Origin of the sequence: Mesorhizobium sp. M1428 (assembly GCF_040317515.1) — a bacterium.
Taxonomy (GTDB): Bacteria; Pseudomonadota; Alphaproteobacteria; order Rhizobiales; family Rhizobiaceae; genus Mesorhizobium.
Window position 1 is genome coordinate 54,478 of sequence record NZ_JAMYKT010000012.1, and the last position, 112,157, is coordinate 166,634.

Consider the following 112,157-nt stretch of genomic DNA (forward strand, 5'->3'; position numbering starts at 1 on the left):
TCGGCATGGCCATGCAGCGCACGGAAGTGGCCTTGCAAGAAGTTGGCGCGATCACGCCTGCCCAGCGCAAGGGCCGCTTTGTCGCGGTCATCTGCCTGGCCTTTCCCGATGGCCAGGCGGAATATTTTCGCGGTGAGGTCGACGGCACGCTGGTGTGGCCGCCACGCGGCGAGCTCGGCTTCGGCTACGATCCGGTGTTCTTGCCCAACGGGTTCGAAAAGACCTTCGGCGAGATGAGCGCGGAGGAAAAGCATGGCTGGAGGCCCGGCCAGCCAACCGCATTGTCGCACCGTGCCCGCGCCTTCCAGAAATTCGCCCAAGCCCGATTGGCCGCCGCATGACCATGCTGCTCGACCGCAGGCCTGGTTTCGGCGTCTACGTCCACTGGCCGTTCTGCGCGGCCAAATGCCCCTATTGCGACTTCAACAGCCATGTCCGCCACCAGCCGGTCGACCAGGAGCGTTTTGCCCGCGCCTTCGAGACCGAGCTGGCGACGATGCGCGGTCGCACCGGGCCGCGCGAGGTGACCAGCATCTTTCTTGGCGGCGGCACGCCGTCGCTGATGAAGCCGCAGACCGTGGCGGCGGTGCTGGATGCCGTGGCGAAGAACTGGACGGTGCCCGACGGCATCGAGGTGACGCTGGAGGCCAATCCTTCCTCCGTCGAGGCCGAGCGCTTTCGCGGCTATCGCGCGGCCGGCGTCAACCGGGTGTCGCTTGGCGTGCAGGCGCTGAACGACAAGGATCTGCGCTTTCTCGGCCGTTTGCACAATGTCGATGAGGCCCTGCATGCGATCGGCCTGGCGCGCGAGATTTTCCCACGGTTGTCCTTCGACCTGATCTACGCGCGACCCGGCCAGACGCCTGAGGCGTGGCAGACGGAGCTCGAGCAGGCGATCGGCCACGCCGCCGACCATCTGTCCCTGTACCAGCTGACCATCGAGGAAGGCACGCCGTTCCATGCACTGCATGCGGCCAGGAAATTCATCATTCCAGACAATGAGCTTGCCGCCGATCTCTACGCGCTGACGCAGGAGATCACCGCCGCACACGGACTGCCGGCCTACGAGATTTCCAACCACGCCAGGCGCGGCGCCGAAAGCCGGCACAATCTCACCTATTGGCGCTATGGCGAATATGTCGGCGTCGGTCCCGGTGCGCACGGCCGCTTCGTCGAGAGCGGGCGGCGCGTGGTGACGATCGCCGAGAAAATGCCGGAGACCTGGGCCAATCTGGTCGAGGCCAAGGGCCATGGCGTTACCGGCGGCGAGATCCTGACGCGGTCCGAAGAGGCCGACGAGTTCCTGCTGATGGGACTGAGGCTGGCCGAAGGCATCGACCTTTCCCGCTATGAGGCATTTTCAGGGCGCGGCCTGTCGACGGCACGGCTGTCGGTGCTGCAGGACGAAGGCCTGGTGGCGCCAATCGGCAATGCCCGCCTGCGCGCCACGCCGGCCGGCATGATCGTGCTCGATGCGGTCGTGGCGGATCTGGCCAGATAGCACGTTGAAGAACGTTCTCTTCATCTGCAGCCAGAATCGCTTGCGCAGCCCGACGGCGGAGCAGGTGTTTTCCAAGCGGCGGGACATCGAGGTCGCTTCGGCCGGCACCAATCACGATGCCGACACTCCGTTGACGCATGAACTCGTCGCCTGGGCCGACATCATCTTCGTGATGGAAAAAACGCACCGCGCCAAACTGCAGCAGAAATTCAAGACAAGCCTGAAAAAGGCTCGAGTAATCTGCCTCGATATTCCCGACGACTATGCGTTCATGGACCCGGCTCTGGTGGGCCTGCTGGAGGCGCGTGTCTCCAAGTATCTGGGTTGAATGATACGTCGCGGGGCATCGCAACCGCGCTTCGAGAACTGCCTCGACCAATCACTAAGGTTTGCGGGGGTCAAGCCTCGTGCTTGTGGCGGTGTTTGGCGCGATCTTTTTCGCTGGTCTCTCCGGAACGGGCCGGCTTGATCTCGCTTTTGTCACGCGAGGCATGGTGCTGGTCGTCTGTGGGATGTGATGCTGCACCGTCGCGGGCGCTTTTTGTTTCGAGGCGGGTGATGAAAATGTCGAATCGATTGGGCATCGTCCGGTCAGTGCTCCGTCGTGCTGTCGGTTTCGGTTGCGGGCTTGCTCTCTGCCGATCGCTGGCGTGCAAGCGGCTTCTTGGCTCTGCCATCTACGGCTTCGGCAGGCCGGGCCGAAGAGCATGGCGCGGCAAAGCGCTTGCGGCCGGCATAGTAGGGTTCGAAAACGTCCTGTATCGCCAGGCTGTCCATCCTGCTCCTCCCGAGATCAGGGGTAAAATTCGCCGGCAACGGTTTCGTTCCCTACTATGGCGAAGGCATGGCGGCCGGTTCACATCGGCATCCCTTTTAGAACCCGGGCGTTCGCAACCCAGACTTTTGCAACCAAGCGTGAGCCGTGCCAAACAGGGTCGAACGGAGTTGTGCAGGTGACCGGCGAATTGGCCAAACGCAGTTATGTGGTCGGACAGACCGAGATTGCCGCCCGGCCGCTCGAGCCGGCGCTCTATCTGGTGGCGACGCCGATCGGCAATCTTGCCGACATCACGCTTCGCGCGCTGGAAACGCTCGCCGCCGCCGATATCGTCGCCTGCGAGGACACACGTGTCAGCCGCGTGCTGCTCGATCGCTATGGCATCCGCCGCCGCACTACCGCCTACCATGAGCATAATGCCGACGAGGCCGGGCCGAAGCTGATCGCAGCACTCCTGGCCGGGCAGAGCGTGGCGCTGATCTCGGATGCCGGCACGCCGCTCATCTCCGACCCCGGCTACCGGCTGGTCGGCGAGGCGCTGGAACGCGGCATTCGTGTCGTGCCGATCCCCGGCCCATCAGCAGCACTTGCCGCTTTGACGGCATCCGGCCTGCCTTCGGATGCCTTTCTGTTTGCCGGCTTCCTGCCGGTGAAGACCGGGCAGCGGCTGACGCGGCTGGAAGCGTTGAAGGCGGTGCCGGCAACGTTGATCTTCTTCGAATCACCGCGCCGGCTGGCCGAGACGCTCAATGCCATGGTCGAGGCACTGGGCGGTGTCCGCAAGGCGGCGATCGGCCGCGAGCTGACCAAGACTTTCGAGGAGATGCGGACCGGCACCCTGCAGTCGCTTGCCAGCCACTACGCCGCCGCAGACACGCCGAAAGGCGAAATCGTTATTTGCGTCGGCCCGGCCGATGCGGTCGCTGATGAGCCTGAAGACATCGACCGGCTTCTGCTTTCGCTGGCCGCCGAGATGCCGGCCTCCAAGGCAGCGGCGGAAGCCGCCAAGATGACGGGTGGCCAGAAGCAGGCGCTCTACCGGCGGCTGCTCGACCTCAAGAATGCCGGAAGAGATGGAGCCGGCGGAGACGGCGATGGCTGAACGGCCGAGCGCCAGCCGGCAAAAGGCCTACCGGCGCGGCCATCACGGTGAATGGCTGGCGGCAGCGGCGCTGATGCTGAAGGGCTATCGGATTTTGGCCCGCCGCCACCGCACTAGGTTCGGCGAGATCGACCTGATCGCGCGGCGCGGCGATCTGGTACTGATCGTCGAGGTCAAGGCGCGCCGCACGCTGATGGAGGCAATGGAAGCAGTCGGCCGCGAATCGGAGCGCCGCATCGAGGGTGCCGCCGATTTCTGGCTGTCGCGCCAATCCGACTACGGAAAATTATCGGTGCGCTTCGACATGGTGGCGGTGCTGCCGTGGCGCTGGCCGGTGCATGTCGAGAACGTTTTCTACGGGCGGAGCTAGGCTATTCCCGAAGTGGGGCCGGTTTTGCTGCGATCTCCGGTTCAGATCATGTTGCCTGTCGTCTCGTCGATGGGAACAAGGAAGTCGTGCCGTTTGCTGACCTTCGATGCGCCGCGCAAAGCGGACGTCCGGCAGGAGGCGTTCGGGGTTTTTCGTCGGCAGCCCTCGATCATGTGCCGGCGCTCACCTGCGTTCGCTCAATTGTTCAGTTTGTCTACCTGACTGGAATAAAAGCGTTCCGGCGTTGTTCTCCAATCGTCCTGATGTTCGACGGGCTGGTTCAAATGCCGGCCAGGGCAGTCCTCGTGGCAGCTATGCGAGGACAAGGGATGGCGAGGCAAATGGATCCTGACGATCTCAACCCGGAACGGATCGTCACCGTGTTCGGCGGAACCGGCTTTCTCGGGCGAAGGATCGTGAAGCGGCTCCTGGAAAGGGGTTTCACGGTCCGTGCCGTATCTCGCCATCCGGCTCGCGTGGCACTGGTCTTTTCCCCGATTACAAGGATGCCCGAAGCAGTCGAGGCGGATATATTGGATACGTCCTCGATCGGGTCGGCCATTACCGGATCACAGGTGATCGTGAATGCCGTCAGTCTTTACGTCGAGCAGGGCGTCCAGACCTTTGAACGCGTCCATGTGAAAGCCGCGGCCGATCTCGCTGCCGCGTCGCGCAACGGCGAGGTCGACCAGTTCGTCCAGATTTCAGGGATCGGCTCCGATCCTCAATCGGATTCGAATTACATAAGGGCACGTGGGCGCGGAGAAGTTGCCGTGGAAAGCGCCTTTCCCGGCGCTTTCATTGTGCGTCCCGCCGTCATGACAGGACCTGACGACGCTTTCCTCACGACCATTGTGAGGATGATACGCCTCCTGCCGGTCTATCCGCTGTTCGGCGATGGTGGCACACGGCTTCAGCCGGTCTATGTGGCAGACGTCGCAGAAGCAGTGAGCCGGCTGATCGACGGGCGAACCCACAAGGGTTCATCCATATTCGAATTCGGTGGCCCGCGTATCTATACCTATAAGGAACTGCTTCGGGAGATCGCCCGACAGCTCGATACGCACGTCAAGCTGATGCCGGTGCCGTTTGCGGTATGGAACGCCTTGGCTGGCGTCGCGGAACTCCTCCCGGCCGCCCCCATAACGCGCAGCCAGATCGATCTTATGCGTCAGGATAATGTGGCAGCAATTGACGCGCCGGGCCTGAAGGAACTCGACGTCGAGCCGCGGGACATCGACGAGGTGATCCGCGCGATCGAACAGCGCCGTGGCGCAGGCTCGCACTCGTCTCCATAGGACGGCCCCCTGATCCTGGCGGGAACCTATCGCCGCGCGACAGGTTGGTCGAGCTTGAAGCCAATGAAAGAAGGAAAAGAACTATGGCCAGATGCGATCAATGCGGGAATGACTACGATAAGGCTTTCAAAGTGACGATGGCCGAGGAGACCTACACATTCGACAGCTTCGAATGCGCGGTCCAGAAACTTGCTCCGATATGTCCGCACTGCGCATGCCGGATCATCGGACATGGCGTCGAACAGGATGACATCATCTACTGCTGCGCACATTGCGCCGCGGAGGAAGGTGCGAACGCGCTAACCGATCGCGCGCCTTGACGCACCTCCTTTGGCGTCTCCAGGGCGAGCATTCCGAATGACTGCGCCGGTTCACCCCATACGGCCGGTGCTGCCAGCCCAACGACGACCAGCCGAGGTCAAGGCCGCCGCAGGCTGATGGAGGCAATGGATGCAGTCGGCTGCGAATCGAAGCGCCGTATCGAAGGTGCCGGCGATTTCTGGCTGTCGCACCAATCGGACTACAGAAAATTGTCGGTGCGTTTCGACAAAAGGCAGCGTGCGTCGTCTTGATCGCACCAGAGCTGTCATGTTCTTGCACGTTCAACAACCCGCGTTCGACGGCTCGGTTAGACGCCGTTCCGTGGCAAGTCGGCTCCCGCCTGGACAAGCCGCTCCACGACGGCGGCCACCTCCTCTGGAATGGCCGGTATGGTGCCCGACTTCCGCGTCGATCCGAAATCGAGGCCGGCGAAAAAGAGACCTGGAACAGCGCCGACGCCATCCTCGTGGACGGGCTGGCCGGCTGCATCAAGCGCGCCGGCAAGCCGAACCCATGAGAAATCGCCGGTGAAGCCCGTGCACCAGATCACCGACCTGATGCCGCTCGCCGTCCATTCGAGGGAGCGGATCGGCGGATCGGGCAAGCGCGGTTCAATCGTCTCACCCGGATCGTCCTCTGCCGGTGGCGCATCGAGGCCGGTGCGCTCTATGTACTCGTCAACCAGGCGCTTGGCATTCGCCGAAACCTCGTCGGCAAATCGCATATGGTCGTCGAGTTCGTCGCCGAAGACGAGGCTGCCGTTCTCCACGCCCCTGAAGCGGCCGAGCAGCACCACGCCCTGCGCACTCAGCGATTGCAGGCTGATCGTATGGGTCGCGCCGACCAGCGCGCGGGCCTGCAGCTTGCCGGAGGGGAGGACGAGTTCCTTGCGCGGAACGTCGAGAAAACCGGACAGCGTCAACCATTTAAGTATGTTGCCCCCGCGGTAGCGCCGCACCCAACGGCCGTTGCGGCTGGTCGCCAAAAAGACCACACGTCCGGCCAGCGCCAGATCCTCGGCGATCTGGCCGCCCGACTGGCCACTGCCGACCACTAGCACCGCGCCACTCTCGAACTCGGCCGGGTTGCGATAAGCCGAGGAATCGACTTGGCGAATTGCGGTTGGCAAATCAGTCGACCCCGGTGGCCGGACCTGCCGGTTTTGATCGCCAGTAGCGATCACCACATTGCGCGCCAGAAATGCCCTGTCCGTCGTGGTGATGCGAAAGATCCCATCGTCTCTCGTCAGCTCTTGCACCGGAGTTTGGGTGCTTACCGGCAGGCGGTGCCGCTCGACATAGCCTTCGAGGTATGCGACGAACTCGTGGTGGGTTATCGCGCCCCACGGCTCCGGCCCCTCGTAGGAATCACCGGGTAAGATGGAGCGAATGGTGGGCGAATTCAGTCGAAACGAGTTCCACCGCTGCGTTCGCCACGTCTCGCCGATTCGGCCTCGATCGAGCACGCGGTGGTCGCGGCCCTGCCGTTTCAAGAAATAGCTGACGCCGAGCCCCGCCGGACCGGCGCCAATAACGAGGGCGTCAAGAACTTCGCTCATGCTTTCCCCCTGCCAACCATACGTCCACAAGATCGTATGGCTCGGCGTGGGGCAAGAATAGAGTTCCGGCTGGGATTGCGCTATCCGCGCCGGCTCACCCCCAGATTACCAGCCCCGTCAGGCCGACGATGCCGACGACCAGCCGCCACCAGCCGAACAGCGCATAGCCATGGCGCGAGACGTAGTCGAGCAGGAAGCGCACGACGATTAGCGCGGTGACGAAGGCGGCGACGAAGCCGACGGCGATGATGGGCAGGTCGGCGCTGCTCAGTACATTGCGGTTCTTGAACAGATCGAAGGCGAAGGCGCCGACCATCGTCGGGATGGCAAGGAAGAAGGAGAATTCCGCCGCCGCCCGCTTGTCGACGCCGAGCAGCAGCGCGCCGACGATCGTCGAGCCCGAGCGCGACGTGCCGGGGATCAGCGACAAGCACTGAAACAGCCCGATCTGCAGATAAAGCCTGGTCGGGAACCGCTCGACATCGTGGTAATACGGCTTCGGCTTCATGCGATCGACCAGCAGCAGGATGACGCCGCCGATGATCAGCATGATGCAGATCAGCCGCGGCGATTCGAACAGCACCGTCTTGATGAAATCATGCGCCAGCGCGCCTATGATTGCCGCCGGCAGGAATGCGATAAGGATGCCAAGGACGAAATGCCGCGTCAGCCGGTCATAGGGCAGCTCGAGCAGCATTGTCCAGAGACGGCGGAAGTAGACGCTGAGGATCGCCAATATGGCGCCGAGCTGGATCAGGATTTCGAAGGCCTTGCCGGTCGAATGAAAGCCGAGGAAATGGCCGGCGAGCAGGATATGACCGGTCGAAGACACCGGAATAAACTCGGTCAGGCCCTCGAGCATGCCGAGCAGCAGCGCTTCAACGACAGTCTGGCTTTCCATGGCAACCTCGGCGTTGGAGGGAGGGCTTGAGAAAACGGCTTGCTTGTCACGGCGCGGAACTCCCCCTATAGGTCGCAGCACCCTGACAGCCCCTGAATCGGGCGGCCAAGACTTACCGGCGCAGCCGGCGATTTGCCAGTGCGCTCTATTATCGCGGGACCATGCTGACGCTTTTCCACCATCCGATGTTCGCCAGCTGCCGCTTCGTCCGCCTCGCCTTTGGCGAGTATGGCGAGGAACTGGCGCTGATCGAAGAGAAGCCGTGGACGCGGCGCAAGGAGTTCCTGGCGCTGAACCCGGCCGGCACGCTGCCGATCCTGCTTGCCGAAGGCGACGTGCCGATCGTCGGCGCAGCTGTCATTGCCGAATATCTCGACGAGACGCGCGGCGTACTCAAGCGCGACAAGCGGCTGTTCGCCGAGGATCCGATGGAGCGCGCCGAAATCCGCCGGCTAACCGACTGGTACCTCAACAAGGCGGAAAGCGAGGTTACCCGGCATCTGGTGCGCGAACGCGTCCTGAAGCCGGTGATGCCGGAAACGGCAGGCGGTGGCTCGCCCGATTCGGCGGCGATCCGCGCCGCCCGCGCCAATATCCGCCAGCACATGAAATACACCAACTGGCTGGCTGGCACCCGTCATTGGCTGGCCGGCAACAAGGTCACCTATGCCGATCTCGCGGCGGCGGCAGCACTGTCGGTGCTCGACTATCTCGGCGAGATCGACTGGCGCGAACACAGCGCCGCGCGCGAATGGTATACAAGGGTGAAATCACGGCCTTCGTTCCGGCCGCTTCTGTCCGACCGGGTGCGCGGCCTGTCGCCGGTGTCACATTATGCGGACCTCGATTTCTGATACGGCAAAGCTGCGCGCGCTGATCGACCGCGAGGCGCGGAATGCCGGCTTTGACGCCGTTGCCGTCACAACGCCCGATGCGATTCCGCAGGCGCCGGAACGGCTGGCCGAATTCGTTGCCGACGGCTTTCACGGCTCGATGGGCTGGATTGCCGAAACGCTCGAGCGGCGAGGCAAACCGACGACGCTTTGGCCAGAGGTCCGCTCGATCATCGTGCTGGCGATGAATTACGGCCCCGACCACGACCCACGCGAGGTGCTGGCGAAGCGCGACCGCGGCGCGATCTCGGCCTATGCGCAGAACCGCGATTACCATGACGTGATGAAAGGCCGGCTGAAGGAGATCGCCGGCAAGATCGTGGCGCGCGCCGGCGGGGACGTGAAAGTGTTTGTCGACACCGCGCCGGTGATGGAAAAGCCGCTGGCCGAGGCGGCCGGCCTTGGCTGGCAAGGCAAGCACACCAACCTGGTCAGCCGAACGCATGGCTCCTGGCTGTTCCTCGGCACCATCTTCACGACGGCCGAACTGGTGCCGGACGCGCCTGAGGACGATCATTGCGGCTCCTGCCGGGCCTGTCTCGACGCCTGCCCGACGGACGCCTTTCCGGCGCCTTACCGGCTCGATGCGCGGCGCTGCATTTCATACCTCACCATCGAGAACAAAGGACCGATCCCACATGAGTTCCGGGAAAAGATCGGCAACCGTATCTATGGCTGCGACGACTGCCTGGCTGCCTGCCCGTGGAACAAGTTCGCCCAAGCCGCTTCGGAGGCAAAGCTTGCCGCCCGCGCGGACTTGCGCGAACCGCCGCTCGCCGAGCTGCTGCGCCTCGACGACGCTGCCTTCCGCGCGCTTTTTTCGGGCTCGCCGGTCAAGCGCATCGGCCGCGACCGTTTTATCCGCAACGTGCTGATCGCCGCCGGCAATTCCCAGGACTTGTCGCTTGCCGGCGCCGTTCGCGCGCTGCTCGACGACGCCTCGCCCCTGGTTCGCGGAGCCGCGGTATGGGCGCTGTCGCGGCTGGTGCCGCGTCGGGAGTTTGCCGAACGTGCCGCAGCCGCTTTGCAAGCAGAACATGACGAGGCGGTGAGAGGCGAATGGCTTCTGGCCCTGCCAAAGCCTATCGAGGCGCATACATGACCAAACAGCAGATTTTCATCTTCGGCGCCGGTTATTCGGGCAAGGCTTTCGCCCGCGCCAACAAGGATGCCGATACAACGATCTTCGGTACAACACGGTCGCAGGGAAAATTGGCGGCGCTGCGGCAAGCCGGTATCGTGCCGCTGCGTTTCGATGGCACGCTGACCTCCGAAATCGGCGATGCGCTTGGGAAGATAACCCATCTCATCGTCTCGGTCGCGCCGGACGAGGCCGGCGACCCGGTCCTGGGCGCGGCACGCGCGGTGATCGCGGCCAACATGCCGGAGCTCGAATGGATCGCCTATCTCTCCACCGTCGGCGTCTATGGCGACCATGGCGGCAATTGGGTGGACGAGGCCGCCGAATGCCGGCCAGTATCGAAGCGATCAGTGATGAGGGTTGCCGCCGAGCAGGATTGGCTGAAACTGGGCCACGACATCGACCGGCCGGTGGCGATCCTGCGGCTTTCCGGCATTTATGGGCCGGGCCGCAACGCCCTGGTCAATCTCGAAAACGGCACCGCCCGGCGACTGGTCAAGCCGGGCCAGGTGTTCAACCGCATCCATTGCGACGACATTGCCGGCGCTCTCTGGCATCTCGCCGAAGGCAATCGCGGCGGCGTCTTCAACGTCACCGACGACCTGCCGGCGCCGCCGCAGGACGTCGTCGCCTATGCCGCCCGATTGATGGGCATCGAGCCGCCGCCCGAAATTCCGTTCGAGACCGCCCAACTTTCGCCCATGGCGCGGTCCTTCTATGGCGAGAACAAGCGTGTCGCCAACGCGGCGATCAAGGCGGCCGGCTATGGCTTTCGCTTCCCCGACTACCGCTCGGCTCTCGACGCCATGTGGGCGAGTGGCGGCTGGCGCGACGGCGAGGCGCGCAGCCCGATGAAACGGTCATGATCGATACGTAGCGCGGGCCGTGGTATGATGCGGTTCAAATCGCGGAGGGGTCCAGCTTGCAGAAGACGTTAACGCGAGCCTTGCGGGGAAAAACACTGCTGCTGACGGCAGCACTGGCCGTCGCCGGCCTAACGCTTGCCGTGCAGACGGCGAGCGCCGAGCAACGGGCAAAAGACCTGTTCGGCGCCAAAAAGCTGCCGGCACTCGCAGCAGCGCAATCGATCGGCTTTTATTCCAAAGGCTGTTTTTCCGGCGGCGTCGCCCTGCCCATGGACGGCCGGCACTGGGAGGTGATGCGACCGTCGCGCAACCGCCGCTGGGGCCATCCGGCAATGATCGCGCTGATCGAGAAACTGTCGCGCGATGCCGCGGCCGACGGCTGGCCGGGCCTGCTGATCGGCGACATCTCGCAACCGCGCGGCGGACCGATGCTGACCGGCCATGCCTCGCACCAGATCGGCCTCGACGCCGACATCTGGCTGACGCCGATGCCCGACCGCAAGCTTTCGACCGAAGAGCGCGAAAACATCAGCGCTACCTTGATGGTCGATGAAAAGACCCATCTGGTGAAGGACGGGCTGTGGACGCCGATGCATACGCGGCTGTTGAAGCGCGCTGCGAGCTATCCCGAAGTGGAGCGCATCCTGGTCAATCCAGGGATCAAGAAGAAGCTCTGCGACACGGTCAAAGGCGACCGCAGCTGGTTGCGCAAGGTCAGGCCATTCTGGGGCCACGATTACCACTTCCATATTCGCATCGGCTGCCAGCCTCGGTCACCCGACTGCAAGGCGCAGGAAGCGACGGCGCCGGGCGATGGCTGCGACCAGGCGCTGGCCTGGTGGTTCACCGAGGAGCCGTGGCGCCCCAACAAAAATCCGGACAAGCCGAAGGCACGCGACGTGATGACGATGGCGAACCTGCCCAGGCAATGCCAGTTCGTGCTCGACGCGCCGGCTCCGGCCTCGGCGGAAGCAGTCACCTACTATGGCGACGGCGTACCGATCGCGGCCGCACCTGCTCCCGCGGCAGAGCCTTCGCCACCGCCGACGGTCGCAGCCGGCGCGGCAGCGCTTCCAGCCTCGGCGAGCGCCTTTGTGGCGACCCCCGAGATCGGCATTCCGCTGCCGCGGCCACGACCGGGGCACTGATGCGGACAGCGCGTTCGCTGTCTGCATCTGTGCATCTCCACTTCGAAAACCGATTTCTCTTTTTGCGGTCATGCGCTAGTCAACGAGAGACCGGCGATACGCGTCGGGAACGGACGAGAGCATGCCAGGCGTAAGCGACGACGACACTCTGTTGCGATTTCCGATCCTGATCGGCGACATAGGCGGCACCAATGCGCGCTTCTCGATCGTGCTCGACGCGAATTCCGAAGCCGGCGAGCCGACGATCGTGCAGACCGCCAACTTCAATACGATCGACGAGGCGATCCAGTCGGCCGTGCTCGACCGCTCGTCGGTCCGGCCGAATTCAGCTGTGCTGGCGGTAGCCGGTCCTGTCGAAAGCGACGAGATCCCGCTTACCAATTGCCCATGGATCGTCAAGCCGAGACAGATGTTCGCCAGTCTCGGTCTCAGCGACGTCGTGGTGCTCAACGACTTCGAGGCGCAGGCGCTGGCCGTCGTCGCGCTCGGCGACGAGCATATGGAGAAGATCGGCGGTGACGCGCCGGAACCGAATTCCGGGCGGGTGGTGCTCGGCCCGGGAACCGGGCTCGGCGTCGCCGGGCTGGTTTATGCGCTGCATCACTGGATACCGGTGCCCGGCGAGGGCGGCCATATGGATATCGGCCCGCGCTCGCCGCGCGATTTCCAGGTGTTTCCGCATATCGAGAAGCTCGAGGGCCGCATCTCCGGCGAACAGATTCTGTCAGGGCGCGGCCTGGTCAATGCCTACCGGGCGGTGGCCAAGGCGGACGGCAAGCCGTCGCCCTTCACCACGCCCGCCGAGGTCACCGCCGCGGCGCTGGCAAAGAACGATCCGGTGGCCGAAGAGGCGCTGTCGATCTTCGTCACCTGCCTGGGGCGCACCGCCGGCGACCTCGCTCTGGTGTTCATGAGCCGCGGCGGCGTGTTTCTCACCGGCGGCATCGCGCAAAAAATCCTGCCGGCGCTGCGCACCGGCAGTTTCCGCGCCGCCTTCGAGGATAAGGCGCCGCACAGCGCCCTGATGCGCAGCATGCCGGTCTACGTCATCACCCATCCGCTGGCGGCGCTTTTAGGGCTGGCCGCCTATGCCAGAAATCCGTCGCTGTTCGGCGTGCAGACGGCGGGGCGGCGCTGGCGGGTCTAGGACATAAGCTGCGCCGCGACGAAGTTTCGCCGTCCCCGGCCATAGGCAAGCCGCCATTGGGGCGTTAAGAGGTTGCCGAATTGCAGCCCGGCCGAACCGAAACCACAAAGCGCTCCAACTTTGACAATTCCAGCACCAACCAAAGGGAAAGTCCGTCCCAGCGAGATCGTGGCAGTGATCCGCCGCATCATCGCCGAGAACAGCCGCGATTATCGCTGGTACTATGCTCTTGCCGTGCTGTGCCTGGTGACGATCGCGGCAACGACCGCCTTCACAGCCTGGATCATGAAGGATGTCATCGATCAGATATTCTACCAACAGCGCGGCGATCTTATCGCGCTGATCAGCGTGTCGATCCTGGCCGCCTTCATGCTGCGCGGGCTGGCCAGCTACGGCCAGGCAGTGACGCTGGCCAAAATCGGCAACAATCTGGTGGCGCGCTATCAACGCCGCATCTTCGACCACCTGATGAAGCTCGGCGTCAGCTTCTTCAACGACACCCGCTCGGGCCGGCTCGCCGCACAGATCAACGAGAACGTCAACGGCATCCGCGATCTCCTGTCGATGACGCTGACATCGCTGGCGCGCGATGCCGTATCGCTTGTCGCGCTGGTCGGCGTCATGATCTGGCAGGACCCGATGCTCTCGGCGATGTCGCTGCTGATCGGCCCGCCTTTGATCTACAGTGTCACCTATCTGATGCGCCGGGTGCGTCGCATCACCCGTGAATCGGTGCAGATCAACTCGCGGCTGATCGGCGCCATGCAGGAAGCGACGCAAGGCATCGCTATCGTCAAGGCCTTCACCCTGGAAGACGAACTGTCGCGCCGCATCGGCGGCCTCGTCGCGGGCGCCGAGCAGCGGGCAAACAAGATCGCCCGCGTCTCGGAACGGCTGACGCCGATCTCCGAAATGCTGGCCGGCTTCGCCGTCGCCGGCGTCATCGCCTATTCCGGCTACCGGGCGACCGTCGGCGGCCAGCCGCCGGGCGCGGTGTTTGCCTTCATCACCGCCCTGCTGCTTGCCTATGACCCGGCCAGGCGACTGGCGCGTATGCAGGTCGGCATGGAGAAGTCGCTGGTCAATGCGCGCATGATCTACGAGCTTCTCGACCTCGAGCCGCAGCAGGGTGACGTGCCGGGAGCCGCCGAGGCAAAATTCACCTCTGGCGAAGTGCGCTTCAACAATGTGTCCTTCCGCTATGTCGAAGAGGCGCCGGTCCTCCAGGACCTGAGCTTTGTCGCCGCCGCCGGCAAGGTGACCGCGATCGTCGGCGCCTGGGGCGCCGGCAAGACGACTCTGGTTGCGCTGCTGCAGCGCTTCTACGACGTCGAGTCGGGCAGCATCGAAATCGACGGCCAGGACATTTCAAAGATCACCAAGCATTCGCTGCGCGGCTCGATCGCCTATGTTTCGCAGCAGCCCTATCTGTTCGAAGGCACCATCCGCGACAACATCCGCTACGGGCGACTGAGCGCGACCGACGCCGAGATTGAACGCGCCGCGCAACAGGCCGCGGCAGACGATTTCATCCGCCAGCAGCCGCAAGGCTACGACACGCCCGTCGGCGAGAACGGCGTGACGCTGTCGGGCGGCCAGCGCCAGCGCGTATCGATTGCACGCGCTATCGTGCGGCAGGCGCCGATCCTGCTGCTCGATGAAGCCACCTCGGCGCTCGACAACGAGGCCGAGGCCCGCGTCCAGGAAGCGCTGACCCATGTCATGGAAGGGCGCACCACCATCGTCATCGCGCACCGGCTGTCGACGGTGGTCAATGCCGACCATATCATCGTGCTGGAGCAGGGCCGGCTGGTCGAACAGGGCACGCATGCCTCGCTGATGGCCGACCCGCGCAGCGTCTATGCGCGGTTCCACCGGGTGCAAGGCAGGAAAGGGCTGGGGCTTGTCGATGACGCCAAGCCAATCCAGACTGCGGCGCAAAATGGTCGCGCGAAAAAGGCGGCCGGGAGACATTCATGAGTGACACGCCGACCGCCAACATCAATGAAACGGAGGAAATGGGCCTGGTGGTGGTGGGTGCGGCCGGCCGTATGGGCCAGGCGCTGATCCGCGCCATCCACACGATACCGGGCGCGCGTGTCGCCGGCGCGATCGAGCGGGCCGGTTCGCCCCATATCGGCAAGGATGCCGGCGAGCTGGCCGGCGTCGGCAGGCTCGAGGTGGCGATCGGCGACGATCCGCTGCCGGCCTTCGCCAAGGCCGACGGCGTGCTCGATTTCACCACGCCGGCAGCGACGGTCGAATTCGCCGGCTATGCCGCGCAGGCGCGCATCGCCCATATCATCGGCACCACCGGCTGCTCGGCCGAAGACAATGCCAAGATCGCGGCGGCGGCGCGGCACGCGACGATCGTCAAGTCAGGCAATATGAGCCTCGGCGTCAATCTGCTGGCGGTGCTGGTTGAGCAGGCCGCGCGCGCGCTCGACGCCGACGATTTCGACATCGAGATCCTGGAAATGCACCACCGGCACAAGGTCGATGCGCCGTCGGGCACTGCGCTGCTGCTCGGCGAAGCCGCCGCTGCCGGGCGCGGCGTAGCACTTGCCGGCAACGATGTTCGCGTGCGCGACGGCCACACCGGCGTGCGCAAGAGCGGCTCGATCGGTTTCGCCAGCTTGCGTGGCGGCTCGGTGGTCGGCGACCACAGTGTGGTGCTGGCCGGTACCGGCGAGCGCATCACGCTTGCCCATCATGCCGAGGACCGAGCGATCTTTGCCCGTGGCGCGGTCAAGGCAGCCCTGTGGGCGCGCGGCCGCAAGCCGGGCCTCTATTCGATGCGGGACGTACTCGGCCTGACAATCTGATCAACAGAATTGGCTGATCCACAAGATTTGATCCACAAAATTTGAAGGAGCAAATATGTCGAGAACTCTCGTGCTCGTGCGCCACGGCCAGAGCGAATGGAACCTGAAGAACCTTTTTACCGGCTGGCGCGACGTCGACCTGACCGAATTGGGCCATGCCGAGGCCAAGCAAGCCGGCGCCAAGCTCAGGGCGCGCGGCATGAAATTCGATATCGCCTTCACGTCGTCGCTGATCCGGGCGCAGAAGACCTGCCAGCATATTCTCGACGCCGTCGGCCAGAGCGACCTCGAGACCATTCGCGACCAGGCGCTGAACGAGCGCGACTATGGCGATCTCTCCGGCCTCAACAAGGATGATGCGCGCAAGAAATGGGGCGAGGAGCAGGTGCATATATGGCGCCGCTCCTACGACGTGGCGCCGCCCGGCGGGGAAAGCCTGAAGGATACCGGCGCGCGCGTCTGGCCCTATTACCTGCACGATCTGCAGCCGTATGTGCTGCGCGGCGGCACCGTGCTGGTGGCGGCGCACGGCAATTCGCTGCGCGCGCTGATCATGGCGCTGGACGGCAAATCGGGCGAGGAGATCGTCAAGCTCGAACTCGGCACCGGCGTGCCGGTCATCTACACGCTCAACGCCGATTCCACGGTGGCATCGAAGGAAGTGCTGGAGGGCTGAAGCGGAGAAGCAACGCGGCTTTCAAAAAAGCGCGTTGACACTCATCCCTCGCCCGCTTAATGAGCGCGCACCAGCCCAGATGGCGGAATTGGTAGACGCGCACGGTTCAGGTCCGTGTTCCGCAAGGAGTGGAGGTTCGAGTCCTCTTCTGGGCACCAAATTCCCGTTTCGAACTTTTTGATGAGGTTCAGAAACCCAAGAAAAAGCCCGGTTTTGCCGGGCTTTTTCTTGTTTCGCGGCCTTTTTTGGGTCCGGTCGGGGGTGTGCTGCCCTTACTGTTAAGCGCGCCGGCTAGCGGCAACAGACATTGCGGACATAATTGTTGCCATAAGTGACGTAGGCGTCGTTGGGGATCGACCCGTTTTCCTTCATCGCCTTGGCTAGGTTCTTAGCGGTATCCTGGGCATAGGTGCCGCGTAGCGTGATGGCGAACCACCCGTTGGTGGCGAGATAACCGACAAGCGGGATTGATGCCGATCGCACATAGGCTTCCGCATCGGCAAGATTGTCGAAGCTCTTGACCTGGATATGACGCTGTCCGAAGGGGCCGCTCTCATACTGGTCGACGTAGACCCAGGTGTCATGCATGTAGCCGACCTGACCGTCTGCACGGACGCGGTACCATCGCTCGACATTACCCAAGATCACGACTGAGCTGCCGTTTCGCACATTGACGAGGGTGGCAGATCTTACCTCAGGGAGCGCCTTTAAAGGCGCCGCGCCCTGGGAGCGGAGAACCCGGCCCGAGCGGGCCTGGGGAATAACAAGTGAAGGATTCGTGGAAGCAGGCGGCAAAGACGCGACAGGGGGTTGTCGCGGCGCTTGCTGGGACGATGGCGTCGAAGATGGTGGCTGGCTTGCGACCGGCGGCCAGCTCGCTTCGGGTTCCAAGGTAACGACCTTGTACTTCGCCATCTCGCTCCTAGAAAGATAACGTATGTCGTCACTGTCATATTGCAGCGAAAGCTGAAGCAGAGCGGGGTCCACGCCCATTTCGATCATGTAGGTGATGATGTCGGCGGTCACCTGCTGAACGCCGGAAACGGCGTCCTTGGTGTTTACGGGAATGTCGCCACTGAATGAGGACCTGTGGACGCCGATGGAACCCGGCTCGGCGTAGCGCACAACGCCACCAAGGAACGCCAGGGAACAGGCCGAAGCACACTCGACAGCCCTGAATTGAGCCGTGCTGAGATGGAGCCTGCGAATAAGGCGGCCAAGCTCCATAGCCTTCTGGATGTTGCCGCCGGGGGACTGGAGGGTGACAGCGACTGATGCATTGGACCGCGCCAATGCCTCGAAAACCGATAGGTCATCCTGATACGAGAAATCACCCGATACGAGTATATACCGGAATCCGGAATCGGTCTGCCCAACTTGAAACTGCAAACCGGCATGGGCCGCCGGAGCTCCCAGCAGCACCGATGCAACACACAACATGACGCGAACGACCAAGGCGCGAGACATGACCCCAAGAACAACCCCAAAACCCAGCCTACCCCCGGTGAACGCGACTGTCGAATCTTCGATGCAGATCTGGTGCTAGCAACTTTAAGCCCATGCTTTGGTCGCGACCGGCGGGGGAGCGCCGTCATCTCTTTTCGAGGCATCAGGGCAATCTTCCAATGTGGCCGTCTCAATTGTCCACCTATCCTACAGAAACTGCGGCACACTTTTGGCGCAGCTGCGTACACCAACCGCCGAACCCTATGGTGTAATTTTTCATCGAGTAGTCCTCTTCTGGGCACCAGATTCCAGTTTCGAACTTCTGATAACGTTCAGAGCCCAAGAAAAAGCCCGGTTTTGCCGGGCTTTTTTGTTGGTGATGTCCTAGACTAGGCTGTCCGATAAGATATCCAATAATTATCCCTCCGGGTTAGGCAGCGATCTGTCGTTGCGGCAGCGCGCCAGCGGAAGGATTTGGCCCGAGATCACTCTGGTGATCTTTTGCTGCTTGGCGTTGGTCGCGACGGTCATGCACGCACATCCGTAGCCGTGGCCCGAACCAGGCACATTGGTCTCGACGAATTGTCGCTCGTCAAAGGCCGGCACATTGTCGATGCCTTTGGGATCCGGCCGTCCCTGCATCTGGATCCACCAATCCCCGTCACTGTCGGCCAGGACGAGGTTGCCTGGTGTCGGGCTGGAGTACCAGCCACAACGACGCTCGGCATGGGCGGCAGCAGGCAAGGACATGATGGTCAGGCCGAAACACATAGCGAACAATGGCCGCATGGAGAATCTTTACCTCCCTTGAGCAAAGCAGGTCATGCCGCCGATAATCTGCGTTGGCGCCGGTAACGAGTCGGCATGATTTTGTGTGCCTTATGGCCTCAACTTCGTGTCCACATTTTCTTCGATCAATCCGCAATGAAGCGTCACAGGCTTCCTTTGGACATCGCTTAGTGGACCGTCGATGAAATCGCAGCTGAGCAGATTGTCCGGACTGCTCTTGCGCGCCGACGCAACGTTGACGTTGACCTCGGGAGGGCCGGCAAGCCAGTCGAGACGCTTCGTGTCGACCTTTGTGCCGCTGATGCGGGCGTGGCCCGCTGTGCCCGCTATTTCGATCTCTTCGTCCTGCGGCGTGAGATCGATCTGGCCGACTTCGTTGGCGTGCTTCTCGGCGCCCCGCTTCGGATCGCCGTAATAGGAGGCGAGGACAACGATCGCTTCCTTTTTAGCCGCGAGCTTGGCGGCTGCTTTTTTGGACAGCGTGACGTTGACGTCGAAGCCAAGGTCGCCCTGCGCTGTCGCCGGCACAGCACATGCCAACAGCGCAGATGCTGCAATCGTTACTGCGGGCAGTGATCTATAGCGTTTCACAATCCACCTCCTTTAGCCCCTCACGCAATGCCGATACCCCGCATCCTTTCGTGCCTGGCTCCGGCATCGCGCTCGCCGCCGGCTTCATCATTCAGTTTCCTCGTGATGCAACATTCAGAGCAACGCGCGACAGTTGAGGATCTGCTGGAGGCAGATTCAAACGCTTCAATCTGTCGGCGGTTTCCTGCTCGATGTGCAGCCCCCAATCGGAAAAGAACCGGGTCAGGTCCTGATTTGCGACCGTGCTGGCACGCAGGATGAAGGTTTGTACCTTGACCGTATCCTGCTCATTGGCATCATCCAGTGGATGCTCGCGATAATATCGGTGAAGCTTCGGATAGAAATCCTCGCCGAGACCCCGGCGCAATTGATCGAACATGACCAGCCGCGCCCAAAGCTCATCGTCGTCATCCGCGTTGACACGCATCTGTTTTTCATTGTCGAAATCGCGCGTCTTCCGCGCCAGATATCGCGCCGCCAGATCCAGCGGCGTCTTGCCGGTAGAGTCGTCGCGCTCTTTCAGGCGGGACGGATGGCCAAAATGTGCTTGGGCATTGAGCGAATAGATATTGACCGTGGTTTCTACGATCTCGCCCCAGGTCCAATCTTGCTGCTGGTACATATGGCCGGTTTCATGCCAGATCGACCACGCTTGCCGCAGCTTATTCACGTCCAGCAAATCACCCATGTTGCTGCCGGGGACACCCATAAAATAGTTGCCTGCGTACATGTATACGCCGTCGTCGAAGACCTTCGCCGGTGTCACCGTGTCCTGCTGATAGTGCGTGCGCAAACGGGAAGGCCGATGAAGTTTGGAGGAACCGTCGAGGCCGGATAGCGCATCGTACCAGCCTAGAATTTGCTCGAGTGTGTCGAGAATTTCCGCGGGGTCGTCCTGAGGCGCCCTCATATAGACTTTGCGGGTCGCGGTAATGGCAACACGCTCGCTTATCATCTCGACGAATGGCGCACCGGGCATGTCGGTGAGCATTTTACGCCAGCCTTCGAAGCTTGTTTTTCCCTTGACGTAGAGGGGGATCGAACTGCCGCCGCGCACGATGGCCACGTCGATCGGAGGCGGAGCCGCACTGAAGCCGCTGTCGACGTAGCGGAAATAGATCAGCCCGTCGCGCTTCGCCGTGAAATCGGTGCGCCCTTGCTTGGCAATGACCAATTGCGGGTCATCCTGGGGTCTTTCGTCATAGAAGCTGTTCATCGGGCCGATCATGATCATCAAGCCGTCCGGGGAACGCGGCAGGCCTTCGGCCGTAACCGATACTGCCTCTCCCTTTTTCACGAACACACCGCTTGGCTGATCGTCCATCAGCTTCGTGCGTCTCAGCCTATTGGCCTCGGGTGTGGCTGCAGGCATTGGGGCGAGGCGATAGCGTTTGTTCAGATTGTCGAATTCCGACACCGCTGCCGACGCCGCTGCCGGTTGGTCGCCATTGCCGGCCGGATAAAGCAACCACTGGGCATTATCGTCCAGGCTGGCGTCATAGACGATGATCCGAGCGTTGTCCGCACGTTCATTGGCCCTGACGTTGAGCGTCGTGCCGCTGTCATTCAGCTCGACGCCATAGCTGTTCAGATGCGGCTTGAAGCGCCACCCTCCGGCGGGCTGTTCATTCTCGAGGACGACACTCGTGTCCCCGTTTTCGTCTTCGTCGCCGCCGGCAAGATACGTCCCGTATCGTAGAGACCGGATCTGATAGGTTGCGCCGTTCGTTTCCCCGGTCGCCCTGGTGATGGTCCACAGCTGCGCGGGACCATCCTTGGGTTTGCGAGCGGACTGACCAAGCACGACCTCGCCATGCCCGTCTTCAAAGGCGGTGAGCGCTTTGTAGGAATGCTTCGCGACGATGTAATAGTCCCCTTCGGGGATCTCAGCGGCACTTGCGACCGTAACAATTGCCGCCAGCAACAGCCCAGCTATCAAGTGCACTGCAGATACGATGAAGGTCTTCATCCCGGCACCGAGGTGTCAATTCGCGGCCGGAACGGGACAACTCATCGGATCGCCCTGCTTGCCGCATTTCAGGTAACCCTCGAAGGCTTTGACCCGGGATTGCGCCAGGCTGTCCATGCACTGCGCGGTGAGCATCGGCATTACGCTTCCTCCGGCCGCTCCTGAAGTCTGGAAACTGCACTCGGCGTCGCGAAATTTGTCCCAATCCCGTTGAGCTTGGACAAGAAGCTTCCTGGTATCCGCATCGTCCTTCAGGCGGGCTTCGATCTGCTTGTAAAGCTCATTGAGCTTCTTGTCGGATTTCTTGAACGCCGCATCGGCGCACGCATTCAGCGAGGCCTGATCCTTGGCGGCGTCGTAGCACTTGTCCTGGGCAAAGGCGAAAGTCGGCATGGCCAGAACCACGGCAGCAGTCAGAATTGCGGTTTTCATCGATTTCCCTTTCCCGATTATCTGGTTTTCATTGGATCAGCTTTGCCACCTTCGGCGACCATGACGCTGCCGAGCGTTCCTAAGCCGGTCAGCCTGCCGCCTTCCTTGACCGTGACTTTGCCGGAGGCCTCCCCGTCAACGACAAGCAATCCCGAGACGGAAATGTCACCGGTCAAAGAGCCGGTCACGCGCAACTGCGCCCCTGACGCGACTTCCGTCACGCCGGAATAGTTGTTCTTGCCGCTCAGCGTCAGCTTGCCGCCGGCGACAACGAGGCCGCCGCTCATGCCGCCGGCGTCATCAAAGTCCGCTATGGTTCCATCAAATTGCCCGTTGGCTTCTGTCAGGATCAGTCTGCCCGCACCCAGATAGACATTGCCTTTACCGCTAAGGTTGCGAATGGCCGTATCGTTCATGGAGTGCGCCACTCCCCAGGGCTTCAGGTGGTTTCCTTTCTGATCGATGTTGAGCACACCGTCGACCATGACGCGCGAGGAATGCTCAATGCTGCCCGGCCCGGCCAGAGTAAGATACCCATCGGCCGCGATATGGGTTGTGCCGGTGTAGGTATTGGCCCCGGTCAAGCGCACGTCGGCGTCCTTCTCGATCGTGAAGTCGCCGGCGCCGGAGATGATGCCGGCCAGTCCGAGCCATCCTTTGCTTCCAGCAGCGCTGGTCGCGCGATTCAGCTGCACTTGATCCTCGGCAGCCGCGTCTGTCGTGAAGTTAGCAGCGCTGACAAAATAGGGTGAATATGCGGTCGTTCTGTTTTCCAGATCATACATTACGGAGTTGGACTGAAAGAAGGGTATGCCGACAGTAACTCCATTGCCGTCACCCTCATTGCTTTGGCGATCGATAACGATGTCGCTGTATTCATTGTTGTTGAAACTATCTTCAAATCCCAAAAACTTAAAATTGCTTATAGTTGAATTATATTCATTAAGCTCGAATCCTCTCGATCGAAGCTTAGTTAAAACTTCTTCTGAGGTAATGGAGACAAAGGTCGACGTTCCTGTATCCAATAAAACAGGCCCACTGAAATCAACCGATTGCTTCTTTCCCTTATGATCAAAAGAAATTGTATAACGGTAAGACCCTTCTAACTCATTGGATGCGTTCGCGCCTGATCGTGGAAATTTCCTCTGAGCGTCTTTGTAGTCCAGCTTGCCCCACGGGGTCAGGGCCGTGAACTGAGACCTCAGACTGGGGGACAAATTCAGCGTTAGGCAGGGAACGCAGCCCGGTGTGGTCTTCTTTTTTCCAAGATTTGCATTGGCGGAGACCACATAGCCGCTTTGGGTTTGACTGCCGGGGGCAGTGGTCTGGTCTCCTGCAAAGATAAAATCGCCAGCTCCAAAGATGCCGTAAAACGTCGTCGAACCACCGGGTTCGCCTTTCTGCATGCTCTCGCGAGCATTAAGATCCGCATAGACCGGCGTATCGCCATGGTAGCCCACGGGCTTTTGCGTCAATTTCAAATCCTCGAGGTCGCCGAAACCCTTGGTGTAGACGTAATCCACCACCCGAGCAGCGCCAAAGCCGCCATCGAGGGTTACGACAGGCTTTGAGGGATCATCCGGATCGTAATAGGACAGGCTGTCGAAACGGACCTGTTGTACCCAATCGCCATAGGTGCCGTCTCCATAGGGGTACATTTCAGGCTTGCTGCCGGGCACCGGCTTTATGCCGGGGACACTCGAATCGATCTCCGCGTTGAACTCATCCGACCCGGTGTCGAATTCGTACAGACGAGGCTTGGCACCATTGATGCCCACCACGATCCCGAGTTTGTGATAGATGACTTCATCACTGTCGGTTCCGTAGTCCCTGACATGTTGCAATGGAACGGGTATCGGGTCGGCAGCCTGGGCAAGGCCGGTCTGGCCGTTCTCATCGGCCACGGCAGGTACGGCAGGTGGTGTGTTCGCTGCCGGAACGGGGCAGCTCGGATCGCCTTCCTGGCATTTCAGGTAGCCCTCGAAGTCTTTGACACGGGATTGCGTCAGGCTGTCCATGCACTGGGCGATGAGCATTGGCACCACGCTTCCTCCAGCCGCTCCCGCGGTCTGGAAACCGCACTCGGCGTCGCGAAATTTGACCCAATCGCGCTGTGCCTGAACAAGAAGCGTCCTGGTATCCGCATCGTCCTTCAGGCGGGCTTCGATCTGCTGGTAAAGCTCGTTCAGCTTGTCGTCGGATTTCCTGGACGCGGCATCGGCGCACGCGTTCGGGGCGGCCTGATCCTTGGCGGCGCACTTGTCCTGGGCAAATGCTAAACCTGGCATGGCCAGAACCATGGCAGCGGTCAGCATCGCGGGTTTCATCGATTGTCCTCCGTTTAGAGTTACCGGCACGGTCGGCCGCTAGTTGGCATCGTCATCGTCCGATCCGTCAGCGTCGTCGGTACTGCCATCCGACGCATCGTCATTCGTGCTATCGTCGTCGGTGTCGGTGCTGTCTTGATCATCATCACCGGCCGTTGAGTCTTCATCGTCGTTCTGATCGGTCGAATCATCCTGATCATCGGAATTATTGTCGTCGGTATTGTCATCCGAGCTATCGTCGTCGGTGTTGTTGTCGTCATCACCATCATCGTCATTCTGATCGCTCGAATCGTCCTGATCATTGGAACTGTCGTCGTCGGTGCTGTCGTCCGAGCTATCGCCATCGGTGTCCGCGTTGTTATCGTCGGAATCGTCATCAGCATCGGGAGGAGTTACGTCTGGACTGGCGTCGCCGGGCAGCGAGTCGTCTTCGCGATAGCTTGTGTCTTCGAGGCTTGTCTCCATCTCGTCGTCGTACTGATCGACGATCTGCGTCCACTCCTCATGGTTATCGACGCTCGTCCATTGCGAGATATTGTTGACCGAGATGTTGGTATTGAAGTTGTTGACGGTGATGTTGGTATTGACCTCGACGACATCTGCGGCTTCTGTTCCGCGGTTCACGCCAAACAGAAAACTGGTAGCGCTCACGGCAAGAGCGGCCCAAACGAGTCGGTCGACATCGGTCGGCGTCGAAATCGGTTGATGCCGCACTGTGGCAAGCACGTCACCCGGCCGGATGCCTTGCCGCGCGGCAACGCCATGGGGTGCAACGGCCAAGACATACACCCCGCGAAGCTTGGGCGGTATCTGGTAGCGGTGCCGAGAGGCGTGGTTGATGGGTATCAAAACCGCGTTAAGAGCCCGGGAAACATAGGGTTTCGGCAGATCATATTTGCTGGCATACGCAATATTGATCGTCTGCGGGACAGCTACGCTGACGACAGCCACCATTTTCACTGAAGTTGCCAACGCGCGGGCGAACTGCACGATCAGTCTGGATTTTCGAAGAGCGAGCATTTTTCTACATCCTTCCGCAGGCGCCGGTGGCTAGAACAAGACGTCGAGCTTGGGTTGAAGCCGTTCTCGTGGACACCCGAACTGGCCCCGATAGGAGACGCCCAAGGCTGCGGTCTCAGTCATGTCGAGATCGAGGCCCGCTTTTCTGATCGTCGTGAAGGGCTGAACCCTGTTGCGGGAAATGAACACCGGCCTTCCTTCCTCTATCGACATCAGTCGTTAATGGCGATGATCCTGATCGTCTGCTGTTCGCAGGCTTGGTTGCTGCAAATGCCGCTGAACCAGATTTCTCCATCGCCGATGGAAACGCCCTGCCAGTTCGCAAAAAGCGTCGCGTAGGTTTGCTTGGTCACAGCACCCTTCACCTTCGGGGTGATAATCTGGTCGTAATCGGTCAAGAACTGCTTCTGATCCTTGATCTTCAGGGCCTTTCCCTTGATGCGGGCCTGGAACGGATAGGCGACCAATGCGGCAACGGTCGCCTTGTCATCGGAACCGACCGCTTTTTTCAACTTGTCGAAGAAGGTCTGGTACGGAGCATGACTTCCGAACAGCGTGTCCAGGTTGCCGTTCACCTCCGCAGCCGATTGCGCGGACGCTGATCCGGTGCTGATTGCTGAGATCATCCCCAACGCAAAGAGAAAAGCGTGTCTTCTGGCCATTGTTCGAATCTCCTCGATGTGTGAACCCTTGACGGTCATGCAGTCCTTGATCAGTTTCTGCTGATCCATGCCTTTTCGATGCCATTTGCTACGCCGGCGCCGCGGCGATCGCCAGCGATCATCACCGTCATTCCGTAACTTCGTCGGCAAAACACTTTGCCAGGTCTTGCGGCGCTCCGAGTTTCTTTGCCCAGGATACGAGTTCAGGCTTTTCCGATGGGTCGGCATAGCCGCCCCATACGTCGCGAAACTGCTTCTTTCCGTTGACTGTCTGGAAGAACATCACGCCGTCATCGCTCACCGGCGTGGAGACGTAGGCGGCACTCCAACTGCCGCTCTCCATGATCGTGATGAACTTCGCCTGAGCGGGCTTGAACTTTTTGTCCAACGCCGAGACGACGAGAGGGGCATACTCCTGCTTGCGCGCCTTCGTCACTTCGACCTTTACACCGTCACAGGCGCTATTCGTGGCGAAAGCGGACGTCAGCGTCATTCCCAGCCCCGCAAGGCCGACCATGACGATTTTGGCAGGCCGACGGATGAGACCGTTCAATTCAGACATGAGTGGCTATCCTCTTCCTTGTTCGTTGCAGGGCCATCAATCGGAATCGTCATCTTCTGGCGCATCGACCTCGCAGCCGATGCCGCGGCAGCCTTGGTAGTTGCCTTGGGTATCGAAGTTGGGATTGCCTTCCTTGTCGTACTGCGGTCTGTCGTCGATGCTTTGATCCCCGTCATCAGGATCGTCGACTTTACATCCGAGCCCATGGCAACCGATGTAACGGCCCCTGGTATCGAAGTTGGGATTGCCGTTCCTGTCGAACTGCGGCCGGTCGTCTACCTTCCGGCTCCCCTTATGGGACCGATCAACCAGGCAACCCCTTCCCCGGCAACCATCGTAGTCGTCGGTGGTACAACCGGAGATCGCCATCAAAGCAGTGGCCAGGGTCGCATAGATTACGAATTTCATGGTTCATTCCTCCGACTGCCTGGCGGCTGGGGGATCGTTCGTATCCGAAAACTATTGCAGGCGGCGGTCCCCGCTCTTATCGGCCGCCGCGAAGTCCTTCATCACCCGGTTCATGAATTCGTCCCGACTGACACGGCCGTTCCCGTTCGCATCGGTTGCTGCGAACTGATCGGCGTTCAGGACGTCGGCGGTTTCGGCTTGGCTGAGAGCGCCGTTATTATCGGCGTCCAGCTTTTCGAAGGCCCTGGTCATGAAGGCCTGATACTCCTGTCGGTTCACCGCGCCGTTGTCATCGGTATCAAGTTGGTCTTGGTGACCCTCGTACATGGACTGCTGTGCCGTGGCCGCGCCGGCGCAAAGCAGGAGCAAGGAAACTGTGGTCGCGATTATGGATTTCATTGTCTTGTCCCTTTCTTCTCGTCTCAGCCGCAGGCAAGACGATTGCCGAGGTAGCCACCACCGCCGATGCCAATCGCGGAACCGATCACACGTCCGGTTCCACCACCAATGGTGCTGCCGATCAGGCCGCCCACGATCGCGCCACCGACAGTACCGGCGATGCAGCCGAACTCGCTGTTGCGCGCCTGAACTTCCGGGTTGGATGACGACTGGCACGCCGTAAGCGCGAAAGTGCCCGCGAGCACGATTGCCAAGGTTGATTTCCTCATCGCTCTTTCCTGATCTGATTGCTGATTGGTGCCATCCGCGGAGGACAGAGCTTCGCCGGCCTCGAAAGAGCCAGACCGTGGCCATGCATTCGAAGACTTAGTCGCTGGCTGTCGTGATCTCTTACGTCGAGGGGAAACGCTCCCCACGGGGGGCCGCATTAGCGAATATCGATTTCCCTCTCCATGCTTCGCGCCCGTCCGCCCAAGCATGCCAGCAACCAACTAACGCGGCTGCTGTTGCCAGAAAGTTGCATCCGAAGTCGGCGTATGGCAAGGAAAAATTGCAGTATCGCGGGTTGAATTTCGCAAATGCTTAATAATTAAGAACCAATGCCGGCTATCTTAGCAGATACTGAAATTCGCTTCACAGCAATGAACCAGCACAGAAAATCGACTTTATTCCATTGGCTGTATGTTGTTACAAGTAATATACCACGTTGTTATGCATTTACGCAGATCGAAAAAAGCCAATGGCGAAATCGCTTCTTATACGATTGCCTGTATCCTGATCTATTGTCGGTATCTTTTTTTGACCGAGCCCATCCGGCTGCGCAGGTCGAAAGAAACGTTGCTCACTTATTCGAGTTTTTTCAACGCTGCGGCGCGCCACATCGAGGCGCAGTGGGGGTGCTGCGGCCGCGTTGTGAGCATCTTCCCAGCCGGATTGTCATCGGGTAGCGTGCAGGGGCGGCACGTGAAGGCGCTCTCTTTGGCGAACGCACTGCTGCACCTTCAGCCGTTGCCCGTCAGAAGATAGGGCTGGTGCTGCCTCGTGGACACCGACGGCAACGTCAAATCGGTTGAGCCCGTCTGATCCGCTCCGGTCGATGAATTTTGCGACCGATCTGACCATTGGCGCCTTGGGCTGCGGACATGACGATGTTTGGGGCGGCCAGCCGAGATGAGCGGTTTAGAGAACCCGGCTAACCGCGCCTGCTTCACCCGAGCCCGATCCGCCTGGCGCCTTGCCGGAACAGCGCCTCGGCGCCCGGCTCGAAGCGGAAGGTGCCGATGAAATCGTCGGCGCAGTAGTTCGGCAGCATCTTGCGCAGCGCAGCGGCGAAACTTCGTGCCTCGTCCAGCCGCCCCGCCAGCGCAAGGCACTGCGCGGCAATCGCGAGGATGATGGCGTGGGCGTTGGGACGCGCGGCTGCTTTCAGCGCCCATTCGGCGGCTTCGTCGAACTGGCCGAGCCGGACATGCGACATCGCCCTGGCGCCCAGCATGCCGAACAGCAGCGGATCGAAGGGGCTCAGACGCCTGGAATGGTCGGATGAGCCGATCGCGGCCTTCGGGTCGCCGGACTGCGAGTGGACGAAAGACAGCGCATAGTGACCGAGCGCGAAATTCGGGCTGAGGTCGACGGCGCGTTCCAGCTCAATGAGGGAGCTGTCCTGCTCGCCGCGCAGCCACAGCGCCCGCCCCATGGCCCAGTGAGCGGCCGGATTGTGATCGTCGACGAGCAGGCTCTGGCCGGCTGCCTCGAAGGCCAGGGCGCTTTCCTGGTCGCGGTCGCCCCAACGCTGGAAGGCATTTTGCCAATGGGTGAAGGAGAGCCCGGCATAGGCGCGGGCGAAGGTCGGATCGAGCTTCAAGGCTATGTCGAAGAAATGCCGGGCCTGCTCGTTTTCCGTGCGAGTGAAGCGATACATGTGCCAGAGGCCGCGGTGGTAGGCTTCCCAGGCGTTCAGCGAATTGGGCGCCTTCAGCATGGCGCGATTGCGCTCGACCGTCTCGATCTCGGTCGAGATCGACGAGACGATGCTGTTGCCGATATCGTCGAGCACGGCAAAGATGTCGTCCGGCTTGCGCTCGAACGTCTCGGCCCAGACGATCCTGGCCGTGCCCACTTCGACCAGCTCGACCGCGACGGTGACGCGGCCAGTCTGGCTGCGTACCGTGCCGGTGGCGACATAATCGACATTGAGCCGACGGCCGGCATCTTCCGGCGCAATGTTTTTTTCGGCGAGCGCAAACACCGAGCCGCGCGCGATGACGAAAAAGTCCCTGAGCTTGGCCAGGCGGGTGATGATGTCGTGGGTGAGGCCGTCGGCCAATCCACCGCGCGAGCCGCCGACAGCCGCCTCTTCGGCAAACGGCATCACCGCGAGCGAAGCCTTCTGCGATGCAGCAATATCGGAACGGGGATGCATAATTGACGCGTGCGGGGCCGCGGGTACGAGTGACGGTCGCGCCCTGAGCGTCGCGGCAGGTCGTTCGCCGCGGATCGTGCGCCATGCCTCACGAACGGCTCCGAAATCCAGATCCTCCGAAGTAAACAGCCGCGCCGCGGAAGCGAGATGTTCCTCGCCCGCGTCAAACTGGCCGCGCTGCGCCAGCCTGCTCAGAAGAGCCACATGTGCGCGCCCGTCGAACGGAGCGAGTTCCAGCCATTTGTCCAGATACGCAGACATTTCGTCGGCATCCGCCGGAAGCTTGTTGACGAGATGTTCCAGGATGGCGGCGTGCCCCGAGGTGAAGCGGCGGCGCTGAGCGATCAGCCAGCTGTTGAAATGCGGGCTGCGGTCGATCTCCAGCCCATCGAGAAAGTCGCCGGCGAACCTTCCGGAAAGAGCCCGCAGCCGCTCTAGATCGAGCGTCTCAACGCCCTTGGCGGCGGCCGAGGCTATGTCGACAGCGTCGACGGAAGCACCTCTCAGATCAAGCGCGATCGTGTCGCCTGGTGTCTCTACCCTGCGATGATGCGGTTCATCGAGGATGCCTCTAAGCTTGCTCAGGCACCAGCGAAGCTCGCCGCGCGGGTCGTTCGGCACATCCCACAAAAGCTCGCACAGGCGGCTGCGGCCGACCGGATGCGGCGCCAGCGCCAGATAGGCGAACAGCGCACGCAGTTTGCGCGATTTTGGGAGCTGGATGATGATGCCGTTGCGTGCGATTGTCAGCGGTCCGAGCAGACGCACGGAAAGACCGGCCATCTCGCCGCCGAGGCTCGATCGGGCGGATTCCACGTACGTTTCCACGCCTGCTCCCACGCTGGCCAGTCGGCCATTGTTTTATCACCAAACGCGACACGGTGCATCCGGCAGCGAATTCCCGCGCCGGATGCTGGCATTGCCGGGAGGCAAATGTAGCGCGGCAAGGTCTCGAAACCTCGCCGCCCAAGCCACCGGTCTGTAACCGGCCCGTGACCACAAGAGACAACGACAAAGCGAGGAGCTCGACATGTTGCATCAACAGAAAATCAGAACCACCGCCGGGCGCGGCCGTCTCTTCGACAGCATTCTCGACACGGTCGGCGACACGCCGGTGATCCGCATCAACAATCTCGGACCGGACCATGCCACGATCTATGTGAAGGCCGAATTCTTCAATCCCGCCGCCTCGGTGAAGGACCGCCTGGCGCTCAACATCATCGAGGAGGGCGAGCGCAGCGGCGCCTTGAAGCCGGGCCAGACCGTGGTCGAGGCGACCAGCGGCAACACCGGCATCGGCCTGGCAATGGTCTGCGCCCAGAAGGGCTATCCGCTGGTGGTGACGATGGCCGACAGTTTTTCCATCGAACGCCGCAAGCTGATGCGCATGCTGGGCGCCAAGGTGGTGCTGACGCCGCGCGCCCAGAAGGGCTTTGGCATGTACAAGAAGGCGGTGGAGCTCGCCGAAGCCAATGGCTGGTTCCTTGCCCGCCAGTTCGAGACCAAGGCCAATGCCGCCATTCACGAAGCGACGACGGCGCGCGAGATCATCAACGATTTCGCCGGGGCCCGGCTCGACTGCTTCGTCACCGGCTACGGCACGGGCGGCACCGTGGCCGGCGTCGGACGCGTGCTGCGCCGCGAGCGGCCGGAGACCCGGATCGTGCTCGCCGAACCGGCCAATGCCCAGCTTATCGGCAGCGGCAAGCCGCAGCAGCGCGGCGCCGGCGGCGCGCCTGCCGCCAGCCATCCGGCGTTCGAGCCGCATCCGATCCAGGGCTGGACGCCCGACTTCATTCCGGACGTGCTGCAGGAGGCGATCGACGCCGGCCTCTATGACGAGGTGGTGCCTATTGCCGGGCCCGAGGGCACGAAATGGGCCAAGGCGCTGGCGCAGAAGGAAGGCATTTTCACCGGCATCTCCGGCGGGGCGACATTTGCTGTCGCGCGGCAGATCGCGGAAAAGGCGGCGCCCGGCTCGGTGATCCTGTGCATGCTGCCCGACACCGGCGAGCGCTACATGACGACGCCGCTGTTCGACGGCATCGAAGCGGAGATGGACGCCGAGGAGACTGCGCTTTCGCAGTCGACGCCCGGCTGCCAGTTTCCGGCGTGACGGCGGCACATCGGGAGCGGCCTGCATGGACACGAAGCCTGGACTGGCCGTCACGGCCACCGAGGAAACGCTTGACCCCTCGAACTGGCCCGACGTGCAGGTCTTGTCGCATCGGATCGTCGATGATGCCGTCGCTTACCTGCGCAATGTCAGAGAGCGTCCGGTGTGGCAGGAGATGCCGGTTGATGTGAGGACCTTCTTCACATCGCCGCTGCCGCGTTCGCCGGCGCCGCTGGCAGAAATCTATGGCGACGTCTCCAGGAGCTTGATGCCCTATGCGATGGGCAACATCCATCCGCGCTTCTGGTCCTGGTATATGGGCTCGAGCAATTTCACCGGCGCGCTCGGCGATTTCCTGGCAGCGATCCAAGGCTCCAACCTCGGCGGCGGCAACCATGCCGCCGCGTTGATGGACAACCAGGTCGTCGACTGGTGCAAGGAAATGATGGGCTTTCCGCAATCGGCCAGCGGCACGCTGGTCAGCGGCGGCTCGATGGCTAACATCATAGGACTGACCGTGGCGCGCAACGCCACAGCGGGTATCGACATACGCGAGCATGGCGTTGCTGGCATCGACAAGCCGCTGCGTTTCTACGGCTCCGACCAGCTTCACTCCTGTCACCGCAAGGCGATGGAAGCGCTCGGCCTCGGCAACCGGGCGCTGCGTCGCATCCCGAGCGATGCCGGGCTGCGGATCGACATCGCTGCGTTGCGGGCGGCGATCGCCGAGGACCGCGACGCCGGCTTCAAGCCGGCCTGCGTAATCGGTACGGCCGGCACTGTGAACACCGGCGCAATCGACGATCTGCAAGCGTTGGCTGACCTGGCGGCAAAAGAGGATCTGTGGTTTCACGTCGACGGCTGCATCGGCGCCCTGCTTGCGATTGCGCCGGACAATTCGCATCGCGTCGCCGGCATCGAGCACGCCCACTCGATCGCGCTCGATCCGCATAAATGGCTGCACGCGCCCTTCGAGGTCGGCTGCGCGCTGATCCGGGATGCCTCCGCGCATCGCGGCACGTTCGCGGTGACGCCGGAATATCTGGAATCGACGCCGCGCGGCCTGGCCTCCGGCCAATGGCTGCACGATTACGGCCTGCAGACGACGCGCGGCTTCCGGGCGCTGAAGGTGTGGATGGCGCTGCGAGAGCACGGCATCGAAAAGTTCGGCCGGCTGATCGACCAGAACATCGCGCAAGGGCATTATCTCGGTGCGCTGATCGAGGCCGAACCGGCGCTCGAACTGGTGGCGCCGGTGAACATCAACATCGTCTGCTTTCGCTACAGCGCCGATGGGTTGGACGCTGAGCGCCTGAAAGCGCTCAACACCGAGATCATGCTGAGGCTGCAGGAAGACGGCATCGCCGCCATTTCCGACACGACGGTGCATGGCCAGCATTGCCTCAGGGTGGCGATCAACAACCACCGCACCCGGCGCGAGGATCTGGACCTGCTGGTGCGGGAGACGGTTCGGCTTGGACGGGAGATTTCAAGGCCTGGCGCCGGCCGCTGATCATCGTCAACGCTCTGGGGTTGGCGGGACAGCGGCTTCATTCCAGCTTGGGTTCCTCGCCCCCACGGAAGTGGGGAGAGGGGGAGAGGGGGACTGCGCCGCCCTACGAAAGGCCCCCTCTCCGGCCGCTTCGCGGCCACCTCTCCCCCGCCCTTGGCGGGAGCGAGGAACCCAAGTCTTCAGAGACTTTCGCCAATCGCAACACCGGAACGCAGGCGGATGCTACCGACTGCCCGGACCGGCAACGACAAGGCTACGCCTCAATCCAGACCTTCTCGAAATGCTGCTCGAGCGACTGGTGCTGCTCGCAGCCATGCACGCCCTTGCGATAGGTGCGATAGACCGAGCGCCAGTAGGGCTGGATGATGACGCCGGAATCGCGCAAATTCTGTTCGATCTTGGCCATGAGCTCTTTGCGGGCGCCGGGATCGGGCATTGCCAGTGCCTTGTCGAGCAGAGTATCGAATTCCGGGTTGGCATAGGCGCTCTCGTTCCAGGCGGCGCCGGACTTATAAGCGAGCGCCAGCACCTGCACGCCGAGCGGCCGGCCGAGCCATTCGGTACAGGAGAAAGGATATTTGCTCCAGTCGTTCCAGAAGGTCGCGGCCGGCAGCACCGTGCGCTTGATCTTCAGCCCGGCCTCGCGCATCTGCGCGGCGATGGCGTCGCCGGTGCTCTTCTGCCAGTCGACGTCGACCGAGATGAGTTCGTATTCGTGGTCGGCCTTGCCGGCCTCGGCGAGCAGGGCCTTGGCTTGATCGGTGTTGCGGACGGACGGGCCGATATCGGCATATTCTGGATGCATCGGCCCGACATGATGGTTCTCGGCAGGCTTGCCGCGATTGTCCATGCCGATCTTCAGCACGGCGGCGTTGTCGACGGCCAGTTGTGCGGCACGCCGAACCTTGATGTCGTCATAGGGCGGATTGCCGATGTTGAACCGCGCGACGATGGTCGAGCCGGTGGCGATCTCGGAATTGCTCAGGCCCATGGAATCGGTCTGCGCAACCGTGTCGGAGGCGGTTTCGTGGTCGGTGTCGACCTCGCCCGATTCGAATGCCGACAGCATGGCGTTGGGATCGGAGCCGTAGTCGACCCATTTGATGCCGTCGAGATAGAACTCGCCCTTCCACCATGGCTTGTCCTTGCGGCGGACTTCGGCGCCGACCTCGGCATCCCATGCGACGAGTTCGCAGGGCCCGGTGGCGATCGCCAATGCTTTCAGCGGATCGCCGTCGCCTTCATAGCTGCGGTGCATAATCAGCGCCGGGTAGTCGGCCATGCCGGCGATAAGCGAGATGTCGGGCTTGGGCAGATTAAGCCGTACGGTGAAATCGTCGACGCGCTCGATGCCGCCGTCGACGGCCTTCTTGGTGTCGGCATTGACCAGCGCGCCCATGCGGGCGGCGACCGAATTGCCGGCGACGGACGCATCGCACCAGCGCGTCAGATTGTGGATCACGTCGTCGGCGTTGAAGGTGTCGCCGTTCGACCAGGTGATGCCCTTGCGGACCTGCAGCGTCAGCACGCGAGCGTCGTCGCTGGTCTCCCAGCTTTCGAGCAGCCATGGCTCGAAGGTGAAGTCGCGCTTCCAGCGCACCAGATATTCGTTGCACTGACGGGCGACGTTGGACATCTCGACGCCGTCGAAGGTGCGCGGATCCTTCCAGCCCTTGACGTTCATGGCGACACGCAAGATGCCGCCGCGCTTCGGTTCCTCGGCCCTGGCCGGCGACGGCGCAAGCCCGCCCAGCGCCACCGCGCCGGCAGCGCTGACGCCGAGCGCAGCCATGGTGGCGAGATATTCGCGCCGGTTCATCTGGCCTTTCCTGAAGCCGTCGGCGACGGGCTCGGCCTGCGGATGTAGTTTTCGATCGGTCAGCATGAACTTCATCGTTGTCATTCCCCTGTTGTTGGGCACCTCTGCCGATCGCAAAACGCGGGGGACGGACGCGATCGCCGGAGCGCCATTGCCTCGGGGGATGATAGGGCGAGCTCCCGTAGGGGAGTGTTCTGACTTCCGCAGTTCTTGTGCGCTGTTCCGCAGCGGCAGAGCTTGCGCGGCGATGCGGGTATTGGATATTGGAGACGCCGGCGGGACAGCGCCCCCCTCTGTCCTGCCGGACATCTCCCCCACTTGGGGGGAGATCGGCTGTCATCTCGGCTTTCGCTAATCTGAATCGTCTCAGGAATGGGCGGAGCATCGAAGTTGCCAATCTCCCCCCTCGTGGGGGAGATGTCCGGCAGGACAGAGGGGGGCGCGAAGGATCGCCGGCGTTTGAGTCAACCGTGGTCCCCGTGGCCGGACTTACCCAAAGCGGAACACCGTCACTCCGACCAATCACCTTTACCCAACGCCGCGACCGCCTCGATTATGCGATCAAAGGCCTCGCCGGCGCGCGGCACGGTTTTACGTGCGCGCAGGAAGCTGTGCACCAGCCGCGGTTCTTCGCGCCACCAGGCCTTGCCGCGGGTGGCAAGGATGCGGTCGCGATAGGCTTGGCCGTCCGCTGACAGCGGGTCGCATTCGGCAGTGATGATGACCGTCGGCGGCAGGCCGGAGAAGTCGCTATCGCTAAGCGGCGAAAATGTCGGGTCGTCCGGCGACTGTCCCTTCCCTGCCCGGATATGCCGATAGAATTCGACATCGCGCAATGTCAGCAGTGGCGCCTCAGCGTGCTCGACATAGGAGCCGGTGCTCTCTTTGCTATCTAACTCCAGCTCGTCACCGCCGAGCTCGGGATAGATCAGCACCTGGCCGATCGCATGGTGAGGATGGCGGCGTGTCGCCTGTGCCACCGCAGCGGCCAGGTTACCGCCGGCGCTTTCGCCGCAGAGCACGATCGGCAGTTCCGTCGTCGCCGTCGCCCATTCGAATACGGCCAGCGCATCCTCGAAAGCCGCCGGATGGAGATGTTCCGGCGCCAGCCGATAGTCGGCGGACAGAACGGCAAAGCCGGTGCCGGCGCAAATCTCGGCGCAGATGTCGTCATGGCTGTCGAGCCCACCAAGCACGAAGCCGCCGCCGTGATAATAGACAACGATCGCTTGTGGCGCCGTGCCCGCCATTTGGTAGCGCCGGACTGGGATCGCATGGTCGCCGACGCTGCTGTCGCTGGCCTTGACACCGGGTGGATAGGGCTCGCGAAACGCCCGGCACATGGCGTCATAGACCGCCCGCTGCCGCTCGATCGGCATGTAGACGATCTCTGGCGGATACCACTCGTTGACCCGGTCGATATAGGCCCACAGCTCCGGATCGAGCAGCGTTTGGTACTTTCCGCGCTCTGTCGTTTCGGGTCGCTCCGCCTCGGTGATCATCGCTGCGCGATCCCGCTCAGAGCTCGGCGTAGAGCCGGGCAGCATTTTCATAGCTGAAGCGCAGCGGCACCGAGCCCTCGACCTGCCAGGCTTCGACCGTCTCGCCGGCCAGCAGCCGGCAGGCGCCGTCGGTGGTGGTGACGCCGCCGCCATAGAGCCGGTTGGCGAGATTGAGAATGGCCGTCTGGTGCATCGCCGTGCTGCCGCTGCCGCAGGCATCCTTGACCAGCAGCACGCGAAACCCGAGCGCCACCGCATCCTTGACGGTGGCATCGATGCAGGCCTCGGTCCAGACGCCGGCAACGACCAGCCACTCGATGCCCTCGGCCTTCAGCCGCTCGGCGGCAGGCCCCGCGCGAAAGGCGCTGGCATCGGTCTTGACCAGCATCGTCTCGCCTGGCAACGGGCCGACCTCTGGACAGATCGCCGTCAGCGGATCGTCCTTGTCGGAAAACGCCGACTTGCCATTGGCCTCGACCGGGTGGAACGGCCGTGCCGTGGCGAGATCGACGATATAGGCCCAGTGATACAAAGGCACATGATTGGCTCGTGCCACTGCCTGCAGCCGCTGGACGTTGGCGAGGATGTCGCCATAGCCTTCGACCAGATAGCGCTTGTCCCGCCGATGCTCCTCCTGGAGATCGATGAACACCGCCGCCGCCGTACCGCGCTTGATCGAGATCGGGCTTTTCATGCAAAACTGCCTGTCAGCACTCAAACGTGTCTGTCAAGGAAATCGTCCTCATAGGGGAAGCGCGACAGGAGCTCGGTGCCGGTCTCGGTGATCAGGATTTCGTCCTCCAGCTTGACGCCCTCGCGGCCACCCTTCTCGCCGATATAGCTTTCGACGCTGACCACCATGCCGGGCACGATGACACCGTCGCGGCCATAGGTCTCGTAATCCATGGCATGCGCGATGAACGGCGTCTCGCCATGCATACCGACGCCGTGCATAACCGAGGTATAGCGCTGGTCGATGAAGCGGTCCGGGATTTTCCAGGCCTTTTCGGCAATCTCGCGAAACGCCATGCCCGGCTTGACGACCCCGATATTGTGCTGAACCTGATCGTGCGCCATGCGGTAGAGCGACTTCTGATAATCCGTCGGCTTGCCCGGGCCGCAGCGGAAGGTGCGCGAAAAGTCCGAATAATAGCCGTAGCAGCCGATCGTGTCGGTATCGAGCGCCAAGAGTTCGCCTGGCCTGATCTTGCGGCCGCTCGCCTCGTTGAACCATGGATTGGTGCGCTGGCCCGAGGTCAGCAGCCGGGTTTCGATGAACTCGCCGCCCTGCCGGATCACCTCGCCATACATGATGGCGAACAGCTCGTTTTCGGAAACGCCGGGCTTGATCGCCTCGCGGACAGCATAGACCGCAGCCTCGGCGCCAGCCATAGACACCTGCAGGCATTTTACTTCCTCTGGAGTCTTGACCGCGCGCACCGCCAAAATCTCGCCCTGGCAATCCCGGACCTCGCAGCCGCGCTTTTCCAGCGCCAGCGCCTGCAGATGGCTGCAGCGGTCAAGGCCGAGCTTCATCGAGCCGCCGCCATGCGCCTTGAGCAATTCGGCGATCTCGTCGGCGAACGGACCGGCGGTTTCGTCGTCACGGCCCGACACTGATGACCAGACCAGCTTCGACGGCCGCGCCTCGTCGATCGTGTCGAGCACCATCGAGACATGGTAGCTCTGCGGATACTCGAACAACACGATTGGCCCTTCTGTCGGGATGAAGAAGTAGCGGGTCGAGTTGCGCAGGAAATAGCCGAACATGTTGCGCGAGCCGGTGGCGTAACGCTGGTTGTAGGGATCGAACAAGACCACGCCGCCATAGCCGGCCTCGCGCAGCCAGGCGCGCAGCCTGGCAAGCCGGCCCTTGCGCAGCGCGTCAGCATCTATGAAGGACGGCTCGGTGTCCGACAGCCACATGCCGCCTGCCGGATCGGCCGCCGCCGGATGGCGCATGCGATCCCCAAAGTCGACATCCTCGGTGCTGTCGGGGTCAAAAACGACAATGCTCATGGGTGCCTCCTGGAAAGGCAGACCATGGGGCAAACGACGTACCGGCATTGTGCGGAAAACCGCAAATGTCGTGCCGGATGCCGTAGACAGGTTGGCGGGACAGCACCCCCCCTCTGGCCTGCCGGCCATCTCCCCCGCAAGGGGGGAGATTGGATGTCGCGTCGGCCTTCGCCTATGACCAACGCAGCAGGATATGCGGCGGGACCAAAGCTGCTGATCTCCCCCCTTGCGGGGGAGATGGCCGGCAGGCCAGGGGGGGTGGGCGGGAACTCGGCGTGGAGCGGTTAACGCATCTAATGCCGCCGCATCACCTTCGGCGCGTGGCCGTGTTCCTCTCGGAACGCCCGGGCAAAGCTCGACATCGAAGCAAACCCGCAGGCCAGCGCGACGTCGCGCACCATCAGCGTCGAATGCGCCAACAGGTCGGCGGCGCGCTTCAACCGCAGGCGGCGGTAATAGCCGTTGGGCGAGATGCTGAGTTCGGAGCGGAAATTGCGTTCGAGCTTGTCGGAGGAGACACCAAGCCGCCCCGCCAGTTCCGCCATGCCGAGCCGCTCCTCCACCGCATCCTCCATGATGGCGATGGCCGACAGCACCAATTCGTTCTGCACGCCGGTGCGTAGGCGCAGCGGCATCAGCTTGCGGTCGACGCTGGAGCGCAGCGGGCTGTGCACGAACCATTCGGCGACGCCGGCGGCAAGTTCGGCGCCATAATCGCTGGTGATGATCTCCAGCATCATGTCGAGGCTGCCGACGCCACCGGCCGAAGTGAAGCGCTTGCGGTCGATAACATAGAGATCGCGCCTCAGCTCGATGTCCGGAAACGCCTCGGTGAAGGCTGCCTGGCTGGTCCAGTGCAAGGTGCAGGCATGACCGTCGAGCAGGCCGGCCCGAGCCAGGAAGAAGGCGGCATCCGCCACCGCACCGATATGGGCGCCGCCGCGCAGGCTCTTGCGGATCCAGCTCACGGCATCGTGCGCGACGAGATGATCGGCATCGCCGCCCGAGCAGACGACGACGCGATCGACCTTCGGCGCGTCATGGGCGGCAAAGCCGGGCTGGATGACGACGCCATTCGAAGCCTCCACCGGACCTTCGGTGGCGCCGACGATGATCCAGCGATAGCAGTCCCGCTTCGCCAGCACATTCGCCGCACGCAACGGCTCGATCACCGAACTGAACGCCATCATCGGAAAGCCTGGGAAGACCAGGATGGCGAAGGTGAGCGGGACGTTGTTTGCCGTTGGCTGGGTGCGTTGTCGGTTGTTCATAGCTTCCGGAGCCGGGAGGATCGGTCGCTACAATTCAGGCAGAATTGGCCTGGGTCAACGGAATAGCGTGCGGGGCGCGACACAGAACAATTGTCGCTTGTCGGTGATCCTTCACCCCTCTGTCCTGCCGACGTCTCGCAAGGTTTCTTGTTACCGGACTCAACTCGCCAACGCCTGATCCAGATCAGCGATCAGATCGTCGCCATCCTCGATCCCGGCCGACAAGCGCACCAGCGAATCGGAAATGCCGATCTCGGCGCGTTTTTTCGCCGGGATCGAGCCGTGCGTCATCAGTGCCGGGTGCTCGATCAGGCTTTCGACGCCGCCGAGGCTTTCGGCCAGCGTGAACAGTTGCGTGTGTTCGAGGAAGCGCTTGGTGCCGGCGAGGTCGCGGTCAAGCTCGACGGTGATCATACCGCCGAAGGCGTGCATCTGCCGCCTGGCGATGGCGTGCTGCGGGTGGCTGGGAAGGCCTGGATAGATGACGCGACGGATGTCGGGGCGGCTTTCCAGCCAATGCGCGATCTTCTGGCCGTTCGACGAATGACGCTCCATCCTCAGCGCCAGCGTCTTCAGTCCGCGCAGCGCCAGGAAACTGTCGAACGGCCCGGAAATGGCACCGATGGCGTTCTGCAGGAATTTCAGCCGGTCGGCGAGATCCTTGTTGTCGCCGACCACGGCGACGCCGCCGACCATGTCGGAATGGCCGTTGAGGTATTTCGTCGTCGAGTGAACAACGATATCGATGCCGAGCTCCAGCGGCCGCTGCAGATAGGGGCTGCAGAAGGTGTTGTCGGCCACCGACATCACGCCCTTGCGTCTGGCCAGTGCGGCGACGCCTTCGAGGTCGACGACACGCAGCAGCGGGTTGGTCGGCGTCTCGACCCAGAGCATTTTGGTTTCCGGGCGGATCGCCGCCTCGACCGCGGCAAGATCGGTGAAGTCGACGAAGTCGACCTGCAAATTGGCCGAGCGTTTGCGCACCCGTTCCAGCAGCCGGAATGTGCCGCCATAGATGTCGTCGGTGGCGACGATATGCGCGCCAGAATCGAGCAGTTCGAAAATGGTTGCGATCGCCGCCAGCCCCGAAGCGAAGGCGAAGGCGGCTGTGCCGCTTTCGAGGTCGGCGACCGCGCGCTCGAAGGCGAAGCGGGTCGGGTTCTGGCTGCGGGCATATTCAAAACCCTTGTGCACGCCGGGGCTCTGCTGACCGTATGTCGAAGTGGCATAGATCGGCACCATCACCGCGCCGGTCGTCGGGTCGTGGCTCTGGCCGCCATGGATGGTGCGCGTCGAAAAGGCGAGGCGGTTTTTGCCCGATATTGTGGCTTTGACGGTCATCGGGCGCGCCTCAGATGGTTGATCAGGTCGATGCGGGTTATCAGGCCAATAAATTCGTCGCCATCGAAGACGATGGCAACCTCGTTGCGGTCGAACACCGGCAGCAGCGCATCCAGCGTCTGGCTGGCCTGCAGCGTGTGCAGGTTAGAGGTCATGGCCGTACTGACCGGGGCCTTGAAGCGGTCCCAGCGGCTGTCATAGGGCCCTTCGACCTTGGCGAGGATATCGCTTTCGTCGATGATGCCGACGAGCTTGCCCTCGTCCAGCACCGGCAGTTGCGAGACATCCGAGCGGCGCATCCGGCCATAGGCGTTGAGCAGGCTTTCGTCGGGGCCGACCGACACGACATCGCCGGTGCGGAGCGTGCGCATGACCAGGTCGCGCAGATCGCCATGCTGCTCCTGCTCGGCCAGGCCCTGCTCGACCAGCCAGAAGTCGTCGAAGACTTTCGACAGGTACTTGTTGCCGCTGTCGCAGACGAAGGTAACGACGCGCTTCGGCACGGTCTGCTCGCGGCAGTAGCGGAGTGCTGCCGAAAGCAGCGTGCCAGACGACGAGCCGGCGAGAATGCCTTCCTTCGAAAGCAGGTCGCGCACCGCAAGCATGCTCTGCTTGTCGGGAATGGAATAGGCCTTCTTGACCAGCGACAGATCGGCGTTGGGCGGCACGAAATCCTCGCCGATGCCTTCGACGGTCCAGCTTCCGGCCTCTACCATCTTGCCGGTCTTGATCAACGGTGCCAGGACCGAACCGACCGGATCGGCCAAAATCATCTCGGTCTTCGGCGAGACTTTCGCGAAATAGCGGCCAAGCCCGGTCAGCGTGCCGCCGGAGCCGACGCCGACGACCACCGCATCGACATCGCCTCCGAGCTGCTGAAAGACTTCCGGCCCGGTCGTGGTTTCGTGGGCCAGCGGATTGGCCGGGTTGGCAAACTGGTTGGCGTAGAAGGCGCCGGGCAGCTCGGCGGCGATCTTTTCGGCCATGTCCTGATAATATTCGGCATGGCCCTTGCCGACGTCGGAACGCGTCATGCGCACTTCCGCGCCGAGCGCCCGCAGATGCTGGATCTTTTCGCGTGACATCTTGTCGGGTACGACAAGGATGATGCGGTAGCCTTTGGGGATGCCGACCTGGGCTAGACCAAGACCGGTATTGCCGGCGGTCGCCTCCACGATCGTCCCGCCGCGTTTCAGTTTGCCCTGTTTTTCGGCGGCGGCAATCATCGACAGCGCGATGCGGTCCTTGATCGAGCCGCCGGGATTCTGGCTTTCGAGCTTGATGAACAGCCGGCACTTGCCGATGTCGAATTTGGTCAGCTCGACGACCGGCGTCTGCCCGATCAGGTCGAGAACCGACGCATAGGGCGGGCGCAGGCGGGACGATGCATCGTCCGGTGCCACGATCTTGTGCTTGCTCATGTCAGATGCTCCGTTGCCAGAATGAGCAACCGCCCTGGAAGACGGCAACCTACCGTCTTTTCCAGCCGTTTGCAGTTGGAAAGAAGATAGATCGTGCCAATCCGGCCGCCAGCAGGGGAATGGAATTTCGCAAAAGCTTCGCCGGCCTGCAGGCAGGGCAAAAGATCTGCAGAACCCGCTTAGGGTTCAGGCGATCGCCGCCTGGGCTTCGATCTCGATCAGAAAATCCGGATTACCGAGGCCGGCGACGCGCAGCACCTTGATGATCGGCGGCGCGCCGCGGTTTGCCCAGAAGGCCATCCAGGCGCCGAAGGCCGGCCCTATGTCCAGGTCGCCGGCGATATAGACCGCGAGGCTGACGAGGTCTTCAGGCTTTGCCCCACCGGCTTCGAGCACTTTTGCCAGGTTGGAAAGCGCCTGAGCGGTCTGCGCAGCGAGATCGTCCCTGGCGACGATCCGGCCTTGCGCGTCGACGCCATTCTGGCCGCCGACCAGCACGATGCGCGCGGATGCCGGCAGCGACACGCCTTGCGAATAGGCCGGATTGCTGTGCATGCCCTCGGGGTTCAGCCTTTCGATGGTCGCCGCGCTTTTCCTCCTCTTCGGCAAAAATTATCCCGCGGCTGCCCGGCCGCCCATAGAGATCGCGCGGCACAGAATGGCAATCGTGCGGCCGTTTCAACGCACCATCTCGTTCGTTGCGGTCGCCGATTCCGCCATGCTACCCGGCGCTGGACGAACAGCAATGCAAGGAATGGCCGATGAAGATTCTTGCCTATGACAATTTCAAGCCCGGCGTCACGCTCGACGACCTGCGGCCTTATTTGCGCGACGAAGTTTCGAACGTCTGGCGGCTCTGGAAGGCGGGGATCGTGCGCGAGAATTATGCGCGCGCCGATATTGGCGGCGTCATCATCGTCTTCGAGCTCGATAGCGTCGCGGAAGCGCGGCGCTACACCGAGGACTTCCCGCTGTCCAAGGCCGGGCTGCTGGAATGGCATTTCATCGCCTTCGACGCGCCCTTGCCGCTGGAGTTCCTGTTCGACCCGACCGTCGACATCGCCAAGCCGTGGGACCGGACTGCAGCATGATCCGGTCGAGCGACGGGATCGAAATCCCGGCCAGCTTGGCTGAGTGGTGCGATCCGCGCCGCACGGCGCTGGTGGTCTACGACATGCAGGTCGGCATCTGCCACCAGGTGGCCGGCGCCGCGACTATCATCGAGCGCACCGGCACGGTGCTGGAAGCGGCGCGCGTGGCCGGCATGCGGGTGGCGTTCACGCGCCATCTGTCGCTGCCGCGCAAATGGATGGGCGCGACGCAGCTGCGCACCGCCATGGCCTGGCAGCGGCGCGACAGCCCCGACACCGTCGAGCCGTGGTTCCCGCGCGACGCCGAAGCGACACGGATCGTGCCCGAGCTGGAACCCCGCGATGACGAGGCGGTGTTCGACAAGCTCACGATGTCGGCCTTCGATTCCACCGCGCTCGGCTTTGCCTTGCGCGATTGCGGCGTGCGCACGATAGCGCTCGCAGGCATCGCCATGGAAATCGGCATTGAGCCGACCGTTCGCCAGGCGACTGACAATGGCTTTGTCGCCATGGTCATCGAGGACGCCTGTGGCTTCGGCAACCGCGAAGCGCGCGACCGCTCGATGGCGACGCTACGCTTCCTCGGCGAAGCTGTTGTCACCGATGTCGCAAGCTTCTGCAGCGCGCTTGCCGGACCGGGTTGAGGACAGTCGGCTTCCTAGAGCGATCCACCCTTTCACGGAAACGCCGAACCGCTCTGTGCCTTTGTTTTCCAGGCAATTGCGGACGGAAAGCCGCTTCGCGCTTTCCTGGAATTGATCTAGGTGGTGGCTGCGCTGTCGGTGCGAAAACGCACACCCTCGGCGCGGCCATGCACGCTGCCCCAGTCGTAGAGCGCCTCGAGCGCGGCGGCGAGATCTTCGCCGCGCCCGGTCAAGGCGTAGCGCCCCTTGCCGTCGGGCGACGTCTCGAGCGTGACGAAGCCGATCTCGACAAGCTCGGCCAGCCTCTGCGTCAGCATCTTGTCCGAGAGTGAGGGGATCAGCCGGCGCAGTTCGGAATAGCGCATCGGCTGTTCCTTGATGCGCGCCAGGATCACCGTCTTCCATTTGCCGCCGAGCGCGTCGAGAGCGAACTCGACCGGACAGCCGTAGAGTCTTCCGCGTTGCGTCATGCGCCCATCGTAGGCAAGGCACCGTGGCGACGGAAGCAGAATTTGCCCGGTCATCTGGCCAGGGTCGCGTCCTGCGGCCAATCCACGGAGGAGAACGAAGATGAGCGTCCGCGACACCAATCCGGTCAATGCGAGACAGCCGAAACGTGTGGCGTCATCGCCAACCCGGCTGTCTCGACCAGCACGGGCTGCTTCTGGTGGAGCGAGCTCACGCACCCCTGGTTCGCCTTCACCGAGCGCGGTTATGCGGTCGAGATCTTTTCCCCCGACGGCAGCGGTCTTGCATCCGGAATTGCGTCAAGACAACGAGATCCTCATCCGAGCAATCGCTTGCTGAGCCGCGCGCACTGCACGCGAATATCCGGAATAGCGTCTATCTCGAAGAATGTGCCGCGCGTCAGTGGCCCGACGGCGAGGATCTTGGCCGATACAGTGCCGTCGCTGGCGATGACCTCGCAGTTCGCGGTCACGTCGAGGCCGAGGCGCAGCGGATCCGGCCGTGCTAGCCCACGGTCGACCAGCGACCGCACCACGCTGTTCGACGTGGTCGAGATGTCCCTGGCGATGCCTGTGCAATCATAGATGCGGGTGACGTCGAACCTTTCGAGGCGCTGCGTGTGGCGCGACTGGACCTGTACGCTGAAACCGTCGCCGGCGGCGATCTCGACGACGCGCCCGGCGACAAGGCGGATGCGGCCCGCTTGCACCGCCTCGGCAACGCGGGCGTAGACTTCCGGCGCCATGCGATGGCGGTGGATGTCCCACCAGGCCTTGGTGTGCTCGACGAAGCGGCGCTTGGCCGAGGACGGCCAGTTCTGCCAGATCTTCTGGTTAAAGGGTCTCAGACCGTCGACGACGTCGCGCCAGTCGATGCCGGCCCTCTGGTTTTCCCGGATCAGGTCGCGGAACCAGCCGACGAAATAGGAAAGCTGGGTGCCGAGCGGAATATCGGCAACGTCAAGCTTGATCGGATTGCCCTTGCGATGCGGCGAAGGCAGCAGGCCGCGCCGCGACACCGCGACGATCTCGCCGCGGTGGCCGCGCTGCTCGAGCGACAGGAAGGCATCGACCATGCTCAAGCCGGTGCCCAGCACCAGGACCCGGGCTTCGGGGTCGAGCTCGGTGTCGGCCTCCGAGCCCATCCTGATCGCGCGGCCCTGACCGGCGCCCGGCTCCTCGTCATGGCCTGTCGCCAGCACTGCAAGGTGCGCAACCACGCTAGTGCCATTGGCCAGCGTCACCTCGACGCCTGACGCGATCGGCGAGATCGACAGGCTCTCCTCGCGGATCAGGCGCAGCCGGCCGGTCTGCTGCTCACGCGCCTCGAGCTCGTCGAGCAGCTCCTTGAGATAGCGGGCGTAGACGCTGCGCGGCGCGTAGACCGGCGCCTGCTCCGGCGTAGCCAGGCCGCGTCCAAGCAGCCAGCGCGAGAAATTGCCGGGATCGTCGGCATAGGCGCTCATGCCCGCCGCGCTGACATTCAGCACATGCGCCGACAGCAGCGTTGAATAGGCCATGCCTTGCCCAAAATGCGGGCGTTTTTCGACCAGGCTGACGCGGAGATCGGGATTGGGCGACTTCAGCAGATGCGCGGCAAGCACGACGCCGCTGGCGCCGCCACCGACAATGATGATCGAACTTGGCGTAGCGCGCCCGGTCATGCGCACACCAGCTGTCCTGGCGATCGTCGCCGGCTCAGGGGAGAGTGGTTCAGGCCTGCACTTTCAACGCCGCCGAAAGGTCCTCGTCGCCGGCGATGTCGCGCATTTCGGCGAGGCTGCGCTGGTCCAGCACCTCGGCGATGGCCTGCCGGACCTCCAGCATCAGGTGTCGGACTTGGCATGTCGCCTCGTTGCAATCTTCGCAGCGCTGATACTGGGTGCGGCTGGCGCAGGGAATGGGGGCAAGCGGCCCGTCGAGCACGCGCACGACGTGGCCGACCTTGATCTCGTCCGCCGGGCGTGCCAGCCGGTAGCCGCCCTCCTTGCCCTTGCGGCTCTGGACGAAACCGGCATTGCGCAATTCGCCAAGAATGGCATCGAGGAACTTCTTCGGAATATTGTTTCCTGTGGCGATGTCGTTGACGAAGGCGAGCTGTCCAACCGGCAGGCGCGCCAGATGGACGAGCGCCTTGAGGCCGTATTTACCTTTTTTCGTGAGCATAACCCGAACGTTTCTCTGTCATGCGATGGCGCAAGGCCACCGGTTGCGAAACGCCTGGCGTGCCTCCCCGCCGCGTCCAAGCTGTCACTACAGATAAATTCTAGTGACATGATATACAAGCCGAGAAACGTTGATTTTGCTTCGTTTTCAAGCCGTAATGGCCATTTTGGCAGGGGTTTGTGCTCTTGGAAGCACAGAAGCCGCCGCCAATGGCACACCGCCAAACTGGCCGGCGGCAGGAATGTCCCGATCGGCGAGAATCCGGACAGCAGCTTCTGCCCCTGAATTTGAAGGCCAAAGCATGCCGCGCGCGGCAACAAGGAGGGTGGCGTCGCTCATCGTCCTCTCCAATCCTTCAATGTCGATAAGGATACTAGACTTAACCGCGAACACAGGGAACTTGTTTCCAATTTCTTGGCTATTCACAGCACGGATTTGCCGATGCAGGGGCGAAAACGGGAAATCCTTGTTGCGCGCATGGACGACGTGGAAGCGGTTCCCGGGCAAGGACGATGGTTCTCACCCGGGCCATCACCCAGAAGCGTGCGAATGGGCAGCTGCGATAGCCAGATGACTTTTTCTAACAAGACCGAACCGATTGGAAGGATTTAACTCTACAAGAACGATAGAGTTAGGTGACTATGAAACGCAATCCGGGTTTTTCTCTTTTCCAAGGAGCCTTTCATGTCCATCATTTCGCGACGTATCGTTCTGTTGTCCTCGGCGGCCTTGGCTGGTGCCGCCTTTCTCGGCCCAGCCGATGCTCAGGACCTCAAGATAACCATCGGCTACCAGACGGTCGTCGAACCCTCGAAGGTGCCGCAGGCCGACGGCGCCTATGAGAGCGCGACCAAGGCGGCAATCGACTGGCGGAAATTCGATTCCGGCGCCGACGTGATCGCCGCCATCGCTTCCGGTTCGGTCGACATCGGTTATGTCGGCTCGAGCCCGCTGGCGGCGGCGGCGAGCCGCGAGCTTCCAATCCAGACAATCTTCATTGTCGGGCTGATCGGCGAATCCGAGGCCCTTGTCGCCCGCAACGGCGCCGGCATCGAGAAAACTGCCGACCTTGCCGGCAAGAAGGTGGCGGTGCCCTTCGTTTCGACGACGCATTACAGCCTGCTTGCCGCGCTGAAGCATGAGGGTGTCGACCCGAAGTCGGTCGACATTCTCAATCTGCGGCCACCGGAGATCGCGGCGGCATGGGCGCGCCGCGACATCGACGCCGCCTATGTCTGGGATCCGGCACTCGGCCAGATCAAGACGACGGGCAAGGTCGTGCTGGATTCCTCGCAGGTCGCCGCCTGGGGCGCGCCGACCTTCGACGCCTGGATCGTGCGCACCGACTTCGCCGAAAGGAACCCGGAAGCGGTGCGCGACTTCGTCAAAGTAACGGGCGCTGCCTATGCCGACTTCCTGGCCAAGCCGGATCAATGGTCGGTGTCCTCGCCGCAAGCGGCCAAGATCGCCAGGATCACCGGGGCCAAGCTCGAAGACGTGCCGCAACTGCTGAGGGGCTATGTCTTCCCGACGCTCGAGGAGCAAGCCTCGGACAAGTTCCTCGGTGGCGGCACTGTCAAGGCGGTCGAGGCGACATCGGCCTTCCTCGAGGAGCAGGGCAAGATCGACGCCGTGTTGCCGGATTATTCGAAATACGTGTCGTCGAAATATGTCGGCGAGGCGCTGGCCTCGAATTAGCGGCGGCTCAATACGCGCGTCCTCCGTTCCCTGAGCGCGCGATGCCTGCCCCGGAGCCGCTGACGAGGAACGGCTTCGGGGCAAGCAGGTTTCAGAATATCGGCGACCCCACATGACGCATCTCGTGCTCGACCAAGTCTCGGTTCATTATGACGGCCAGCCGGCGCCGGCCGTCGAACGCGTGTCGATTGACATCGCCAAGGATGACTTCGTTGTCCTGGTCGGCCGCTCAGGCTGCGGCAAGACCTCGCTGCTCAATGTCGCCGCGGGCCTGGTCGAGCCTGTGCGCGGACGCGCCACGATTGGCGGCAGGCCGATCACGGCGCCAGGCTCGGACCGCGCCGTCGTGTTCCAGAACGACGCATTGTTTCCGTGGCTGACCGCGCGGGAAAATGTCGCCTTTGCTCTCAGGCTGCGCGGTGTCGGGGCCGCCGAACGGGCGCGGACTGCCGACGACCTTCTGGCGCTGGTGAAGCTCGACGGCGCCGGCGACAAGCGCATATGGGAGCTTTCCGGCGGCATGCGCCAGCGCGTCGGCCTGGCCAGGGCGCTGGCAGCCGCGCCGCAATTCCTGCTGCTCGACGAACCGCTGGGCGCACTCGATGCGCTGACACGCGAACGCATGCAGACAACGCTGCTCGATCTGTGGACGGCAAGCCAGGTCGGCGTGCTGATGGTCACGCACGGCATCGACGAAGCGCTGGTTCTCGCCACCCGTATCATTGTGCTCGCTCCCGGCCCTGGCCGGGTGGTGCGGAGTTTCGAGGCCAGCTTCAGCCGGCGCTATGCAGCCGGCGAGGCCATTCGCAGCATCAAGGCCGATCCAGCCTTCGCCGCGGCGCGTGGCGAGCTGACCGACGCGATCTTCGAAGGGGAGGCAGCATGACCGTTACCTCTTATACCGAGCGGCCGCAGCGCTCCAAAGTCGACGACGGAGCCGACGCGCTGTCGGTGCCATGGTCGCGGCCGCGACCGAGACGCAGCCGCGTTTCGGCCCGCGTGGTCAGCGCGATCACCATTCTGATCGTGCTGGCGGCGTGGACGGCATCGGCCCGCCTGCAATTGGTGTCGCCGGTTTTCCTGCCGTCGCCTGTGGCAGTCTGGAACAAATTTGTCGTCGTCGCCGGTGACGGCTTTGTCGACGCGACGCTGCTCCAGCATATCGCCGCCAGCCTGTGGCGGGTGTTTGCAGCGCTGATCGCGGCCGTTTTCGTCGGCGTTCCCATCGGGCTGGCTATCGGCATCAGCACTACAGGGCGCGGCATCTTCGATCCGCTGCTCGAATTCCTGCGGCCGATCCCGCCGCTCGCTTATCTGCCGCTGATCATTATCTGGTTCGGCATTGGCGAGCCGTCCAAGATCCTGGTGATTGCCATTGCCATGCTGGCGCCGGTTGCGCTGTCGACGGCATCGGGTGTTCGCGGCGTCTCGCAGGAACGCATCAATGCAGCGCGCTCGCTTGGCGCCACGCAGCGCCAAGTGATCAGGCACGTTATCCTGCCCAGCGCGCTGCCCTCGATCCTGACCGGTCTGCGCATCGCGCTTGGCGCCGGCTGGTCGACGCTGGTTGCCGCCGAGCTGGTGGCAGCGACTCGCGGGCTCGGCTTCATGATCCAGTCCGCTGCCCAGTTCCTCGTCACCGACGTGGTGGTGATGGGCATACTGGTGATCGCGGCCATTGCCTTCGTGCTCGAATTCATCATCCGCAGGATCGAGCGGATGCTCGTCCCTTGGGCGGGGCGGGAGTGACCGACAATGCGCCATTCCATCGCTGTATTGTTTGCGCATTTCGGCCAATGTATCCGTCTGATCAAGGCCGGGGACAAACAGCCGCCTGACGGCGAACGCAAAACGCCGACGCCGGTGCAGCTGGACGCGGAGCGCAACCGCCTGCCGCCGCGCGACGAAAGTTTCTACTGGGGCTGGCAATACTGGTCGCGGTGACCGACCGCCACGGTCCGCTGTGCGCAGCTCTGGCGGGAGCCTGAGCATGGACGCCCGTTCAAATGCGCGAGCGGTTTGCCCAGGCCAGGCCACCCAAGCCGACCAGCACCGTCACGATGCCGGCATACAGCCATTGCGACTGGCCGGTCATGAAGCTGCCGCGGATGAAGCCGATGCCTTGCAACGTCCACAGCATGCCGATGGAGAGCACAATCAAGGCCAGCAGATTTTTGATCAATCTCATTGCTGAAACTCCTTTCCAAGTCGATCATCAGCCCGGCTCCGGCCGGAATGGAACAGCGAAAAGAAGCCGCTCGATTACACCAACTTCTACTTAGATGCTAACCTCCGATCTTGCGCAAGACACGCGGAGATCGGTGCAAAGATCATCAAGGAAGCTGTGCCGCTCTGCGGAAAGTCTCTGACAAATTGTTTCGCGCCGACTCCAAACGTGTAACATTGCCATGGAACCGACAGATCATTGCCGCATTTGCTGCCTCATTCGTCCCTAACCGCTGCGGATCTGTCAACGGAGCAGTCCCCAACCCATGAACAAAAGCAACCAGACCGCGCTTGTCGCGGCCATGATCGCGGCTGGCCTGATGGTCGGCGCATCCAGTGCCAGCGCCGCCGCCCAATGCGGCCGTGCCTCCTGGTACTCACTGCATTCCAGAACCGCTTCCGGCGAACGCATGAACCCGTCGGCGCTGACCGCAGCGCATCGCAGCCTGCCGTTCGGCACCAAGCTGAAGGTGACCAACCGCAACAATGGCCGCAGCGTCGTCGTGCGCATCAACGACCGCGGCCCGTTTATCAGGGGCCGGATGCTCGATCTGTCGAAGGGCGCCGCCAGCCAGCTCGGCTTCATCAGCTCGGGCCATACCGCTGTCTGCATGGCACGCGTCTAACTGCTCGGCCCTTCGCCGCGGCCGGGGCGCGCCTCCGACGGTTGTACCGATGACCGTGGCCTGCTACTCCTTCGCACGTGCACACTGAGCCGGCTGTTGCCGTTCCAGGCGGATTCTCAACGCCTTGGACGAAAGAACGAGCATAAATCACGCAAGTTGACGTATTGCATCGCAGCAGATTGTTGCTAACTTCCCTGCAAGGTATTCAAGGCTCGGCGCTGCTCGTCGGCCCTTCGATCGCAGTCGGCAGTGGGGTTCTCGATGTTCTACCAGCTCTACGAACTGAACCACGCCGCCTTGCAGCCGGCGCGCCTCTATGCCGATGCGGTGCGCCTGTTCTACTCCAATCCGCTCAATCCGGTCTCACACACCTCCTGGGGCCGCTCGGTTGCGGCAACGGCCGAACTGTTCGAGCGCACGACGCGCCGTTACGGCAAGCCGCAATTCGGCCTGACCAAGACCGTCGTCGACTGGAAAAACGTCGAGGTCAGCGAACGCACCGTCTGGTCGCGGCCATTCTGCAACCTGGTTCGTTTCGAGCGCGCAGTTCCGGCCGGGCGCCGGCCGGATCCGAAGCTGTTGATCGTCGCGCCGATGTCGGGCCACTACGCGACGCTGCTGCGCGGCACGGTGGAGGCGATGCTGCCCTATGCCGACGTGCATATCACCGACTGGGTCGACGCCCGCATGGTGCCGCTGGCCGACGGCAGCTTCGATCTTGACGACTATATCGACTACATCGTCGACATGCTGCATGCGCTGGGTCCCGACACCCACGTGATGGCGGTGTGCCAGCCTTCGGTGCCGGTGCTGGCGGCGGTGGCATTGATGGAAGCCAAGGGTGATCCGTTCGTGCCCTCGACGATGACGCTGATGGGCGGCCCGATCGACACCCGCCGCAGCCCGACGGCGGTCAATCTGCTGGCCCAGGAAAAGGGCATCGACTGGTTCCGCGACAACGTCATCATGCGCGCGCCCTGGCCGGTGCCGGGCTTCGGCCGCGAGGTCTATCCCGGCTTCCTGCAGCTTTCGGGGTTCATGAGCATGAACCTCGACCGCCACATCATCGCCCACAAGGACTTCTTCATGCACCTGGTGAAGCATGACGGCGACAATGCCGAGAAGCACCGCGAGTTCTACGACGAATATCTGGCGGTGATGGATCTGACGGCGGAATTCTACCTGCAGACCGTCGACACCGTGTTTGTCCGCCAGGCCTTGCCCAAGGGCACGATGACGCATCGCGGCGTGGCGGTCGACCCTTCGGCGATCCGCAATGTCGCCCTGTTCACGGTCGAGGGCGAGAACGACGACATCTCCGGCCTCGGCCAGACCAAGGCCGCGCACGACCTTTGCATCAACATCCCGGCCGACAGGCACGCCCACTACATGCAGCCGGCGGTCGGCCATTATGGTGTGTTCAACGGCTCGCGCTTCCGCTCCGAAATCGTGCCGCGCATCGTCGATTTCATTACCAGCTACGGCCGTCAGAACCGTGTTGCGGTGAAACCCAAGCTGGTCAGGACCGGCAAGAAATAGGCGACCAGTGATGATGCCCGTCAATCCGCATCAAGGTCGGTCAATGCCAAAATCATCGGTTGGCGGGGCCGTGCGGCCGGTCGACCTGTTGCACAATAGTCGCGTTGGCGCCACGCGGGTAACCATGCCGCAAAAATCAATCCATCCTCATAATTGACACGGACTGTAAATACCCCTTAACGTTTCGTTAACAACAAGGGACAAGCGGGGACAATGACTTCCTCACCAATGGCGAGAACGCTGCGCCTGTGCGCGCTGGCTGGACTTACTGTGGCGGCAGGTTGGGCCGGTTCGGCCTCGGCAGCCAGCCCGATGATAACAGGCGGCCCGACCTCGCAGCCGATCGGCCATTATGATTTCTGCAAGAGCTACGCGTCCGAATGCTCGATCCGCCCGAAGGATCTGTCGCCCGCCAGCCTGACCGGCTCGCTGTGGCGCAAGCTGCTCAGCGTCACGGCAAAGGTCAACGCCGCCGTCAAGCCGGAGAGCGATTTCGACATCTACGGCAAGGATGAGGTCTGGGCCTATCCCGACAAGGGGGTTGGCGATTGCGAGGACTATGTCCTGGAAAAGCGCCGTGAACTGAACCGGCTGGGCGTCTCGTTTGCCGATCTGCTGATGACCGTCGTGCGCAAGCCGGATGGCGAAGGCCACGCCGTGCTGACGGTGCGTACCGACAAGGGCGACTACATCCTCGACAATCTGACCGACCAGGTTCGTTCCTGGGACCAGACCGGCTATCGTTTCCTCAAGCGGCAGGCGATCGACAATACCGGCCGCTGGGTCTCCATCCGCGGCGGCCAGCAGGTGCTGGTCGGCTCGGTCCAGTAACAAAGCAGCTCATTTCGGCCGTGCCAGTGCGGCGCGGAGCGACGCAATGATGCGGCGAAGCTCGGCTTCGTCGAGCTTTTCGATGTTGTCGGCCAGGAGATTGGCAAGCTCGGTCGCCGCCGGGCTAAGGCCCGACGTGTCGAGCTTGACACGCGGATGTGAGGTTTCGGCCAATCGCGCCAGTTCCTCGGCGTCGTCCCAAATGATGTTGAAATAGCCGATGATCTTCTGGATCAGCGTCCAGCTCGGCGCACCGCGGCGGCCGTGTTCCAGCGCCGAGAGATAGGCTGCGCTGACGCCGATCGCCTTGGCCATGTCCTTCTGGCTGACGCCGCGCTCGTTTCGCAGCACGCGAAGCTTTTCGCCGAACGGGGTCACAAGCCCACCTTCATGGGTGCATCCTCATAGGTGCGTCCCTCATGGGCGCGCCCGCCGCAAGCGGACATAGAGCGCGCCCAAGCCGCCATGTTTGCGGGCGGCATGGTCGTGGCTGGAGACGAGGGGCCGGAAGGCGGATGTCGACAGCCATGACGGCACGGCGCGCCGCAAGACGCCATCGCCGCCCGACGAAGAGCCCTTGCCGGTGATCACCAGGACGTAGCGGATGCCGCCGGCGTGCGCCCGGCGCAGAAAGGAAAACAGCAGCGAATAGGCTTCATCCTGGGTCAGGCCATGCAGGTCGACGCGGCCCTCGATCGGCAGCCGGCCCTTCGACAGCTTGTCCAGCGTCGGTTCATCGAGTGCGTGGGAGACATGCTGCGCCTTCGGCTTTGCCGCCGTGGCAGCATTGCCCGCGACCTGTGCCGGCGGCGGCGCCTGCCTGGTCTCGTCGATCTCCAGCCCGACGTCTGGAATTTCGACGGCGATTTTGCCCTTCAGCGGCTTTGCCGTGCGCGCCACCAGGTTCCACAGCACCCGGTCGTCCTCGCTCAGCCTGTCGATGCGCCGGGTCATCGGCCTGCTCCTGCAACCAGCGACCGGGGGATCAGTGCATAAAAATCTGCGGCGTTGCGGATAACGCCGGCGATCTCGCCGGCCGCATCGCCCGACCCGGCAAACAGATCGCCGCGGGCCGGCCCGGTGATCGCCGAGCCGGTGTCCTGCGCGATCATCAGCCGCCGGAACGGTTTTCCGTCGAAGGCGGTCACCGACGGCGCATCGATATGGAAAGGCGTGCCGAAGGTGTGCAGCAGCCGGTCGACGGCGATCGAGCGGCCGGGTGTCAGCGGCACCTTGGCGGCAGCGATCGGGCCGAGCTCTGGGCCGTCGACGCCCATCTCGCGGAAGAAGATGTAGGAGCGGTTGCGCCAAAGGATCTCGTCGACGCGCTCCGGATGCGCCTTGAACCAGGCACGGATCGACTGCATCGTCACCTTCTCCAGCGGGATCTCGCCTTCCTCGCTCAGGATCTTGCCCGGCCCGGTAAAGCGCTGGCCGGATTTGGCGGCATAGGTGATGCGGCGAAGCCTGCCGTCGGTCATGTTGAGCCGCGCCGCGCCCTGCACGTGAATGAAGAAGGCGTCGACCTTGTCGGCGAGCCAGGCGATTTCCAGCCCTTTTCCGGCAAGCGCGCCGCGTTCGATCTCGCCGCGGTCGAAATATTCGACCGGGCCGTTCGGCGCCGCACGAGCGAAGGCGAGATAGGGATCCAAGCCGGAAGGACGGTTGCCGTCATCGATGTCGACAAGGTCGGCCGGGCGCGACAGCAACGGCACCGAAAACCGTTGCGTGCGCACCGGCGAGGCTTCGACCTCCGGTTCATAAAAGCCGGTTACCAGGCCGGGACCACCATCTTCGGCATCGATACGGGCCGGAACGAAATGGCGCTCGAAAAAGCTTCGGGCCTGCAACCGATTCGCCGGCGAAACGGTACGCGCTTCGGCATAGGCGTCGGCAAAGCCATTGTAGTCGACGCCGAGCGCGCCGGAGCGGTAGGGTTTGGTCAGGATATGAAAGGCCGAGCGGCGAAAGGCGTCAAAGGCAGGGAGATGGTCGTCCTCGCCCCAGCCCGGCAATTCGCCAAAGGATTTTTCGCTGAAAGCTCCAGAAAGCGACACGACAGCCCCCGCCGCCGTCCAGTTCAGTCTTCTTCTTCGGTGGCGACGAGCTTCCAGTTCGGATCGCGCGAGCGCGCGTCGCGGGCGAAGGTCCAGACGTCCTTGACCTCGGCGACAGTCTCGGGATCGCCGTCGATGACGGCGCCGGCCTTGTCGCGGGTCGCTGAAATCAGTTCGCTGACGATGCGCAGCGTGATGTGCGCCTCGCTGCCCTTCATTTCGGCCGAAACGATGTCGGCCTTGTCGATGCCGACGAAGGAGGACTGGATCTTTTCGGCTTTCGCCTCGCGGTCGCCGATGGCCGCGACGAAGCCGTCATAGACCTCGCGCGACAAAAGGTTCTTCAAGGTTTTGCGGTCGCCATCGGCGTAGGCCATGACGATCATCTCATAAGCCATCTTGGCGCCGTCGACGAAGGTCTTCGGGTCGAAGGTCGGATCATTGTCCTTGATCGCCCGCAGGCCCCGGTTGAGATCGGTGTCGGGCTTGGCAAAGGCATCGATCGCCACATAGGTGTCGGCCGCCGGCTCTCCCGCCAGCCGCTTGCGCGGCAGCGAAACCACGTTCTCGGGTTTCTGGGCGGCATCCTTGTCGTTTTTGCGCGCTGCCGTATATGGATCGAAGGGCGGGCGCTCATTGCCCGTGCGTCGGCCAAGCACGTTGCGCAGCTGGAAAAAGATCACCACCGCCGCAATCAGAAAGAAAATCGTGCCGAAGTCGAAGAAGCCCATATCTTGCGCCAATCAATCCCTGCTTTGGCCGGACCAGCGGCCAAGCAAGGGCCGCGATCACATAGCGTTCAGTATCCAAAGCATATAGAACGCATGGCGCAATCATTCAAATCAAAGGCAGCCATACCTATCTAACAGCTCTGGTGCCAGCGGCGATTGCTCGCCGGCCGGCAAAACATCGAAAACGATCGGTCAAGATTTGCGTATCCCGCTGCTTCCCCTGTTCATTCTCGCGCTTCCGCTGCTGGAGATAGCCGGTTTCGTCATTGTCGGCCGCCAGGTCGGCGCGCTGGCGACAGTCGGCTTGGTGCTGGCCTCGAGTGTCGCCGGCGCCCTGCTGCTGCGGCACCAGGGTTTTGGCGTGATGGCCAGGGTCCGTGCCGAAATGGATGCCGGGCGTGATCCGAGCGGCCAGCTTGCGCATGGCGCCATGATCGTGCTGGCAGCGATCCTTTTGATCATCCCCGGCTTCATCTCGGATATTTTCGGCCTTCTGCTGTTCCTGCCGCCGGTGCGCGATCTTGCCTGGCGGATGCTGAAAGGCCGCATCGTGCTGGCAACCGATTTCAGCAGTGGTTTGCGGGCAAGGCAACGCGGCAAGACCATCGATCTCGACGACGGCGACTATTCGCGCGCTGACGACCATACGCGCGGACCGGATTCTCCCTGGCGCCGCCTCAAGGACGAGTAGCCGCGAGGCAACCGGCGTCTTTTGCAAACTTGTCTTGTCGTGCCGGCCATGATAGCGAACGCCCGAATTTCAATCCGGTCAGCAACGCTGCCCAGGCAAAAGGACCACAGCTTATGGCCAGCAACGACGACGCGCCGACCGGCGCAGCCAACGGTAATGGAAATGCGGCGCAGCCTTCGCTCAACGTGCTCGCGCAATATGTGAAGGACCTGTCCTTTGAAAGCCCCGGCGCACCGAACTCGTTGCGCGGCCGCGACAAGGCTCCGGGCATCGCCATCAATGTCAACGTCAATGCCAACCCGCTTTCGGACAAGCAGTTCGACGTCAATTTGACGCTGAACGCAAAAGCGTCGTTCGACCAGGAAGTGTTGTTCAACGTCGAGCTGGTCTATGGCGGCGTCTTCTCCATCAGCGGCTTCCCGCAGGAGCACATGCTGCCGATCCTGTTCATCGAATGCCCGCGGCTGCTGTTCCCGTTCGCCCGGCAAATCATCGCCGAGGCAACACGCAATGGCGGCTTCCCGCCGCTGATGCTCGACCCGATCGATTTCGCGCAGATGTTCCAGCAGAAGCTGGCCGAGGACCAGGCTGCCGCCGCCAAGGTCAAGGTGAGCTGAAGCTGGCGTCACTCCGTCGTTGAAAAGCCCGGCCTCGCGCCGGGTTTTTGTTGGGGCGATGCATCAGAAGCGAGCCCGCACCTGCGTTTGGTGACCCGTCGTAGACCTTCGCGATTAGCCGAAACACCTATTCCTTCGTCATCCCAGGGCGGAGCAAGGAGCGGAGCGACGCGGCGCAGACCCTGGGATGACGAAGTGGAGGGATGTTTCGGCAAATCTCGAAGCTTGGCGACTTTCCACCGAACGGGACTATCGACGTTAGCTGCCGATCGGCCCTAACTATGCGGCGGAACTCGCTTCCGGGGCGACCCGCAGCCAGAGCGCCTTTTCGCCCAATGTGCCAACCATGCCTGCGTGTGCTGCGCGCTCGGCGTCGGTCAGGCGCGACGGCAAGGCGATCGGCCGCACACCGATCGAAATATCGATGTCGTCGACATTCTGCCTGCCGCCCGCCGGCGCCATGATGCTGTCGAGGATGAGGCTTGCCTGCTTGCCGCCGATAAGCTCGATATAGACCTCGGCCAGCAATTCCGAATCGAGCAGCGCGCCGTGCTTGGTGCGGCGGCCATTGTCGATGCCGTAGCGGCGGCAGAGCGCGTCGAGCGAATTGGGGCCCATCGGATGCTTGCGGCGCGCCAGCGCCAGCGTGTCGACGATCCGTCCCGGATCGATGGCCGGATGGCCAAGCCGGCCGAATTCGAGATTGAGGAAGCCGATGTCGAAGCCGGCATTGTGCGCGACAAGCTTGGCGCCGTCGATGAAGGCGAGGAACTCCTCGGCGATCTCCATGAAAGTCGGCTTGCCCTGAAGATCGGCGGCGCTGATGCCGTGCACAGCCTGCGCCTCGTGATGGATCTGGCGGCCTTGCGGGTTGATATATTTGTGGAAGGTTCGGCCGGTCGGGAAGCGGTTGACCAACTCGACGCCGCCAAGCTCGATGACGCGGTCCTCGCGCGTGTCGAGGCCGGTGGTTTCCGTATCGAAGATGATCTCACGCATCGAATCAGTCCACTGGTTCCGACATCATTCTAGCCGAATCACACCCGGAACAAAATGGCAACAAGTAATTGCGAGCTGCAAGCCTCTTAACCAGGCCTGGCTGCCTTATCCACGACTAGTTCGGCGATGATGGCCTTGACGGCCGCGCGAGCAGCGTCAAAGCCTTGACCGGTGTCGATGACGAAGTCGGCGCGACGGCGCTTTTCGGCGTCAGGAACCTGCCTGGCCAGGATCGACGCCAGTTTCTCCTCGTTCATGCCCGGCCGCGCCAGCACGCGGGCCTGCTGGATCTCGGGCGGCGCGGTGACGACCACGACCTTGTCGACGCGGTTACGGCCGCCGGTCTCGAACAGCAGCGGTATATCGAGCACGGCAAGCGGCGCGCCGGCGGCACGATTTTCAGCCAGGAACGCATCGGCATCGGCACGGACCAGCGGATGGATGATAGCTTCCAGCCGTTTCAGGGCGGCGCCGCGGCCGAGCACCCGCTCCGCCAGCTTTGTGCGGTCGACCGCACCGGATCTGGTGGTTCCGGGAAAGGCCGCCTCGACCAAGGGCGCGGCCTTGCCGGCATAAAGCCGATGCACCGCCTCGTCGGAATCATGGACCGGCACGCCGGCTTCGGCAAACATCTTGGCCGTGGTCGACTTGCCCATGCCGATCGATCCGGTGAGGCCGAGCACGATCATTTTATCGCGCCGATATCGGCAATAATCAGCTGGCGCAGTTCGGCGGAGACCTGCGGCCTGATGCCGAACCAGCGTTCGAAGCCGGGCACCGCCTGATGCAGCAGCATACCGAGCCCGTCGACGGTTCTCAGGCCGCGCGCCTTGGCCGCAGCAAGCAGCGGCGTCTCCAGCGGCACGTAGACGATGTCGGTGACGATGGCGCGGTCCGGCAGTCTGTCCGGATCGGCGGACAGGCCTTCATTGCCATGCATGCCGAGGGCTGTCGTGTTGACCAGCAGGCCGGCATCCTCGAGCAATTCGCCGGTCGCCGCGATGTTGTGGGCGGAGACGCCTGCGCCGAAGCGGTCGCGCAGCTCCTGCGCCCTCGTAAGCGTTCGATTGACGATGCGGATATCGCTGACGCCACGCTGCTTCAGCGCATGGATAACCGCGCGAGCGGCGCCACCGGCGCCGAGCACCACGGCGGGGCCGTTGGCCGCCCAGCCCGGTGCATACTCGTCCAGATTGGCGGCAAAGCCATGCGCATCGGTATTGCCGCCGCACAATTCGCCATCCTCGAACCACAGTGTGTTGACCGCACCGATCTGTTCGGCGTCGGCGTCGCGCCGCTTGGCCAAAGCGAAAGCGGCTTCCTTGTGCGGGATGGTGACATTGCCGCCGCGATAGCCTTGTGCCTGCAGCGTCTGCAGGAATTCGGCAAACGCTTCCGGTGCAACGTCGATGGCCTCGTAGACGCCGTCGATGCCGTATTTCGCCAGCCAGTAGCCGTGGATCTTCGGGGATCTGGAATGCGCGATCGGGTGGCCGGTGACAAACGCCTTTTTCGGGGCCTCAGCCATCGATCGCCCCAAGCTCGCGCAGCTTGGCCAGCACCGGCAAAAGCGGCAGGCCGACAATGGTAAAATAGTTGCCTTCGATTTTTTCGAACAGCTGGATGCCCTCGCCTTCGATCTGGTAGGCGCCGACGCTGGACAACGCCTTGGCGCCGACGCGCGCCAGATGGCGGCCGATGAAGGCCGGATCGAGCTTGCGCATGGTCAGGCTGGCGATGCCGACATGCCGCCACAGAACCTGGTCGTTACGGGCCAGCACCACGGCGCTGTTGAGATAATGCGTCTTGCCCGACAGCGCCAGCAGATGACGGCGCGCCCCTTCCATGTCGGCTGGCTTGTGGAACAGCTCGTCGCCGAGCGACAGCGTCTGGTCGCAGCCGAGCACCAGGGCGCCGGGCTTGCGCTCGCTGACGTCGGTGGCCTTGGCTTCGGCGAGCACGAGGGCGACATCCTCCGGCGACACGCCACTATTCTGCAGCGGCGCCTCAAGCGCGCGCTCATCGACAGAAGCCGGAACCGCTTCGACACTGACGCCGGCATTGACGAGCAGCGCCTTGCGGAACGGACTGCCCGAGGCAAGGATGATTTTTTCGGCCATTCTTTTCGCCCGTTTCCTAGCGCTCACTAGGGTGTGTCGAGATTCAGGTCAGGCCGAGCCGAAAATGGTGGCTTCCGAGAACCGGAGCGGAGCGTACTTTTCGTACGTGAGCACCGGAAGCGCAGGAAGCCGCCGTTTGCAGGCCGGCATCACCTGAATATCACACGCCCTAGCGCGTCTTGCCGCGCAGGGCAACGATCGCCGCCGCCGTCTCCTCGATCGAACGGCGGCTGACGTCGATCATCGGCCAGCCATGCCGTGTGCATATCTGGCGGGCATAGGTGAGCTCTTCGGCGATCGCGGCGCGGTCGACATAATCGGTTGGTTCATAGGCGCTGGTGCCGAGAATGCGGTTCTGCCGGACTTGCGAGATGCGTTCGGCGGTGGCGACCAGGCCGACGATCAGCGGCCTCCTGGCATTGACCAGGCTTTCGGGCACCGGCACGCCGAGCACGATCGGAATGTTGGCGGTCTTGATGCCGCGATTGGCGAGATAGATGCTGGTCGGCGTCTTCGAGGTGCGGGAGATGCCGACAAGCACGATATCGGCATCGTCCATATTGGCCGGCAGCTGGCCGTCATCATGCTCCATCGTGAAATTGAGCGCGTCGATACGGCGAAAATATTCAGCGTCCAGCACATGCTGGGCGCCGACGCGGCGCCCGGCCGGCGTGCCGAGATAGGACTGGAACACTGTCAGCACCGGCTCCAGCACCGAGACGCAAGGCAGGCCCATCGCCGCGCAGCGTTCGTCGATGCCACGGGCAAGCTTCTGGTCGACCACCGTGTAGAGGATGATGCCCGGCTCCTCCTCGATGTCCTCGAACACCTTCGTCACCTGCTTTTCGGTGCGGATGAGCGGATAGATATGTTCGATGGCGCGCGCATCCTTGTATTGCGCGGAAGCCGCGCGGCCGGCGGCCAGCAGCGTTTCGCCGGTGGCGTCGGAAATCAGGTGAAGGTGAAAGAAGCTCTGCGGTTTGTTCACAGGATACATTCCAGGCTGTGGGCCGATGTGGATAAGCCGGGCGGAAAACTCGGCCACCGCAAAGCGACTGTATCAGATGGCGGTTTGTCCACAATTCGATGTGCTGTCGGCTTCTCCGGGCGGTTGGGGACAAGTCCGGGGACGGAGCTTTTTGCCTTCGCTTCATCCACAGGGGCAATTTCCCTGGCCTGGCGGCAACGCATTGACTCCAGTCGCAAATTCGCGGTTTTCCACAAAGTCCTGCAATCCCGTTGAAGAAGCGCGCGACAATATGCTGGCTGGTCTTTTCCAAGGCAAAGCGGGACAGGAGACAACCACCACAACCAACAGACTCTTAGAATCATAAGATTCCTAAAAATAGAATATTTAATTATAGGGAAGCCTGGAAAGGCGAGCGCTCAATGCCTCAAGACCGGATCGTGCTGGACGTGTTGAGAGGCAAGGCGGCGTTTCCGCCACCGGTCTGGATGATGCGCCAGGCCGGCCGCTATCTGCCGGAATACCGGGAGACAAGGAGACGGGCCGGATCCTTCCTCGATCTTTGCTACGACCCGGATCTCGCCGTCGAAGTGACGCTGCAGCCGATCGAACGCTTCGGCTTCGATGCATCGATCCTGTTTTCCGACATCCTTGTCGTGCCGCATGCGCTCGGCCGCGACGTGCGCTTTGCGGAAGGACGCGGCCCGCTGCTGACGCCGATCACGGCTGTGGAGATCGCGGCTCTCGACGGCGAAACGTTTCACGTGAATCTCGAGCCGGTCTACGAGACGGTGCGGCGGTTGCGCACCAGACTGCCTGATGAAACGACGCTGATCGGCTTCTGCGGTGCGCCCTGGACGGTGGCGACCTATATGATCGCCGGCCACGGTACGCCCGACCAGTCACCGGCCAGGCTGTTCGCCTATCGCGAGCCGGCGGCCTTTCTTCGGCTGCTGAAGGTGCTCGCCGATCATTCGGCTGCCTATCTGATCCGGCAGATCGAAGCCGGCGCCGACGTGGTCCAGATCTTCGATTCGTGGTCAGGCGTGCTCGACGAAGCGTCTTTCGAATTGTTCTGCGTCGAGCCGGTGGCCGAGATCGTCCGGCAAGTGAAGGCTGCCCATCCCAATGTTCCGATCATCGGCTTTCCCAAGGGCGCGGGAGATCACTATCGAAGCTATCGCCAGAAGACCGGCGTGACGGGGCTGGGCCTCGACTGGACCGTGCCCTTGTCGGCGGCGAAGAAACTGCAGCGTGACGGCGCCGTGCAGGGCAATCTCGATCCGCTGAGGCTTGTAGCCGGCGGCAAGGCGCTGGCCGACGGCGTAGCGGCGATCCTGGAGGCGCTGGGCGACGGGCCGCTGATCTTCAACCTTGGTCACGGCATCACGCCGGAGACGCCGCTGGAGCATGTCGAGCAGATGGTGAAACTGGTGCGGAGCGCATCGTGACGATGATGGGCGCAGATAATGCGAACAGCACCAACAGCGGTCGAGGGGCGATGCGCCGCGCGGCAATTGCGATCGCCATCTTCCTGGTGCTGGCCGGGCTGCTGTTTTTCTTCGGTCCCGATGATTTCTATCCCTGGGCGAAGGCGATCCATGTGATTGCCGTCATCTCCTGGATGGCGGGCATGCTCTACCTGCCGCGCTTGCTGGTCTATCATGCCGATGCCGAAAAAGGCTCCGTTCAGTCGGAGACTTTCAAGGTGATGGAGCGCCGCCTGCTGCGCGGCATCATCAATCCGGCAATGGTGATCACCTGGGCATTCGGCCTGTGGCTTGCCTGGAAAGGCTTTGGTTTTCAAGGCGGCTGGCTGCATGCCAAGATCGCCGCGGTGGTTGGTCTGTCGGCCGTGCATGGCTATCTCGCCGGCGCCGTTCGGAAATTTGCCGAAGACCGCAATGAAAAACCGGCAAGGCACTGGCGGATCGTCAATGAGATCCCTACATTGCTGATGATCGTCATCGTCGTCCTGGTTATCGTGAAACCGTTCTGACGTCTTCGGTTGCCCGCAAAAGGCGGCTTGCTCTTTCAACCGACCGACGATAAAAGACGGGTCTTCCTTCCCGTCATGCGCCGCCCATTTATCGCTTCGGCCGCGCCCGGCATTTGTCGCATCCCGCCGATATTTTTTCCCAAAGCTTACTCAGAGTCCGTCTAATGATGCAAGAAATGAAGCTCACAGAGTTCAAGAACAAGAAACCACCAGAGCTGATCGCTTATGCGGAATCGCTAGAGGTCGAGAACGCCAGCGTCATGCGCAAGCAGGAGCTGATGTTCGCGATCCTGAAGAGGCTGGCGACCCAGGATATCGAGATCATCGGCGACGGCGTCGTCGAAGTGCTGCAGGACGGTTTTGGCTTTCTGCGCTCCGCCAATGCCAACTATTTGCCAGGTCCCGACGACATCTATATTTCACCGTCGCAGATCCGGCGGTTCTCGCTGAAGACCGGCGATACGGTCGAAGGGCCGATCCGCAGCCCGAAAGAGGGCGAGCGCTATTTCGCGCTGCTCAAGGTCAACACGATCAATTTCGACGACCCGGAAAAAATCCGCCACAAGATCCATTTCGACAATCTGACGCCGCTTTATCCGACGTCGCGGCTGAAGATGGAAATGGAGGTTCCGACCTCCAAGGATATTTCGGCACGCGTCATCGACCTGGTGGCGCCGCTCGGCAAGGGCCAGCGCGCACTGATCGTGGCGCAGCCGCGCACCGGCAAGACGGTGCTGCTGCAGAACATCGCCCATTCGATCACCACCAACCATCCGGAATGCTACCTGATCGTGCTTCTCATCGACGAGCGGCCGGAGGAAGTCACCGACATGCAGCGCTCGGTGAAGGGCGAGGTCGTCTCCTCGACCTTCGACGAGCCGGCGGTGCGCCACGTCCAGGTTGCCGAAATGGTCATCGAGAAGGCCAAGCGCCTGGTCGAGCACGGCCGCGACGTCGTCATCCTGCTGGATTCGATCACCCGCCTCGGCCGCGCCTACAACACCGTCGTGCCGTCGTCCGGCAAGGTGCTGACCGGTGGTGTCGACGCCAACGCGCTGCAGCGGCCGAAGCGCTTCTTCGGTGCTGCCCGCAACATCGAGGAAGGTGGTTCGCTGACCATCATCGCCACAGCGCTGATCGACACGGGCAGCCGCATGGACGAGGTCATCTTCGAAGAGTTCAAGGGCACCGGCAATTCGGAAATCGTGCTCGACCGCAAGGTGGCGGACAAGCGCATCTACCCGGCCATGGACATCCTCAAATCCGGCACCCGCAAGGAGGACCTGCTGGTTCCGCGCCAGGATCTGCAGAAGATCTTCGTGCTGCGCCGCATCCTGGCGCCGATGGGAACGACCGACGCCATCGAGTTCCTCATCGACAAGCTCAAGCAGACCAAGACCAACGCGGATTTCTTCGATTCGATGAATACGTAGGGTTGCGAGCCTTCCCTTCCCCCTGTGGGAGAAGGTGGCCGAGCGAAGCTCGGTCGGATGAGGGGTGCTCCAGCTTGGTAACGACGCCACTCCGTCCAACACCCCTCATCCGTCTCGGCGCTGCGCGCCAATCCACCTTCTCCCATGGGGAGAAGGGAAGGAGCGCCAGGTCCATCACCGCCGCAATAACCCTTCCAGCTCTTCAGCTTCCGTCACCACCGGCAGGCAGACCTGCCCGGTGCACAGCCAGGCGCCGGGCTCGGCCGTTGGCGGCAGGACGCCACCTGGCAAGGCCGGCAGATTTGTCGCCGCGCCAACAGGCACGACGATGTCCACCCGACGAGGGTCTGGATTTCGATTCGCAACCGGAACAAGCCTTGGATTCTCCGGTCTATCCACGATCACCAGTTTCAGCGGCTCCAGCGCCAGGGCACAGGCATTGACTATTCCCGCCTGGCCGTAGCCCTGGTGCTCCGCCCGCCCGCCCGCGTGCTCTGCGACTGTCCAGGCTTTTTCCCAAAGATCGAGATCGCCGGAAAGCGACGACAATCGGACCAAGGCTTCGATGATCTGGCCGGTAGCGGAAGAAATGGCTTCGTCGACATCGCCGCGGATGCGGACCGGCACGTCGGTGCTGTCGGATGCGGTCAGATAGTAACCGGTTTTGTCGCTGTCCTGATGCCAGAGGTCGAGCTGTTCGATGAATGTCCTGGCATGGGCGATGTAATCCGGACTGCCGGTCGCCTCGAACAGCGAGATGGCGGCATTGGCGATGGCGGCATAGTCGCTCGACAGAGCCGGAAACAGCTTCTTTGCGCCGAGCATCGAATGCGGCAGGCGGCCGTCACGTCCGGCGCCCGCAATGGCGGCAAAGGCCGCTGCCGCCGCTTCGATCCAGTCGGATCGGCCAAGCGACCGCCCGGCCTCGGCAAGCGCTGCGATCATCAAACCATTCCAGTCGGTCAGGGCCTTGCCGTCACGCCCGGGCCGAACGCGCTGTTCCCTCGCTGCCAGCAGCCTTTGCTTGAGCGGAACCAGAAGGTCACGATCGACGACGCTCTGCGCCTGTTGAGCATCAGTCTGGCAAATGATCGGCTTGCCTTCCCAGCCATGCGGGCCGGCAAGCGTGAAGTATTTGAAAAACAAGGCTGAATCGTCGCCGAGGGCTGCTTCGATTTCATCCCTGCTCCAAGTGTAGAACAATCCCTCCTCGCCCTCGCTATCGGCATCGAGGCTGGCGGCAAAGGCATCGCCCTCCACCCGCATTTCGCGCAACAGCCAGGCAATCGTCTCTTCGATTCGCAGCCGGAACAATTCCTTGCCGGTTGACGCATATGCCCAGTTGCACAAGCGGATGAGCTGGGCATTGTCGTAGAGCATTTTTTCGAAATGCGGGACCAGCCATTCGGCGTCGGTCGAGTAGCGGCTGAGGCCGCCGCCAATATGGTCGTAGATGCCGCCGGCCAGCATCTTTTCGAGGCTGAGGAGAACGGCGTCGCGGTGGGAAGCGGCGCCGTCGTGCAGCCAGGACAGCCAGAGGCTCTGCATGAACGGCGCGTTGGGGAATTTCGGCGCACCGCGCAGGCCGCCCAAATCGCGGTCGATCATGCCGTCAATGCCGTTGGCGAGGTTCGCCAGCATGCCGCGGTCGAGCACGGCCTTGCCATGGCTGCCCGCCAGCCGCGTCTCGACATGGGTAGTCAAACCGTCGGCACTTTGGTTAACGCTTTCTTTCTTCTCCCGCCAAGCCTTGTCAACCGCCTCCAGCACCTGGACGAAGCCCGGCCGGCCGTAGCGGGCCTCGCGCGGAAAGTAAGTGCCGCCCCAGAACGGCTTGCCGTCCGGCGTCAGGAACATGGTCAACGGCCAGCCGCCCTGCTCGCCCATCGAGGATAGCGCCGCCATGTAGATCTGGTCGATGTCGGGGCGCTCCTCGCGGTCGACCTTGATATTGACGAAGAGACGGTTCATGACGGCGGCGACGTCGTCGTTCTCGAAGCTCTCATGCGCCATGACGTGGCACCAATGGCACGCGGCGTAGCCGACAGAGAGCAGGATCGGACGCTGCAGCGCCTTTGCTTCGGCCAGAGCGGCGGGCGACCATGGCCGCCAGTGCACCGGATTGCCGCTGTGCTGCTGCAGATAGGGGCTGGCCTCCTCGGCAAGCAGGTTTTGTACAGGCAATGTCACGGCGCTACTCGATGGCGGATTGAACAGGCATAGCTAGGGCGCTTCGGCAGAGCGGGCAAATGATTTCAAAAGACTCCATCGTGGCTCTGTCGAGCGGGCGCCTGCCGGCCGGCATTGCAGTGATCCGGATTTCAGGACCGCAGAGTCGATTCGCCATCGAAACGATTGCCGGATCGACGGTGTCGAACCGCGTTGCCACCTATCGCAAGCTCCGGGCGCCTGACGGATCGGTGCTGGACAGCGGCCTGGTTGTTTTCTTTGCCGGTCCCGACAGTTTTACCGGCGAGGACGTTGCAGAGTTCCATGTGCATGGCGGGCGCGCCGTCGTGGCGAAGATGCTGGAAACCATCGCCACCTTCGACGGCGTCAGGCATGCGGAGCCTGGCGAATTCACCCGCCGCGCCTTTCTCAACGGCAAGCTCGACCTGGTCGAGACCGAGGCGCTGGCCGATCTCATCAACGCCGAGACCGAGGCGCAGCGGCGCTTTGCCGTGCACAACGCCGAAGGCGTGCAGAGCGAACTCTATCTGGGCTGGCGCCGACGGCTGATCCACGCCCGCGCGATGATCGAGGCCGAGATCGACTTTGCCGACGAGGATGACGTGCCGGGCTCGGTCGCCGATACGGTCTGGTCGGATGTCCGGGCCATGATCGAGGAAATAGAGCGCCATGTCGCCGGCTTCCGCGCTGCCGAAATCATTCGCGACGGGTTCGAAGTCGTGATCCTCGGCGCCCCTAATGCCGGCAAATCCAGCCTGTTCAACGCCTTGGCGCGGCGCGAAGCCGCCATCGTGACCGACGAGCCCGGCACGACCCGCGACCTGCTCGAAGTGGTCCTGGACCTGGAAGGGGTGCGGGTCAGGGTAACCGACACCGCCGGCCTGCGCGAGGCGCCCGGCAAGATCGAGGCGATCGGCATCGAGAAGGCCAGGACCAAGGCGCACAGCGCTGATTTGCTGTTGCTGCTGGAGGATCTGGCGGAGCCAATCGCGATCGGTGTGCTGCCGGGCGACATGCCGGCGCTGAGGGTCGGAACAAAAATTGACCTGTTGGGGGGCAAGTCACCCTCGCCCGCCGCGCACTATGATTTCGCTATCTCGACGCTGGACGGCACCGGTCTGGCCGAATTACTGGACGAGATCGGACGTCGTGCCGCAGCGCAGATCGGCAAGGCCGGCGATATCCTGCCGTCGCGGCTGCGGCACGTCGAGCTGCTCAACGAGACGAAACGCTTCCTGGTTGCGGCTGTCACCGGGGGCGATCGCGGGCAGGAGCTGCGGGCCGAGGAACTGCGCCTGGCGGCGGATCGGCTCGGACGAATCGTCGGGGCGGTCGATGTCGAGGATATGCTCGATGTGATTTTTTCGCAGTTCTGTATTGGGAAATGACTCACGTGAAACATTTGGGAAGCAGCACACCGGCGGTGATTCACGTGAAACACGGCGCAGGAGTAGGGGCGGGTACTGTTTCACGTGAAACGATCCCGCTCGTGCGTCTCCCCTTCTCCCACAAGGGGAGAAGGAGAAGACAGCGCCCTCTGTCCTTGACAGCGCGTGCCTCCGGGGACATGTGTCGGTCCACTTGAATTCGGGATTCTGAAATGACCAATCACTATGATGTGGTTGTGGTGGGCGGCGGTCATGCTGGGTGCGAGGCAGCCAGTGCCGCTGCGCGGGCTGGCGCCAGGACGGCGCTGGTGACGCTGCGCTTCGACACGATCGGCGTGATGTCCTGCAATCCGGCGATCGGCGGCCTCGGCAAGGGCCATCTCGTTCGTGAGATCGATGCCATGGACGGGCTGATGGGGCGCATTGCCGATGCGGCGGGCATCCAGTTCCGGCTGCTCAACCGCCGCAAAGGGCCGGCGGTGCGCGGCCCTCGAACGCAGGCCGACCGAAAGCTCTATCGGCTCGCCATGCAGGCGGCAATCCGCCAGCAGGTTGGCCTCGATGTCATCGAAGGCGAGGTGCTGGACTTCGAAATCGATGCCGGGGAAATCGGACACATCGCGGCGGTGCTGCTGGCGGACGGAAGCAGGCTCGCCTGCGGCGCCGTGGTGCTGACGACCGGCACTTTCTTGCGCGGGCTGATCCATATCGGCGAGAAGAAGATTGTCGCCGGCCGCATGAACGAACAGGCGAGCATCGGCCTGTCGGCGACGATGAGCCGCGCCGGCTTCAGGCTCGGACGGTTGAAGACCGGCACGCCGCCGCGGCTGGACGGCAGGACAATCGATTGGGCGTCACTGGAGAGCCAGGCGGCGGATGAAGATCCCGTGCCGTTCTCGCTGCTGACCGAGCGCATCGAAAACCCGCAGATCCATTGCGGCATCACCCGCACGACCAATGCCACGCATGAGCTGATTCGCGCCAATCTCGGCCGCTCGGCCATGTATTCGGGGTCAATCGAAGGCGTCGGGCCGCGTTATTGCCCGTCGATCGAAGACAAGATCGTCAAGTTCGGCGACCGCGAAGGTCACCAGATCTTTCTGGAGCCGGAAGGGCTGGACGACGACACGGTGTATCCGAACGGCATCTCGACCTCGCTGCCCGAGGACGTGCAGCTCGACATGCTGAAGACCATTCCGGGGCTGGAGCGGGCAACCATGCTGCAGCCGGGCTATGCCATCGAGTATGACCATGTCGACCCGCGCGAGCTCAAGCCAACGCTGGAGACCAAGCGGATCGCCGGGCTTTTCCTCGCCGGCCAGATCAACGGCACCACCGGCTACGAGGAGGCCGGCGCGCAAGGGCTGCTTGCCGGCTTGAATGCAGCGCACAAGGCGTCGGCGAGCGAGGAAATCGTGCTCAGCCGCACCGAAGCCTATATCGGCGTGATGGTCGACGATTTGACCAGCCGCGGCATCGCCGAACCGTACCGCATGTTCACCTCGCGGGCCGAGTTCCGGCTGTCGCTGCGAGCCGACAACGCCGATGAGCGGCTGACGCCGCTGGCGATGAGGCTGGGGATTGCCTCGCCGGAGCGGATGCAGCGGTTCAACAATGTCGTGCAAGACCTTGAGAAGGCGCGGCAGCTCGCCCTCGGCACCACCATGACCCCCAATGAGGCGGCGCACCACGGGCTCGAGATCAACCGGGACGGTGTACGCCGCTCGGCCTATGAGTTGCTGGCCTATCCCGGCGTCGACATCGCCTGGCTGGCGCGCATCGAACCGGCTTTCGCGGCGATCGACAGCAAAACGGCCGAACGTCTTGAAACGGAGGCCAAATATTCTGTCTATCTCGACCGCCAGCAGGCCGATGTTTCGCAGATCAGGCATGAGGAGAGCCGGCTTATTCCGGAGTCGCTCGACTTTGCTTCTGTTCCCGGCCTGTCGAACGAGTTGAAGCAGAAGATGCTGGCACGCCAGCCGCGCTCCATTGCCGATGCGCAACGCATGGAAGGCATGACGCCGGCGGCGCTGGCGATTATTGTCGCGCATGTGCGCAATGCCGAGGCGGCCGCGCGAAAGCAGGTCGCGTGAGCGCTGCGTCCTGGGCGAGCCTGCAAGCGGCAGCGGGCCCGGTTTCACGTGAAACATTCGATCGTCTGGTCGAGTTCGAGGGCGTCTTCCAGAAATGGAACCGCCGGATCAATCTCGCCGCGCAATCGACGCAGGACGATGTCTGGCGCCGCCACATCCTCGACAGCGCGCAGCTGGCGCGAATCAAACCAGACGCGAAGCGCTGGGTCGATCTCGGCTCCGGCGGCGGGTTTCCCGGCCTCGTGCTGGCGTTTTTGCTTGTCGAGCGGGAAGGCGCCGGTATCGACCTGGTTGAAAGCAACCGCAAAAAAGCATCGTTCCTGCAAGCGGTCGTCGGACAGTTCAGCCTGCCCGCCAAGGTCATCGCGCGCCGCATCGACGACAGCTATCTCCTTGTTCCTGCACCGCAAATCGTCACAGCCAGGGCACTCGCCTCGCTGTCCGACTTGCTGGACCTGGCGGCACCGTGGCTGACCAAGGGGGCGCGCGGCCTGTTTCACAAAGGCCGGGATTACCGCGCCGAAGTGGCAGAAAGCGCTCAACGATGGTCTTTCGATCTGGTAGAACATGCCAGTGCAACCGACGCGCAGGGCGTCATTCTCGAAGTATCCGACTTGCGACAGCACCCTGGCTTGTGACCGGCGACCCCAATGAATTTCTGGCATAAACCCATGATGAAGAACGGCCCCCGAATCATCACCGTCGCCAACCAGAAGGGCGGCGTCGGCAAGACGACAACGGCAATCAATCTGGCCACCGCGCTGGCGGCCATAGGCGAACAGGTGCTGATCGTCGACCTCGACCCGCAGGGCAATGCCAGCACCGGGCTTGGCATCGACCGGCGCGACCGCACCGTCTCGTCCTATGATGTGCTGACCGGCGAGCTCGATCTCGAAGCGGCGGCGATCCCGACGGCGGTGCCCGGCCTGTCGATCGTGCCGTCGACGCTCGACCTGCTCGGCATCGAGATGGAAATCGCCTCGGCGCCGGATCGGGTGCTGCGGCTGCGCAACGCGCTGCGGGCTTCGGCCGAGCGCTCGGCCAATTTCGGCTATGTGCTGATCGACTGCCCGCCCTCGCTCAACCTGCTGACACTGAATTCGATGGCTGCGGCCGATTCGGTGCTGGTGCCGCTGCAGTGTGAATTCTTCGCGCTGGAGGGGCTGAGCCAATTGCTGGAGACGGTCGAGCAGGTGCGCCGTTCGATCAACCCCGACCTGACGATCCAGGGCATCGTGCTGACCATGTTCGACGGGCGCAACAATCTCGCCAACCAGGTGGTGCAGGATGTCCGGGCGCATATGGGCGACAAGGTCTATGAAACCGTCATCCCGCGCAATGTCCGCGTTTCCGAAGCGCCGTCCTATGGCAAGCCGGCGATCCTCTACGACCTCAAATGCTCGGGCAGCCAGGCCTATCTGCAGCTTGCTTCGGAAGTCATCCGCCGCGAGCGCAAATTGCGTGCTGCCTGAACAATAAGCCGATTCGACACCGAAACGATCTGGACGGACGATGAACGAAGACCCTTCGAGAAAAAGACTGGGACGGGGACTGGCGGCGCTGATCGGCGAAATCGATCGCCCGGCGGCACCGGAAAAGCCCGGGCTGGCGGCCGACGGCAAGGTGCCGATCGAGTTCCTCAGTCCCAACCCGAAGAACCCGCGCCGTCATTTTGGCGATGCCGACCTGACCGACCTCGCCCAGTCGATCCGTGAGCATGGCGTGGTGCAGCCGGTGGTGGCGCGGCCATCGAAAACGCAGTCGGGCCGCTACGAGATCATCGCTGGCGAGCGTCGCTGGCGCGCGGCGCAACGCGCCGGGCTGACCGAAATCCCGATCATCGTACGTGACGTCAACGATCGCACGGCGCTCGAACTGGCGATCATCGAAAACGTCCAGCGCACCGACCTCAACCCGGTCGAGGAGGCGCTGGGCTACCAGCAGCTGATCGACGACCACGGCTATACCCAGGCCGATCTCGGTCAGGTGATCGGCAAGAGCCGCAGCCATGTCGCCAATACGCTGAGACTGCTCAAGCTGCCCGACGTCATTCGCGACATGCTGGTCGACGGCGCGCTCTCGGCCGGCCACGCCCGCACCCTGGTGACCGCCGACGACCCGGCCGGGCTTGCCAAGCGGATCATCGACGAAGGGCTTTCGGTGCGCCAGGCCGAGGCTTTGGCGCAGATGCCGGTCGGCGCGCCGGCGGCAAAGCGCCAACCCGCGCCCCCGCCGCAAAAGGATGCCGACACGCTGGCGCTTGAAAAGCTGATGACCAATACCATCGGCATGATCGTTACGATCGAGCACAACCAGCGCGGCGGCGTGATCAGCGTCGCCTACCGGACACTGGAGCAGCTGGATGAATTGTGCCGAAGGCTGAAGCGGGAGTAGTGGGTTGCTAAGACGTCGAGGCCTTTAGCCGGCAAACAAAGTGTGGCTGCCGCCGCGCCGGTGATTGGCGAAATCGTCGAGTAGTTAATCTCCCCCCTTGAGGGGGAAATGGCCGGCAGGCCAGAAGGGGTCGTCTCACATCAAGCGCCCACGTCGTCTGTCGTCGCGGAAGGGGCTGGTGTTCCACGCGCTGCGACCCCCTCTGTCGCCTTCGGCGACATCTCCCCTTCAAGGGGGGAGATTAGGTGCGCTGCGCCAGCCTTGCGCTCTCCACGGCAATGCCGAGCAGCGCCTGGCGTGCCAGCGCGACCGACAGATCCGGCCGCCGGCGTGTCTGCAGCACTGCCGTCTGCAGTCGGGTGAGGGCGCGGCCGAGCGCTTCGCTGCTCCACCGTTCGAGGGCTTTCTCCACCAACTTGCGCCTGGAGAAAAAAACCGGCGGGCGCGCCGCGGCAACGACCGACGCGGCATTGCGGCCGCCGGCGTCCATCTGGCCACGCATCGCCTGGATCGCCTGCAGCTGCCGCATCGCCGATGACAGCACCAGGAAGGGCTGGCCGCCGGACTGGCAATGGCGGGTAAAGGCGGTGTCGAAATCGGCGATCCTGCCTTCGAGCAGGGCGTCGACCGCCGCATCGAAGGAGAGGCCGGAGACATCGCCGGACATCGCCTTGACGTCTTCGAGACCGATTTCGGTCTGGCCGTGCGCATAGAGCAGAAGCTTTTCGATCTCGCCGCGCGAGGCCAGCCGGTCGCCGCCGAGATTGCGGCGCAGCGCCTGCCGGGCCTCCAGTGTCATCGACATGCCGGCCTTGCGCAATTCGTCGTCGATGACCGTATCGATATCCCTGGCTTCATCGGCATAGCAAGGCAATGCCATGGCATTGTCCGCCGCCTCCACCACGGCGCGCAGGCCGACGCCCTTCTTCAGGTCGCCGGCCTCGATGAGGATGATGGCGTCCCGCGCGGGCTCGGCGGTCAGCGCCTTGACGTCGTCGGCAAGCGCCTTCTGGGCGCCGGCATTGCGCACCCATAAAAGGCGCCGCTCCGAAAACATCGGCACGGTGCGGGCCTCGTCGAGCAGCCGGCCCTCGTCGCGATCGACCTCCGAACCGTCCAGCCTGACCACCGAGAACGGATCGTCAAGCGGCAGGCCGGTCTTGCCGGCAAAGGCCTTTGCCCGCTCGGCAACCAGCCCGCGATCGGGACCGTAAAGCAGCACGATCGAGACGCGCGGATCGGGCCGCGCCAACCACGAATCGACCTCGTAACCTTTCTTCTGTGCCATGCGCGCTGGTTAGCATGGCGTGAGCTCCGGGTGAACCACGGGCGCCGGCCTGCTAGTTCTTGTCCTCGGGACTATCAGGCTTGAACGAGCTATCGGCATCACCGAGGCGTTCGTAGTCCGTCATTGCCGCGTCAAGCGATTTGTCTTTCTCGACTGACCACAAAGTCACTGAGGCCAGATAATTTGTGAAGGCGTTCTGCTCTCTTGCGAAAATGGCGGCCAAACGCGAGTCGTTTTGGAAAAAGCGATCGAGTTCCTGTTTGATTGCAACGTCATTCTTCGCCAGCGACCGTATAGCCCATACAGCCGATGCCACCGTCATTACACGCATCATATCTTTTGATGCCTGGCTCTTGGGACACCCATATTTTCGGCACGCAGCGACAATCATGATATTCTCGGGGCGACCTGGAGCCACCACACCCCCGAATTTCCCCATAACAAGGCCGATACGGATTGCGTCCGCCGCGATGCCGTCACGGCTGGTTCGAAGATTTTCCAAAATATGATCTATGTAGGACAAGTCTCCTGTCGCCATATAGGCGCCAAGCAGCAGATCATTGTCCAACGGGACAAAGAGAGGTGTCAACGTTTTCAAAGGGATGGCACCGGCGGATGCTGCATCATCCAGCTTTCGGCTCGACGCGAAACGCCGCGCTTCGTCCGTGAGACCAGCCTTGTGCAGAGCGGCCAGATAAAGGTCAGCCGCGCGATCGGAGGGCACGCCATCCAGCAGTTTTCGTCGCATCTCCGGCGAGCCGTCGAACAATGCAGCGAAAAAACCGGTTATCGTTCCGTTTTCAGCGCCGGACGGAGCTTGATCCAAGGTTGTGATAAGCCGGTCAATGCAGGCAGCATCCCTCGTGCGATGGTACGTGCCGATGCAATCGTCCGACTGAGCGAAAGTTGGTCGACCGGATCCAACCAGAAAAGCTACAATCGCCAAAGCGACGACGGCCCTCGATCTGCCTTGCATTCCCACCTCTCTCAAAACGATCCTGTCAGGATAGGGTCCTGGATGGTGGGCGCAACTTGAATCGCTGGAAGCGCGGGCTCGTCAAAGGCAAGCTCACCCCGGGACATATCGTCTGTTGCGGCAATCGTCGGCAAATTTCTGCTAAGTTGCGTGCTGCCGTCCAACATCGACAAGAAATTTCGCAGACATATCTTCATCTTGTGCGCGGGAGGCTGCATCGGCCGGGTCCGAAGGACCGAAGGCTTCCCCGACGAATTGGCACTGGTCTGGCGGTATGCAAATATCTTGGCCGGGCAACAGTGGAGGACCGAGATCATGGCCGATGCCGGAATGCTGCGCTTCCATGTTCCGGAACCGGAAGTGCGGCCGGGCGGGACGCCGGATTTCTCCAATGTGAGCATTCCAAAAGCTGGCTCGGTGCCGCGCCCGAAGATCGACGTCGACCCGCGCGACATCCGCGATCTGGCCTTCTCGATCATCCGCGTGCTCAACCGCGCCGGCGAGGCGGTCGGACCGTGGGCCGGGCTGCTTTCGGACGACGAGTTGCTAGAGGGGCTGCGCCACATGATGACGCTGCGCAGCTTCGATGCACGCATGCAGATGGCGCAGCGCCAGGGCAAGACCTCCTTCTACATGCAGCATCTCGGCGAAGAAGCGGTGAGCTGCGCCTTCCGCAAGGCGCTGTCGCGGGGCGACATGAACTTTCCGACCTATCGGCAGGCCGGCCTGCTCATCGCCGACGGCTACCCGATGGTCACGATGATGAACCAGATCTATTCGAACGAGGCCGATCCGCTGAAAGGGCGGCAATTGCCGATCATGTATTCGTCGAAGGAGCACGGCTTCTTCTCGATCTCCGGCAATCTGGCGACGCAGTACATCCAGGCGGTCGGCTGGGCGATGGCCTCGGCGATAAGCAACGATTCAAAGATCGCCGCCGCCTGGATCGGCGACGGTTCGACCGCCGAATCCGACTTCCATTCGGCGCTGGTCTTCGCCTCGACCTACAAGGCGCCGGTCGTGCTCAATGTCGTCAACAATCAGTGGGCGATTTCGACCTTCCAGGGCATCGCCCGCGGCGGCTCCGGCACTTTTGCCGCGCGCGGGCTCGGCTTCGGCATTCCGTCGCTGCGCGTCGACGGCAACGACTATCTCGCCGTCCATGCGGTGGCCAAATGGGCGGCGGAACGGGCGCGCAGCAATCTCGGGCCGACGCTGGTCGAATACGTCACTTACCGCGTCGGCGCCCATTCGAGCTCCGACGACCCCTCGGCTTACCGGCCGAAAGCCGAGTCCGATGCCTGGCCTCTCGGCGACCCGATCGTCAGGCTGAAGAACCATCTCATCCAGCGCGGCGTCTGGTCGGACGAACGCCACGCCCAGGCAGAGGCGGAAATCCTCGACACGGTGATTTCGGCGCAGCGGGAGGCCGAGCGCCACGGCACGCTGCATGCAGGCGGCAAGCCCTCGGCGCGCGACATGTTCGAAGGCGTCTATGCGCAGATGCCGCCACATCTCAGGCGCCAGCGCCAACAGGCAGGGGTCTGACCATGCCGCGGCGGACCATGATCGAGGCGATCCGCGACGCCATGGACGTGTCGATGGCGCGCGACGAACGCGTCATCGTATTTGGCGAGGATGTCGGCTTCTTCGGCGGCGTCTTCCGCTGCACCCAGGGCCTGCAGGCGAAATACGGCAAGAGCCGCTGCTTCGATGCGCCGATCAGCGAGTCCGGGATTGTCGGCGCGGCCATCGGCATGGCGGCCTACGGGCTGAAGCCTTGCGTCGAGGTGCAGTTTGCCGACTATGTTTATCCGGCCTATGACCAGATCGTCTCGGAAGCGGCGCGGCTGCGCTACCGGTCGAACGGTGATTTCACCTGCCCGATCGTCGTGAGAATGCCGACCGGCGGCGGCATTTTCGGCGGCCAGACCCACAGCCAGAGCCCGGAGGCGCTGTTCACCCACGTCTCCGGCCTGAAGGTTGTGGTTCCGTCCAATCCGCACGACGCCAAGGGCCTGCTGATCGCGGCGATCGAGGATCCCGACCCGGTGATCTTCCTGGAGCCGAAGCGGCTCTACAATGGCCCCTTCGACGGTCATCACGAGCGGCCGGTAACGCCATGGTCGAAACATGAGCTCGGCGAAGTCGCCGATGGCCATTACACGGTGCCGCTCGGCAAGGCGGTGATCCGGCGGCCTGGTGCGGCAGTCACCGTGCTTGCCTATGGCACGATGGTCTATGTCGCCCAGGCGGCGGCTGAGGAGACCGGCATCGATGCCGAGATCATCGATCTGAGGACGCTGCTGCCGCTGGATCTCGAGACGATCGTCGCCTCGGTCAATAAGACCAGGCGCTGCGTGGTCGTGCATGAGGCGACGCTGACATCCGGCTTCGGCGCCGAACTTTCAGCGCTGGTTCAGGAGAACTGCTTCTACCATCTGGAAGCGCCGGTGGCGCGGGTCACCGGCTGGGACACGCCCTATCCCCATGCGCAGGAGTGGGACTATTTTCCCGGTCCCGCCCGGCTAGGCCGCGCGCTCGTCGAAACGATGGAAGCCTGAAGGGGGAACGATGGGCGAATATGTCATCAAGCTGCCCGATGTCGGCGAAGGCGTCGCCGAGGCCGAGCTCGTCGAATGGCAGGTCAAGGTCGGCGATCTCGTGCGCGAGGATGCCGTGCTTGCCGCTGTCATGACCGACAAGGCGACGGTCGAAATTCCTTCGCCCGTCGATGGCGAGATCCTTTGGCTGGGTGCCGAGATCGGCGACACCGTGGCGATCGGTTCGCCGATTGTCAGGCTGAAGGTGGCGGGCGAAGGTAACGTGAAGGATGCGGCGGCGCAGGCCGTTGAGGCCGGCGCCAAGAGTACCCCCACCCCTAACCCCTCCCCACAAGGGGGAGGGGGACGTGCCTCGGCTCCCAAGGTCGAAGCCAAGCCCACCGCGCCATCATCCAAAAAAGTTTCAACGCATGAGGGTGGAAGCACGGCGTCGGAATCCCCCTCCCCCTTGTGGGGAGGGGTTAGGGGTGGGGGTACTGCCGCCGTTGGGGGTGCTGCGCGGACCTCCGGCGCGCCGCGCCCCGAGGGCGAAAAGCCGCTGGCCTCGCCGGCCGTCCGCCTCAGGGCGAAAGAGGCCGGCATCGACGTTCGGCGGGTTCCGGGAACCGGTCCGGCCGGCCGCATCCGGCACGAGGACATCGACGCCTTCCTGGCACGCGGACCGCAGCTCGCCAAGGGCCTAGGCCTCACCCGCAACGAGGCTATCGAGGACATCAAGATAGTCGGGCTCAGGCGAAAGATCGCCGAGAAGATGACGCTGGCCAAGTCGCGCATCCCGCATATCACCTATGTCGAGGAGATCGACGTCACCGCGCTCGAGGATCTGCGCGCCGCGCTCAACAAGGAGAAGCGGTCGGGCGCGGACAGGCCGAAGCTGACGCTGCTGCCGTTCCTGATGCGGGCCATGGTCAAGGCAATTGCCGACCAGCCCAATGTCAACGCGCTGTTCGACGACGAAGCCGGTATCGTCCACCAGCATGGCGGCATCCATATCGGCATTGCCGCGCAGACGCCTTCGGGGCTGATGGTGCCGGTGGTAAGACACGCCGAGGCGCGCGACATCTGGGACTGTGCAGCCGAGGTTGTCAGGCTGGCCGAGGCGGCAAAATCCGGCACGGCGACGCGCGACGAGCTCTCGGGATCGACCATCACCATCACCTCGCTCGGCGCCATGGGCGGCGTGGCGACAACGCCGGTGATCAATCATCCGGAAGTGGCGATCGTCGGCGTCAACAAGATGATGGTGCGGCCGGTCTGGGACGGCAGCCAGTTCATCCCGCGCAAGATGATGAACCTGTCCTCCAGCTTCGACCACCGCGTCGTCGATGGCTGGGACGCGGCGGTGTTTATCCAGCGGATAAAGGCGCTGCTGGAGACGCCGGCGCTGATTTTTGTGGATTGAGGTAATGGGCAGCAGCGCAGAATGAGAACAGTAGCGATCCTTCCCACCCCCCTCTGCCCTGCCGGGCATCTCCCCCGCAAGGGGGGAGATTGGCCGCCTTCCCGGCCTTCGCCAATCTCCAATGTTGCAGGAGTAAGCGGGGCTTCGAAGCTGCTGATCTCCCCCCTTGCGGGGGAGATGCCCGGCAGGGCAGAGGGGGGTGCTGTCCCTCCAGCTTGCCGAGGAGCTAGAGCGACATGATGAAGGAAATCTCTTGCAAGCTGCTGGTCATCGGCGCCGGTCCGGGCGGCTATGTCTGCGCCATCCGTGCCGGGCAGCTCGGCATCGACACGGTGATCGTCGAGGCCGGCAAGCCCGGCGGCACTTGCCTCAATGTCGGCTGCATCCCGTCCAAGGCGCTGATCCATGCGGCCGAGGAGTTCGAGAAGCTCTCGCAGATGGCCGGCGGCAAAAGCCCGCTCGGCATTGCGATCGCCGCACCATCGCTTGATCTCGCAGCGACCATTGCCTGGAAGGACGGCATCGTTAGCCGGCTGAACAACGGTGTTGCCGGCCTGCTGAAGAAAGCGGGCGTGAAGACGGTGCATGGGTGGGCGACATTTCGCGACGGCAAGACCGTTGCCGTCGAGACCGAGATCGGCGTGCAGATGATCCGCGCCGAAACGGTGGTGATCGCGACCGGCTCGGCGCCGGTCGAACTACCATCGCTGCCGTTCGGCGGACCAGTCATTTCGTCGACCGAGGCGCTGGCGCTGAGCGAAGTTCCGGAGAGGCTGGCGGTGGTCGGCGGCGGCTATATCGGGCTGGAACTCGGCATCGCCTTTGCCAAGCTGGGCGCCAAGGTGACCGTGATCGAGGCGTTGCCGCGCGTGCTGGCGCAATACGATGCGGAACTGACCCGGCCGGTGGTGAGGCGGCTGGCCGAACTTGGCATCGAGGTGCTCGTGAACGCCAAGGCCAAGGGGCTGTCCACTAAGCGCGACGCCCTGCTGGTCGAGACGAATGGCGGCAAGAACGGCAAGATCGCCGCCGACAAGGTCCTGGTCACGGTCGGTCGGAAGCCGGTGACCGAAGGCTGGGGGTTGGAGCAGATCGACCTCGACATGGCCGGACCCTTCATCCGCATCGACGACCAGTGCCGCAGCTCGATGCGCGGTATCTTTGCCATTGGCGACGTCACCGGCGAGCCGATGCTCGCGCACCGGGCGATGGCGCAGGGTGAAATGGTCGCCGAGATCGTCGCCGGCCATAGGCGCAGCTGGGACAGACGAGCGATCCCGGCTGTCTGCTTCACCGATCCGGAGTTGGTCACCGCAGGCCTGTCGCCGGAGGAGGCCAAGACCCGTGGCGAGATCAAGGTCGGACTGTTTCTCTTCACCGCCAATGGCCGGGCGATGACGAAGTTGGGCGAGGACGGATTCGTCCGGGTCGTTGCCCGCGCCGACAACCATCTGGTGCTCGGCATCCAGGCAGTCGGCCAGGGCGTGTCGGAACTGTCGACCGCGTTTGGGCTGGCGCTGGAGATGGGCGCGACGCTGGAGGATATCGCCGGCACCATTCATGCCCATCCGACACAGGGCGAGGGTCTTCAGGAAGCGGCGCTGAAGGCGCTGGGGCGGGCGGTGCATGTCTGAGGGCAGGTGATCTCCCCCCTTGAGGGGGAGATGGCCGGCAGGCCAGAGGGGGTCGGTTCGACTGGATGGGACCTCCCTTGCGATAGATTGAGGTTAGCGCTCTACGCGAGGCGACCCCCTCTGTCGCCTTCGGCGACATCTCCCCCTCAAGGGGGGAGATTACGCAGCTCACCCCGCAAGCCGGCTAACCATCTCGTGCTGCGCATAGGCGCGGCCGAAGCGGTTGGCCAGAAACACGTCGAGCGCGATGTCCTCCTGCTTGATGAAACCTCTTGCCGGCAAGGTGCCGTCGGCGAGCATGTCGAGCACGGCGCAGATGGCGGACGCTGTGGTGACCTGGATGGCGCTGCGCACCGTTTCGCCGTCGCGCCTGGCGTAGATCTTGTTGGCGTAGGTCTCCTGCAGCAGGCGGCCGTTCTTGCGGCCGCTGACAGTGACGAAGACGATAACCACGTCCTGCAGCGTTGCCGGCAGGGCGCTTTCGAAAATGTCCTTCAGCACGTCGCGGCGGTGGCGCAGGCCGAGGTCGTTGAGCAGCGCCTTCATGATCGCGGCATGGCCGGGGTAGCGGATGGTGCGGTAGTTCAGCGTCCGCACCTTGCCCTTCAGCGTCTCGGCCAGCGTGCCCAGCCCGCCCGAGGTGTTGAACGCCTCGTAGGTGACGCCGTCGAGCGAGAACTCCTCGCGCTCCTCGAGCGGCGGCACCTCGATCAGCTCGCCTTCGACGATCGCCTCGCAAGGCTCGCAATATTCGTTGATGACGCCGTCGGTGCTCCAGGTCAGATTGTAGTTCAGCGCGTTCGAAGGGTATTGCGGCAGCGCGCCAACCCGCATGCGCACGCTTTCCAGTGTGTCGAAGCGGCTGGCGAGATCGTTGGCGACGATCGAGATGAAGCCCGGCGCCAGGCCGCATTGCGGAATAAAGGCGCTGTTGCCGGAGCGCGCCAGTTCCTTGACCCGCCTGGTGCTGATGACGTCCTCGGTCAGATCGAGATAATGCACGCCGGCACTCGCCGCCGCCTCGGCGATGCGCGTGGTCAAATGGAAGGGCGCAGCGCTGAGCACCGCGAACTTGCCGGCCAAGGCAGCTTCGAGGGTACCGGCGGCTTCGATGTCGAGTTCCAGCGTCTGGACTGTTTCAGGCAGTTCGGCCGCGCCGAGCTGCGCCGCCGAGCGGTCGACGAGCGTGACACGGTAGTCGCCCGTGGAAGCCAGCATCTCGGCAATGGTCGAGCCGATCTTGCCGGCGCCGACGACGATGATTTCCTTCATGACCGGTCCCTCGCACCAACGTTAAATTTGATGGCTAGAATCGCAGCTTGCCTGTTGAAAGGAAGCGTGGAATTGTACTAAACGCAGTATCTCTTTGTGCAATATGCCGGTAGGATTCGTCGAAATGCTCAGCGATGCCGACCAGGCTCTGCTTTCTCTACTGCGCATCAATGCGCGCGCCTCGACGGCCGAACTGGCGCGGCGGCTCGGCGTCTCACGAACGACGGTGCAAAGCCGGATCGAGCGGCTGGAACAGCGCGGCATCATCGCCGGCTACGGCGTCAGGCTTTCGCCGGATTACGAACAGGGGTTGGTCAGGGCGCATGTCTTGCTCACCGTCACCCCCAAGCTTGCCGACAAGGTGGTGCGCAGCCTGCAGGCGCTGGCACCGGTTCGCACGCTGCACTCGGTCAGCGGCAATTTCGACATGATCGTCATCGTCGAGGCGCCGTCGATCAGGGATCTCGACACGCTTCTCGACCAGATCGGCGCCATGGACGGGGTCGAGCGCACGTCGTCGTCGATCATCCTGTCGACGCGGATCGACCGCTGAGCCGGCTGGTGTCGTGGGTCCAGACGCTGGCAGGGCAGAGGGGGGCGCGAAGGATCACCAAGGGCGGTGATCGTTCTGGCGTTACTGCAGCAAAGCGATATAGGCTTTCAAAATGTGGATCGATGGCGTGCAGCCGCCCCTATCTCTCGCAGCATCGCGCGTTCACCCAAAGAACCTAGACAGGAGGCCTCCTTGCCCAAGCAGTGTTTTGGAAAATCCCATGTACCGTTGTCTCCGGCGGTCAGGGCCGGCGATTTCGTCTATGTCTCAGGCCAGGTACCGGTCGGCAGCGACGGGCTGGTGGTCAAGGGCGGCATCGCCGAACAGACCGAGCAGGTGCTGTCGAACGTCAAGGGGGCACTGGCGCTGGCCGGCTGTACGCTCGACGACGTGGTCAAGACGACGGTCTGGCTGGAGGACGCGCGCGATTTCGGCATTTTCAACACCGTCTATGCCAGGCATTTCCCGAAAGACCCGCCGGCACGCACGACAGTGGAGTCGCGGCTGATGATCGACATCAAGATCGAGGTCGAAGCCGTCGCCTACAGGCCGGCCTGACGGGCAAGCGGAGACAGGCGCGATGCAATTCGATCTGCTGATAAAAGGCGGCCGCCTCATCGATCCGGCGTCCGGCCTCGACGCACAACGCGATCTGGCGATTGCCGACGGCCGTATCGCCGCGATCGACGCCGAAATCCCCTTCGAACGTGCCGCCCGCGTCATCGACGCCACGGGCTCCATCGTCGCGCCGGGCCTGATCGACCTGCACAGCCATGTCTATTGGGGCGGCACCTCGCTCGGCGTCGATGCCGACCGGCTCGCCGCAAAGAGCGGCACCACCACCTTCATCGATGCCGGAAGTGCCGGCGCCGGCAATTTCCTCGGCTTTCGCCGCCACGTCATCGAGCGCTCGAAAGTCCGCATCCTGGCCTATGTGAACATTTCCTTTGCCGGCATTTTCGGCTTCTCGCAGACGGTGGCGGTCGGCGAATGCAGCGATCTCAGGCTCTGCGAACCGCGCGAAACGGTGGCGGCGGCGCGCGAGCACGCCGACGTGGTTGTCGGCGTCAAGGTCCGCTCCGGTCGCCACGCCGGTGGCAGCAGCGGCATCGCGCCGGTCGATCTCGCGCTCGAAGCCGCCGACAAGGCGGGCCTGCCGCTGATGGCGCATATAGACGAGCCGCCGCCCGGCCGCTCGGAAGTGCTGCCGCGGCTGCGCAAGGGCGACATCCTCACTCACTGCTTCCGGCCGTTTCCCAACGCGCCGGTCTTCGCCTCGGGGGCGGTGCGGCCGGATATGCGGCTGGCGCGCGAGCGCGGCGTCATCTTCGACATCGGCCACGGGATGGGCTCGTTCGATTTCGAGGTGGCCAAAGCGATGCTGAGCGAAGGTCTGGCGCCGGACGTGATCAGCAGCGACGTTCATCTCTACTGCGTCGACGGGCCGGCCTTCGACATCCTGATCTGCATGTCGAAACTGCTGGCGCTCGGCATGCCGCTGGTCGAAGTGCTGCGCGCCGCAACACAGCGGCCGGCCGAAGCGATCGTCAGGCCCGATTTGGGCAGGCTTGCGGTTGGCGCGGTCGGCGACATCGCGGTGCTGCGGCTGCGCACGGGGCGCTTCACCTTTGTCGATTCGGTCGGCGCCTCGCTGGTTGCCGAGCAAAGGCTGGTCTCGGACGGCATCGTGGTCGGCGGCAGTTGGTGGCCGAACGAGGCGGTGGACGATCTTGGCGAAACCGAGCGCTTCGAAGCGCATGGGCACGGCACGCATGTCGAGGTGGCGAGCCGGCATTTCGGACGTAGCCACGATTGAGGCTGGCGTATGATTAAGTCATATCCCATATTATGAAGGGGCAACGAGGAGACGACCATGCGAACCACTCAACCTCTGACCATCACCCTGCCGCTCGACATGGCGCAGATGGTGAAGGACAAAGTCTCATCGGGCGAGTATGCCACCGAAAGCGAGGTCATCCGTGACGGCCTGCGGACTTTGGCTGCCCGCGATGCGGCCATCGAGCGTTGGCTGCGCGAAGAGGTCGCCCCGACCCTCGAGGATGCACGCGCACATCCTGAACGTCTGTTGACCGCGGACCAGTTGCGCAAGAACCTGTCCAACCGTATCGATGCCGTCACTGCCAAATCCCGCTCCGGGACATGAAATATGAGGTCAGGTTTCATGCTGCAGCTGAACGGGATATTGCCGAGCTGCTGGCAGAGCTTGCGCCCAAGGCCGGCGCCGCCACCGCGCTGCGGTTTGTCAACCGGATCGTCGATTATTGCCTCAGCTTCGAGACCTTCCCCGAACGCGGTACGCGCCACGACGACATCGCGCCTGGGCTACGCACGGTGGGCTGGCGACGGCGCGCGACAATCGCATTCGAGATCGTCGGGAGCAGGGTAGTGATCCTGCGTATTTCTCTACGCAGGCCGTACGCTCGACCTGTCGGAGGAGGAAGAATAGCGCCAACGGTGAGTAGCGAACGCGCTTGCCCACAAGCGGGTGGGCCACGCCGCGACCATCCTCCACTTGAACGGATAGCTCGGACTACCGCCCCGGCGCTCCATAAACCGGCGTCGCTATGCCTTCCATGCGGGCCTTGATCTGCAGCGCGACGTACTTCGAATAGAAGCGCGACAGCGCCAGATTGCCGCCGTGGAACCACAGCGCTTCCTGCGCCGTCGGCTTCCACATGTTGCGCAATTCGCCTTGCCATGGCCCGGGATCGCCTTTCACGCCCGAGCCAATCCCCCAGCACGGCCCGACCTTGTCGGCGACTTCGCGCGAGACGATCGCCGCCACGGTTTCGTTCATCGAGAGATAGCCGGTGCAAGCGATGATTGCGTCGGCTGCCAGTTCGGTGCCGTCGTCGAAGAGGATGCCTGTCGGCGTCAGCGACTTGATCCCGACGCCGCTGCGGATGCCGATCTCGCCGTCGATGATCAGGTCGCAGGCGCCGACGTCGATGTAGAAGCCCGAGCCGGTGCGGTAGGCCTTCATCAGGAGCCCGGTCTCGTCGTCGCCGAAATCGATGGCGAAGCCGGCGCCGCGCAAGCGGTCGTAGAAAGCCGCGTCGCGCGCCTTGATGATGTCGTAGAGCGCCCGCTGGCCTTGCGGCAGCAGCGCGAACGGCGTCGAGGCGACGATCATGTCGGCCTTCTCCGTGGTAATGCCGCGGGCCAGCGCCTTTTCCGAAAAGATCTCGAAACCGATCTCCATCAGCGTGTCCGACTTGACCACCGTCGTCGGCGAGCGCTGGACCATGGTCACCTCGGCGCCGCTCTCCCAGAGATCGACGCTGACGTCATGGCCGGAACTTGCCGCGCCGATGACGGCGACCTTTTTGCCGCGGAATTTCTCGCCGCTGGAATACTGGCTGGAATGCAGGATCTCGCCCTGAAAGATATTGGCGCCCGGCAGGTCGATCTGCCTGGGCGGGCCATAAGCACCGGTTGCAAAGACGATGTGCCTGGGCTTCAGCACGATGCGCTCGCCGGCGCGGTCGAGCTCGACCGTCCAGACCTTTTCGGTCTCGTCGTAGGAAGCGCTCACGCATATGGTGGAGGTCCAGTAGTTGAGCTCCATGACGCGCGTATACATCTCCAGCCAGTCGCCCATCTTGTCCTTGGGCGTGAACACCGGCCAGTTTTCGGGAAACGGGATGTAGGGCAGGTGATCGTACCAGACCGGGTCGTGCAGCACGAGCGAGCGGTAGCGATTGCGCCAGGAATCGCCGGCCTGGGCGTTCTTCTCGATGACGATGGCCGGCACGCCCAGCTGCCTGAGCCGCGCCCCCAGCATGATGCCGCCCTGGCCACCGCCGATGACCAGGCAGTAGGGCTGTTGGCTAACGCCGAGGTCACGCGCCTCGCGGCGCCTCGCCTCCAGCCAGGTTTCGCGCTCGGGATCCGCCTTGTGGCGGACGCCCAGAGGCCGCGCCGGGCCTTTGCGCTCCTCAAACCCTTTGAGATCGCTCATCGCCGTGAACAGCGTCCGGCATTTGCCGTCCCTGAGGCGCATGATGCCATGGCCCCACGCCGATGACGTCTCGAAAGAAAACCAGGCCTCGATCGTGCCTTCGTCCGAAGTCGCTTCGCCGCTGAGCTGCCATCGGGCAGGCTTTGTCGTTGCCAGCGTCGCCGTCAGCATGTCGCGAATCGCGGCCGCCCCCTCCATCGTCTTGATATTCCAGGTGAAGGTCAAAAGATCGCGCCAGTAGCAGTCCTCGACGAACAGGTTGACTACGGCCTCGACGTCGCCCGCCTCGAGCGCCCTGGCAAAGGAGCCGAGCCAGGTGGCAGCCTGTTTCGAGGGTGCAATGTCGAGCATCTGTCTTCCCTAACTTCCAGAGACGGTGGCGCTGCCCTCATTCTTAGCCTTTCCCGGTTCTTTGTGGGAGAGGGTGAGGGCAGCGCAAACAGTCCGCAAGCCTGAGGGCGCAGCGCAAGGCTGAAGCGACTGCCGCTGCGGTCAGGCCCGCGCGCGGGCCTGATCCGAACCGCTATCCAGCCATGCAAGATCGTCCGGCGAAAGTGAGATGTCGAGCGCCTGGAGGCTGTCTTCCAATTCGTCGAGCGAGCGCGGTCCGATCAGCGGGACGGACGGGAAGGGCTGCGCCAGGACATAGGCGAGCGCGACGTGGATCGGGCTTTTGCCCAGCCGCTTGGCGAGCTCGATGGCACGGTCCCGACGGCCGAAATTCTTGTCCGAGTACCAGACCCGGACCAACTCCTCATTGTCGCGCCGGTCGCGGCCGGCGCGGTCGGTGAAGAAGCCACGGCCCTGGCTCGACCAGGCGAAGTTCGGCATCTGCCGGGCGGTAAGCCAGGCCTTCCACGCGTCGCTGGAGGAGGTGACACAGCCTGCCCAGATCGGCTCCAGCATCTCGGCCAGCGAGAAATTGTTGGAAAGCGCGCCGGGCTTCTGCTTGCCGGTGCGCTCGGCATAGGCAATCGCCTCGTCCATGCGTTCCATCGTCCAGTTCGAGCCGCCGAACGGACCGCGAATGCGGCCGGCCTTGACCTCGCGGTCCATCGCGTCGACGAATTCGTCGACCGGCACATCCGGATTGTCGCGGTGCATGAAATAGACGTCGATATGGTCGGTCTGCAGCCGCTCGAGCGACTGGGTGAGCTGCTTGCCGATGACGTCGGGATAGCAGAGCGGCGAGTGCGCGCCCTTGCCGATGACCACCGACTGCTCGCGCACGCCGCGGTTTTTCAGCCATTGGCCGAGCAGCGTCTCGGTATAGCCGGAACCGTAGACGAAGGCGGTGTCGAACAGATTGCCGCCGGCCTCGAAACAGGCGTCGAGCAGGATGGCGCCCGACGAGAAGGTACGGAAATCCTCGAAGCCGAGCGCCAGGCACGAGGCGGGCCGCGGCAGGCCCGGAATGCCGCGCTTGGGGATGGCGGTCCCGCCGGCGCGCAGCTTCCGCCCGGAGATCGTGTTGACGCGCTTTGCCGGTTTCTCGATGTCATATTCGAGCCCGATTGCGGCCCGCCATTTGTCGAGCACGCGCAGATTGCCGAGACTGTCGGCCCAGCCCATGCCGGGCCAGGCGAACTCCTGCTTCCCGCCGAGAATGGCCTCGCCGGCGGCATCGACCTCGAATGCGTAAAGCCAGCCGTCCTCCTTGACCTCGACCACCTCGGTGTCACCCGGACGGATGATGCGGATTTCGCCGGTACCGCCTTGCTTGCCGCCGGCAAACCAGAAATCCGCCACCTCGATGCGGCCCTTGCTGCCGAGAACGCGCAAGACATTGTCCTGCGCGAGCGAGATGCTGCCGGAGACTTCCGCGACGATCCCGCCCGGAAAATGCAACAGCGCCGACGCCCATTCGTCGACGCCGGATTGGCCGAGATGCGCAGCGCCGACGACTTTGTCCGGCTCGGCGAAGGGCTTTCCCGCCGCGGCGCCGGCAATCAGCCGCGCCATCGAGACGGGATAGCCGCCGACATCGAGAATGCCGCCGCCGGCGAGATCCTTGGCGTAGAGACGGTGCTCCGGCATGAAGCCCGGCATGGCGAAGCCGAAGCTGGATTTGATCATCTTGATGTCGCCGATCGCGCCGGCCCTGATCAGCTCGACCAGCTTGGCCGTCTGCGGATGCAGCCGGTACATGAAGGCTTCGCCGAGAAAGGTGCCGGCCTTGCGCGCGGCATGGATCATGGCGTCGGCCTCGAACGCGGTCAGGCCAAGCGGCTTTTCGCAAAGCACATGCTTTCCGGCCTCGGCCGCCTTGATCGCCCATTCGGCATGGCTCGGATGCGGCGTCGAAATATAGATCGCATCGACATTCGGATCGCCAAGCAAAGCCTCGTAGCCGTCGAGGATGCGGGCGCCGGGGAAAGCATCGGTGAGCCCCGCCTTGCCCGGATTACGCGCGCCGATGGCGACCAATGTGCCGGTGCGCGAATGGGCGACGCCGCCGGCAAAGGCCTTGGCGATGTTGCCGGGCCCGAGAATGCCCCAGCGAATTTTTTCTGGTTTGGACGTCATGTCAAATCTCCGTGGGGTGGCCGCGAGCAATCGCGATCGGACAAAAGAAAGATGGGTTAGCGAATGCGTGCGCCGGTGGCGTCGAAGAGAAGCGAGCGGTCGGCTTTGATCGACACCACCAGGTCGTCGCCATTCGCGCGATGCCGCGAGGCCTCGCGCTCGATGATCAGTTCCTCGCGCCCGCCCCCGGTCCCGGAATTGGCATAGACATAGCTCACCGATCCCAAGTGCTCGGCGACGTCGGCCTTGAGGGTAAGGTCGCAATCGCCCTGGCCGGCGTCGAAGAAATGCTCCGGCCGCACGCCGAGCACGACATCGCCGCCTATCGCAGGCAGGGCATCGGAAAGCGGCTTGCGCAGTCGCGCGCCGCGATGGTTGATCAGTTCGACGACCGCTGCGCCGTTGTCGGCGCCAACCAATTTCGCCGCCAGAAAATTCATCTTCGGCGAGCCGACGAAGCCGGCAACGAAGCGGTTGGCGGGGTCGTCGTAGAGATCGAGCGGCGCGCCGATCTGCTCGATATTGCCGGCGTTGAGCACGACGATCCTATCGGCCAGCGTCATCGCCTCGGTCTGGTCGTGCGTCACATAGACCATAGTAACGCCAAGCTCCTTATGAAGGCGCGATATCTCGACGCGCATCTGCACCCTGAGCTCGGCGTCGAGATTGCTGAGCGGTTCGTCGAACAGGAACACTTGCGGCTCACGCACGATGGCACGGCCGATGGCGACGCGCTGGCGCTGGCCGCCCGACAATTGCCGCGGCCGCCGCTTCATCAGCTCGGCGATGCGCAGGATTTCGGAAGCCCGCTTCACCCGCCGCTCGGTATCTGCCTTGGGGTTGCCGGTCATTCTCAGGCCGAAGCTCAGATTCTGCTCGACCGTCATGTGCGGATAGAGCGCGTAGGACTGGAACACCATGGCGATGCCGCGATCGGCCGCCTCGACGTCGTTCACCACTTTGCCGCCAATGGCGATCTCGCCGTCGCTGATGTCCTCGAGCCCGGCGATCATCCGGAGCAGCGTGGACTTGCCGCAGCCGGAAGGGCCGACGAAGACGACGAATTCGCCATCATCGATGTCGATATTGGCGCCGTGGACGATCTCGAAGACGCCGAAGCGCTTGATGACGTTTTTGAGTGTGACTGCCGCCATGCTGATCCTTACTTGATGGCGCCGGCGGCGATGCCGGCAACGAAATGGCGCTGCAGAAGCACGAACACGACGAGCATTGGCGCTGTCAGCATCACCGCGCCCGCCATGATGCCGCCCCAGGACACCTTGGTAAGACCGATCAGCGTGCCGAGCGCCACGGGCGCGGTCATTGCGCCCGGCTTGGAATTGATCAGCAGCGGCCAGAGATAGTTGTTCCAGGAGGCAAGGAAGAGGATGATGGCGAGCGCCGCCAGCATCGGCCGCGCCAGAGGCAGTGCGACGAACAGGAATATCCGCCATTCCTTGACGCCCTCGACCTTGGCGGCGTCGAACAGCTCGTGCGGCATCATCGAAAAACTCTGCCGCATGAACAGCACGCCCAGCGAGTTGAACAGCGGCGGCACGATCAGCGCCACCCAGGTGTTGGCGAGCTTGAAGTCGCGCGCCACCATGATGAATTGCGGTATCAGCACGACCGCATAGGGCAGCGTGATGGTGCCGAAGATGATGGCGACGACCATGCCTTTGCCGAAGAAGTTGTAACGCGCCAGCGCCCAACCGGCCATCGAGGTCAGCATCACCGACAGGAAGGTATAGGTCACCGCCACCGAGACGGAGATGCCGATGGCGCCGATGAAATTGGTGCCGCGCTGCAGATTGCCGACATTGTCGATGAAGTTGCCATGCGGCAAAAGCTCGATGTCGGGGCTGAAGATGCCGTTGTCGGGCATCGTCGAAAAAACCACCATCATCCACAGCGGAAACAACCAGACCAGCGCCAGCGGCGTCAGGAACAGATGCAGCGCGATGCTGCGTCCCAATCTGGCCTGGGAACGGCTGATTCTTGAACGCGAGGTCATTTCGGTTCCCTCGTCAGCCATATCTGTACCAGCGAGATGGCGATCGCCAGCCCGGCCATGGTGTAGGCGATGGCCGAAGCGTAGCCGAAATTGAGCGACCGGAAGCCTTGGCGGTAAAGCAGCAGCCCGAGCGTTTCGGTGCCGCCGCCCGGCCCGCCGCGCTCGGTGATTAGGAAGGGCTCGGTGAACAGCTGCATGGTGCCGATGATCGACAGCACGGCGCAGAACACGATGATCGGCTTGAGCAGCGGCAGCGTGATGTAGAAGAACTGTTTGACCTTGCTGACCCGGTCCAGGGTCGCCGCCTCGTAGACATCCTCGGGAATCGACTGCAGGCCGGCGAGCAGGATGATGGCGTTGTAACCGGCCCAGCGCCACGTCACCGCCATCATGATGACCGCCATCGCCGGGGTGACGTTGGTAAACCAGTCGACGCTGGGCAGGCCGATGCTGTTCAGCAATTTGTTGATGATGCCGTAGTCGAGATTGAACATCAGCCGGAAAACCGCCGAATAGGCGACTTCGCCAACCACGACCGGCGCGAAGAAGGCAAATCGGAACAGGCCACGCGCCTTGAGCAGCGGCGAATTCAAAAGCACCGCCATCACAATCGCCAGCGAAATCATCACCGGCACCTGGATGACAAGGATCAGCAATGTGTTCTTCAAGGCATTGAAGAAGGCCGGATCGCCGATCAGCCGGCCCCAGTTGAAGGTCGGCGCGAACCGCCACGGCACGGTGCGCGTCGCCTGGAACGAGATCAGGAAGGAATCGATGATCGGCCACAGCCAGAAGATCGAAAAGATCAGCAGATAGGGCGCGAGGAAGCGATACGCCGTAGCGTTCTGGTAGCGCATCGTTTTCCTCCTTTCTGCTTTTCAAGTCTCTTGCCTTCTCCCCTTGTGGGAGAAGGTGGATCGGCGCGTAGCGCCGAGACGGTTGAGGGGTGATGGCCGGAGTGCCGCCGGCACCAAGCTGGAGCACCCCTCATCCGTCGCCGTCGGCGACACCTTCTCCCACAAGGGGAGAAGGGGAGCCGCGCACCGGAGCCGTCTCGTCTAGATCACGACTTGACCGGCAGGCCGGTCGCCGCGGCGATCTGGCTTGCGGCATCGTCGAGCGCCGCCTTGGCGTCGGGGTAGCCGCCGGCCAGATATTTGGTCTGCACCGCGCGGATGATGATTTCGGCGTCGCTCTGGAACGGCGTGCCGCGGCTGGGGACGACCTTCGGCAAGGTGCCGAGGATGTCCTTCCACACGGCTTGGCCGCCCCAATAGGGCAGGCCTTCGGAGACATAAGGGTCGTTGAGCGCCGAAATCAGCGACGGCACCAGGCCGAAGCCTTTCAGCATGGTGATCTGGCCCTCATTCGTCGCAAGTGTGTATTTCAGATAGGCGTAGGCGGCTTCCTTGTTCTTCGACACCGAGGTGATGGCGAGCGAGGAGCCGCCGAGATTGGCGGCGCGCGGACCGTCGGCGGTCAGGCTCGGCATCAGATAGACGCCCCATTTGCCTGCCCCATCGGGCGATTCGGTGCGCACGGTGCCTTCATACCAGCCGCCATACATCTGCGTGGCCACCTTGCCGGCGGTGTTGTTGGTGATCTTGGTGCTCCAGTCGGCAGAGGAAATGATGCCGGCGTCCTTCATCTCCTTGATCTTGGTCATGGCATCGACGCATTTGGGCTGGTTGACGGTGATCGATTGACCGTCGGCGGAGAAGTAGGCGCAGCCCTGCTCGTTGGAAATCATGCGGAAAAATTCGGAATCGCCGTTGAAATCGGCGTTGGTCATCGTCACACCGGGATTGGCGGCCTGGATCTTCTTGGCGGCGGCGATGAAATCGTCCCAGGTCTTGATCGAGGACGGATCGACGCCGGCCTTCTCGTAGAAGTCGCGGCGATAGAACATCGCCACCGGGCCGGAATCCCAGGGCATCGCATAGGCCTTGTCATCAACCTCGAGCTCGGTGCGCTTGAAGTCGGGGAATTTTGCCTGGTCTTCGGCGGTGTAGCCGAGCGTGTGCAGGTCGACGAAGCAATCCGGGAACTGGCTCCAGTAGTTTTCGGCTTCGCCGTTCTCGATCGTCACGATGTCCGGCAGCCCCTCGCCGCCGGCGGCGCAGCCGGCGATCGACTTGTCGTAGGTCGGCTGGTTGCCGAGGTCCTCGACGGTCACCTTGATGTCGGGATACTGCTTGTTGAAGCCCGCTATGGTGGCCTTCAGCGACGAAGCGGCGATATTCCAGCTCCAGATCGTGATTTCACCGGACTGCGCAAAGGCCGGGCTGGAGCCCAAGGCAAGCGCGAGCGCGGCGCAGGTCAATTTTATGCGCATTGAAATCCTCCCATTTCAGTTGCTCTCTGTTTGCGAGCGTGGCTAGACTAGGCTTCGAGAACGCCTTGTCCGCGACAAAGGGAATAAGAAATGAGCGGAAAGTAAGATGCCGGAAAGGCCGTTTTACCAGCCCGGCGCCAGCAGCGTGGAGGGCCTGCCGCTGCTGCTGCAGATGTTCCACACCCAGCCCCTGGTGATGCTCAAGCCGCATTGGCACGCCCAGGTCGAGGTGAATTTCATCGTGCGTGGCGCCGTGCATTACCGCATGGACGGGCACGGGCTTTCGCTCTCTGCGGGCGACATGTGCCTGTTCTGGGGCGGCCTGCCGCACCAGATGGACGAAGCCTCCGACGATGCCATCTACGCCGGCGCGCATCTGCCGCTGGTGCATTTCTTCCGGCTGCATTTGCCCGTAGAGGTCCGCAACAGGCTGATGACCGGGGCGACGCTGGTGACCGACGCCACCGACCGGTCGGACGACCACAATTTCGAGCGCTGGAACCGTTATGCCCGCTCCGGCGACCCGGTCAAGGCCGAGCATGCCGTCAACGAGCTTTTGCTGCGGCTGGAGCGGGTGCGCTTCGAGCCTTACCGGCTGGTGCCCGAAACCCCAGCCGAACAGGAGATAGGCAGTCCCTTCGATCAGCAATCGCTGCGCAATGTCGGGCGCATGTGCGACTTCATCGCCGAGAATTTCCTCTACGAGATCGATTGCGTCGACATCGCCGCGGCGGCCGACATCCATCCCAAATACGCGATGAGCATCTTCAAGAAATCGACCGGCATGACGCTCAACGAATATGTGAATTTGCTGCGCCTTAGTTACGCGCAGGCGCTGCTGATGCATCAGGATGCCAATGTGCTGCGCGTCGCCATGGAATCGGGCTTCGGCTCGCTCAGTGCCTTCAACAAGTCGTTCCGCAAGCTTTCCGGCATGTCGCCGTCGGATTTCCGCAGGGGCGTGGCCGGCGCCAGATAACGGCTGGATTCAGCCGATAATACCCAGGCGCCTCGGCAGGCGGTTCATCGGCAGCGGCCCGTTGGCGGCGATCAGGAACTGGTCCTCGAGATTGAAGCTGGCGAGACCGTCGATGTAGAGTGGGATCTCGAACGCCAGCACCATGCCGGCTTCGATCACGACATCGCTGTCGGCCGCAATGAACGGCCATTGCTCGGAAAACACGGAATGGCCGACGCTGTGGCCGAAATGGCCGCGGCGATAGGAACGCAGGCCCTGGCGCGCCAGGCTTTCGCTGGCGGCGCGATGCACGGCGGCGAGCGGCTTTCCGGGCATAAGCGCGGCAAGCCCATCGGCGAAGGCGCGTTCGGCTATCGCATGCAATTCGGCCTGTTCGGGCGACGGCGGCCCGAAGGTGAAATTCCGCGACATGTCGGAGGCATAGCCGTTCACGCTGCACACCATGTCGGCCTTCAGCGGATCGCCGGCGGCGGCGACCGCGTCGGCGCCTTTTGGGCGAGCGCCCAGCGTGACGTATTCGGCCGTCGAGATTTGCAGCGACGACCCGGAGGCTGCATCGGCGACGTCTTGCCGGTAAAGCGCGACCAGCTCAGACTGACGCATGCCGGTCGCCGCATGCTGCTGCAGCCGCGACAGGCCGGCTTCCGACAGGACGATGCCCTGCTGCAGAAGGTCGATTTCGCTTTGCGATTTGATTGCCCGCAGCCTGTCGATAATCGGCGAGCCGTTGACCAGGGCAATGTCCGGCAACATCGCCTGCATCGCGGAAAAATCGCTGGCCGAGACGAAATCCAGCTCGATGCCGAGTGTCGCACGCTCCAGCCCGAATTCTGCGAGGATCGTTTTCAGCTCGCGGACGGAGCGGGCAAGCTCGAAGGTCGCCGGACGTGAAAAGCCGGGGGCGCGGCCAACCAGGCCGGCCTCGATGCGCTGCGCAACGGGCCGGTCGGCCGTCGCCGGCTCGAGCGACGCCGATTCGATCCAGATCGCATGCGTGCGCACCACGGCGCCGGCCATCGCCGCCCGGAGCTGGCCAGCCTGGAAATCCGCCACCACGACGCCGATCGGCAGGTCGCCTCGCCTCGGGATGACCACGAAACCGGCGCCGGCCCGCCGGAACAGGCCGGCCGGGCCGATCCAGGCACCGGTGGCATATTGGAACGCCTCGGGCTCGCAAAGCACCAGCGCCTCGATGCCGGCGCGCTGCATCAGGTCAGTTGCGCGCTCGCGGTCGACAAAGCCGGTCATGGGATCTCCTCGCATGCAATCGAATCCGACGCCGATGCGGCGTCGTTTGGCCTTAGCGTAGATTCAGTGCCGCCGTGGAGCTGCTTTTTTCTCGAAGCGCTGTTCACCTTGAGAGTTGGGCGCCAGGACGGGAAACGAAAAAGCCGCGGCGAACCGCGGCTTTTCAACACAACACAACAAATGGCTGCTTCGAAAGCTTATTCGGTTTCGTCAGAGGTGTCGTCTGCATTGTCTGCCGCGTCTTTCGCTGCCTGTCTTGCCAGCGCTGCCTGCAAGGCCAGAGTGGCCTGTGGTGAGGCCGGTGTCGTCGCAACGACCGCCGCTGCATGAGCAACTCCGGTCGTCGACTTGTCCTTGGCCGCGGCGGAAGTGGCGGCTCCGTGTCCCTGCGAGCCGGCCCCGGCCGAGTTTCCGCCGTTACCGTTGCTGCCGCCATTGCCGTTGCCATTGCCGTTGCCACCGGGAGCAGCGAGGACCGGAGACGCGACAAGGGTGAGAGCGGCTACAGTCGCGAATAGACAGGTGCGCGTTTTCATAATTCCTCCTTCGAGTCGCCCTCCCGCCAGGATGGGTTCCAGATGAAAAACGTCAGGACTTCCGAATCCGAAAGTCGGCTTACATAGCTTTGTTCAAATACAGTATTCTACAAGACGGACCTTGGTCCAAAATCGACACGCAAAAGTCCTGAATTTTATCGTCAGCGTACTTCGCACGACCGCAGCGGCGGGATTTTTGCTGCCGGTAGAATTATCCGCTGCCGCTACGGCGCAGCGTGCGTCGACTGACATGAGGTTAGGATCGAGGAGCCCTCGCTGAGATCATTCAAGGCGATTGAGGAACATTCCTCATTTCGTGAAGTTGGGAGCGCAGGCGCGCTTTTGAGGTGCCGCTCTGCGATCTTGGCGCCAGGAATCGCCGACCATTCAACACCGCCCGAAAAATCGGCTGAATTCCGAAAATTAAACCGGCACCACGTCGCCCATGGCGTCCAAAAAGCTAGTGAGTTCAATTGGATGAATGGCTTGCCCGAAAAGATTCGAACTCCTGACCCCCAGATTCTGGTCTGAGAGTCGAGATCTAGGTGGTTCGAACGTGTCCCCTACTCCGTCAACGCTCCGGCTTCCCACGCCAAGGCACATCATGGTTTAGGAGCTTGGCTGAGATGCTCGAAATGAAGTACCCAACCCATACCTTATTCCATTCTGGAGCTTCCACGTTGATCGTAGCGGCCAAGGCCGCCGAGAATCCGAGATGGTCAATACCAGTGAAATGGTGCAGGTTCTTCTGGACCTACGTGGCAAGCAAGCCGCTGAGCAGACGTAGCTTCCTGATTTCAGCATATGGACCCTCTTTGTAATACGAATTGAAAATTGCGCCCTCATGTTTCAGAACAGGTCGGTAGACCCGCGAGGATGGTTTCGAATCCCGCGGGTCGCTACGGTCCTCAAGGCGAGAATTCTAAGAGACGTTCAACAATGACCCAGCACGCAGAAAACGCTCGAATTCTCATGTACAGCCACGACACGTTCGGGCTCGGCCATTTGCAGCGCTGCCGGACTATCGCGCATTCGCTGGTCGAGGATTTCCGCGGACTTCAGGTGCTTATCATTTCGGGTGCGACTATCGCTGGCGCCTTCGACTACCGCGCCCGTGTCGACTTCGTGAAGATCCCCAGCGTCATCAAGCTGCGTAACGGCGAATACACCTCGCTGGAAAAGGACATCGATCTGCATGAGACGCTAAGGATGCGCCAGTCGATCATCCGCCATACAGCTGAGACCTTCCGGCCGGATATCTTCATCGTCGACAAGGAACCGCTCGGCCTGCGCGGTGAGATTGAGGACACGCTGTCCTACCTCAAGACGCGGGGCACCACGCTGGTGCTTGGCCTGCGCGAGGTGATGGATGCGCCGCATCTGCTCGAAGCAGAGTGGGCACGCAGAGACGTGATGCGCAAGATAGGCGTCTTCTACGACAAGGTCTGGGCCTATGGTCCGCCGGATTTCTACGATCCGTTGACCGGCCTGGATGTACCCCCGGCTGTCAGGGCAAAGATGAGGTTCGTCGGTTTCCTGCAACGGAGCCTGCAGCGGAACGAGTTGCCCGGCCACCGGCCCGAGGGCGACTATATCCTCGTTACCACCGGTGGCGGCGGTGACGGCGCCGATCTGATCCACGACGTCATCGATGCCTATCAGCAGGATCCGCAATTGCAGCATAGAGCCCTGATCGTGCTTGGGCCTTACATGCCGGCGCGCAAGCGCAACAAGCTGCTCAGGAAGGGGTCCAAGATCCCCTACATCAAGATCATCGAGTTCGACAACCGCATGGAAGACCTGATTGCCGGCGCCAAGGCGGTAGTGGCGATGGGCGGCTACAACACCTATTGCGAGATACTGTCTTTCGACAAGCCGGCGCTGATCGTGCCGCGCGTCGAGCCCCGCCGGGAACAACTGATCCGCGCACGGCGCGCAGCCGAACTCGGCCTCATCGAGATGCTTTTGCCGGAAGAAGCCGAGGATTCCCGGCGGTTTGCAGATGCACTGAAGGTGCTGCCGGACCGGCCCCGCCCATCGCAGAGCAATCCGCATCTGACGCTGGAGGGGCTGCCTCACATTTCCGAAATCGTCGCGGAACTGCTCGACCGGCGGGCCGGCCATCACCTTTCGGTCATTGAAGGAATGACCTGAGTTGCAACATCGCAAGATCGTCGTGGTTCTGAAGGGTTATCCGCGGCTGTCCGAAACCTTCATCGCGCAGGAACTGCTCGGTCTTGAGCGTGCGGGGTTCGACCTGATACTCGTCGCGCTCAGGCGGCCGACCGACGAAAAACGCCACCCCGTGCATGACGAGATCAAAGCGCCCGTCCATTATCTACCGGAATATCTGCATGAAGAGCCGCTGCGCGTGCTTCGCTCGCTGTTTGCCTATCTGCTGCGTCCGGGCTTCTGGCGCGCGCTCGGATCGCTGGCTGCCGATATGCCCCGCGACTTTACGCGCAATCGCGCGCGCCGCTTCGGGCAAGCGCTCGTGCTGGCGGCCGAATGGCCGGAAGACGCGGCCTGGCTGCATGCACATTTCGCGCACACACCGGCATCGGTGACGCGCTATGCCAGCCAGCTTCGTGGCCTGCCCTGGACCTGCTCGGCCCATGCCAAGGACATCTGGACTTCGGCGGACTGGGATCTGGCCGGCAAGCTTTCCTCGGCGCGCTGGACGGTCACTTGCACGAAAACCGGCTTCGACCGTCTGAAAAAACTCGCTAACGGCAACTCGTCTGTGCACCTGAGCTATCATGGGCTCGACCTTGATCGCTTCGGCAGTTTCGGCGAGGCGCGAAAGCAGCATGACGGCTCGGCGCCGGACGAACCGGTTGTCGTCCTGAGTGTCGGGCGCGCCGTTGAAAAGAAAGGTTACGATACGTTGCTGCAGGCCCTTGCCCTGTTGCCCGGCGATCTGGCGTGGCGTTTCGAGCATATCGGCGGCGGCGAGGAACTGGAACGGTTCAAGGCGCTAGCGCAAAAGCTCGGCCTGGATGGTCGAGTCTCTTGGCAGGGCGCGCTTGCGCAGGAGGAAGTGCTTGAGCACTACCGCCGCGCCGACATCTTCGCCCTGGCTTGCAGGATCACCGCAAATGGCGACCGCGACGGTCTGCCGAACGTTCTGGTGGAGGCGGCTAGCCAGCGGCTTGCCTGCGTGTCGACCGATATTTCCGGCGTGCCGGAGCTTTTATCGCCGGATGAAACCGGGTTGCTGGTTCCGACGGAAAACCCGATTGCCCTGGCACAGGCGCTGGAGCGCCTGATCCGTGATCCCGTGCTCCGCGACCGCCTCGGCGACGCCGCGGAGCGGCGCGTGCGCGGCAATTTCGATCATATGGCAAGCATTGGACAGCTCAAGGAACTGTTCGAGCGGGAGTGGCGGGCCGCCGAATGAAGCGGCTGCGCGCTTTCTTCTATGTCCAGCACCTGCTCGGCATCGGCCATCTCGCGCGCGCCAGCCGCGTTGCAGCGGCTCTGGTCGAGGACGGGTTTGACGTAACTGTCGTTACCGGCGGAGCGCCGATCGCCGGGTTTCCGGGACTGGGGATAAAATCTGTAACCCTGCCACCTGTCACCTCCGGTGATGAAGGATTTTCCGGACTTGTCGACCTGCAGGGCAACCCGATCGACGATGATTTCAAGAAATGGCGTTCGGAGATGCTGCTGCAGGCATTCCGGGATTGCAGGCCTGATATCGTCATTGTCGAGGCGTTTCCATTTGGGCGCCGGCAGATGCGTTTCGAACTCTTGCCGCTGATCGAGGCCATCGACGCGACGTCGCCCAGACCGCTGCTGGCGACGTCCGTCCGTGATATTCTCCAGGAGCGCGTCAAGCCGGGCCGAAACGAGGAAACGGTCGATCTCATCAACAGGCATTTCGATCTTGTTATGGTCCACGGCGATCCGGCTTTCGCAACCATCGACAGGACATTTCCACTGGCTGGGGCGATCAGGGCCGAGGTCACCTACACAGGGCTCGTTGCCGCGCCGCCATCGCCCGCGGCCTCCGAGCGCTTCGATGTTCTGGTGTCGGTTGGCGGCGGGGCTGCCGGAAAGAGCCTTGTCAGCTCCACCATCGCAGCGGCGCGGAATGCCAACAACGCTTGGAAATGGTGTTTGATCACCGGCCCAAACCTGCCGAAAGACGAGTTTGACGCGATCGCACGCGATGCCACGCCGGGCCTGTCCATCTTCCGGTTCCGCGAGGACTTCGCCAGCCTGCTGACCGGCGCCCGCCTGTCAGTCTCGCAGGCGGGTTACAACACGGTCTGCGATGTCCTGCGCGCGGGTTGTCGCTCCCTGCTCGTTCCATTTGCCGCCGGCGGCGAAACCGAACAGACGGTTCGCGCCCTGATGCTCGAAGAACTCGGTCTTGCAACGGTGCTGATGGAAAAGGACCTAACGCCTGAAGGTTTGGCGCAAGCGATCGGACAGGCGCTTGTGGGACCGACGCCATCCGCGCATCGCCTCGATCTGCAGGGCGCGCGTCGCTCGGCGCAAATCCTGCGCGAGCGGTATCGAACATGGTCCCTAAATGTGGCGCCCGGTTTCGGAAAAGTTCATGATCAAACAGACGATAGATCCTAGAGCAACTCATCGTTTCACGCCGAACCGCTCTATCTCTTTGTTTTGACGCAATTCCAAAGGGAAAGCGTTACGCGCTTTCCCGGGAAAACCGTTTCACACTTTTCCTGGAATTGCTCTAAAGCGTCGCGTCTGGTGAGATTCGTGCGACGCGCATCAAGTCCTGTTTTTATGCGTGTCGTTGTCCCAAAACCGCTACGCACTTTGCGCGAAATGCATCAAACAGTTCCAATCAGCATGAAGCGCGTATAATTTTTTGTCGGCAGTTCGCCGGAGAACCGCACCTCCCGTAGCGCCGCCATTTCCTCGAAGGCTGCAAGCGAAGCCACGCAGTTGATGTGCGTCGGCTCGCTGAAATAATCGTTCGATTGCAGCAGTACATTCGTGCCCGGCGGAAGCAGAGCAAGCCAGGCGCGCAGATCGGCTATGTGTTCGCAGCTCGTATTGACCATCAGGTCGGGCCGCCCGGCCGCATAGTCGAGTGCGTACATATCTGCAGTCAGTGCCCGGAACCGGTCGCCGGCTTCCCGGTTGAGGGTCCGGGCGACCGGCGCGACTTCGGGATCGATGTCGATGCTATCGACCGCCGCGATGTCGAAGCGGGCATCGTTGAAAAGCATTGCCGGCAATACGCCGTACCATCCACCCAGGACCCATATGCGCTCGAACCGGCCGCCGCAGCTTTCGAACAGCCTGTCGAGCGCCCACATCTTGCAGGCGACCTGCTTGTGGTTGAAGGCGTTGGCGATATCGGCCTTCGGATGCTTGGCGACGACGCGCGCCAGCCCTGACACGAGAGGGCAGTTGACATAAGCAGCAATTCCCCGCGTGAGGTCCAAGGCTTGCTCGTGCCAGTCCATGGCATTGCGTGGTTGCGTGACATCCATCATAATTCGTCTTGTATGTTGGGATTTTGGGCGACACAACGCAATCTTGCCTCCCGCAAGACTGTTTGATTCCGCGGACGTGATCATGCTGCAAGCCGCTTGGCTATTGCCCGGTGCCGGAGAGAGCCTGTTGCATCTGTCCGGATCATCTACGTCCATCCGCCAGCACCAGCCGCGCGGCTGCGGCCTCGTGCTGCTCGGCTGTTCGCCAAAACCCTACGGAAGCCGCGGACCGTTTGGCCAGCTGCTTTCTTCGCCGATCAACAATGCCCATGTCGTTGCCATCGACCATGCGCCGGAACTGGATCGCGCCGCCTCGCAGGTTCCTTGCGTCGTTGACCGCTGGACAATGTCCGTGCACAGCAGCTTCGAGCTCATCGTTGGCGACGAAGAAATTGCCGATACGCCATTCGCCAGCAGGTGCTTTTACATCCTGCATCCTTCCAACTGAAGGGTCCACAGTCGCATATGGAAGCCAGCCTAGCCCGCTATATCTGGACGCACACCAAGAAGCAGCAGCTCTGGATATTGATGATCGTCGTGCTTTCGATGATCCCGTATTTCATGTCCTTCGACCTGCCGAAGCTGATCGTCAACGGCCCGATCCAAGGTCGCGGCTTCGAGCAACCGGGCGCGACCCAGCCATTCATGAGGCTACACTATAACCTGCCGTTCATTGGAGAGGTCCAGTTCTTCTCCGGTTTTCAGCTCGACCGCATGGAGACCCTGTTTGCCCTGAGCCTTGTGTTCCTCTTACTAGTCGTCATCAACGGCCTGTTCAAATTCTACATCAACACCTACAAGGGCCGCCTCGGCGAACGCATGCTGCGGCGTATCCGCTTCGATCTGGTCGACCGCGTGCTGCGTTTTCCGCCGGTTTACTTCAAGCGGGTCAAATCCGCCGAAGTGGCGACCATGGTGAAGGACGAGGTGGAGCCGCTGGGCGGCTTCATCGGCGACGCCTTCCTGCAGCCGGTGCTGCTCGGCGGCCAGGCGCTGACGGCCATGCTGTTCATCATGATCCAGAACGTCTGGCTCGGAATGATAGCGGTCGTGATCGTGGCGATCCAGATCGTGCTCATCCCGCGAATGCGGCGGCGGCTGATCGTGCTCGGGCGCCAACGGCAGTTGACGGCGCGCGCGCTTTCGGGCCGGGTTGGCGAAATCGTCGACGGCATCGGCGCGGTTCACGTCCACGATACATCAAACTACGAGCGCGCCGACATAGCTGCCCGGCTCGGGCTCATCTTCAAGATCCGCTTCGATCTTTACCAATGGAAATTCATGGTGAAGTTCCTCAACAATTTTCTCGCGCAGCTCACGCCCTTTCTGTTCTACATGATCGGCGGGTATCTGGTCCTCCAGGGGCGGCTGGACGTCGGCCAGCTCGTGGCCGTGATCGGCGCCTACAAGGACCTGCCCGGACCGATGAAGGAACTGATCGACTGGGATCAGGATCGGCAGGATGTCCAGGTCAAATATCAACAGGTCGTTGAACAGTTCACCGTCGAAGGTCTCATCGCGCCGAAAATCGGGGCATTGACGATCGACGATCCCGATCCGATGAGCAAGCCGCTGTCGGCGATCAATCTGTCCATAGCAGACGATGGCGGTGCAATGCTCCTCAACCGCATCTCCCTCCAGGTCAAGCCGGGTGAGACGGTGGCGCTGGTCAGTACCGCAACAGGTGGAGCGGAGGCGCTTGCAGAAGCCTTCGCGCGGCTGAACTGGCCGGACAGCGGAAGGGTCGCTTCGGGCAGCGACGACCTGCTTGAACTTCCCGAAGCAGTAACCGGCCGGCGCATGTCGTATGCCTCGTCGGATGTTTTCCTGTTCCAGGCAAGCCTCCGCGACAACCTGCTCTACGGGTTGAAGCATGCGCCGCTGACATCGGTGCCTTACGACGGTGCTGCGGCAGACCAGCACCGCTGGAACATCCACGAGGCGCGCCGGTCGGGCAATCCGGATCTTGATATCCACAGCGACTGGATAAACTATGCTTCCGCTGGCGCTACCGGCCCGCACGACCTCTTTGAAGCCGTGCGCCGGGTGCTCGACGCGGTTGTTCTGTCGCGCGACATTCTGGATCTTGGCTTGCGCTCTTCGGCCGACCTCACGCGTCACACGGAGCTTGCCAGGCGGATCGTCGAGCTGCGTGCGGCGCTGCGGACCCGGCTGGAACAAGAAGGGCTGAGCGGACTGGTGGTTCCTTTCGAACCGGGCGCCTACAATAAGGAAGCAACGATCGGCCAAAACCTGCTCTTCGGCGCTGCCGCCGGCCCCGAACTGGCCGACAGGGCCCTGGCGGCCAATCCCTATTTTGCGTCCGTGCTGAGGCAAGCCGGCCTCGACCGCACGCTCTATGAAATGGGCCTGGAGATCGCCAAACAGGCGATCGAGCTGTTTGCCGACCTGCCGCCCGATCACCAGTTCTTCCAGCAGCTCGCCTTCATGAGCGCCGAGGAGATACCCGCCTACGAAACCTTGCTGCAACGGCTCAAGAACCGTCCCTACGAGGCGGTTTCGGAGAACGATCGCGCCATGATCGTCACCTTGAGCTTTGCCTATATCGAGCCCCGGCACCGCTTCGGCCTGCTGAGCGACGAACTGATGAGCAAGATCGTCGCTGCACGCAACCGGTTCTATGAAGACCTGCCGCCCGAGCTGCACAATGCGGTCGAACGGTATGATCCTGCCAAATACATTGCCGCGGCCACCGTCATGGATAATGTCCTGTTCGGCCGTGTGGGCAACAATCATCCCGATGCGCCGGACCGCATACGCTCCATCGTCTATGACATTCTTGACGAACTGGGGCTTTATGGCGAACTTCTGGATGTCGGCCTGGACTTCAACGTCGGCTCCGGCGGCAGGCGGCTGACCGGTGGACAGCGACAGAAGCTCGATGTTGCGCGAGCCTTGCTCAAGCGTCCCGATTTTCTCATTCTCAACCGGCCGCTGTCGGCGCTCGACCAGCGCATGCAGGATAAGGTGCTGCGAAATGTGCTCGAGGAAGCCAGGCGCGACGGTTATTCGCCGGCAATTGTGTGGGTCGTGACGAATCCGGCAATGGCGATGATGTTCGATCGCGTTATCGTCTTCGACTCGGGTCAATTGGCGGAAGACGGAACACAGGAGACACTTTTGGCAGGGAACGGTATCTTCAAGGAACTGTTGTCATAGAGCAACGGACATTCAGATGGGATCATTCTGCCGGTGCACGACATCGGGCTCGCCACCTTTCGCGTGGTTTGTCTCGCGGTTCCGGAAAGAGAATTGATTCCATCTGGGCGTCCGTTGCTCTAGTCTGGCAAACGCGAATTTTGGAAGGTTTGCGACAATGCTGCTCAAGGATGAAGTTGGAATGCTGCAACGCGTTCCCTTGTTCTCTGCCATCGAGCCGACAAAGCTTAAGCTGCTTGCGTTCACATCCGATCGTGTGAGCTACAGCGCCGGCCAGATCCTTTTCCGGCAGGGCGACGAGGGAGACGCCGCCTATGTCATCCTTTCAGGCAGGGCGGATATTCTTGTCGATTCCGACAGCGGACCGATAAAAGTTGCCGAACTGGAGCCAAATTCGATCGTCGGCGAGATCGCCATATTGTGCAACAGCTCCCGCACTGCCACCGTCAGAGCGGCAAGTCCGCTGGAAGCCCTGAGAATCCGCAAGGATCATTTCCTGAGGCTTATGAGGGAGTTCCCGGAAATGACCATCGAGATATTGCGGGTTCTTGCCGATCGCCTAAGCCATACGACGGCGGATCTGATCGACGCACGAAGCGCCAAATAACAAAGGACGTGCGCTCGATCCTCGCCGTCGTGACGGCACTGTCCTCTCGCTGAGAAGGTCACCCGGAGAGAGCCTGTCTCGCCTAGCAGCAGTTGTTTGGATATGATGGGCGAAGGGGTAGCATGGACGACAACGTTTTCCTGGTCAGGTTTTGGGGTGTCCGCGGCAGCATTTCGGTATCAGGGCCAGAATTCTCTCGCTATGGCGGCAACTCAATCTGCGTCGAGATGCGATGCGGTAAGCATACGCTTCTGTTCGACGCAGGCTCTGGCCTACGGCCTGCCGGCGCGGCGCTTCAGGCGTTGGGCGTGACCGATTTCGACCTGCTTTTCACTCATTGCCATTACGACCACATCATCGGGCTGCCGTCTTTTGCGCCGATCTATGACCGGGGCGCCAAGGTTACGCTTTGGTCCGGGCATCTTGCAGGACACATGACGACCCGGCAGATGGTCGATGAATTCATGCGGCCGCCGTGGTTTCCGGTGAAACTGGAGGCCTGCAAGGCAAGCCTCGACTATCGCGATTTCGTATCCGGAGACGTGCTTCGCCCGCACGAAGGGGTGGTGGTCCGAACCGGCAGTCTTATGCATCCGGGCGGCTGCATAGGCTACCGGGTCGAATGGGGCGGCCGCGTCGTGGCGGTGATCACAGACACTGAGCACGAGCCGGACAAACTCGATCAGGCGGTGCTCGGCCTGATCGAAGATGCCGACCTCGTCATTTACGATTGCACCTACACCGAGGAGGAAATGGAACGCCGCCGCGGTTACGGGCACTCGACGTGGCAACAGGGCGTCAAGCTCTGTGAGGCGGCGGGTGCGCGCGGGCTTGCGCTGTTTCACCACGATCCGACACGCACCGACAAGGAACTGGACAAGATCCAGAAACTGGCCAAGGACAGGTTTTCCGGCGCTTTTGCCGCGCGGGATGGCCAGACGCTCAAACTTCCAGTCTCACTGCGCAAAAAGCGCTGAGCTATTTTCCTCTATCTGACGCAATTCCCAAGGGAAAGCGCTACGCGCTTTTCCCGGGAAAACCGTTCACACTTTTCCTGGAATTGCTCTACCGGCGCTGCGCCCGATCAATGTCCTGATCGGAAGCCATGCGCAGGCTTCACTCTGTGCGGTGACCGTGAACAGCCGTTCGAGGAAGAGCCATGCCGATTGATCATGTACGAGATGGTGGGTGAGCAGGCCCACCGGTTCGCCGCCATCGAATGCATGCTGCAATTGCGCGATGATAGCCTGAACCAATAGGCCGTGATCGCGGCAGCCGCGCGTGCCATGCCAATCCATGATGTCGACATTGCTGTTGATGACCGCAAGTGAAGCCGGCCTTGGCGGCCCATAGACCGACAGTGCCGTAAATCCTAACGATCCAAGGTCGGATACCAAGCCGGCGTCGATCCTGTTCCAGGGTGGCACCAGCATCGGAACGGCACGTGCGCCGTGCAGGCCGGTTACGTGCGCCAGCCCGCGAGCCAGATCATCGAGCACCGCCTCGCGTGGCCGATGCGCGCCGAGCTCCTGCTTCTTCTGGCCCTCAGGCGCATGATTTCGGTGCGCCCAGCCATGGATGGCGACCGTGGCATGCGGCGCCTCGTCAAGCCGAACGACAAGCTTCTCGTCAGTCAGGGCGGGAATGACGGCCAGGGTCACCGGAACCGCGAATTCGCCAGTGAGGTCGAGCAGCCGATCAAGCGCAGGCGTCGTATCCACGGCGTCATCGTCGCGCAGCCAGAACTCTGCCTTACGGTCCGCCCGTTGCCGGCTCGCCAGTTCCTCCACCAAGGGTGGCCAGATTTGATCGGATGTCATGAGACCGGGATCGTCGCAAGAAGTTCGGCCAGACGCGCCGCCGCGGCACCGAGAGAACGTTCTTCGAGGATGAAACGTCTGGCTTCTGCGGCCATGATGGATCTTTCGTCGTTACGGGCCAGAAGCCTTTCAATGGCAGAAGCGAACGCCGCCACATCGCCCGGCGGGGTGAGAGACCCGGCCTGGCCATCCCGCACGACCTCCGGCACGCCGGCGATGTCCTGAGCCACAACCGGAAGGCCCGCGGCCTGTGCTTCAAGATAGGCAACACCATAGGCCTCGCCGAAACCCGGCCAGACGTAAATTCCCCCACTGTAGAGGACATCCGGCACGGCGGCTGGCTCAATCGCGCCAAGCCATTCGATACGGTCGGCGGGCAAGCCGGCGAATTGCGCTCTGACCGCTTCGCGGGCAGGTCCGTCCCCGACGACCGACATGGTCCAGGGCAGGTGAGCGATCGAACTCAGCGCCTGCGCCAGCATGCGATAGCTTTCGACTTTGTCGCCCGCGCGCATCATGGCCACGGTAACGAGGCGCGTCGGGCAACCCCGTGCCGGCGTTTCCCGGAATACCGATGTGTCGATGAAGGGCGAAAGCATGCCGAAAGCGGCGTCGGGTACCGCATCTGCCAGTCCCTGACGATCCCTTTGCGTGAAGCAGATGTTCAGCGCCGCCTGTTCGACGGCTCGCGCCACCAACGCTTGCGTATCGGCCCACAAGCCGGTGTTGCGCCGCCTCGAATAGGAGGCTTCCGCTGTCACATAGGGGACACCAAAGGCCAACGCCAGTTCGGGCCCGATCAGGTCGGGCGCCTTGTAATAGGGATGATAGGTGAACCACAGGTCGGGCTTGCCGTCACGATCCCAAAGCCTTGCCAGCCGCGCGGCTTCCTCCCGGGCCTCGATCTTGAGCGCATCGAAACTTTTCGAATCCGGTTCGCGTAGATAGAAGCGCAATTCGGATGCCAGTTCGACGCTATGCCCTCCATGCTCCAGCGCCTTGACCAGCATCCGTGCCATCTGGCGGTCGCCGGAGGCAACGGGATGATTGGGCGACTTCAGCGGCGCGTAGAAGGCAATTCGCATCGCCGGACCCTATCATCGGAAAGCCTGCGCAAGTCAATTTCGAAGCATGAACGACTTCACCTTCAAGCACTGGAATGTGCTATCTGATGCTCATGGAAACAGCTGCCGCGTCCGACCCGTTTGTCGCTTCTTTGCCGGTCTTCGCAAAGTTCGAAAGCGTTGCCGATATCGATAACTATCAGCCGCTCCCCGATAGCTGGGCGCTGGCCACCGCCGACATCGTCGGCTCGACCAGGGCGATCGAGGCGGGGCGCTATAAAACCGTCAATATGGCCGGCGCCAGCGTCATTTCGGCGTTGCTCAATGCGCTGGGTAGGCAAGATCTTCCCTTTGTCTTCGGCGGCGACGGCGCGCTCGTGGCGTTTCCCGGCTCGGCGCTGGAGATCACCCGCAACGCGTTGGCGGCTGTCCAGAGATGGGTGGCGGACGAACTGGATCTGACCTTGCGTGCCGCAATCGTGCCGATAAAGGATATAAGAGCGCAAGGCCTCGACGTTCGCGTGGCGAGGTTCCAGGCCTCCGATGCGGTCTTCTATGCCATGTTCGCCGGAGGTGGCGGCAGTTGGGCGGAAGCCGAGATGAAAGCGGGGCGCTACCGCATCGATCCTGCGCCGGCCGGCGCGCGGCCGGACCTGACCGGCCTCTCGTGCCGCTGGAACCCGATCGAAGCCCGGCACGGCGAAATCGTCTCGATCATAGCCATACCGGGGGCGTCGCGCGATTTGCGCGGTTTTCAGTCTCTGGTTTCCGACATCATCGCCCTTGCCGGCAGGCAGGAACGCGATGGCCACCCGGTGCCGGTGAACGGGCCGGACTACAGTTTGCTGCCCGCCGGCCTCGATATCGAGTCGCGGGCCACGGCGCCGGCAGGACGGCGGTGGCTGTCGAAGCTGTGGATAGTGTTCCTGATGACGCTTACGGCTGTTGCGGATAGATTTGGCTGGACGATCGGCAGATTCGATCCGAAGATCTACAAACGCGAAGTGGCCAGCAATTCGGATTTCCGGAAGTTCGACGATGGCTTGAAGATGACCATCGACGTTGACGCGGATGTGTTGCAACGGATCGAGAACCGGCTGAAACAGGCGGAAGAGGCGGGCATCTGCAACTATGGCCTGCACCGCCAGAAATCGGCCTTGATGACATGCCTCGTCGCATCGCCGCTGCAGCGCGATCACGTTCATTTCATCGATGGCGCCGCCGGCGGCTATGCGATGGCTGCTGCAAGCCTGAAGGCGAAGGTGCCGGTCTGACGGCTTGCGGACATCGATTTTCCGCAATATGCCTCGGGGCTCTTGGGGCCGGTGAGCCTCACCATGGAAGCGGACGGCCTGTCCGAATTGACGGGAAGCAGATTGTTGGACGCCTCACGATCGACATATGACCGTCTTCTGAACCGGATTTCGACGCGTACCGCGCAAGTCGGCGTGATCGGACTGGGCTATGTCGGGCTGCCGCTGGCGGTTGCGATCGCACGCGCCGGCTTCCCGGTTTCCGGCTTCGACATCGAAGCCCAGAAGGTCGAGAGCCTGAACAGCGGCCAATCCTACATCGAGGCGGTGACGTCGACAGCCCTTGCCGGCCAGGTGGCAAGTGGACGGTTCCGCGCCACTGCGGATTTCGCCGAACTAGCCGTCTGCGATGTCATCATCGTCTGCGTTCCGACACCGCTGACGAAACACCGCGAGCCGGATCTCTCCTTTGTCAGGAACACCGCAGGCACCATCGCGAAGCATCTGCGTCTCGGCCAGCTGATCGTGCTGGAATCGACCACCTATCCCGGCACCACCGACGACGTGATCAAGCCCATACTGGAAGAAACCGGCTTGCAGTCGAAGACAGACTTCTTCCTCGGCTTTTCGCCCGAACGCGAGGATCCCGGCAACCGCAGCTTTGAAGTCGCGACGATCCCCAAGGTCGTGGCAGGGGACGGCATTGAAGCGGCGACGCTCGTGCAGGCTTTTTACCAGGGCGTGGTCAAGACCGTCGTTCCGGTTTCCACCACGGCGACCGCCGAGGCGGTCAAGCTGACGGAAAACATCTTCCGCTCGGTCAACATAGCCCTCGTCAACGAGTTGAAGGTCGTGCTCGGTGCGATGGGGATCGACATCTGGGAGGTGATCGAGGCGGCAAAGACCAAGCCCTTCGGCTACATGCCTTTCTATCCTGGCCCTGGACTTGGCGGGCACTGCGTTCCGATCGATCCCTTCTACCTGACGTGGAAGGCGCGCGAATACGAACTGCCGACCCGCTTCATCGAGCTGGCGGCAGAGATCAACACGGCCATGCCGCGTCATGTCGTCGATGAACTGGCGAAGGCGCTGGACCGGCGCTGCGGCAAGGCGCTCAGCCGCTCGCGCATTCTCATCATCGGGCTCGCCTATAAGAAGAATGTGCCCGACATCCGCGAAAGCCCCTCGTTGCGGCTCATTGAACTCATCGAGGAATGGGGCGGCAGGGCAGAATTCCACGATCCGCATGTTACCGAAATCCCGACCACACGGGAGCATATGGCGATCAAGGGGCGTCGCTCGGTCGAATTGACCGAGGCGGCCTTGAAGGATTTCGACGCTGTCGTCGTTGCAACCGACCACGACGCGATCGACTATCAGGCGATCGCGGATTACGCTCGACTGATCGTCGATACACGCAATGTTTTTGGCCGCCTCGGGCTAGCCCGAGAGACGGTGGTGAAGGCCTGACGGCGTCCGAGCCGGCGAATTTGTGGCGGATCAAGGAGATTTCGAGATAGCATGAACACAGCGCAAGCAGAAATTTCTGCCATTCTCATGGATAAGGTTGCCGATTGGCTGACCCAATCGGCGTTGGCGGGCGACGACCTGAAAACATTGGTAAGGGGCTTTTGTGAACGGCTGGCTGCTGCCGGCCTGCCGTTGAAGCGGGTGCATTTGAGCTTTTCGATGCTTCATCCGCTTTATGACGCGCTTGGCTTCACCTGGCTCCGCGGCCAGGGCCTGGAAGTGGAAGGCTTCCGCAATGAGGACGGCGTTCATTCTGACAGATTCCTGACCAGCCCATACTACCATCTGCTCAGCCACAAGCTCGACCATCTGCGGCGCCGGCTCGACCCGTCGGTGCCGTCGGAATTTCCTGTTTTCGATGACCTCAAGCTTATGGGCGTCACCGACTAC

The 112,157-nt window shown here is 62.6% G+C and carries 109 protein-coding genes and 1 tRNA gene (2 of these 110 only partly in view); 57 read left to right on the forward strand and 53 right to left on the reverse strand.

Features of this window, described 5'->3' with window-relative positions; genetic code table 11:
- The 3 genes in view from rdgB to NKG60_RS18325 are tightly spaced (at most 4 nt apart) and all read left to right on the forward strand, a layout consistent with a single transcriptional unit that may run on beyond the window.
- Positions 1-341: the 3' portion of an RdgB/HAM1 family non-canonical purine NTP pyrophosphatase gene (gene rdgB, locus NKG60_RS18315; protein WP_352975309.1), read on the forward strand. It extends 337 nt beyond the left edge of the window; the window shows 341 of its 678 coding nt (coding positions 338-678); the start codon falls outside the window, past its left edge; its stop codon occupies positions 339-341.
- Positions 338-1,501 (forward strand): radical SAM family heme chaperone HemW, encoded by a 1,164-nt coding sequence (hemW, locus tag NKG60_RS18320; protein WP_352665194.1) that lies wholly within the window; start codon positions 338-340, stop codon positions 1,499-1,501. The genes rdgB and hemW overlap by 4 nt, the downstream gene beginning before the upstream one ends.
- Before the next feature lie 4 nt (positions 1,502-1,505).
- On the forward strand, positions 1,506-1,829 hold the full coding sequence (locus NKG60_RS18325; protein ID WP_352665195.1) for a low molecular weight protein tyrosine phosphatase family protein: 324 nt from the start codon (positions 1,506-1,508) through the stop codon (positions 1,827-1,829).
- Between the two features lie 263 nt (positions 1,830-2,092).
- Here NKG60_RS18325 and NKG60_RS18330 read toward each other — a convergent pair whose 3' ends face one another.
- Positions 2,093-2,278, reverse strand: a complete 186-nt coding sequence (locus NKG60_RS18330; RefSeq protein WP_352975310.1) for a hypothetical protein — start codon at positions 2,276-2,278, stop codon at positions 2,093-2,095.
- Between the two features lie 176 nt (positions 2,279-2,454).
- Here NKG60_RS18330 and rsmI point away from each other — a divergent pair, with 176 nt between their 5' ends.
- The 4 genes from rsmI (at position 2,455) to NKG60_RS32295 (ending at position 5,369) form a co-directional block, all read left to right on the forward strand.
- Positions 2,455-3,381, forward strand: a complete 927-nt coding sequence (gene rsmI / locus NKG60_RS18335; RefSeq protein WP_352975311.1) for a 16S rRNA (cytidine(1402)-2'-O)-methyltransferase — start codon at positions 2,455-2,457, stop codon at positions 3,379-3,381.
- Positions 3,374-3,751 (forward strand): YraN family protein, encoded by a 378-nt coding sequence (locus NKG60_RS18340; RefSeq protein WP_352469370.1) that lies wholly within the window; start codon positions 3,374-3,376, stop codon positions 3,749-3,751. Before rsmI ends, NKG60_RS18340 begins: the two co-directional genes overlap by 8 nt.
- Positions 3,703-5,049 carry a complex I NDUFA9 subunit family protein gene (locus NKG60_RS18345; protein ID WP_352975312.1) on the forward strand — a complete coding sequence of 449 codons (1,347 nt, stop codon included), beginning with the start codon at positions 3,703-3,705 and terminating at the stop codon, positions 5,047-5,049. The genes NKG60_RS18340 and NKG60_RS18345 overlap by 49 nt, the downstream gene beginning before the upstream one ends.
- 83 nt (positions 5,050-5,132) lie before the next feature.
- Entirely contained in the window at positions 5,133-5,369 is a 237-nt protein-coding gene (locus NKG60_RS32295; protein WP_502903396.1) for a metallothionein, read from the forward strand.
- Between the two features lie 308 nt (positions 5,370-5,677).
- On the opposite strand, the gene NKG60_RS18350 is transcribed toward NKG60_RS32295, so the two are convergent.
- Both NKG60_RS18350 and NKG60_RS18355 read right to left on the reverse strand, forming a co-directional pair.
- Positions 5,678-6,928: a flavin-containing monooxygenase gene (locus NKG60_RS18350; protein WP_352665200.1), complete on the reverse strand. Its 1,251-nt coding sequence runs from the start codon at positions 6,926-6,928 to the stop codon at positions 5,678-5,680.
- A gap of 94 nt (positions 6,929-7,022) precedes the next feature.
- Positions 7,023-7,829: an undecaprenyl-diphosphate phosphatase gene (locus NKG60_RS18355; RefSeq protein ID WP_352665201.1), complete on the reverse strand. Its 807-nt coding sequence runs from the start codon at positions 7,827-7,829 to the stop codon at positions 7,023-7,025.
- Between the two features lie 161 nt (positions 7,830-7,990).
- Here NKG60_RS18355 and NKG60_RS18360 point away from each other — a divergent pair, with 161 nt between their 5' ends.
- The 9 genes from NKG60_RS18360 (at position 7,991) to NKG60_RS18400 (ending at position 16,683) form a co-directional block, all read left to right on the forward strand.
- Positions 7,991-8,683, forward strand: coding sequence for a glutathione S-transferase family protein (locus NKG60_RS18360; RefSeq protein ID WP_352665202.1), 693 nt, complete (start codon positions 7,991-7,993; stop codon positions 8,681-8,683).
- Complete coding sequence (gene queG, locus NKG60_RS18365; RefSeq protein ID WP_352665204.1) at positions 8,664-9,824, forward strand: tRNA epoxyqueuosine(34) reductase QueG; 1,161 nt, start codon at positions 8,664-8,666, stop codon at positions 9,822-9,824. Before NKG60_RS18360 ends, queG begins: the two co-directional genes overlap by 20 nt.
- Complete coding sequence (locus NKG60_RS18370; RefSeq protein WP_352665205.1) at positions 9,821-10,729, forward strand: SDR family oxidoreductase; 909 nt, start codon at positions 9,821-9,823, stop codon at positions 10,727-10,729. The genes queG and NKG60_RS18370 overlap by 4 nt, the downstream gene beginning before the upstream one ends.
- A 56-nt stretch (positions 10,730-10,785) precedes the next feature.
- Positions 10,786-11,877 carry a penicillin-insensitive murein endopeptidase gene (mepA, locus tag NKG60_RS18375; RefSeq protein ID WP_352665206.1) on the forward strand — a complete coding sequence of 364 codons (1,092 nt, stop codon included), beginning with the start codon at positions 10,786-10,788 and terminating at the stop codon, positions 11,875-11,877.
- Between the two features lie 121 nt (positions 11,878-11,998).
- On the forward strand, positions 11,999-13,024 hold the full coding sequence (locus NKG60_RS18380; RefSeq protein WP_352491215.1) for a glucokinase: 1,026 nt from the start codon (positions 11,999-12,001) through the stop codon (positions 13,022-13,024).
- A gap of 120 nt (positions 13,025-13,144) precedes the next feature.
- The gene (locus NKG60_RS18385; protein ID WP_502912318.1) at positions 13,145-15,004 is read left to right on the forward strand and encodes an ABC transporter ATP-binding protein; all 1,860 of its coding nucleotides are present in this window, start codon (positions 13,145-13,147) and stop codon (positions 15,002-15,004) included.
- Positions 15,001-15,849 carry a 4-hydroxy-tetrahydrodipicolinate reductase gene (gene dapB / locus NKG60_RS18390; protein ID WP_502903395.1) on the forward strand — a complete coding sequence of 283 codons (849 nt, stop codon included), beginning with the start codon at positions 15,001-15,003 and terminating at the stop codon, positions 15,847-15,849. Before NKG60_RS18385 ends, dapB begins: the two co-directional genes overlap by 4 nt.
- Positions 15,850-15,904: 55 nt before the next feature.
- Positions 15,905-16,525, forward strand: a complete 621-nt coding sequence (locus tag NKG60_RS18395; RefSeq protein WP_352665208.1) for a 2,3-bisphosphoglycerate-dependent phosphoglycerate mutase — start codon at positions 15,905-15,907, stop codon at positions 16,523-16,525.
- Positions 16,526-16,598: 73 nt separating this feature from the next.
- A tRNA-Leu gene (locus NKG60_RS18400) sits at positions 16,599-16,683 on the forward strand.
- Between the two features lie 133 nt (positions 16,684-16,816).
- Here the strand turns inward: NKG60_RS18400 and NKG60_RS18405 are convergent.
- The 13 genes from NKG60_RS18405 to NKG60_RS18465 all read right to left on the reverse strand — a co-directional run bounded on the left by NKG60_RS18405 (position 16,817) and on the right by NKG60_RS18465 (position 30,335).
- Positions 16,817-17,992, reverse strand: a complete 1,176-nt coding sequence (locus NKG60_RS18405; protein ID WP_352665209.1) for a COG3904 family protein — start codon at positions 17,990-17,992, stop codon at positions 16,817-16,819.
- Positions 17,993-18,388: 396 nt separating this feature from the next.
- Positions 18,389-18,742 (reverse strand): DUF4087 domain-containing protein, encoded by a 354-nt coding sequence (locus NKG60_RS18410; protein WP_352665210.1) that lies wholly within the window; start codon positions 18,740-18,742, stop codon positions 18,389-18,391.
- A gap of 108 nt (positions 18,743-18,850) precedes the next feature.
- Complete coding sequence (locus NKG60_RS18415; RefSeq protein WP_352665211.1) at positions 18,851-19,351, reverse strand: hypothetical protein; 501 nt, start codon at positions 19,349-19,351, stop codon at positions 18,851-18,853.
- Between the two features lie 91 nt (positions 19,352-19,442).
- Positions 19,443-21,320, reverse strand: a complete 1,878-nt coding sequence (locus tag NKG60_RS18420) for a M60 family metallopeptidase (protein WP_352975314.1) — start codon at positions 21,318-21,320, stop codon at positions 19,443-19,445.
- Positions 21,321-21,335: 15 nt separating this feature from the next.
- Positions 21,336-21,752: a lysozyme inhibitor LprI family protein gene (locus NKG60_RS18425; RefSeq protein WP_023718799.1), complete on the reverse strand. Its 417-nt coding sequence runs from the start codon at positions 21,750-21,752 to the stop codon at positions 21,336-21,338.
- A gap of 17 nt (positions 21,753-21,769) precedes the next feature.
- On the reverse strand, positions 21,770-24,079 hold the full coding sequence (locus NKG60_RS18430) for a lysozyme inhibitor LprI family protein (RefSeq protein WP_352665213.1): 2,310 nt from the start codon (positions 24,077-24,079) through the stop codon (positions 21,770-21,772).
- Between the two features lie 39 nt (positions 24,080-24,118).
- Entirely contained in the window at positions 24,119-25,099 is a 981-nt protein-coding gene (locus NKG60_RS18435; protein WP_352975315.1) for a PDZ domain-containing protein, read from the reverse strand.
- Between the two features lie 212 nt (positions 25,100-25,311).
- On the reverse strand, positions 25,312-25,830 hold the full coding sequence (locus tag NKG60_RS18440) for a hypothetical protein (protein WP_352665215.1): 519 nt from the start codon (positions 25,828-25,830) through the stop codon (positions 25,312-25,314).
- A gap of 58 nt (positions 25,831-25,888) precedes the next feature.
- Positions 25,889-26,323 carry a hypothetical protein gene (locus NKG60_RS18445; protein ID WP_352665216.1) on the reverse strand — a complete coding sequence of 145 codons (435 nt, stop codon included), beginning with the start codon at positions 26,321-26,323 and terminating at the stop codon, positions 25,889-25,891.
- A 36-nt stretch (positions 26,324-26,359) separates the two neighbouring features.
- Positions 26,360-26,731 (reverse strand): hypothetical protein, encoded by a 372-nt coding sequence (locus tag NKG60_RS18450; protein ID WP_352665217.1) that lies wholly within the window; start codon positions 26,729-26,731, stop codon positions 26,360-26,362.
- A 51-nt stretch (positions 26,732-26,782) separates the two neighbouring features.
- Positions 26,783-27,130, reverse strand: coding sequence for an EF-hand domain-containing protein (locus NKG60_RS18455; protein WP_352665219.1), 348 nt, complete (start codon positions 27,128-27,130; stop codon positions 26,783-26,785).
- Between the two features lie 23 nt (positions 27,131-27,153).
- Positions 27,154-27,399 (reverse strand): YMGG-like glycine zipper-containing protein, encoded by a 246-nt coding sequence (locus NKG60_RS18460; protein WP_292658193.1) that lies wholly within the window; start codon positions 27,397-27,399, stop codon positions 27,154-27,156.
- Between the two features lie 938 nt (positions 27,400-28,337).
- The gene (locus tag NKG60_RS18465) at positions 28,338-30,335 is read right to left on the reverse strand and encodes a transcriptional regulator (protein ID WP_352665319.1); all 1,998 of its coding nucleotides are present in this window, start codon (positions 30,333-30,335) and stop codon (positions 28,338-28,340) included.
- A 247-nt stretch (positions 30,336-30,582) separates the two neighbouring features.
- On the opposite strand from NKG60_RS18465, the gene NKG60_RS18470 reads away from it, so the two are divergent.
- Together NKG60_RS18470 and NKG60_RS18475 are read left to right on the forward strand one after the other, a co-directional pair.
- A complete protein-coding gene (locus NKG60_RS18470; protein ID WP_352665220.1) occupies positions 30,583-31,668 on the forward strand; it encodes a PLP-dependent cysteine synthase family protein in 1,086 nt (361 codons plus the stop codon).
- A 25-nt stretch (positions 31,669-31,693) separates the two neighbouring features.
- Positions 31,694-33,181, forward strand: coding sequence for a pyridoxal phosphate-dependent decarboxylase family protein (locus tag NKG60_RS18475; RefSeq protein WP_352975316.1), 1,488 nt, complete (start codon positions 31,694-31,696; stop codon positions 33,179-33,181).
- Positions 33,182-33,434: 253 nt separating this feature from the next.
- On the opposite strand, the gene NKG60_RS18480 is transcribed toward NKG60_RS18475, so the two are convergent.
- From NKG60_RS18480 to NKG60_RS18515, 8 genes are all read right to left on the reverse strand, one after another.
- Complete coding sequence (locus NKG60_RS18480) at positions 33,435-35,075, reverse strand: ABC transporter substrate-binding protein (protein ID WP_352975317.1); 1,641 nt, start codon at positions 35,073-35,075, stop codon at positions 33,435-33,437.
- A gap of 434 nt (positions 35,076-35,509) precedes the next feature.
- Positions 35,510-36,502, reverse strand: coding sequence for an alpha/beta hydrolase (locus tag NKG60_RS18485; RefSeq protein ID WP_352665223.1), 993 nt, complete (start codon positions 36,500-36,502; stop codon positions 35,510-35,512).
- A gap of 16 nt (positions 36,503-36,518) precedes the next feature.
- Positions 36,519-37,196: an isochorismatase family protein gene (locus NKG60_RS18490; RefSeq protein WP_352665224.1), complete on the reverse strand. Its 678-nt coding sequence runs from the start codon at positions 37,194-37,196 to the stop codon at positions 36,519-36,521.
- Between the two features lie 20 nt (positions 37,197-37,216).
- Positions 37,217-38,521, reverse strand: coding sequence for a M24 family metallopeptidase (locus NKG60_RS18495; RefSeq protein WP_352975318.1), 1,305 nt, complete (start codon positions 38,519-38,521; stop codon positions 37,217-37,219).
- Positions 38,522-38,814: 293 nt separating this feature from the next.
- Positions 38,815-39,792, reverse strand: coding sequence for a GlxA family transcriptional regulator (locus NKG60_RS18500; protein WP_352665226.1), 978 nt, complete (start codon positions 39,790-39,792; stop codon positions 38,815-38,817).
- Positions 39,793-39,951: 159 nt separating this feature from the next.
- Positions 39,952-41,133 carry a cystathionine gamma-synthase gene (locus NKG60_RS18505; RefSeq protein ID WP_352665227.1) on the reverse strand — a complete coding sequence of 394 codons (1,182 nt, stop codon included), beginning with the start codon at positions 41,131-41,133 and terminating at the stop codon, positions 39,952-39,954.
- Positions 41,130-42,554 (reverse strand): pyridoxal-phosphate dependent enzyme, encoded by a 1,425-nt coding sequence (locus tag NKG60_RS18510; protein WP_352665228.1) that lies wholly within the window; start codon positions 42,552-42,554, stop codon positions 41,130-41,132. The genes NKG60_RS18505 and NKG60_RS18510 overlap by 4 nt, the downstream gene beginning before the upstream one ends.
- Before the next feature lie 186 nt (positions 42,555-42,740).
- A complete protein-coding gene (locus tag NKG60_RS18515; RefSeq protein ID WP_352975319.1) occupies positions 42,741-43,163 on the reverse strand; it encodes a RidA family protein in 423 nt (140 codons plus the stop codon).
- A 152-nt stretch (positions 43,164-43,315) separates the two neighbouring features.
- On the opposite strand from NKG60_RS18515, the gene NKG60_RS18520 reads away from it, so the two are divergent.
- Both NKG60_RS18520 and NKG60_RS18525 read left to right on the forward strand, forming a co-directional pair.
- Positions 43,316-43,645 carry a hypothetical protein gene (locus NKG60_RS18520; protein ID WP_352458586.1) on the forward strand — a complete coding sequence of 110 codons (330 nt, stop codon included), beginning with the start codon at positions 43,316-43,318 and terminating at the stop codon, positions 43,643-43,645.
- Complete coding sequence (locus tag NKG60_RS18525) at positions 43,642-44,289, forward strand: cysteine hydrolase family protein (RefSeq protein WP_352665230.1); 648 nt, start codon at positions 43,642-43,644, stop codon at positions 44,287-44,289. Before NKG60_RS18520 ends, NKG60_RS18525 begins: the two co-directional genes overlap by 4 nt.
- A gap of 116 nt (positions 44,290-44,405) precedes the next feature.
- Here the strand turns inward: NKG60_RS18525 and NKG60_RS18530 are convergent, their stop codons facing one another.
- The 4 genes from NKG60_RS18530 to NKG60_RS18545 form a co-directional block, all read right to left on the reverse strand.
- Positions 44,406-44,759, reverse strand: a complete 354-nt coding sequence (locus tag NKG60_RS18530) for a winged helix-turn-helix transcriptional regulator (protein ID WP_352665231.1) — start codon at positions 44,757-44,759, stop codon at positions 44,406-44,408.
- Positions 44,760-45,073: 314 nt separating this feature from the next.
- Positions 45,074-46,420, reverse strand: coding sequence for an FAD/NAD(P)-binding protein (locus NKG60_RS18535; RefSeq protein ID WP_352975320.1), 1,347 nt, complete (start codon positions 46,418-46,420; stop codon positions 45,074-45,076).
- Positions 46,421-46,469: 49 nt separating this feature from the next.
- The gene (locus NKG60_RS18540; protein WP_352665233.1) at positions 46,470-46,922 is read right to left on the reverse strand and encodes an RrF2 family transcriptional regulator; all 453 of its coding nucleotides are present in this window, start codon (positions 46,920-46,922) and stop codon (positions 46,470-46,472) included.
- A 147-nt stretch (positions 46,923-47,069) separates the two neighbouring features.
- On the reverse strand, positions 47,070-47,261 hold the full coding sequence (locus NKG60_RS18545; RefSeq protein ID WP_352665234.1) for a hypothetical protein: 192 nt from the start codon (positions 47,259-47,261) through the stop codon (positions 47,070-47,072).
- 345 nt (positions 47,262-47,606) lie between these two features.
- Between NKG60_RS18545 and tauA the strand changes: the two genes are divergently transcribed.
- The 4 genes from tauA (at position 47,607) to NKG60_RS18565 (ending at position 50,564) form a co-directional block, all read left to right on the forward strand.
- Positions 47,607-48,620 (forward strand): taurine ABC transporter substrate-binding protein, encoded by a 1,014-nt coding sequence (gene tauA / locus NKG60_RS18550; RefSeq protein ID WP_352665235.1) that lies wholly within the window; start codon positions 47,607-47,609, stop codon positions 48,618-48,620.
- Positions 48,621-48,732: 112 nt separating this feature from the next.
- Entirely contained in the window at positions 48,733-49,506 is a 774-nt protein-coding gene (locus NKG60_RS18555) for a taurine ABC transporter ATP-binding protein (RefSeq protein WP_352665236.1), read from the forward strand.
- A complete protein-coding gene (locus NKG60_RS18560) occupies positions 49,503-50,369 on the forward strand; it encodes an ABC transporter permease subunit (protein WP_352665237.1) in 867 nt (288 codons plus the stop codon). The genes NKG60_RS18555 and NKG60_RS18560 overlap by 4 nt, the downstream gene beginning before the upstream one ends.
- Positions 50,370-50,375: 6 nt before the next feature.
- Positions 50,376-50,564 carry a hypothetical protein gene (locus NKG60_RS18565; RefSeq protein ID WP_352665238.1) on the forward strand — a complete coding sequence of 63 codons (189 nt, stop codon included), beginning with the start codon at positions 50,376-50,378 and terminating at the stop codon, positions 50,562-50,564.
- Between the two features lie 58 nt (positions 50,565-50,622).
- Here the strand turns inward: NKG60_RS18565 and NKG60_RS18570 are convergent, their stop codons facing one another.
- Positions 50,623-50,808 (reverse strand): hypothetical protein, encoded by a 186-nt coding sequence (locus tag NKG60_RS18570; protein ID WP_352665239.1) that lies wholly within the window; start codon positions 50,806-50,808, stop codon positions 50,623-50,625.
- 304 nt (positions 50,809-51,112) lie between these two features.
- Here NKG60_RS18570 and NKG60_RS18575 point away from each other — a divergent pair, with 304 nt between their 5' ends.
- The 3 genes from NKG60_RS18575 to NKG60_RS18585 all read left to right on the forward strand — a co-directional run bounded on the left by NKG60_RS18575 (position 51,113) and on the right by NKG60_RS18585 (position 53,842).
- The gene (locus NKG60_RS18575) at positions 51,113-51,472 is read left to right on the forward strand and encodes a septal ring lytic transglycosylase RlpA family protein (RefSeq protein WP_292659640.1); all 360 of its coding nucleotides are present in this window, start codon (positions 51,113-51,115) and stop codon (positions 51,470-51,472) included.
- Between the two features lie 261 nt (positions 51,473-51,733).
- Complete coding sequence (locus NKG60_RS18580) at positions 51,734-53,011, forward strand: polyhydroxyalkanoate depolymerase (protein WP_352665240.1); 1,278 nt, start codon at positions 51,734-51,736, stop codon at positions 53,009-53,011.
- 213 nt (positions 53,012-53,224) lie between these two features.
- Positions 53,225-53,842, forward strand: a complete 618-nt coding sequence (locus tag NKG60_RS18585; protein WP_352665241.1) for a transglutaminase-like cysteine peptidase — start codon at positions 53,225-53,227, stop codon at positions 53,840-53,842.
- Positions 53,843-53,851: 9 nt separating this feature from the next.
- Here the strand turns inward: NKG60_RS18585 and NKG60_RS18590 are convergent, their stop codons facing one another.
- From NKG60_RS18590 to NKG60_RS18605, 4 genes are read right to left on the reverse strand one after another with little or no spacing between them, the layout of a single operon-like run.
- Positions 53,852-54,220: a helix-turn-helix domain-containing protein gene (locus NKG60_RS18590; RefSeq protein ID WP_352473989.1), complete on the reverse strand. Its 369-nt coding sequence runs from the start codon at positions 54,218-54,220 to the stop codon at positions 53,852-53,854.
- 39 nt (positions 54,221-54,259) lie between these two features.
- Complete coding sequence (locus NKG60_RS18595) at positions 54,260-54,796, reverse strand: Smr/MutS family protein (protein WP_352665242.1); 537 nt, start codon at positions 54,794-54,796, stop codon at positions 54,260-54,262.
- Positions 54,793-55,899, reverse strand: a complete 1,107-nt coding sequence (gene mltA / locus NKG60_RS18600; protein ID WP_352665243.1) for a murein transglycosylase A — start codon at positions 55,897-55,899, stop codon at positions 54,793-54,795. Before mltA ends, NKG60_RS18595 begins: the two co-directional genes overlap by 4 nt.
- A 23-nt stretch (positions 55,900-55,922) precedes the next feature.
- On the reverse strand, positions 55,923-56,630 hold the full coding sequence (locus NKG60_RS18605; protein ID WP_292659652.1) for a Tim44/TimA family putative adaptor protein: 708 nt from the start codon (positions 56,628-56,630) through the stop codon (positions 55,923-55,925).
- Positions 56,631-56,829: 199 nt separating this feature from the next.
- On the opposite strand from NKG60_RS18605, the gene NKG60_RS18610 reads away from it, so the two are divergent.
- Together NKG60_RS18610 and secB are read left to right on the forward strand one after the other, a co-directional pair.
- Positions 56,830-57,321, forward strand: coding sequence for an FxsA family protein (locus NKG60_RS18610; protein WP_352665244.1), 492 nt, complete (start codon positions 56,830-56,832; stop codon positions 57,319-57,321).
- 113 nt (positions 57,322-57,434) lie between these two features.
- On the forward strand, positions 57,435-57,938 hold the full coding sequence (secB, locus tag NKG60_RS18615; RefSeq protein ID WP_352453643.1) for a protein-export chaperone SecB: 504 nt from the start codon (positions 57,435-57,437) through the stop codon (positions 57,936-57,938).
- Positions 57,939-58,217: 279 nt separating this feature from the next.
- Here the strand turns inward: secB and dnaQ are convergent, their stop codons facing one another.
- The 5 genes from dnaQ to NKG60_RS18640 all read right to left on the reverse strand — a co-directional run bounded on the left by dnaQ (position 58,218) and on the right by NKG60_RS18640 (position 62,045).
- Complete coding sequence (gene dnaQ / locus NKG60_RS18620) at positions 58,218-58,937, reverse strand: DNA polymerase III subunit epsilon (protein WP_352565554.1); 720 nt, start codon at positions 58,935-58,937, stop codon at positions 58,218-58,220.
- An 86-nt stretch (positions 58,938-59,023) separates the two neighbouring features.
- Positions 59,024-59,626 carry a dephospho-CoA kinase gene (coaE, locus tag NKG60_RS18625; RefSeq protein WP_352665246.1) on the reverse strand — a complete coding sequence of 201 codons (603 nt, stop codon included), beginning with the start codon at positions 59,624-59,626 and terminating at the stop codon, positions 59,024-59,026.
- On the reverse strand, positions 59,623-60,465 hold the full coding sequence (locus NKG60_RS18630; RefSeq protein WP_352665247.1) for a shikimate dehydrogenase: 843 nt from the start codon (positions 60,463-60,465) through the stop codon (positions 59,623-59,625). Before NKG60_RS18630 ends, coaE begins: the two co-directional genes overlap by 4 nt.
- Positions 60,458-61,057, reverse strand: coding sequence for a Maf-like protein (locus NKG60_RS18635; protein ID WP_352975321.1), 600 nt, complete (start codon positions 61,055-61,057; stop codon positions 60,458-60,460). The genes NKG60_RS18630 and NKG60_RS18635 overlap by 8 nt, the downstream gene beginning before the upstream one ends.
- A gap of 169 nt (positions 61,058-61,226) precedes the next feature.
- Entirely contained in the window at positions 61,227-62,045 is an 819-nt protein-coding gene (locus NKG60_RS18640) for a pyruvate, water dikinase regulatory protein (protein ID WP_352458816.1), read from the reverse strand.
- 401 nt (positions 62,046-62,446) lie between these two features.
- Here NKG60_RS18640 and hemE point away from each other — a divergent pair, with 401 nt between their 5' ends.
- From hemE to rho, 3 genes are all read left to right on the forward strand, one after another.
- Positions 62,447-63,475 (forward strand): uroporphyrinogen decarboxylase, encoded by a 1,029-nt coding sequence (gene hemE / locus NKG60_RS18645; protein WP_352665249.1) that lies wholly within the window; start codon positions 62,447-62,449, stop codon positions 63,473-63,475.
- A gap of 5 nt (positions 63,476-63,480) precedes the next feature.
- Complete coding sequence (hemJ, locus tag NKG60_RS18650; RefSeq protein ID WP_352665320.1) at positions 63,481-64,023, forward strand: protoporphyrinogen oxidase HemJ; 543 nt, start codon at positions 63,481-63,483, stop codon at positions 64,021-64,023.
- Between the two features lie 167 nt (positions 64,024-64,190).
- Positions 64,191-65,456 carry a transcription termination factor Rho gene (gene rho, locus NKG60_RS18655; protein WP_023675925.1) on the forward strand — a complete coding sequence of 422 codons (1,266 nt, stop codon included), beginning with the start codon at positions 64,191-64,193 and terminating at the stop codon, positions 65,454-65,456.
- Positions 65,457-65,630: 174 nt separating this feature from the next.
- On the opposite strand, the gene NKG60_RS18660 is transcribed toward rho, so the two are convergent.
- Positions 65,631-67,646 (reverse strand): thioredoxin domain-containing protein, encoded by a 2,016-nt coding sequence (locus NKG60_RS18660; protein WP_352975322.1) that lies wholly within the window; start codon positions 67,644-67,646, stop codon positions 65,631-65,633.
- Between the two features lie 59 nt (positions 67,647-67,705).
- On the opposite strand from NKG60_RS18660, the gene mnmE reads away from it, so the two are divergent.
- The 5 genes from mnmE to NKG60_RS18685 all read left to right on the forward strand — a co-directional run bounded on the left by mnmE (position 67,706) and on the right by NKG60_RS18685 (position 73,524).
- Entirely contained in the window at positions 67,706-69,034 is a 1,329-nt protein-coding gene (mnmE, locus tag NKG60_RS18665) for a tRNA uridine-5-carboxymethylaminomethyl(34) synthesis GTPase MnmE (RefSeq protein WP_352665251.1), read from the forward strand.
- A gap of 212 nt (positions 69,035-69,246) precedes the next feature.
- Positions 69,247-71,130 carry a tRNA uridine-5-carboxymethylaminomethyl(34) synthesis enzyme MnmG gene (gene mnmG, locus NKG60_RS18670; protein ID WP_352665252.1) on the forward strand — a complete coding sequence of 628 codons (1,884 nt, stop codon included), beginning with the start codon at positions 69,247-69,249 and terminating at the stop codon, positions 71,128-71,130.
- Entirely contained in the window at positions 71,127-71,768 is a 642-nt protein-coding gene (gene rsmG / locus NKG60_RS18675) for a 16S rRNA (guanine(527)-N(7))-methyltransferase RsmG (protein WP_352665253.1), read from the forward strand. Before mnmG ends, rsmG begins: the two co-directional genes overlap by 4 nt.
- Before the next feature lie 33 nt (positions 71,769-71,801).
- Complete coding sequence (locus NKG60_RS18680) at positions 71,802-72,602, forward strand: ParA family protein (RefSeq protein ID WP_084642633.1); 801 nt, start codon at positions 71,802-71,804, stop codon at positions 72,600-72,602.
- Between the two features lie 40 nt (positions 72,603-72,642).
- Complete coding sequence (locus tag NKG60_RS18685) at positions 72,643-73,524, forward strand: ParB/RepB/Spo0J family partition protein (protein WP_352665254.1); 882 nt, start codon at positions 72,643-72,645, stop codon at positions 73,522-73,524.
- Between the two features lie 241 nt (positions 73,525-73,765).
- Here NKG60_RS18685 and holA read toward each other — a convergent pair whose 3' ends face one another.
- Positions 73,766-74,812 (reverse strand): DNA polymerase III subunit delta, encoded by a 1,047-nt coding sequence (holA, locus tag NKG60_RS18690; RefSeq protein WP_352665255.1) that lies wholly within the window; start codon positions 74,810-74,812, stop codon positions 73,766-73,768.
- A gap of 52 nt (positions 74,813-74,864) precedes the next feature.
- On the reverse strand, positions 74,865-75,638 hold the full coding sequence (locus NKG60_RS18695; RefSeq protein ID WP_352975324.1) for a hypothetical protein: 774 nt from the start codon (positions 75,636-75,638) through the stop codon (positions 74,865-74,867).
- A gap of 465 nt (positions 75,639-76,103) precedes the next feature.
- Between NKG60_RS18695 and NKG60_RS18700 the strand changes: the two genes are divergently transcribed.
- The 4 genes from NKG60_RS18700 (at position 76,104) to lpdA (ending at position 81,388) form a co-directional block, all read left to right on the forward strand.
- On the forward strand, positions 76,104-77,336 hold the full coding sequence (locus tag NKG60_RS18700; protein WP_352665257.1) for a 3-methyl-2-oxobutanoate dehydrogenase (2-methylpropanoyl-transferring) subunit alpha: 1,233 nt from the start codon (positions 76,104-76,106) through the stop codon (positions 77,334-77,336).
- A 2-nt stretch (positions 77,337-77,338) separates the two neighbouring features.
- Complete coding sequence (locus tag NKG60_RS18705; RefSeq protein ID WP_352665258.1) at positions 77,339-78,352, forward strand: alpha-ketoacid dehydrogenase subunit beta; 1,014 nt, start codon at positions 77,339-77,341, stop codon at positions 78,350-78,352.
- Positions 78,353-78,362: 10 nt separating this feature from the next.
- Positions 78,363-79,754, forward strand: coding sequence for a dihydrolipoamide acetyltransferase family protein (locus NKG60_RS18710; RefSeq protein WP_352975326.1), 1,392 nt, complete (start codon positions 78,363-78,365; stop codon positions 79,752-79,754).
- Positions 79,755-79,993: 239 nt separating this feature from the next.
- Positions 79,994-81,388 carry a dihydrolipoyl dehydrogenase gene (gene lpdA / locus NKG60_RS18715; RefSeq protein ID WP_352665321.1) on the forward strand — a complete coding sequence of 465 codons (1,395 nt, stop codon included), beginning with the start codon at positions 79,994-79,996 and terminating at the stop codon, positions 81,386-81,388.
- A gap of 168 nt (positions 81,389-81,556) precedes the next feature.
- Here lpdA and NKG60_RS18720 read toward each other — a convergent pair whose 3' ends face one another.
- Positions 81,557-82,660: a saccharopine dehydrogenase family protein gene (locus NKG60_RS18720; RefSeq protein ID WP_352665261.1), complete on the reverse strand. Its 1,104-nt coding sequence runs from the start codon at positions 82,658-82,660 to the stop codon at positions 81,557-81,559.
- A gap of 124 nt (positions 82,661-82,784) precedes the next feature.
- Here NKG60_RS18720 and NKG60_RS18725 point away from each other — a divergent pair, with 124 nt between their 5' ends.
- The 5 genes from NKG60_RS18725 to NKG60_RS18745 all read left to right on the forward strand — a co-directional run bounded on the left by NKG60_RS18725 (position 82,785) and on the right by NKG60_RS18745 (position 85,820).
- Positions 82,785-83,213 carry an Lrp/AsnC family transcriptional regulator gene (locus NKG60_RS18725; RefSeq protein ID WP_352665263.1) on the forward strand — a complete coding sequence of 143 codons (429 nt, stop codon included), beginning with the start codon at positions 82,785-82,787 and terminating at the stop codon, positions 83,211-83,213.
- Between the two features lie 192 nt (positions 83,214-83,405).
- The gene (locus NKG60_RS18730; RefSeq protein WP_352466543.1) at positions 83,406-83,771 is read left to right on the forward strand and encodes a RidA family protein; all 366 of its coding nucleotides are present in this window, start codon (positions 83,406-83,408) and stop codon (positions 83,769-83,771) included.
- 22 nt (positions 83,772-83,793) lie between these two features.
- The gene (locus tag NKG60_RS18735; RefSeq protein ID WP_352665265.1) at positions 83,794-85,029 is read left to right on the forward strand and encodes an amidohydrolase/deacetylase family metallohydrolase; all 1,236 of its coding nucleotides are present in this window, start codon (positions 83,794-83,796) and stop codon (positions 85,027-85,029) included.
- A gap of 57 nt (positions 85,030-85,086) precedes the next feature.
- Entirely contained in the window at positions 85,087-85,377 is a 291-nt protein-coding gene (locus NKG60_RS18740; protein ID WP_352665267.1) for a ribbon-helix-helix domain-containing protein, read from the forward strand.
- Positions 85,374-85,820: a type II toxin-antitoxin system RelE/ParE family toxin gene (locus NKG60_RS18745; protein ID WP_352665269.1), complete on the forward strand. Its 447-nt coding sequence runs from the start codon at positions 85,374-85,376 to the stop codon at positions 85,818-85,820. Before NKG60_RS18740 ends, NKG60_RS18745 begins: the two co-directional genes overlap by 4 nt.
- On the opposite strand, the gene NKG60_RS18750 is transcribed toward NKG60_RS18745, so the two are convergent.
- The 6 genes from NKG60_RS18750 to NKG60_RS18775 all read right to left on the reverse strand — a co-directional run bounded on the left by NKG60_RS18750 (position 85,765) and on the right by NKG60_RS18775 (position 94,070).
- The gene (locus tag NKG60_RS18750; RefSeq protein ID WP_352665271.1) at positions 85,765-87,546 is read right to left on the reverse strand and encodes an NAD(P)-binding domain-containing protein; all 1,782 of its coding nucleotides are present in this window, start codon (positions 87,544-87,546) and stop codon (positions 85,765-85,767) included. The genes NKG60_RS18745 and NKG60_RS18750 overlap by 56 nt on opposite strands.
- A 141-nt stretch (positions 87,547-87,687) precedes the next feature.
- Positions 87,688-89,721: an aldo/keto reductase gene (locus NKG60_RS18755; protein WP_352665272.1), complete on the reverse strand. Its 2,034-nt coding sequence runs from the start codon at positions 89,719-89,721 to the stop codon at positions 87,688-87,690.
- 56 nt (positions 89,722-89,777) lie between these two features.
- Positions 89,778-90,875: an ABC transporter ATP-binding protein gene (locus tag NKG60_RS18760; RefSeq protein ID WP_352665273.1), complete on the reverse strand. Its 1,098-nt coding sequence runs from the start codon at positions 90,873-90,875 to the stop codon at positions 89,778-89,780.
- Between the two features lie 8 nt (positions 90,876-90,883).
- On the reverse strand, positions 90,884-91,735 hold the full coding sequence (locus NKG60_RS18765) for a carbohydrate ABC transporter permease (protein WP_352665275.1): 852 nt from the start codon (positions 91,733-91,735) through the stop codon (positions 90,884-90,886).
- Positions 91,732-92,592 (reverse strand): carbohydrate ABC transporter permease, encoded by an 861-nt coding sequence (locus tag NKG60_RS18770; RefSeq protein ID WP_023720572.1) that lies wholly within the window; start codon positions 92,590-92,592, stop codon positions 91,732-91,734. The genes NKG60_RS18765 and NKG60_RS18770 overlap by 4 nt, the downstream gene beginning before the upstream one ends.
- Positions 92,593-92,798: 206 nt before the next feature.
- Positions 92,799-94,070 carry an extracellular solute-binding protein gene (locus NKG60_RS18775; RefSeq protein ID WP_023675947.1) on the reverse strand — a complete coding sequence of 424 codons (1,272 nt, stop codon included), beginning with the start codon at positions 94,068-94,070 and terminating at the stop codon, positions 92,799-92,801.
- 106 nt (positions 94,071-94,176) lie between these two features.
- Here NKG60_RS18775 and NKG60_RS18780 point away from each other — a divergent pair, with 106 nt between their 5' ends.
- Complete coding sequence (locus NKG60_RS18780; protein WP_352665276.1) at positions 94,177-95,049, forward strand: helix-turn-helix domain-containing protein; 873 nt, start codon at positions 94,177-94,179, stop codon at positions 95,047-95,049.
- A gap of 9 nt (positions 95,050-95,058) precedes the next feature.
- Here NKG60_RS18780 and NKG60_RS18785 read toward each other — a convergent pair whose 3' ends face one another.
- Positions 95,059-96,297 (reverse strand): M24 family metallopeptidase, encoded by a 1,239-nt coding sequence (locus NKG60_RS18785; protein WP_352665277.1) that lies wholly within the window; start codon positions 96,295-96,297, stop codon positions 95,059-95,061.
- A 197-nt stretch (positions 96,298-96,494) separates the two neighbouring features.
- Positions 96,495-96,833 (reverse strand): hypothetical protein, encoded by a 339-nt coding sequence (locus NKG60_RS18790; RefSeq protein WP_352665279.1) that lies wholly within the window; start codon positions 96,831-96,833, stop codon positions 96,495-96,497.
- 939 nt (positions 96,834-97,772) lie between these two features.
- On the opposite strand from NKG60_RS18790, the gene NKG60_RS18795 reads away from it, so the two are divergent.
- The 3 genes from NKG60_RS18795 to NKG60_RS18805 are packed head-to-tail and all read left to right on the forward strand — an operon-like array spanning position 97,773 to position 101,426.
- Complete coding sequence (locus tag NKG60_RS18795) at positions 97,773-98,987, forward strand: glycosyltransferase family protein (RefSeq protein WP_292654357.1); 1,215 nt, start codon at positions 97,773-97,775, stop codon at positions 98,985-98,987.
- Position 98,988: 1 nt separating this feature from the next.
- Positions 98,989-100,233: a glycosyltransferase gene (locus tag NKG60_RS18800; protein ID WP_352975327.1), complete on the forward strand. Its 1,245-nt coding sequence runs from the start codon at positions 98,989-98,991 to the stop codon at positions 100,231-100,233.
- Positions 100,230-101,426 (forward strand): glycosyltransferase family protein, encoded by a 1,197-nt coding sequence (locus NKG60_RS18805; protein WP_352665282.1) that lies wholly within the window; start codon positions 100,230-100,232, stop codon positions 101,424-101,426. The genes NKG60_RS18800 and NKG60_RS18805 overlap by 4 nt, the downstream gene beginning before the upstream one ends.
- 215 nt (positions 101,427-101,641) lie before the next feature.
- Here NKG60_RS18805 and NKG60_RS18810 read toward each other — a convergent pair whose 3' ends face one another.
- On the reverse strand, positions 101,642-102,310 hold the full coding sequence (locus NKG60_RS18810) for a class I SAM-dependent methyltransferase (protein WP_352975329.1): 669 nt from the start codon (positions 102,308-102,310) through the stop codon (positions 101,642-101,644).
- An 85-nt stretch (positions 102,311-102,395) separates the two neighbouring features.
- Here NKG60_RS18810 and NKG60_RS18815 point away from each other — a divergent pair, with 85 nt between their 5' ends.
- The 4 genes from NKG60_RS18815 to NKG60_RS18830 all read left to right on the forward strand — a co-directional run bounded on the left by NKG60_RS18815 (position 102,396) and on the right by NKG60_RS18830 (position 107,077).
- Positions 102,396-102,761: a hypothetical protein gene (locus NKG60_RS18815; RefSeq protein ID WP_352665285.1), complete on the forward strand. Its 366-nt coding sequence runs from the start codon at positions 102,396-102,398 to the stop codon at positions 102,759-102,761.
- Between the two features lie 17 nt (positions 102,762-102,778).
- Positions 102,779-105,493: an ABC transporter transmembrane domain-containing protein gene (locus NKG60_RS18820; protein ID WP_352665286.1), complete on the forward strand. Its 2,715-nt coding sequence runs from the start codon at positions 102,779-102,781 to the stop codon at positions 105,491-105,493.
- Between the two features lie 157 nt (positions 105,494-105,650).
- A complete protein-coding gene (locus NKG60_RS18825; protein ID WP_023675957.1) occupies positions 105,651-106,100 on the forward strand; it encodes a cyclic nucleotide-binding domain-containing protein in 450 nt (149 codons plus the stop codon).
- A 122-nt stretch (positions 106,101-106,222) separates the two neighbouring features.
- Positions 106,223-107,077 (forward strand): MBL fold metallo-hydrolase, encoded by an 855-nt coding sequence (locus NKG60_RS18830; protein ID WP_352665287.1) that lies wholly within the window; start codon positions 106,223-106,225, stop codon positions 107,075-107,077.
- A 66-nt stretch (positions 107,078-107,143) separates the two neighbouring features.
- On the opposite strand, the gene NKG60_RS18835 is transcribed toward NKG60_RS18830, so the two are convergent.
- Both NKG60_RS18835 and NKG60_RS18840 read right to left on the reverse strand, forming a co-directional pair.
- Positions 107,144-107,920: a polysaccharide deacetylase family protein gene (locus NKG60_RS18835; protein WP_352975330.1), complete on the reverse strand. Its 777-nt coding sequence runs from the start codon at positions 107,918-107,920 to the stop codon at positions 107,144-107,146.
- Complete coding sequence (locus tag NKG60_RS18840) at positions 107,917-109,005, reverse strand: glycosyltransferase family 4 protein (RefSeq protein ID WP_352665289.1); 1,089 nt, start codon at positions 109,003-109,005, stop codon at positions 107,917-107,919. The genes NKG60_RS18835 and NKG60_RS18840 overlap by 4 nt, the downstream gene beginning before the upstream one ends.
- A gap of 74 nt (positions 109,006-109,079) precedes the next feature.
- Here NKG60_RS18840 and NKG60_RS18845 point away from each other — a divergent pair, with 74 nt between their 5' ends.
- From NKG60_RS18845 to NKG60_RS18855, 3 genes are all read left to right on the forward strand, one after another.
- Positions 109,080-110,258 carry a DUF3095 domain-containing protein gene (locus NKG60_RS18845; RefSeq protein WP_352665291.1) on the forward strand — a complete coding sequence of 393 codons (1,179 nt, stop codon included), beginning with the start codon at positions 109,080-109,082 and terminating at the stop codon, positions 110,256-110,258.
- A 105-nt stretch (positions 110,259-110,363) separates the two neighbouring features.
- Positions 110,364-111,707, forward strand: coding sequence for a nucleotide sugar dehydrogenase (locus NKG60_RS18850; protein ID WP_352665293.1), 1,344 nt, complete (start codon positions 110,364-110,366; stop codon positions 111,705-111,707).
- A gap of 51 nt (positions 111,708-111,758) precedes the next feature.
- A protein-coding gene (locus NKG60_RS18855) for an adenylate/guanylate cyclase domain-containing protein (RefSeq protein WP_352665295.1) crosses the window boundary here: on the forward strand, positions 111,759-112,157 show its start. The gene runs 942 nt beyond the window's last position; only the first 399 of its 1,341 coding nucleotides appear in the window; the start codon lies at positions 111,759-111,761; its stop codon lies beyond the right edge, outside the window.

What these genes read in the sequence shown, in the direction of transcription:
- NKG60_RS18380 (WP_352491215.1), top strand. Translation starts at nt 11,999, where the DNA reads ATGCCAGGCGTAAGCGACGACGACACTCTGTTGCGATTTCCGATCCTG.
- NKG60_RS18480 (WP_352975317.1), bottom strand. Translation starts at nt 35,075, where the DNA reads ATGAAGTTCATGCTGACCGATCGAAAACTACATCCGCAGGCCGAGCCC.
- NKG60_RS18825 (WP_023675957.1), top strand. Translation starts at nt 105,651, where the DNA reads ATGCTGCTCAAGGATGAAGTTGGAATGCTGCAACGCGTTCCCTTGTTC.
- NKG60_RS18845 (WP_352665291.1), top strand. Translation starts at nt 109,080, where the DNA reads ATGTGCTATCTGATGCTCATGGAAACAGCTGCCGCGTCCGACCCGTTT.
- NKG60_RS18840 (WP_352665289.1), bottom strand. Translation starts at nt 109,005, where the DNA reads ATGCGAATTGCCTTCTACGCGCCGCTGAAGTCGCCCAATCATCCCGTT.
- holA (WP_352665255.1), bottom strand. Translation starts at nt 74,812, where the DNA reads ATGGCACAGAAGAAAGGTTACGAGGTCGATTCGTGGTTGGCGCGGCCC.
- NKG60_RS18580 (WP_352665240.1), top strand. Translation starts at nt 51,734, where the DNA reads ATGTTCTACCAGCTCTACGAACTGAACCACGCCGCCTTGCAGCCGGCG.
- NKG60_RS32295 (WP_502903396.1), top strand. Translation starts at nt 5,133, where the DNA reads ATGGCCAGATGCGATCAATGCGGGAATGACTACGATAAGGCTTTCAAA.
- NKG60_RS18735 (WP_352665265.1), top strand. Translation starts at nt 83,794, where the DNA reads ATGCAATTCGATCTGCTGATAAAAGGCGGCCGCCTCATCGATCCGGCG.
- rho (WP_023675925.1), top strand. Translation starts at nt 64,191, where the DNA reads ATGCAAGAAATGAAGCTCACAGAGTTCAAGAACAAGAAACCACCAGAG.
- NKG60_RS18755 (WP_352665272.1), bottom strand. Translation starts at nt 89,721, where the DNA reads ATGACGTCCAAACCAGAAAAAATTCGCTGGGGCATTCTCGGGCCCGGC.
- NKG60_RS18555 (WP_352665236.1), top strand. Translation starts at nt 48,733, where the DNA reads ATGACGCATCTCGTGCTCGACCAAGTCTCGGTTCATTATGACGGCCAG.
- NKG60_RS18685 (WP_352665254.1), top strand. Translation starts at nt 72,643, where the DNA reads ATGAACGAAGACCCTTCGAGAAAAAGACTGGGACGGGGACTGGCGGCG.
- NKG60_RS18720 (WP_352665261.1), bottom strand. Translation starts at nt 82,660, where the DNA reads ATGAAGGAAATCATCGTCGTCGGCGCCGGCAAGATCGGCTCGACCATT.
- NKG60_RS18445 (WP_352665216.1), bottom strand. Translation starts at nt 26,323, where the DNA reads ATGTCTGAATTGAACGGTCTCATCCGTCGGCCTGCCAAAATCGTCATG.
- NKG60_RS18630 (WP_352665247.1), bottom strand. Translation starts at nt 60,465, where the DNA reads ATGGCTGAGGCCCCGAAAAAGGCGTTTGTCACCGGCCACCCGATCGCG.
- NKG60_RS18710 (WP_352975326.1), top strand. Translation starts at nt 78,363, where the DNA reads ATGGGCGAATATGTCATCAAGCTGCCCGATGTCGGCGAAGGCGTCGCC.
- mnmG (WP_352665252.1), top strand. Translation starts at nt 69,247, where the DNA reads ATGACCAATCACTATGATGTGGTTGTGGTGGGCGGCGGTCATGCTGGG.
- hemJ (WP_352665320.1), top strand. Translation starts at nt 63,481, where the DNA reads ATGGGCGCAGATAATGCGAACAGCACCAACAGCGGTCGAGGGGCGATG.
- NKG60_RS18605 (WP_292659652.1), bottom strand. Translation starts at nt 56,630, where the DNA reads ATGGGCTTCTTCGACTTCGGCACGATTTTCTTTCTGATTGCGGCGGTG.
- NKG60_RS18545 (WP_352665234.1), bottom strand. Translation starts at nt 47,261, where the DNA reads ATGAGCGACGCCACCCTCCTTGTTGCCGCGCGCGGCATGCTTTGGCCT.
- NKG60_RS18740 (WP_352665267.1), top strand. Translation starts at nt 85,087, where the DNA reads ATGCGAACCACTCAACCTCTGACCATCACCCTGCCGCTCGACATGGCG.
- NKG60_RS18705 (WP_352665258.1), top strand. Translation starts at nt 77,339, where the DNA reads ATGCCGCGGCGGACCATGATCGAGGCGATCCGCGACGCCATGGACGTG.
- NKG60_RS18430 (WP_352665213.1), bottom strand. Translation starts at nt 24,079, where the DNA reads ATGAAACCCGCGATGCTGACCGCTGCCATGGTTCTGGCCATGCCAGGT.
- NKG60_RS18780 (WP_352665276.1), top strand. Translation starts at nt 94,177, where the DNA reads ATGCCGGAAAGGCCGTTTTACCAGCCCGGCGCCAGCAGCGTGGAGGGC.
- NKG60_RS18490 (WP_352665224.1), bottom strand. Translation starts at nt 37,196, where the DNA reads ATGAAAAGCCCGATCTCGATCAAGCGCGGTACGGCGGCGGCGGTGTTC.
- NKG60_RS18425 (WP_023718799.1), bottom strand. Translation starts at nt 21,752, where the DNA reads ATGAAAACCGCAATTCTGACTGCTGCCGTGGTTCTGGCCATGCCGACT.
- NKG60_RS18565 (WP_352665238.1), top strand. Translation starts at nt 50,376, where the DNA reads ATGCGCCATTCCATCGCTGTATTGTTTGCGCATTTCGGCCAATGTATC.
- NKG60_RS18585 (WP_352665241.1), top strand. Translation starts at nt 53,225, where the DNA reads ATGACTTCCTCACCAATGGCGAGAACGCTGCGCCTGTGCGCGCTGGCT.
- NKG60_RS18680 (WP_084642633.1), top strand. Translation starts at nt 71,802, where the DNA reads ATGATGAAGAACGGCCCCCGAATCATCACCGTCGCCAACCAGAAGGGC.
- NKG60_RS18790 (WP_352665279.1), bottom strand. Translation starts at nt 96,833, where the DNA reads ATGAAAACGCGCACCTGTCTATTCGCGACTGTAGCCGCTCTCACCCTT.
- NKG60_RS18505 (WP_352665227.1), bottom strand. Translation starts at nt 41,133, where the DNA reads ATGACCGTCAAAGCCACAATATCGGGCAAAAACCGCCTCGCCTTTTCG.
- NKG60_RS18805 (WP_352665282.1), top strand. Translation starts at nt 100,230, where the DNA reads ATGAAGCGGCTGCGCGCTTTCTTCTATGTCCAGCACCTGCTCGGCATC.
- NKG60_RS18760 (WP_352665273.1), bottom strand. Translation starts at nt 90,875, where the DNA reads ATGGCGGCAGTCACACTCAAAAACGTCATCAAGCGCTTCGGCGTCTTC.
- NKG60_RS18475 (WP_352975316.1), top strand. Translation starts at nt 31,694, where the DNA reads ATGGACACGAAGCCTGGACTGGCCGTCACGGCCACCGAGGAAACGCTT.
- NKG60_RS18465 (WP_352665319.1), bottom strand. Translation starts at nt 30,335, where the DNA reads ATGGCCGGTCTTTCCGTGCGTCTGCTCGGACCGCTGACAATCGCACGC.
- NKG60_RS18700 (WP_352665257.1), top strand. Translation starts at nt 76,104, where the DNA reads ATGGCCGATGCCGGAATGCTGCGCTTCCATGTTCCGGAACCGGAAGTG.
- NKG60_RS18535 (WP_352975320.1), bottom strand. Translation starts at nt 46,420, where the DNA reads ATGACCGGGCGCGCTACGCCAAGTTCGATCATCATTGTCGGTGGCGGC.
- NKG60_RS18460 (WP_292658193.1), bottom strand. Translation starts at nt 27,399, where the DNA reads ATGAGGAAATCAACCTTGGCAATCGTGCTCGCGGGCACTTTCGCGCTT.
- coaE (WP_352665246.1), bottom strand. Translation starts at nt 59,626, where the DNA reads ATGATCGTGCTCGGCCTCACCGGATCGATCGGCATGGGCAAGTCGACC.
- NKG60_RS18470 (WP_352665220.1), top strand. Translation starts at nt 30,583, where the DNA reads ATGTTGCATCAACAGAAAATCAGAACCACCGCCGGGCGCGGCCGTCTC.
- NKG60_RS18765 (WP_352665275.1), bottom strand. Translation starts at nt 91,735, where the DNA reads ATGACCTCGCGTTCAAGAATCAGCCGTTCCCAGGCCAGATTGGGACGC.
- NKG60_RS18360 (WP_352665202.1), top strand. Translation starts at nt 7,991, where the DNA reads ATGCTGACGCTTTTCCACCATCCGATGTTCGCCAGCTGCCGCTTCGTC.
- NKG60_RS18745 (WP_352665269.1), top strand. Translation starts at nt 85,374, where the DNA reads ATGAAATATGAGGTCAGGTTTCATGCTGCAGCTGAACGGGATATTGCC.
- NKG60_RS18520 (WP_352458586.1), top strand. Translation starts at nt 43,316, where the DNA reads ATGAAGATTCTTGCCTATGACAATTTCAAGCCCGGCGTCACGCTCGAC.
- NKG60_RS18495 (WP_352975318.1), bottom strand. Translation starts at nt 38,521, where the DNA reads ATGAGCATTGTCGTTTTTGACCCCGACAGCACCGAGGATGTCGACTTT.
- NKG60_RS18440 (WP_352665215.1), bottom strand. Translation starts at nt 25,830, where the DNA reads ATGGATCAGCAGAAACTGATCAAGGACTGCATGACCGTCAAGGGTTCA.
- NKG60_RS18350 (WP_352665200.1), bottom strand. Translation starts at nt 6,928, where the DNA reads ATGAGCGAAGTTCTTGACGCCCTCGTTATTGGCGCCGGTCCGGCGGGG.
- NKG60_RS18340 (WP_352469370.1), top strand. Translation starts at nt 3,374, where the DNA reads ATGGCTGAACGGCCGAGCGCCAGCCGGCAAAAGGCCTACCGGCGCGGC.
- queG (WP_352665204.1), top strand. Translation starts at nt 8,664, where the DNA reads ATGCGGACCTCGATTTCTGATACGGCAAAGCTGCGCGCGCTGATCGAC.
- NKG60_RS18485 (WP_352665223.1), bottom strand. Translation starts at nt 36,502, where the DNA reads ATGATCACCGAGGCGGAGCGACCCGAAACGACAGAGCGCGGAAAGTAC.
- NKG60_RS18370 (WP_352665205.1), top strand. Translation starts at nt 9,821, where the DNA reads ATGACCAAACAGCAGATTTTCATCTTCGGCGCCGGTTATTCGGGCAAG.
- NKG60_RS18785 (WP_352665277.1), bottom strand. Translation starts at nt 96,297, where the DNA reads ATGACCGGCTTTGTCGACCGCGAGCGCGCAACTGACCTGATGCAGCGC.
- NKG60_RS18820 (WP_352665286.1), top strand. Translation starts at nt 102,779, where the DNA reads ATGGAAGCCAGCCTAGCCCGCTATATCTGGACGCACACCAAGAAGCAG.
- lpdA (WP_352665321.1), top strand. Translation starts at nt 79,994, where the DNA reads ATGAAGGAAATCTCTTGCAAGCTGCTGGTCATCGGCGCCGGTCCGGGC.
- dnaQ (WP_352565554.1), bottom strand. Translation starts at nt 58,937, where the DNA reads ATGCGTGAGATCATCTTCGATACGGAAACCACCGGCCTCGACACGCGC.
- NKG60_RS18750 (WP_352665271.1), bottom strand. Translation starts at nt 87,546, where the DNA reads ATGCTCGACATTGCACCCTCGAAACAGGCTGCCACCTGGCTCGGCTCC.
- NKG60_RS18355 (WP_352665201.1), bottom strand. Translation starts at nt 7,829, where the DNA reads ATGGAAAGCCAGACTGTCGTTGAAGCGCTGCTGCTCGGCATGCTCGAG.
- NKG60_RS18455 (WP_352665219.1), bottom strand. Translation starts at nt 27,130, where the DNA reads ATGAAATCCATAATCGCGACCACAGTTTCCTTGCTCCTGCTTTGCGCC.
- NKG60_RS18570 (WP_352665239.1), bottom strand. Translation starts at nt 50,808, where the DNA reads ATGAGATTGATCAAAAATCTGCTGGCCTTGATTGTGCTCTCCATCGGC.
- NKG60_RS18560 (WP_352665237.1), top strand. Translation starts at nt 49,503, where the DNA reads ATGACCGTTACCTCTTATACCGAGCGGCCGCAGCGCTCCAAAGTCGAC.
- NKG60_RS18575 (WP_292659640.1), top strand. Translation starts at nt 51,113, where the DNA reads ATGAACAAAAGCAACCAGACCGCGCTTGTCGCGGCCATGATCGCGGCT.
- NKG60_RS18405 (WP_352665209.1), bottom strand. Translation starts at nt 17,992, where the DNA reads ATGTCTCGCGCCTTGGTCGTTCGCGTCATGTTGTGTGTTGCATCGGTG.
- NKG60_RS18775 (WP_023675947.1), bottom strand. Translation starts at nt 94,070, where the DNA reads ATGCGCATAAAATTGACCTGCGCCGCGCTCGCGCTTGCCTTGGGCTCC.
- secB (WP_352453643.1), top strand. Translation starts at nt 57,435, where the DNA reads ATGGCCAGCAACGACGACGCGCCGACCGGCGCAGCCAACGGTAATGGA.
- tauA (WP_352665235.1), top strand. Translation starts at nt 47,607, where the DNA reads ATGTCCATCATTTCGCGACGTATCGTTCTGTTGTCCTCGGCGGCCTTG.
- NKG60_RS18530 (WP_352665231.1), bottom strand. Translation starts at nt 44,759, where the DNA reads ATGACGCAACGCGGAAGACTCTACGGCTGTCCGGTCGAGTTCGCTCTC.
- NKG60_RS18450 (WP_352665217.1), bottom strand. Translation starts at nt 26,731, where the DNA reads ATGAAATTCGTAATCTATGCGACCCTGGCCACTGCTTTGATGGCGATC.
- mnmE (WP_352665251.1), top strand. Translation starts at nt 67,706, where the DNA reads ATGATTTCAAAAGACTCCATCGTGGCTCTGTCGAGCGGGCGCCTGCCG.
- hemE (WP_352665249.1), top strand. Translation starts at nt 62,447, where the DNA reads ATGCCTCAAGACCGGATCGTGCTGGACGTGTTGAGAGGCAAGGCGGCG.
- NKG60_RS18500 (WP_352665226.1), bottom strand. Translation starts at nt 39,792, where the DNA reads ATGAACAACCGACAACGCACCCAGCCAACGGCAAACAACGTCCCGCTC.
- NKG60_RS18635 (WP_352975321.1), bottom strand. Translation starts at nt 61,057, where the DNA reads ATGGCCGAAAAAATCATCCTTGCCTCGGGCAGTCCGTTCCGCAAGGCG.
- NKG60_RS18420 (WP_352975314.1), bottom strand. Translation starts at nt 21,320, where the DNA reads ATGAAGACCTTCATCGTATCTGCAGTGCACTTGATAGCTGGGCTGTTG.
- NKG60_RS18435 (WP_352975315.1), bottom strand. Translation starts at nt 25,099, where the DNA reads ATGCTCGCTCTTCGAAAATCCAGACTGATCGTGCAGTTCGCCCGCGCG.
- NKG60_RS18540 (WP_352665233.1), bottom strand. Translation starts at nt 46,922, where the DNA reads ATGCTCACGAAAAAAGGTAAATACGGCCTCAAGGCGCTCGTCCATCTG.
- NKG60_RS18815 (WP_352665285.1), top strand. Translation starts at nt 102,396, where the DNA reads ATGCTGCAAGCCGCTTGGCTATTGCCCGGTGCCGGAGAGAGCCTGTTG.
- NKG60_RS18595 (WP_352665242.1), bottom strand. Translation starts at nt 54,796, where the DNA reads ATGACCCGGCGCATCGACAGGCTGAGCGAGGACGACCGGGTGCTGTGG.
- NKG60_RS18510 (WP_352665228.1), bottom strand. Translation starts at nt 42,554, where the DNA reads ATGAGCAAGCACAAGATCGTGGCACCGGACGATGCATCGTCCCGCCTG.
- NKG60_RS18330 (WP_352975310.1), bottom strand. Translation starts at nt 2,278, where the DNA reads ATGGACAGCCTGGCGATACAGGACGTTTTCGAACCCTACTATGCCGGC.
- NKG60_RS18725 (WP_352665263.1), top strand. Translation starts at nt 82,785, where the DNA reads ATGCTCAGCGATGCCGACCAGGCTCTGCTTTCTCTACTGCGCATCAAT.
- NKG60_RS18770 (WP_023720572.1), bottom strand. Translation starts at nt 92,592, where the DNA reads ATGCGCTACCAGAACGCTACGGCGTATCGCTTCCTCGCGCCCTATCTG.
- hemW (WP_352665194.1), top strand. Translation starts at nt 338, where the DNA reads ATGACCATGCTGCTCGACCGCAGGCCTGGTTTCGGCGTCTACGTCCAC.
- NKG60_RS18830 (WP_352665287.1), top strand. Translation starts at nt 106,223, where the DNA reads ATGGACGACAACGTTTTCCTGGTCAGGTTTTGGGGTGTCCGCGGCAGC.
- NKG60_RS18810 (WP_352975329.1), bottom strand. Translation starts at nt 102,310, where the DNA reads ATGGATGTCACGCAACCACGCAATGCCATGGACTGGCACGAGCAAGCC.
- dapB (WP_502903395.1), top strand. Translation starts at nt 15,001, where the DNA reads ATGAGTGACACGCCGACCGCCAACATCAATGAAACGGAGGAAATGGGC.
- NKG60_RS18525 (WP_352665230.1), top strand. Translation starts at nt 43,642, where the DNA reads ATGATCCGGTCGAGCGACGGGATCGAAATCCCGGCCAGCTTGGCTGAG.
- NKG60_RS18395 (WP_352665208.1), top strand. Translation starts at nt 15,905, where the DNA reads ATGTCGAGAACTCTCGTGCTCGTGCGCCACGGCCAGAGCGAATGGAAC.
- NKG60_RS18835 (WP_352975330.1), bottom strand. Translation starts at nt 107,920, where the DNA reads ATGACATCCGATCAAATCTGGCCACCCTTGGTGGAGGAACTGGCGAGC.
- NKG60_RS18795 (WP_292654357.1), top strand. Translation starts at nt 97,773, where the DNA reads ATGACCCAGCACGCAGAAAACGCTCGAATTCTCATGTACAGCCACGAC.
- NKG60_RS18410 (WP_352665210.1), bottom strand. Translation starts at nt 18,742, where the DNA reads ATGTGTTTCGGCCTGACCATCATGTCCTTGCCTGCTGCCGCCCATGCC.